Genomic DNA, 115,343 nt, shown 5'->3' on the forward strand with positions numbered 1-115,343 from the left:
CCTAATCCCCGCCCCCCCCCCCCCCCTCTCCCCCCCCCCCCCCCCCCCCCCCCCCCCCCCCCCCCCGGGCCGACCCGGCGGTCGGCCACCGCCACCTCGTCGAACCCTCCGGACGCCGGAGGGCACGCCCCTCTTCCCTGAACTCGGAGCATCCATGTCCATCACCGCGCGCGCGGACGCGGCAGCCGCCGGCGAGCCCCTGCACCACTTCTGGAACCGCTGCGTCGGCGCCGGCCGGGCCAACGAGGGACTGCGGGCCAGCTGGCTCGAGCACCTGCGCACCGCGATCGACGCGTGCGGCTTCCAGTACGTCCGGTTCCACGGCCTGTTCCACGACGACATGTTCGTCTACCGCGAGCAGGACGGCCGGCCGGTCCACAACTTCCAGTACGTGGACGACCTGTTCGACCGGCTGCTGGACATCGGCATCCGGCCGTTCGTCGAACTCGGCTTCAGCCCCGGCGACCTGGCCTCGGAACGCGGCACCGTGTTCTGGTGGCAGGCCAACGGCGCGCCGCCCAGGGACCTCGGCAAGTGGACCGGCCTGGTGGAGGCGACCGTACGCCACTGGGTGGACCGCTACGGCATCGAGGAAGTGCGGCAGTGGTACTTCGAGGTGTGGAACGAGCCCAATCTCCACCCGTTCTTCCGCGGCACCCGCAGCGACTACTTCCGCCTCTACTCGGCGACCGCGGCGGCGGTGAAGGGTGTGGACCCGGCACTGCGCGTGGGCGGCCCGGCCACCAGCAACTTCGTCCCCGACGACCGGTTCGCCGGGGAGACCGAGGACTTCACCCAGCACGCGGCGACCATCGCGGCACCCGACCTGGACGCGCTGGAGTGGCGGCCGGTATGGCTGACGGAGTTCTTCGACCACTGCGTGTCGACCGGCTCTCCGGTGGACTTCGTGTCGGTCCACCCCTATCCGACCGACTGGGCGCTGGACGGGCTCGGGCAGAGCGTGAAACTGACGCGCGGCGTGGACTCGACCCGCCGGGACCTGGCCCTGGTGCGTGAGCTGGTGAACGCCGGGCCCTTCCCCGACGCGGAGATCCACCTCACGGAGTGGAGCTCCAGCCCCTCCCCGCGCGACCACACGCACGACCACGTGCAGGCCGCCACCTTCGTGGTGAAGGCGAACCTGGAGTCGGCCGGGCTCGTGGACTCCCTGTCGTACTGGACCTTCACGGACGTGTTCGAGGAGAACGGGGCCGGCGACACCCCCTTCCACGGCGGCTTCGGAATGATCAACTACCAGGGCACGCCCAAGCCGGTGTTCCACGCCTACCGCTTCCTGAGCCGGCTGGGGGACGAGCGGCTGGCGCAGGAGCCGGGCGTGGTCGTCACCCGGCACGCCGCCTCCGGCCGGCTGACCGCGCTCGCCTACCACTATCCGCCCGAGGTGACGACCGCCGTGCCCGCCTCCTTCGGCGGTCCCGAGACGGCCGAACACACGCTGGCCACCGGTTCCCCGACCGGCCTCGACATCACGCTGACGGGTCTGCCCCCGCACGCCTCGTTCACCGTGGAGACCCTCGACCAGGACCACGGGAACGCCGTCGCGCTCTGGCGCGCCATGGGCTCTCCGGCCTCCCCGAGCCGCCGGCAGACCGCCGAACTCCGCCGGACGGCCGCCCAGGTGAAGGTCCAGGAGGCGAAAGCCGACGACGAAGGGGTGCTGCGCGTGAACGAGCGGGTCGGTCCCTGGAGCGTGGTGCTGATCTCGCAGCAGTGAACGCCGTTCTCCTGTGATGGCCGGCGACAGCGATTCCCCGCCCGGCGCCGGGCACCGGCGCCGGCCGCCGCGTCTCCGCGTCTCCGCGTCTCCGCGTCTCCGCGTCTCCGCGCGACGGCAGATCGAGCGCGACGACCTGGGCGAGCCGATCACCGGCTCGACGAGGCCGACGGCGCCGCCGGCCCGGACCGATCGACTCGCGGGTCTTGTTCAAGTGCGTGTCGGTGATGTCGTCGACCGGCTTCGCGGTCATCAGCGACTCCATCAGGCCGACCAGCGCCATCGCGAACGCGTACGGGGCGATCGTGGTCAGCGTGGCCGGCGTGAACGGCGCGTCGGGCAGACCCGGCACGGGCAGGGACGACGGCAGTTCGCCCTTGTCGCCGACCGTCGGGACGGCGATCCCGGCCGCGACCGTGATCATGGTGAGGACGACGATCGAGACGAGCGGGGCGGGGACGACGGTGGTGATCCTCGGGAAGAACACCGTCAGCACCAGACCGCCGACGATCAGCGGGTAGACGGGCCACGGCACGTTCCGCATCTCCGGAACCTGGGCCATGAAGATCAGGACGGCGAGCGCGTTGACGAAACCGACCATCACACTGCGCGGGATGAAGCGCATCAGCTTCGCCACCCCCAGGGCGCCCAGGACGACACCGCCATGGTGAACGAGGCGAACAAGCCGATCGTGAGGATCACCTGCCGGTCCTGCGCGGCGGCGCATCTGTGAGGCCGGTGACGCGCGGGCACCGGAAGGGCACCGGCAGGACACCGGACGGCGCCGTTCAGGCGTGGGCCACTCGCATGGTGATCTCGGCGATGCGCTCTGCGGAGAGGTCGGGCGGCAGGACCGGCTGGACCAGGTGACTGACCGTCAGGCGGACCACCGCTTCGACGGCCAGGTCCCGGGAGTGGGTGTCGATCTCGGGCCAGGCTTCCGCCGCGTAGACGGTGAGCATCCCGATGGCACTGTCCAGCAGCGGCTCGGAGCGGGTCGTCAGATGGGCGAGCAGGTCCTCGTCGCCGCCCCGGCTGCTGGTCAGTATGGCCTTGAGCAGCGAGTTGTCGGCGGCCGTGCGCAGGGTGTACCCGATGGCGGCGGTGATGGCGGCCCTCATGTCGTCGGGGTGGGCGAGGAGTTGGCCCTGTATGCCGGTGAGGAAGCGTTCCACCTCGCGCATCACCAGTGCCTGGCCGATGGCCGACTTGGAGCCGTACTCGTTGTAGACGGTCTGCCGGCTCACTCCGGCGGTGGTGGCGACATGGGTCATCTTCAGCCGGTCCCAGCCCTCGGCCGCGACCCGCTCGTAGGCGGCGTCCAGGATCCGTTCCTTCAGCAGGGAGCGGACCGACTCTCGATAGCGCGTCATCTCGGCCCCATCCTAACGAGCACCGTCCATTCTATTGACACTCTTCTCGACACTGTCTAGCTTCTGGACAGTTGGCGGGCAAAGTGTCCAATGAGGCAATGGAGGTGGGTCATGGCAGGGGCCGCTCATCCGCTCGGAGCGCCGGCGTCGCAGGTGACGTGGCGGGACGGCAAGCGCTACCTGTGGCTGCTCGGACTGGTGCTCCCCGCCTTCCCGTTCGCGGCGTGGGGGCTGGCGACGGCCACGGACGGCTACTCCTGGTGGCTGCTGCCGCCGGTCGTCTTCGGGGTGATCCCGCTGGTGGACCTGATGGTGGGCAAGGACTCCGACAATCCGCCGGACAGCGTCCTCGCCTGGCTGGAGTCGGACCGGTACTACCGCTGGTGCACCTATCTGTTCCTGCCCCTCCAGTACGCCGGGCTGGTGCTGGCCTGCGGGCTGTGGTCCCACGGGGGCCTGTCGGCGGTGGACAAGGCCGGGCTGACCGTCACCGTCGGCATCGTCGCCGGGTTCGGCATCAACACCGCGCACGAACTGGGCCACAAGAAGGAAGGACTGGAACGCTGGCTGGCACGGATCGCGCTCGCCCAGACCTGCTACGGGCACTTCTACATCGAGCACAACCGCGGCCACCACGTGCGGGTCGCCACCCCCGAGGACCCCGCGAGCTCCCGACTGGGCCAGTCCTTCTGGGAGTTCCTGCCCCGCTCGGTGTACGGCAGCGCCCGCTCGGGCTGGCACCTGGAGAAGCAGCGGCTCGCCCGGCTGGGCAAGAGCCCGTGGAGCCCGCACAACGACGTGCTCAGCGCGTGGGCGATGTCGGCGGCCCTCTTCGCCGCGCTCACCGCCGCGTTCGGGCTGGAGGTGCTGCCGTACCTGGCGGTCCAGGCGGTCATCGGCTTCTGCCTGCTGGAGGTCGTCAACTTCCTGGAGCACTACGGGCTGCTGCGGCAGAGGACCGCTTCGGGCCGTTACGAGCGCTGCACCCCGCAGCACAGCTGGAACAGCGACGACATCGCCTCCAACATCTTCCTCTACCACCTGCAGCGGCACAGCGACCACCACGCCAACCCCACCCGCCGCTACCAGGCCCTGCGCCACTTCGAGGAGTCCCCTCAACTGCCCACCGGCTACGCCGGGATGATCCTGCTCGCCGTCGTACCGCCGCTGTGGCGGCGGGTGATGGACCCCAGGCTGCTCGCCCACTACGACGACGACGTCACCCGCGCCAACATCCACCCCCGCACCAGGGCCAGGGTCCTCGCCCGCCACGGGAGCCGCTGATGAGCCGCTACCTGTGCCCGGTCTGCGACTACGTGTACGACGAGCGTGCCGGCGCGCCCCGCGAGGGGTTCCCCGCCGGCACGGCCTGGGCCGACGTGCCCGACGACTGGCCCTGCCCGGACTGCGGGGTCCGCGAGAAGATCGACTTCGAGGAGCTGACGTGAAGGTCTGGGAATGCCAGGTGTGCGGTTTCGTCTACGACGAGGCCCAGGGCTGGCCCGAGGAGGGCATCGCCCCCGGCACCCGCTGGGAGGACATCCCGGACGACTGGTCGTGCCCCGACTGCGGTGCCGCCAAGGCCGACTTCCGGATGGCCGAGGCGTCCCGTGCCTGAGACGCCGCCCGGGACCACGCCCCGCACCATCGCCGTGGTCGGCACCGGAATCGCCGGCGCGACCGCTGCGCTCACCCTGCGCGAGGAGGGCTTCGACGGCCGCGTCGTCCTGGTCGGCGAGGAACCCCACCCCCCGTACCGGCGTCCGCCCCTGTCCAAGGACCTGGTCAAGCGGGTCCTGACGCCCGAGCGGCTCCGCCTGAAGCCGCCGACGGTCTGGCAGGACCTGGGCATCGAACTGCGCACCGGCACCAAGGTCACGGGCATCGCCGGCGGCGTCCTGGAATGCGCCGACGGAAGCCGGCTGCCGTACGACAGGCTGCTGCTGGCGACCGGCGGACGCGCCCGCACCCTGCCGTACGCCGCCGGGGACGACCATGTGCACACCCTGCGCCGCCTCGGCGACGTGCCCGCTCTCCGCGCCGACCTGGAGTCCGGCGGCCCGCTGCTGGTCGTCGGCGCGGGACTGCTCGGCCTGGAGGCCGCCGCGAGCGCCCGGGCGGCGGGGATCGACGTCACCGTCCTGGAAGCCGCGGCGGAACCCCTTCGCCGGGTGCTGCCCGCCCGCCTGCGCCGCGCCGTCCTGGAACTGCACCGGGCCCACGGCACCGAGGTGCACACCGGGGTCGCGCTCACCGGGCTCGCCCGACGGGACGGCGCCCTCGTCGCGACCGCCCGGGACGGACGGAGCTGGCACGCGCACACGGTGCTGGTCGCCGCCGGCCTGCGCCCCGACGTCGAACTGGCCGTCCGGGCGGGCCTGGACGTGGAGGACGGCATCCTCGTCGACGCCCTGGGCACGACCAGCGACCCGCGCGTCTTCGCGGCGGGGGACGTGGCCCGGTATCCCGACCCGCTCCTCGGACGACGGGTGCGCGTCGAGCAGTGGAACCACGCCCAGCAGCACGCCGCCGCCGTCGCCCGGAACATGCTCGGCGCCGGGACCCCGTTCACCGCGGTGCCGTGGTCGTGGACCGAGCAGTACGGCGTCATGCTCCAGATCGCGGGCCACTTCACCGACGCCGACTCGCTGACGGTGCAGGGCGACATCTCCGGCTTCGACTTCGCCGCCCTGGCGACCGCGGTCGGACGCCCGGTGGGAGCCGTGGCGGCCGGCAGACCCCACGACTTCCGCTCCCTGCGCACGGTCCTCGACGGCCATGCGGGCAACCCACCCCGGACCGCGGCCCACACACCGACGGTCCTCCCGCGCGCCGTCCTCACGGGCGGACGCCCGGAGGCCGCGGGCACCGCCGGACCGCCCACTGCCGCCGAGTGATGCCCTGCCCGGCGGTGATCACCTCGGCCGCCGTGCTCGTCGAGGTGGTCCATCCCCGGATGAATGACGCCGCGCTGAAACGGACGCTGTCCCCGGCTGCACGGTGGCAGCGGCGTGAACGAGGCGGCGCGGCGCGTGCCGGTGAGAGGCGCCGCCCGTGAACGTTCGCAAGCCCATGCGCAGCGGTGCACCCTGGAGGACATGAGTTCCGGGCAGCGACGCTTCGCCGGCCTCGGGCAGCCGTGGCAGCCCAGTCCCACGCTGCTGCTGATCCCGGTCACGCTCATTGTCCTGATCACGGTCGCGGACATCGTGACCCCGCGCGACATCGTCCTCGGCCCCCTGCTGGTGATCGCGCCCGCGCTCACCGCCTGGTTCGCAGGCCCCTGGATCACGGGCGGCGTCGGGGCCCTGGCGGTGGCGGCCCAGGCGTTCATCGGCTGGCACGCCGGCCAGCTGTCGTCGCGGCGCGTGATCGTGCAGATCGCCGCCCTGCTGGTGCTCACGTCCCTGGTCGTGGTCCTGTGCGCGGTGCGCGACCGGCACAGACGCCAGCTGGCCCAGGTGCGGTCGGTCGCCGAGGCCGCACAGCACGTCCTGCTGTGGCCACTGCCGAGCCGGCTCGGCCCGCTGCAGCTGGCCTGTCTCTACCTGGCCGCGGAGGAGGAGGCCGAGATCGGCGGCGACCTGTACGCCGCCGCCCGCACCGACCGCGCGGCCCGCGTGATGATCGGTGACGTGCGGGGCAAGGGCCTGTCCGCCATCGGCGAGGCCGCCCTCCTGCTCGGCGCCTTCCGCGAGGCCGCCCACCAGCACGCCGCCCTGCCCGAACTGGCCGCCGCCCTGGAGCGGAGCATCACCCGCTACCTCGCCGACTTCGAACCCGACGACGAGACGGGCGAACGCTTCGTCACCGCGCTCCTGCTGGAGATCCCCGACGACGAGCCCGTCGTCCGCATGACCAGTTGCGGCCACCTCGCCCCGCTGCTGCTCGGACCCGGCGACGCAGTGACCGTCCCGGACCTCACCCCCGCTCCCCCGCTCGGAGTCGGCCTGACGGACCCCGGCGACCGCACCCTGGACGTGCTGCCGTTCGGCTCCGCGGACACCCTGCTGCTGTACACCGACGGGATCGTCGAGGCCCGCGACCGCGACGGCGTCTTCTACCCTCTCGCGCAGCGCATCGCCCAGTGGGCCGGCAGCACTCCCCAGGCCCTCCTCCACCACATCCACCGCGACCTGCTCGCCCACACCGCCGGACGCCTCGCCGATGACGTCGCCCTCATCGCCGTCCGCCGCACCCCCGCCCCGCACTTCGGCCACCACCTCGGCCGACCCGCCGGCCCGGCGCGTTCCACCCCTGCGGAACCACCGGACCACCGATCGGAACGGCCGCCGTGATTCAGGACCGGACAGGGCGGTGATGGCGGGGTGCGAACAGGACCGCCCACACCCGATAACCGACCAACGGATGCCTCACCACCGCGACCTCCTTCACGCATGCATGCCCGTCCGGCCGTCGTCCGCCACGGTTCCGCCTCGGCAACCGCCCGTGCGGTCGGTCGCCCATGGGCTGAGACCGCGAGGGGGAAAGTGTTGCGCCGGATGGCGCAGCCTCGGTCGGGGGCGGTCCCGGTGGGCGGGTAGTCCTCGCCGGGTGGACACCTTTCCGGGAGAGGGGCTGCGATGGCCGACGGACCGACGTACCCGGGGCGTGCCCTGACCGCCCCCGTGGATCTGAGCGGCGCCGGACATTACCTCCACTGGGGCGTGCTGCAGATCTCGGTCGCGAACCTCGTGGTCTTCGCCCTGATGGCGACCGTCTTCGTGCTGGCGCTGCTGCTGCCCTTCCCGCGTGGCCGGCGGCAGCGGTGAGCGGCGTGACGCGAGAGGGCTCCCGCGGTCCGGACGATCGCGCGGGCGGGTGGACGGGTGCCGTGCGGCGGCGCGCCCTGCGGGCGTTACCCCCGGAGAAGCTGCTGCCCACCACCCAGCCGGAGTACGTGGCCTCCTGGATCTACGTGTTCGGCGTCCTCACGCTCGCCGGCCTGGTGGTAGTCGTCCTCACCGGCTGCGTGCTCGCCCTCAGGGGCCCTGTCTGGTGGCACGTCTCGGACGTCGGGAGGTACGTCAACAGCCTGCACCTGTGGGCTGTGGAACTGTTCATGTTCTTCATGATCGTCCACCTGTGGGGGCAGTTCTTCATGGCGGCCTGGCGCGGGCGCCGGGCGCTCACCTGGGTCATCGGGGCGGTGGTCCTGCTCGTCGCGATGGGTACCGCCCTGACCGGCTATCTGGTGCAGCAGAACTTCGACTCCCAGTGGATCGCGGACCAGGCCAAGGACGGCCTGAACTCGGTGGGGGTCGGTGCCTGGTTCAACGTCCTCGACTTCGGCCAGATGTTCATGTACCACATCGTGCTGCTGCCCCTGACCGTGACTGTGCTGGCGGCGTGGCACATCCTGCTGGTGCGGCTGCGCGGGGTGGTGCCGCCCATCGGGGCCACACCCGAGCCGGTCCCCGCCGAACCCGCCGAGTCCGTGGGACCGGTGGGGCCCAAGGGACCCGCGGGACCCGTGGGAGGAGGTGGCGCCGGATGACCGGACGGCGGGGCCGCCCGCATCGGCGCAGCAGCCGCCGAGCACCGGTCCCCGATCCGGATTCGTTCCCGCAACGGTCGTACGACCTGGTCATGGAGTTCACCGGCGCGCTGGTGGTGACCGTTCTGCTCACCGCCGGCCTCGCGGCGGTCTTCTCCTCACCCGACGAAAAGCCGGTCACCCTGGCGCGCTGGGCGAGGGCCGCGCCGGGCGACTTCACCGCCACCGCCACCGCCGAACTGGGCCGCACCAGCGGCACGGCGCGCTACGGCCCCCCGTACAACGACACACCCGGCGCCGGGCAGAAGATCGGTCCGGTGAGCCTTCAGCGCGCCGCCGGGGTGACCATCCCGATCGACACCGCACGCGACTTCGTGCTCCGTCCGCTGGCCGACGCGCCGGAACCCCCTGCCGTCACCACCGCGCTGGCCACCTGGCACGCCGCCTCCGCCGCGCGGCAGCGGCAGTGGGCGGGCGCCTACGCCGACGCGCTCGGGAGGGCTCCGGGAGGCGAGCCGGCCAGGGTCCCGCCAGGGGACTACGGGCCCGTCCCGGCCCTGACGGCCCGCCTGCTGGAACTGGCCCGGGCGGGCGCACTCGACGGCCGGCTGCGGACCGCGGGCCGCTTCTACCAGACGGACTACACCAAGCCGCTGCTCTTCCTCGGCGACAGCTCGTACCTGGAGCACCAGGCCCGCGCCCGGCATCTGGCCAGTGACCAGTGGGGGATGATGAACGAGACGGGCAACTGGCCCGGCCAGCCCTGGCTGGGGCTGTACACGTTCTGGTATCAGATCGAGCCGTTCAGCAGCTCGGGCAACGTCGATGCCCTGGTCTGGGCCCTGATGGGGCTGCTCAGCACGGTGTTCGTCCTGTTGCCGTTCGTCCCGGGCGTCCGCTCCATCCCGCGGTGGATCGGCGTCTACCGCCTCGTCTGGCGCGACTACTACCGCGCGCACCGGCCGGACCGGCCGGACCGGAGCAGTGAATGACCGGTGCCGCATCGCCGCCACCCCGGGCATCGCCGGATCACCGGCTGCCACGGGGTGACACCCCGCCCCGGCGCGCCTGCTGTGGCGCCGGGGCGGCTCCGTCACGGGTTGCCCTGTCTGCTGCGGGCGTTGGCCTCGGCGACCAGGGCGCTCAGCAGTTCGTCCTGGCTCAGTGTCCGGACGTCGCGCGGGTCCGCGTCCCATGCGGGGCCGCCGCCGAGCGGCCGGACCTGGAGACAGGGGCCGTCGTGCCCCGTGACCCTCCCGACCCGGTCGCGCACGGTGTCGCGCACGGCCTCGCCGACATCCGGCACTTCACCGCCGCCCTCTGTCACTTGCCGACCCCCTTCAGGATCACGTCCGCGAGCAGGAGAGCCACGGGGGCGGAGCACACCCCGAGGTGGACGAGCGCGTACCGGATGTCGCCCTCGTGGTCGTCCGCCCACGGAGTCCGGATGTCCATCGCGGGCAGTTGGATTGCCTGCCTGGCTGAGGGCGTAGGCGAGGCCGTCACGGGCGGCGAGGGCCTCCTGCACGGTCGTGGTCGTGGCGCCGGTGGTGCTGGTGCTCGTCGCGCTGTGCGGGTGGGGCGGTGTGGGGGGCATGAGAGTCCTCGTCGGTCAGTGCTGCGGATTCAATGACCCGGCTACGTCGGCATCATCACGCTGCGTAGTTAGGTGTCACCAGAATGAGCCGAGGCCTGACCGGCCAGGCTGTGGACGGGTTCGTGCTTCCCCGCGCCCCGGGGGCCGTTCCACACTTTCCACGCCGCACGCACGAGCGCTCGGAGGGGCCCGAACGCATTCGAACTCTGGGTCGCCTGAGCGACCGACCCGGAACCTGGACGGCCCTCACGGTGATCCTTGCCGTGAGGGCCGTTGCCGTATCCGCCCCGGGTACGACAACGCCGACCTGCGCGCCAGGCGGCGGCCCCGGAGTCTGCCCGTCACCCTTGCCGGTGCAGTTCCGAGGATTTCACGACCCGGCTGCGCTGGGTGAATTACGTTGCGTAGTCCTGGCATTACGAAACGCGCCGGGATCCCACGTCCTCCACACCGTCCACCCGAGCCGCTCGGAGGGGAGCCAGTCGTATGCCGCAGCGTCGCGCCATCACCGGCCGCAGCCAGGAACCACGTCAGCGCTTCGCCGAGGAGTTGAGGACCCTGCGGGCGGGCAGCGGGACGAGTTTGCGGCAGCTCGGGGAACGGCTGGGCTGGGACTGGTCCCTGTTCGGCAAGATGGAGAAGGGCGAGACGCTCGGCAGCCCGGAGGTCGTCCAGGCCCTCGACACACACTACGGAACGCCCGGACTGCTGCTCGCCCTCTGGGAGTTGGCCGCCGGGGACCATACGCAGTTCCAAAAGCGGTACCGGCGGTACATGGCGCTGGAGGCGGAGGCGGTGAGCCTGTGGCACTTCGCGGTGAGCGTCCTGCCGGGACTGTTGCAGACGCCGGGGTACGCGCGTGAGGTGCTGGCCGCCGGTGGGTTGTGCGACGAGGAGCTGGAGCAACAGGTTGGCGCGCGGATGGGGCGGCGGGAGCTGCTGGAAGGGAAGGGCGCCCCGAGGTTCCGCACAATCCTCTCCGAGGCGGTCCTACGTATGGCCTTGCTGGACGTGGCCGAGTGGCGGCGGCAGTTGGAGCACCTGCTGGCGACGATGGAGCGGCCGAACATCGCTGTCCAGGTGCTGCCGTTCAGCGCCGGCCCATATGGGCTCGACAGCACTGACGTGTGGTTCCTGCGGCTGCCCGGTGGACGTACGGTGGCCTAGACGGAGAACGCGCACAGGGCGACCTGATCGAGGACAGCGCGGCGGTCGAGAAACTGCAAAGCGCCTACGATGCGGTGCGCGACCTGGCGTTGTCCCCGGCCGAGTCGAGGAAGTTCGTCTTGCGCTTGTTGGAGGAAGTACCGTGCGGACCATCGATCTGAGCGTTGTGACGTGGCGCAAGAGCTCCTACAGCAATTCGGACGGTGGTGCCTGCGTCGAGGTCTGTGACGATCTCGACGCTGTCGTTCCGGTGCGGGACAGCAAGGTCCCGCACGGGCCGGTGCTGGTGCTTCCGGCCGGTGGGTGGTCGTCCTTCGTGGCGGCGGTCAGGAGCGGTCGTCTGCGCGACTGACCCGGCCGGCATCACGCTCGGCCGTGACGAAGGCCGCGGCCACGCGGGCGACGGCGCGGTCGTCGTCGTGGGCCAGCCGTCGCAGGACATCCCGCACGGCGGGGCGCGGCAGCTCGACCAGGGCCTGGGTCAGACGGATCCGCGTCGCGGAGTCCGCGGTGGGTGCGGCGAGTTCGTCGGCCAGCGCGGTGGTGATCCGGTCCGCGCATCCGGGGTCCTGGGACAGCGTTCCCAGGATCTCCGCCGCTTCGACGTCGTTGGTGCCCTCGACCACCATGCCGACCAGCGTCGGCACGGCATCGGTCACGCCGCGCCTGCCCAACGCCAGAGCGGCGTGCCCGCGCACCGTCGGGTCCGGGTCCCCCAGCGCGTCCGCGAGCAGCTCGGCCGCACCCGGCGCCTCGGCCATCTCGGCGATCGCCAGCACCGCGCGCCGCCGGATGCCGGCGTCCTCCGACCGCGTGCCGGCGGCCAGTGCCGCCACGCCGTCGCCGCCCGCCCGGGCGAGCGCCCAGCGCAGGGCGCCCGCCACGTTGGGGTCGGCTTCGGCGAGGACCGCCCCGGCCAGCAGTTCGGCGGGAACGTCCGTGCCCTCCGGCCGGGCCAGGACGGTCTGCTGCCTGCGCGCGGCACTGGTCGAGTTCAGCCCCTGCATGAGTTCGACGATGCGCAGGACGTCCTGCCAGCCGGTGGGCACCGACGCGTCGACGGCGCGGAGCCGCTCCAGCAGTTCCCGCTCCCGCTCCAGGCGGTCCTCCGTCCACCGGACGAGGTCGGTGATCAGGGCGGAGGGCGTGAAGTCCGGGTCCTGCAGCGCGCGCCCGATCTGCTTGAGCGAGAGTCCGAGGGACCGCAGGCTCTCCACGTGGAAGATCCTGCGGACGTCGTCGTCCGAGTACTCGCGGTAGCCGCCGACGGTACGCCCCGTGGGCCGCACCAGGCCGAGGGCGTCGTAGTGCCGGAGCATCCGGGGGCTCACCCCGGAGTAGCGGGCCACCTCGCCGATCAGCAACGCCCGGTCTCCACAGTCTTCGCGGTCTCCTCGGCCTTCGCCGCGGCGGCGGCTTCGGCTGCGGCCGCGGCTCGTTCCGGGCCGAGTGCGACGGCTCGCCTCGCCTCGTCGACGGCCGCGTCGAAACCGGTCTCCGGGTTCCGCCGGAGCAGTTCCGTGGCACGGGCGTGCGCGGCCACCTCCGGGTCGGGGCTCGCCGCGGCCTGCTCCAGCGCGGGCTCGGTCACGTCGCCGAGGTCGACGAGGGCCCGGCTCAGGCTCAGCCGCACACCGCGGTCGCCGCGGCCGAGCTGCCCGGCGAGTTCGCCGGCCAGGTCCTTCCTGTGGGCTTCGCCCTCGGGTACGAGGACGACCGCGGCGCGCCACGCGGTCCGCGCGACCTCGTCGTCGGCGTCGCGCAGCAGGTCGCGCCTGATCCAGACCCAGGCTCTCCTGTCGCCGATCTTGGAGAGCGTGTGCAGCGCCTGACCGCGGGCCTGGGCGCGCCCGGAGTCGAGTTCGCGGCGCATCCGGGGCAGGGCGATCTCCGGCGGGAGGCGGGTCAGCGCCCAGGAGAGCATGTCCCGCACGAAGGAGTCCGGCTCGACCGCGCACCGTTCGACGAGCGTCTCCAGGTAGCCGGGGTCGGGGTCCGAGCCGGCCGCCAGGGCCGCCTGGAGCCGGACCGACGGGTCTTGGGCGCTCAGGGCGTCGGCCACGCGGGCGTTGTACGGGGTTTTGTTCCTCGGGTTGATCGAAACCACCTCCTGCGATTCAGGGGACACCCTGTCACCGTGTCAAGGTCAAGCCTTCACAGTGGGTGAGGGGGCGTGCCGGTCCGGGACATGGCCGGAGTACGCCGTGCCCGCTCAGCGCCGGCCGGGCGCGCAGTGGCCGATCTACTCGCGTAGCTCACCGTGATCGGAGCCTTTCGTCCAACAGTGATCCATGGCCCTGTGGCTGAAAATGAATGCGGAAAAAAGGTCAACCGATCTTCCTCAATTGACCGAAACTGCTGGCTAACATGGCGATTGCATCATGCAGCGCACACGCAACCTTCACCCGGCGGGGGATGAGTAGCTGATATGACGGTGGACGGCGAGCGCAGCGGAAGAGAACCCCTCGACATATGCGTCCTGGGGCACTTGGATGTCTCGTCCTCAGGACACACGGTCCCGCTCGGCGGCACGCGCGAGCGGACCGTTCTGGCGTTGCTGCTCCTGGAGGCAGGGCACGTGGTGCCCGTGGGCCGGCTGATCGACGCGGTCTGGGACGACGAGCCGCCCGCCACCGCCCGGGGCCAGATCCAGTTCTGCGTCTCCGCGTTGCGCCGTCGCCTCGACGAGGTCGGTGCCGGGGACCTGATAGAGACCCGCCGCCCCGGCTACCTGCTCCGCGTCGTCGGACACCGCTTCGACGCGAACGACTTCGAGGCGCGCGCCCGCGAGGCGCGGGCCGCCCGGGTGGGGGGCGACCTGGGCCGCGCCATGGGCCTGTTCCGCTCGGCACTGGCGCTGTGGCGGGGCCCCGCGCTCGCCGATGTCGACAGCCCCCTGGTGCGTCAGGCCGTGAGCCGGCTCGACGAGCGGCGGCTGTCGGTGACCGGGGAGTGCCTGGAGTGCGCCCTGGACGCGGGTGAACATCACGAGGTGGTCGGCGAATTACGCGCCCTGGTCGCCGAACACCCCCTGCACGAAAGGTTCTGGGCGCTGCTGATGAGCGCCCTGCACGCCTCGGGGCGCAAGGCGGAGGCGCTGGACGCCTACCGGGCCGCGTACAAGGTCTTCCGCAACGAGCTGGGGATCGCTCCCGGCGGTGAACTCCGCAGCCTGCACGCGGGGTTGCTGTCCGGCGACGACTCCGTAGTCCCGGGCCCGAGGAGCCACCCGCCGTCCGGGTCCGACACCGCCCGCCCTGACGCCGTCGGCCCCGACGCACCTCACGGCGGGGCCACCGCCGCCCCCTCCCCGTATCCGGCCACCGTGCCCGGACCCGACCATTCCACGGGCGACGCGGCGGGCACGCCGGGGGGCGCCACGGAGCCGTCCCCGGGGCAGGACGCCGCCATGTCCCCCTGGGCGGTGGTTCCGTCCGCTCCCCCGTTCCGAAGACCGAACCTCCTGCCCGCCGCGATACCGGACTTCACCGGACGGGAGGAGGCCATCGACACCGTCCTGTCGCGGCTGACGCCCCGCCAGGCCGGCCGGGCGGCCCCGGATCCCGGGCAGGTCGTCGGCTGTGACAACGCCGTACCGGTCTGTGTGGTCTTCGGGCCGGGCGGCGCGGGCAAGTCGACGCTCGCCGTGCACGTCGCCCACCGTCTCGCGGTGCAGTTCCCCGACGGCTGCCTCTACGCTGAACTGCGGTCCGGGGACCGACCGGTGAGCCCCTCGGTCGTCCTGGAGCGGTTCCTGCGAGCGCTCGGCGTGTTCGGTCTGAGCCTGCCGAAGACCCTGGAGGAGCGGGCCGAACTGTTCCGCAACCTGGTCAGCGGCCGCCGCATCCTGACCGTCCTGGACGACGCCATGACGGTGCAGCAGGTGTCCGCGCTGCTGCCCGGCACGGCCGACTGCGCGGTCCTGGTGACCAGCCGGCGCCGGCTCACCGGGCTGCCGTCGACCGGACAGCTGGAGCTCGACACGCTGAACGAACAGGGAGCGGTGGATCTGCTCACCCGGTTCATCGGCCCGGAGCGGGTGACCGACCCGGAGAGCGTGGCGGAGCTGGCCCGGCTGTGCGGCAGGCTGCCGCTGGCGCTGCGGATCTGCGCGGCCCGGCTGGCGGCCCGGCCGCACTGGACGGTCGCCGCACTGGTGCACCGTCTGATGGACGAGTCCCACCGCCTGGACGAGCTGAGCCACGGCGAGATGACGGTACGGGCCAGTACCTCGCTCACCTACGACAGCCTGCCCGACGACGCCAGGCTGCTGTTCCGCCGGCTGGCCCTGCTCGACGTACCGAACTTCCCCGCCTGGGTGGGTTCCCCGCTGCTGGACGTCGACGCGCTGCGCGCGCAGGAAGCGCTGGAGGTCCTCGCGGAGGCCTACCTCATCAAGGCGATCCCGGTCCCCGGCGGCCAGGTCCGCTACAGCTTCCACGACATCACCCGCCCGTTCGCCCAGGAGCAGCTGGCCGAGGAGAGCGCGCAGGAGCGCGGCGCGGCGCTCGAACGCTGGCTGGGCTCGCTGCTGTCGCTCGCCCGGGAGGCGCACCGGCGCGAGTACGCGGGCGGCTTCCTGGAGCAGCGCAGCGGGGCGAGTCGCTGGCCGCTGCCGGAACGGCTGGTGGAGCGGCTGCTGGCCGACCCGCTGGACTGGTTCGAGCAGGAGCGCTCCACGATCGTCGCGGCGGTGCGGCACGCGGCCGCGGCGGGACTGGTGGAGCACAGCTGGGACCTGGCGCTCAGCTCGGTCACGCTCTTCGAGGCGCGCTGCTACTTCGACGACTGGCGGGAGACGCACGAGGTCGCCCTGGAGGCCGCGTGCCAGGCGGGGAACACCTACGGTGAGGCCGCGATGCGGTACTCGCTGGGCTCCCTGCACATGTTCGAGCAGTCGGCGGAGCCCGGGCGGCGGCAACTGGACCGGGCGTACGAGCTGTACCGGGAGCTGGGCGACGAGTCCGGGGTGGCGCTGACGCTGCGCAACACCGCGTACCTGGACCGGCTGACCGGTGACCTGCTCTCCGCCCAGGTCCGCTGGGAGGCGGCGCTGGCGGTGTTCCAGGAGTCGGGCGACCGCGTCGCCGAGGCCCATGTGCTGAACAGCCTGGCGCAGACCCGGCTGGACCTGGGCGAGCCGGACGCCGCGCTGGCGCTGCTGAACCGGGCGGACGCCATCTGCGTGGCCGTGGGCAACCGGCGGGTCGCGGCGCAGGTCCGGAACCGGTTGGGCGGGCTGCATCTGGCGATGGGACGGCTGTCGGAGGCCGCCGAGGCGTACGCGTTCGTGCTGTCGAGCGCGCGGGCGGCACGGGACCGGGTCGGGGAGTGCTACGCGCTGCTGGGCCTGGCCACGGTCGAGGTGCGCCGGGGCCGTCCGGGCAAGGCCCGGGCGGTGCTGGTGGAGGCGCGGGAACTGGCGACGGTGTCCGGCGCGCGGCTGGCGGAGTCCAAGATCGCGCTGGCGCTGAGTTCGGCATCGCTGCCGGACGACGTCCAGGCGGCACGGGCGTACGCGGAACGGGCGCTGGCCGGCTTCGAGGCCATCGGGGCGCCGCTGCAACGGGCGGAGGCCCTGGTGGCACGGGGCAGGGCCCGGGCGGCGGCCGGGGAGGCCGCCGCGGCGAGGGCGGACTGGCTGGCCGCGCGGGACCTCCTGGTGAAGCTGCGGGTGGGCAGCGGGGGCGTGCAACTGTCGGACGAGATAAGCCTCCTGCTGGGCGACCGACCGGGCCCCGGCTCGTCCGGCACGACGGGCAACACCGTGGCCGAAACGGCCCCGCACTGACTCCCCCGGGCGACGGACCCGGCCCAGAGCTGCGGCCCCGGGGCCCGGACCCCGTCCCTGGGCTCCGGCTCCGGGGCCCAGCCCCGAACTCCGGCTCCGGCTCCGGGTCTCAGCCCCGGACCCCCCGGCCCCGGGCTCGGAGCCGGTCGGGCACTGACTTCCCCGGGCCCCGGATCCCGGGTCCCGGACTCTCGCCCCCGGCTCCGGGCTCCGGGCTTCTCGGGCTTCGGCGCCGGCTCCGGCCTCTGGTTCCGAGCTTCGGGCTTCGGGCTTCGGGCCGGCTCCGGGCCCCAGCCCCCGGGCTCCGGCTCTGGGCCTCAGGCCCCGGAATCGGAACCGGTCGGACACTGACTACCCCGGGCTGCGGACCCATCCCTGGGCTCCGGCTCCGGGGCCCAGCCCCGAACTCCGGCTCCGGGCTGCGGCCCCGGGCCCCGGACTCCGGCACCAGGCTCCGGCTCCGGGCTTCTCAGACTTCGGCGCCCGCTCCGGACTCCGGCCGCTCAGGGCCCCGGCTCCGAACTTCGAGCTTGGGGCCGGCTCCGGGCCCCAGCCCCAGGCTCCGGGCCCCCGGGCAGAGCCGGTCGGGCACTGACTTCCCCGGGCTGCGGGCCCGGGGTCCGGTCCCGGGGTCCAAGCACTCCGGTCCCGGGGTTCGGGCTGCTCAGGGCCCCGGCTCCCGGCTTCGGGCTTCGGGCCCGGGCTCGGGGCTTCCGGGTTCCCGCCCGGTCCCGGGCACGCCGCTGCCCCCGGGAGCGTGGTGCGCCGGGGGCAGGGGGCGGGAAGGGTGCGGGGGCGGTCAGTCCCAGATGGTGTTGTCGGTGCGGTCGGCCTTGTGGCCGGCGGCGGCGACCGTCGTCGGAGCGGTGTGCGTGGTCACGGCGGCGCCGCCGGTGAGGAGGGCGAAGAGGACCAGCGTGCTGGGCGTGACACGGCGGAGGAGGAAGTGAGCCGTCATGGTGCCATCTCCTTGAGACCGTTCCGGGTGCCGCCGTCCCGGGTGGGCCGGCTGCCTTGACGACTCCGATCCTGGGGCAGGCCGCTTTCGGACCGTCTCCCCCTCGGCACCGGTCCGCTGTTGCCTCCGCTGTTGCCCCTTTCCCGCGCGACAGCGGAGTGACAGCGCGACGATGCCGGCCCTCCCTAGCCTTCCGGCAGGGCCCGTCCGGCTGGCGGCGGCCGCCCCGGAGCGGAAGTGGTGAGCGCATGACTGTGGATGTCCGCATCATGGACACGTCGTTCGGTGTTCCAGCGGCCGACCTCGACGTCCTGTTGAGCCGTCGCGCGGAGGACAGCTGGCAGGAGGTGGTGCGGGGGCGCACCGACCCGGAGGGGGTGTTGGTGGTGCCGCCCCCGTCCGACGTGCGGTCCGGTTCGGCGGTCTACCGGATCGAGTGCGACCTCGACGCCTATTACGCCGTGCTCGGCGTGGTTCCCCTGTTTCCGCGGCTCACCGTGGACGTGCGGGTGGTGGAGCCGGATGTGCGGCTGTCCCTGCCGCTGGCGATCTCCGCCCACTCCGTCTTCGCCTACCGGGGCGGCTGAGCGCGGCGCGCCGCCGTCCCCGGCCGGTCAGCGAGGCAGGGCGACCAGGTCGCGTACGTCGTGCCCGGCGGGCGGGCACGGGTCCGGCGCGGCGGGGAAGAGGTCCGGGCCGAGCCGCTCGCCCGCCACGGCGTCGGCGAGCGCGCCCAGCGTGGTGTCCGGCTCGACGAGCAGTCGCCGCACGCCCACCACGACGGTGCGCAGCAGCCGGGACACCGCCTGGGGGGAGATCAGGTCCGGATCCACCCGCATCGTCATCTCCAGGTACCGCGCCCCGTCGCTGTTGACCCGCAGGTAGAACGGGTGCCCGGCGTGCCGGGGCGGCGGGGACCACTCCAGCACGGCGTCCGGCACCGGGGCGTCGCCCGCGGCGAGCGGAGCGGCGCCCGGGTCCTCCGGCGGGGCGGCCGGGGAGGTGACGTAGTTGAACCAGCAGTCGTGGTGGAAGAGCGTGCCGTCGCCCGCCGCGGCCTCGGCGGCCAGGCGGGCGGCGCTGTCCACGTCATAGCAGCCGTGCCGGTAGGCCAGCAGGGCTGCCAGGTGGGCGCGTTTGACGAATGCGGACACCGGGGTGTCCCGGTCCACGGCGAGGGTCAGCGGCACCAGCTGGTTCATGGTGCTGACCAGGGACAGCCACGCGGGGTCGAACCGGTTGGCGCACATCACGCTGAGGGTGACCCGGTCACGGTCGAGGTGGCCGGCGAGGGCGAGCGCCGTGAGTGCGGTGAGCAGGCTCTGCGGGGAGACCTTGTGCGTGCGGGACGACTCCGCCACCAGGGCGGCCAGGCCGTGCGAGGAGAGGGTCGCCTGCACCCGGCGTTCGTCCGTGCCCCCGGCCGGGGCGGGCGGCAGGTTGTGCGGGAGGGCGGTGTCCAGCACCTTCCGCCAGTAGCGGTCCGCGCCCCGGCGGCGGGAGGCCCACTCCTCGCCGTGCTGGAGCAGCGCGAGTTCCCGGGGAACGGGGGCGGGGCCGGGCCGGGCCCCCTCGGCGAGGGCGCGCAGCTCGGTCTCCAGCGCCCGTACCGCCCAGACGTCGACCACCATGTGGGACATCGACACGGCCAGCCAGGCGGGCCGTCCGGCGACCCGGATCAAGGTGGCGTGGCGGCCGAAGTCGCCGGCGACCGGGAAGGGCACCGCGTACAGGTCCCGCAGCACCCGCGCCGCCTCGGCGCCGTCGAGGCGGGGCAGGTCGACCCGGGCGAGCGGGAATGGCGCTTCGTCGTGCACCCGCTGGAAGGGGCGGTCGGCCGGGTCCGTGTGGAAGGTGGTGCGCAGGGCCTCGTGACGGGCGGTCAGGGCGTGCAGGGCACGCTCGACGGCGTCCTCGGTGAGGCCGCTGATGTTCCACAGGGCGGGGACGTTGACCTCCATCAGCCGGTCGGCGGAAAAGGTCTCGATCGAACGCCAAGTGGACAACTGCCCGAACGTGAGGGGCGCGTCGGCGGCCATGGGTTCTCCATGAGGTAGGGCGGACCGGTGGGGAGTGGGCGCGGTGCGCCCGCGTTCCGGCCCGGGGGCCGGGCGCGCGGGCCGCACTCTCCGTGCTGCGTCTTCGCGGCGTCAGGTGCAGACGACCTTGCGCATGCGCTTCGCCCCCTCTCCTGCCAGATTTCCGGGACCTTCCCGGGACCTTCCCGGGAATTCCCGGACGGTTCGTCGTCCCATTGACGAACGGCCGCCGGCCAGCGTCAACGCACGCGCGTTGGCAGCAAGTGACGGCCATTCGTTGCCATCGCGCACACGCTGAACAGTCTTGACCCAGCAGGGACGATGCCTGTCTTCTAGCGATATCGGAAATCCGGATCCCGGCCGGCCGCGAACACCGTTCCGGTGAATTCATTCATTTCCTCATGGGTTTGTCTCTGCGCTTGACTCACGCGCTTGTTCTCCCGAATCGGCGAGCAGTATTCAGCGCCCACAAAAGGAAGGTGGGTCATGTCCGTTCCACCCGCACGGTCCTCGGCCGCACGGCCCGCGGTCGGCGAGCCGATCGCCGTCGTCGGCATGGCCTGTCGTCTGCCCGGCGCGGGCGACCCCGAGGCGTACTGGTCGCTGCTGAGCGAGGGCCGGGAGGCCGTGGGCGTAGCCCCGGCGGACCGGCGGGCGGACGGCCGCCGCAAGGGCGCCTTCCTGCCGGAGGTGGACCGGTTCGACGCGGCCTTCTTCGGGATCTCGCCGGCCGAGGCCGCCGCCATGGACCCGCAGCAGCGTCTCGTGCTGGAGCTGGCCTGGGAGGCGCTGGAGCAGGCGCGGATCGTGCCCGCCGCGCTGGAGGGCAGCCGGGCCGGGGTGTTCGTCGGCGCGATCACCGGCGACTACGCCCTGCTGCACGACCGTGCCGGGGGCGGCGGCCGGCACGATGTCACGGGCACGCACCGCAGCCTGATCGCCAACCGTGTCTCGCACCTGCTCGGCCTGCGGGGCCCGAGCCTGACCGTCGACTCTGGTCAGTCCTCGTCCCTGGTCGCGGTCCAGCTGGCCTGTGAGGAACTGCGCCGCGGCACCGTGTCCACGGCCCTGGCCGGCGGCGTCAACCTCAATCTGCTGGCGGAGACCGACGACGCGCTGGACCGGTTCGGCGCGCTGTCCCCGGACGGCCGCTGCCACACCTTCGACGCCCGGGCCAACGGCTATGTGCGCGGTGAGGGCGGCGGCCTCGTCGTCCTCAAGCCGCTGTCGGCGGCGCTCGCCGACGGGGACAGCGTGCACTGCCTGATCCTGGGCGGCGCGGTCAACAGCGGCACCGGCGAACACCTGACGGTCCCGGACGCGGACGCGCAGCGGCAGGTGCTGGAGCAGGCCTGCGCGGCGGCGGGCGTGCGCCCGGCCGACGTGGCGTACGTGGAGCTGCACGGCACCGGCACGGCGGTCGGTGACCCGGTGGAGGCGGCGGCGCTCGGCGCGGTCTTCGACGCCGGGCGGACGGCCGGGGGCGACGAGCCCTCCGCACCCGCACCGGGCGAACCGCTGCCGGCCGAGCCGCTGCCGGTCGGGCCGCTGCCGGTCGGGCCCCTGCTGGTCGGCTCGGTGAAGACCAACATCGGTCATCTGGAGGGCGCGGCGGGCATCGCCGGGCTGCTCAAGACGGTCCTGGCGCTGCGCAACGGCGTGCTGCCGGCAAGCCTCGGGTTCCGCTCCCCCAACCCCCGCATCCCGCTGGCCGGGCTGGGCCTGGAGGTCGTGACCGCCGCCCGCCCCTGGCCGGCCGGGCGCGTGGCGGGAGTCAGCGCCTTCGGGATGGGCGGTACCAACGCCCACCTGATCGTGGCCCCGGCCCCTCGGACCACGGCACCCGCGGCGGCTGGCGCGCCCGGCGCGGCACGGCCGACGGAGGGTCCTGAGGGCCCCACGGTGTGGACGTTGTCGGCCCGTTCGGCCGCCGCGCTGCGCGGTCAGGCCGGCCGGCTGGCCGAGCACCTGGACAGCCGTCCCGGTCTGCGGGCCGAGGACGTGGCGGTGTCCCTGCTGCGCACCCGGTCCCGGTTCGAGCACCGGGCGGTGATCATCGGCTCGGGCCCCGACGCTCGTACGGAACTCAGCTCGGGTGTGAGGGAGTTGGCCGGCGGGCTGCCGGGGGCCGCGGTGGTCGAGGGGCGGGTGCTCGGCGGCAGGCGGGTGTTCGTCTTCCCCGGGCAGGGCTCGCAGTGGGCCGGGATGGCCCGCGACCTCATGGACGTACCGGGCCCGTTCGCCGGCCGGCTGGCCGACTGCGCCCGCGCGCTCGCCCCGTACACCGACTTCGACCTGCTCGACGTCCTGCGCGAGGCCCCCGGAGCGCCCGGTCTCGACGGGGACGACGTCGTGCAGCCGGCGCTGTGGGCGGTGACCGTGTCTCTGGCCGAGCTGTGGCGCTCGCGCGGCGTGGAACCGGACGCGGTGCTGGGCCACTCGCAAGGCGAGATCGCCGCCGCCACCGTGATCGGCGCCCTCGGCCTGGACGACGCGGCCCGGATCGTCGCCGTCCGCAGCCGGCTGCTGCGCGCCGTGGACGGGGGCGGCATGCTCTCGGCGGCGCTGTCCGCGGAGCAGGTCCAGGCGCGCCTGGACAGCACGCCGGGCTACGGCGGCCTGTGCGTGAGCGTCGTCAACAGCCCGTCGGCGACCGTGGTCTCCGGGCCGGTGGACGAGCTGAACGCGTTCGCCGCCGCGCTGGACGCGGACGGCGTCCGGGTGCGGATCCTGCCGGTCGCCTACGCCTCCCACTCCCCCGCCGTGGAGGCGATCCGCGACGAGCTCCTCGAAGCGCTCGCCCCGGTCCGCCCGCACCAGGTGTCCGTGCCGTTCTACTCCTCGCTGACCGGCGGCCTGCTGGACACCGCCGGTCTGGACGCCGGTCACTGGTACCGCAGCCTGCGCTCGCCGGTCCGGTTCGCCGACGCCACCCGGGCCGCGCTCGCCGACGGGTGCGCGCTCTTCGTGGAGTGCACCCCGCACCCCGTGCTGTGCGGCGCGATCGAGCAGACGGCGGAGGCGGAGGGGCGGGAGGCCGCCGCCGTCGGCACACTGCGCCGTGACGCGGGCGGCCCCGCGCAGGTGCTGCGCGCCCTCGCCGAGGCCCACGTCCGGGGCGCGGACGTCGACTGGGCGCCGGAGGCGGCCCCGGCGGGCTCGGCCGTGGTGGACCTGCCGACCTACGCCTTCCAGCGGGAACGGCACTGGCTGGACGGCGCGTCCGGCACCCGTCGCCGTACGGCCCGGCGGGAGTCGGCGACGGCTCCCGCGGCGCCCCCGGCCGCCGTCCCCGCGGGGCGGTCCGCCGCCGGTGTACGGGAACTCGTGCTGTCCGCCACCGCCGTCGTCCTGGGGCACGCGAACGCCGCCGCCGTCGACCCCGGCCGCAGCTTCAAGGACCTGGGCCTCGACTCCCAGGGCACTGTCGACCTGCGCAACCGGCTCGGGGCGGCGACCGGGCTGCCGCTGCCCAGCACCCTGATCTTCGAGTACCCGACGCCCGCCCGGCTCGCCGCCCACCTGGCCGCCCTCACCGCCGGGCAGCCGGACGACACCGCCCCGGCCGAGGACGTGCGCGATGTCCACGACGCCTACGACGCACACGGCATCGAGGACAGCGACGGCACCGAGGACGGCGCCGAGCCGATCGCGATCGTGGCGATGAGCTGCCGTTACCCGGGCGGGGCGGACACCCCCGAGAAGCTGTGGCGGCTGGTCGCCGACGGCACGGAGGCCGTCGGGCCGCTGCCGGACGACCGCGGATGGGACCTGGACGCCCTCACCGGGCTGCGGCCCGGCCTGCCCGGTTCGTGCGCCACCACGGCGGGCGGGTTCCTCCGCGAGGCCCCGCTGTTCGACGCCGCCTTCTTCGGCATCGGCCCGCGCGAGGCGCAGGCCATGGATCCGCAGCAGCGGCTGCTCCTGGAGACCTCCTGGGAGGCCCTGGAGCGGGCCGGGATCGACCCGGCCTCGCTGGAGGGACAGCCGGTCGGCGTGTTCGCCGGCGCGATGGCCTCCGACTACGGCCCCCGGCTGCACCAGCCCGTCGGCGGGGCCGACGGGCACCTGCTCACCGGCACCGCGTCCAGCGTGGTCTCCGGCCGGATCGCCTACAGCCTCGGCCTGCGCGGCCCCGCCCTCACCGTGGACACCGCCTGCTCCTCGTCCCTGGTCGCCGTGCACCTGGCGGTACGGGCGCTGCGGGCCGGGGAGTGCCCGCTGGCGCTGGCCGGCGGCGTCACCGTGATGTCCACCCCGGGCCTGCTGGTCGAGTTCAGCAAGCAGGGCGGTCTCGCCCCGGACGGCCGGGCCAAGCCGTTCTCCGACGCCGCCGACGGCACCTCCTTCGGGGAGGGCGCGGGCGTGCTGGTGCTGGAGCGGCTCTCCGACGCCCGCCGCAACGGGCACCCGGTGCTGGCGGTGATCCGGGGCACCGCCGTCAACCAGGACGGCGCCAGCAACGGCCTCACCGCACCCGACGGGCAGGCCCAGCGCCTGGTGGTGCTCGGCGCGCTCGCCGACGCCGGGCTCACCACCGACGACGTGGACGCCGTCGAGGCCCACGGCACCGGCACCAAGCTGGGCGACCCGGTGGAGGCCAACGCCCTGATCGACACGTACGGACGACCGGTCTCCGGCTCGGCCACCGGTTCGGCCACCGGTTCGGGCGCCGACGGGGCGTCGCACCCGGTGTGGCTGGGCTCGGTGAAGGCCGGCATCGGGCACACCCAGGCCGCGGCCGGCGTGGCCGGCGTCATCAAGATGGTGCAGGCCCTGCGGCACGAGCTGTTGCCGGCCGGCCCGCACACCGGGCGGCCCACGCCCCGCGCCGACTGGGCGAAGGGCCGGGTACGGCTGCTCACCGAGGACCGGCCCTGGCCGCGCGGCGAGCGCACCCGGAGGGCCTCGGTCTCCTCGTTCGGCATCAGCGGTACGAACGCGCACCTGATCGTGGAGGAGCCCCCCGCCCGGGCCGGGGCAGCCTCGGACGCCCACGACGAGCCCGCCGGACGGCCCCTGGTCTGGCCGGTGAGCGCGCAGAGCCGGGCCTCGCTGCTCGCGCAGGCGCAGCGCCTCGCCGAGGCCGCCGCCGCGCCGCACCCGGCGGACACGGCCCGCACCCTGGCCGGCCGGACCGTCTTCCCGCACCGCGCCGTGGTGATCGGCACCGGCCGCGACGAGCCGCGCGAGGCCCTCGCCGCGCTGGCGGCCGGGAGGTCCGCACCCGGTCTGGTCACCGGCACGGCCCGCCGGCCGGCCCGCACCGCACTGCTGTTCACCGGCCAGGGCGCCCAACGGCCCGGCATGGGAAGCGAGTTGTACCGGGCGCAGCCGGTGTTCGCGGCCGCGCTGGACGAGATCTGCGCCGCGCTCGACCCGCATCTGGAGCGCCCGCTGCGCGATCTGATGTGGGCCGAGCCGGGCAGCCCCGAGGCCGCGCTGCTCGACCGGACCCGGTACGCCCAGCCGGCCCTGTTCGCCTTCGAGGCGGCGTCCTGGCGGCTGCTGCGGGAGCTGGGTGTACGCGTGGACGCCATCGCCGGGCACTCGGTCGGCGAGTTCGCCGCCGCGTACGCGGCCGGTGTGTGGGAACTGGGCGACGTGGCGCGGCTGGTGGCGGCTCGGGGCCGTCTGATGGACGAACTCCCCGAGGGCGGGGCGATGTTCGCGATCTCCGCGACGGCGGAGGAGGTCCTCGCCACTCTCGCCGGCCGGGAGAGCGAGGCGTCCCTCGCCGCGGTCAACGGGCCGCAGGCGGTGGTCGTCTCCGGCACCCTCGACGCCTGCGAGGCGATCGCGGCGCACTGGGCCGGTCTGGGGCGGCGCACCAAGCGGCTGACCGTCAGCCACGCCTTCCACTCCCCGCTGATGGAGCCGGTGCTCGACCGCTTCCGCGAGGAGGCGGAACGCGTCTCCTACGCCGAGCCGTGCCTCGCGCACGAGCGGGCGGCGGACAGCGAACGCCACTGGACCGACCCCGAGTACTGGGTGGAACAGGTCCGCGCGACCGTGCTGTTCGCCCCACTGACCGGTCGCCTGGCGGAGGCGGGGACCGGTGTCTTCCTCGAGGTCGGGCCGCAGCCGCAGCTCGCCGGACCGCTGCGCGAGTGCCTCGCGGGGCGCCGCACGGACGGGCCGGCGAGCACGGCGGACAGTGCGGACAGGGCGGACAGGGCGGCGGGCCCGGTGGACAGGGCGGACAGGGCGGCAGGCCCGGCGGGCACGGCCCCGGCGGGCAGGGCGGCGGCCGTCGTCGTGGCGACCGCCCGGCGCGGACGGGACGAGTACACCGCGCTGCTGCACGGCCTCGCCGGGGCGTTCGTCGCCGGTACGGCCGTCGACTGGGCGGCCGCCCTCCCCGAGGGCCCGCGCGCTGAGCTGCCCACCTACGCCTTCGACCGCCGCCGCTTCTGGCTCACCGACACGGGCGGAACCGGCGCGGGGCTGCCGTACCGCACCACCGCCACAGCCGACGGGGGGCTGCTGCTCGACGCCCGGCTGTCGCGCCGCTCCACCGCCTGGCTGGCCGACCACGTGATCGGCGGCGTGACGGTGGTCCCGGGGACCGCCCTGCTGGAACTCGCCCTGCGGGCGGCCGCCGCGGCCGGGGCCGGCGAGGTCGCCTCGCTCACCCTGACCGCCCCCGTCGTCCTGCCCGCCGAGGGCGCGCTGGACGCGCAGGTCACGGTGGGCGCCGCGGACCCGCTCGGGCAGCGCCCGCTGACCCTGCACACCCGCCCGGCGGGCAGCCCGGACGCCGCCTGGACCCCGCACGCCACCGGGCGCACCGCCGGCCCGGACACCACGCCCGCCGCGAACCGCCTGGAAGGCGTGAACGGCGCTGGTACGGGCTGGGCGGCGGCCTGGCCACCGCCCGGCGCGCGCCCGCTCGACCTGTCCGACGGTTACGGGCGGCTGGCCGCCGCCGGCTACGGATACGGCCCGGCGTTCCAGGGCCTGCGGGCCGCCTGGCGGGCGGGCGACGACCTCTACGCCGAGGTCCGCCTCCCGGACGGGGTGGCGGCGGAGGGTTCGCTGCTGCACCCGGCGCTGCTGGACGCCGTACTGCATCTGCTGGTCCTCGAAGCGCCCGGTTCGCGGCCCGTTCCGTTCGCGTTCAGCGCCGCGGAGGTGGCGTGCGCGGGCACGGACGCGCTGCGGGTGCGGCTGGCGCCGGAACCGGGAGGGGACCGGGTGCGGCTCGCGCTGTGCGATGCGCGCAGCCGCCCGGTGGGCCGGGTCACCGTCGCCCTGCGCCACGCGGCGGCCGGCTTCGGCACGGGCACGCCGGACACGCCTGGCGTACCGGGCACATCGGCGGCGGGCGCGACGGCGGCGGGCGCGCCGGAGGCCGGGACGCCGGTTTCGGAGCGGGTGCCGGGCGAGGTCCCGTCCGGGCTCGGGACCGAGCCGGGGCGGGAACACGAGACCGGTGCCGGGACGGCGGCCCCGGCCGGAGCGGACGGGTTCAGTCCGGAGTCATTGCTGGAGCTGGTCCGGGAGAAGGCCGCCGGCGTGCTCGGTCACGGCGCGCCGGAGGACGTCGAGATCGACCAGCCCTTCACCGACCTGGGCTTCGACTCGCTGGGCGCGGTGGAGCTCCAGGACCAGCTGGAGCTGGCGACCGGCCTGGCCCTCGCCGCCACCCTCGTCTTCGACCACCCGACCGTCGCCGACGTCGCCGCCCACCTCGCGGAGCTGCTCGGGTCCGCCGCCCCGTCGGCCGTCCCCGACGACGGCGCCGCGGCCCCCGACCCGGCCCTCGCCCGGCTGCGCGAGGCCCTGGACGACGTGACCGCCCTGCTGGCACCCGCGCCCCTCCCCGGACCCGGAGCCGCACTCGAGGACGGGGTCGGCCTCGTCGGGGACGGGGCCGGGGACGGCCGTCGCGACGCCGCCGAAGCGCTGTTGCGGGACGCCCTGCGGCAGTTGCGCGGCGACCGTCCCGGCGGGGAGCTGGCCGACGAGCTCGGCCTGGTCAGCGACGACGCCCTCTTCGAGTTCATCGACACCCAGCTGTGACACCCAGCCTGTGAGACCCAGCTGCAGCCAGCGGACCGCCGCACCGAACCCCGACATGAGCGACCAGACGGAGGAATGACCATGGCAAGCGAGGAGCGGCTCCGCGCCTACCTGAGACGAGTCACCGCGGACCTGGCGGACGCCCGGCAGCAGATCGGCAAGGCCGACGAGCGCGCCCACGAGCCGATCGCGGTGGTCGGCCTCGGCTGCCGCTACCCGGGCGGCGTGGAGAGCCCCGACGACCTGTGGCGGGTGGTGGCCGACGGTACGGACGCCACCGGCGAGTTCCCGGACAACCGGGGCTGGGACGCGGCGAAGGTCTACGACCCGGACCCGGCCAAGCCCGGCACCACGTACACCACGCGCGGTGGGTTCGTCTACGACGCCGGGGAGTTCGACGCCGCGTTCTTCCGCTTCGGCCCCCGTCAGGCACTCGGCATCGACCCGCAGCACCGTCTCTTCCTGGCCACCGCGTGGGAGGCGTTCGAGCGGGCCGGCATCGACCCGGCGACGCTGCGCGGCAGCGACACCGGCGTCTGGGCCGGGATGATGTACGAGTACTACTCGGCCCGGTTCGCCGGGGCCACCCCGGCCGAGGTCGACGGCACCCTGATGGTGTCGAGCACGCCGAGCATGCTGTCCGGCCGGGTCTCCTACATCTTCGGCCTGGAGGGGCCGTCGGTCACCGTCGACACCGCCTGCTCCTCCTCGCTGGTGGCGGTGCACCAGGCGGTGCGGTCACTGCGGTCCGGGGAATGCTCGCTGGCGCTGGCCGGCGGGGTCACCGTGCTGGCGACGCCGGACGCGTTCGTGGAGTTCTCCCGGCAGCGGGGCCTGTCGCCGTCGGGCCGCTGCAAGCCCTTCTCCGCGGACGCCGACGGCACCGCGTGGGGCGAGGGGTCGGGCGTCGTCCTGCTGGAGCGGCTGTCCGACGCGCTCCGCAACGGCCGCCGCGTCTACGGGATCGTCCGGGGCAGCGCCGTCAACCAGGACGGGGCGAGCAACGGCCAGACCGCGCCGAGCGGTCCGGCCCAGGAGCGGGTCATCGCGCGGGCGCTGGCCGACGCCCGGCTCACCGCCGCCGACGTCGACGCGGTGGAGGCGCACGGCACCGGCACCCCGCTGGGCGACCCCATCGAGGCCAACGCGGTCCTCGCCGCCTACGGCCGCGAACGGCCCGAGGAGCTGCCGCCGCTGCGGCTGGGCTCCGTGAAGGGCAACCTGGGGCACACCCAGGCCGCGTCCGGCATCGCCGGGATGATCAAGATGATGATGGCGATGCGGCACGGTGTGCTGCCCCGCACCATCAACGTCGTCGAGCCCACGCGCCAGGTCGACTGGTCCTCCGGAGCGGTCAGTCTGCTGACCGAGGAGCAGCCCTGGCCGGCCCGCGAGAACGCGCCGCGTCGCGCCGCCGTCTCCTCGTTCGGCATCAGCGGCACCAACGCCCACGTCATCCTGGAGGAACCGGCCCGGGAACCGGCACCGGAACCGCGGCAGGAGGAGCCCGCCGCGGACGCGCCGGGTTCGCCCGCCGCGCCGTACGCCTGGGTGCTGAGCGCGGCCACCGACGTGTCACTGCGCGGCCAGGCGGAACGGCTGCACCGGCACCTCACCGAGCGTCCCACGGTGAGCGCGCTGGACGTGGCGTACTCGCTCACCGCCCGCCGCCCGTTCGACTGCCGCGCGGTGGTCGTCGGCCGTGACCGGGAGGAACTGCTGGAGCTGCTGTCCTCGTTCGCCCGGCGTCAGGACGGCAGCCCGGTCCCGCACGGGGCGGGGCCCCAGGGCTCCACGCGTACCGCGTTCCTGTTCACCGGGCAGGGCGGCCAGCGGGCCGGGATGGGCCGCGACCTGTACCGGGCGTTCCCGGTGTTCGCCACGGCGTTCGACGAGGTGTGCGCGGCCGTCGACCCGTACCTGGAGCGGCCGCTGCGCGAGGTGATGTGGGCCGAGCCGGGCACCGAGGAGGCCGCCGAGCTGGACCGCACGTACTACACGCAGCCCGCGCTGTTCGCGTACCAGGTCGCCGTCTTCCGGCTGCTGGGCTCGCTGGGCGTGACCCCGGACCGGGTCGCCGGGCACTCGGTGGGCGAGATAGCCGCCGCCCATGTGGCGGGGGTGTGGGACCTGGCCGACGCGGTCCGCATGGTGACCACGCGGGCCCGGCTGATGCAGCGACTGCCCGCCGGCGGCGCCATGTTCGCGATCTCCGCGAGCGCGGAAGAGGTCGCGGAGAGCCTGACGGGCCTGGAAGGCCTGGGGGGACGAGCCGGGATCGCCGCCGTCAACAGCCCGGGCGACGTGGTCGTCTCCGGTGACGCGGAGGCCTGCGCGGCGGTCGCCGCGCACTGGTCGGAGCGCGGCCGGCGCACCGCACGGCTGACCGTGAGCCACGCCTTCCACTCGCCGCTGATGGAGCCGATGCTCGCGGAGTTCGCCGCCGAGCTGACCACCCTGACCTTCCGCTCGCCCGCCCTCGCCCGGGAGACGAACCTGGGTCCTGACCGCGACTGGACCGACCCCGGCTACTGGGTGGACCAGGTGTGCGGCACGGTCGGGTTCGCCGACGTGGCCGGCCGGCTCGACGAGGCCGGGACCGGCCTGTACCTGGAGATCGGGCCGCGTCCCGTGCTGTCGGGGATGATCAGGGCCTCGCTGCCGGACACCGGGGCGGTGGTCACCGCCGTGTCCCGCCGCAGCCTCGGGGAGCCGGAGGCGCTGCTCACCGCGCTCGCCGAGGCGTGGGCGGGCGGGGCGCCGGTCGACTGGGCCGCGCGGGCCGCGGGCGGCCGTTCCGTGGAGCTGCCCACCTACGCCTTCGACACCCAGCGGTACTGGCTCACCGGCCCCGAACACCGGCCGGACGCGGAGGCGTTCGGACTCACCGGGGTGTCCCACCCGATGCTGTCGGCGGCGGTCGAGCTGGACGACGGCGGGCTGGTCACCACGGGCCGCTTCACCGCCGACGACCTGCCCTGGATGACCGACCACACGGTGGCCGGCACGCCGATCGTCCCGGCCACCGCGCTGCTGGACGCCGTCGCGGAGACGGCCGCGCGGGCCGGACGGGGCCGGATCGAGGAACTGACCTTCGAGGCGCCGCTGCCGCTGCCGCGGAGCGGCCCGCTGGACCTGCGGGTCGTGGTCGGCGCGGACGGCTCGGTGCAGGTGCTGGCCCGCTCGGACGGCGAGGCGCCCTGGACCCGGCACGCGTCCGGCCAGGTCACCGAGGACGTCGAGGGCGGCGACGTGTGCGCCTGGGCGGCCGTCTGGCCTCCCGCGGGCGCCTCCCCGGTGGACCTGACCGGCGGCTACGAGAGGCTGGCGGCCCTCGGTTACGAGTACGGCCCGTCGTTCCGGGGTGTCCGGTCGGCGTGGCGGCGCGGCGACGAACTGCTGGTCGAGGTGGCGGTGCCGGAGGCGGCCGGGCAGGCCGGGTTCGCCCTGCACCCGGTGCTCCTGGACTCGGCGTTCCACCCGTACGTGCTGGAGAGCGGTTCGGACCGGCTGCGGCTGCCGTTCGCCTTCCGCGGGCTGCGGCTGGCCACGGCCGGGGCGGACACGCTGCGGGTGCGGATGACCGTCGGCGCGGACGGGGACCAGATGTCGCTGACCGCCGCCGACGAGCAGGGCGCGCTGGTGGTCGCCGCCGAGAGCCTGATGGTCCGCGCGGTCGACCCGGCCGCCCTGGCCGCGGCCGTCGGCGGCCAGGGCGGCACGGGCCACTACGGCCTCGACTGGGTCCCGCTCCCGTCCGCCGCGACGGCCGGGGAGCGGCGCTGGGCACGGCTCGGCGACCCGGCCGACGACGGTCTTCCCGCATACGACGGTCTTCCCGCCCACGCCGGCCTGGACGCCCTCGCCGCGGCGGGCGGTGCGCCCGACTTCGTGCTGTTCGACTGCCGGCCGCTCGCCGGGTACCTCGCCGACGCCGAACTGCCGCTTTCCGTACGGGAGATCACCGGCCGGGTGCTGGAGACCGTGCGGGAGTGGGCGGCGGACGACCGGTTCGACGGCTGCCGCCTGGTGGTGGCCGCCGACCCGGACCGGCTGGACACCGCGGCCGTCTGGGGGCTGGTGCGGGCCGCGCAGGCCGAGCACCCGGACCGTTTCCTGCTCGCCGGGATCACCGGCGGGCAGGGCGCGGACGCCGGCCGGGTCGACGCCGACGGCCAGAGCACGGACGCCGCCGCCCCTGTCGACGCCGCCGCGCGGGCGCTGCTGGCCGCCGCCGCGGACGCGGACGAGTCGCAGCTGCTGATCCGGGACGGCCGGGCGCTGGTCCCCCGGATAGCCCGCCGGACCGCCGGACCGGGCGCGCGGGACGCCGGTCTCGGCGAGGGCACGGTCCTGGTCACCGGCGGCCTCGGCGGCCTGGGCGCGATCGTCGCCCGGCACCTGGTGGAGCGGCACGGGGTACGGCATCTGCTGCTCACCTCCAGGCGCGGCGCGGACACCCCGGGGGCGGACGAACTCGTCTCCTCCCTCACCGAATCGGGCGCGACGGTCCGGGTGGAGGCGTGCGACGCGGCCGACCGTGACGCGCTCGCCGCGCTGCTCGGCTCGCTCCCGGCGGGCCGGCCGCTGACCGGTGTCCTGCACGCCGCCGGCGTCCTCGACGACGGCCTGCTCACCGGGCAGACCGCCGAGCGCCTGGAGCGGGTGCTGCGGCCCAAGACCGACGCGGCGTGGGCGCTGCACGAGCTGACCGCCGGGCTGCCCTCGGTGCGCGCGTTCGTCCTCTTCTCCTCCCTGGCGGGCGTGCTCGGCAACGCGGGGCAGAGCACCTACGGCGCGGCCAACACCTTCCTCGACGCGCTGGCCGCGCACCGCCGGGAGCGGGGTCTGCCCGCGGTGTCGGTGGCCTGGGGCCTGTGGTCGACGTCCGGCATGGGCACCCACCTGACCGCCGCCGACGAGGCGCGGCTGGCCCGGGCCGGGATCGCGGCGCTCAGCGAGCCGCAGGGGCTGCGGCTGCTGGACACCGTGCTCACCGACCCCGACGGTGACCCGCTGGTGGTCGCCTCCCGGTGGAACGAAGCCGGGCTGCGGGCCGCCGCGGCGGACGGCGCGCGGGTGCCGCGGCTGCTGCGCGGCCTGGTGAAGGGCGTGCGGCGGACCGCCGCCGCGGGGAGCGGGTCCGGGCAGGGTCCGGCCGGCGGAGCGCTGGCCGCCCGGGTGCGGGAACTGACCGGGCAGGAGGCCCACGAGGCGGTCGTCACCGCCGTACGGGGTCATGTGGCGGCGGTGCTGGGACACGGCTCGCCGGAGTCCCTGGACCGTACGGCGCCCTTCCTCGACCTGGGCCTGGACTCGCTGACCTCGGTGGAACTGCGCAACCGGCTCAAGGCGGACGCCGCGCTGGACCTCGACCCGACGCTGGTCTTCGACCACCCGACGATCGACGCGCTCTCCGGCCACCTGGCGGGCCTGCTGGTCCCCGAGGCGCCGGACCCGGTGGCGGAGCTCGACCGGACCCTGCGCCGTATCACGGGCGAGTTCGACGCCGCCCTGCCCGAGCTGCGGGAACGCATGGTCGACACGCTGTGCGCGGCGCTCCGCCACCTGGGCATCGACACCGGCCCCTCGCCCACGGCGTCCGCGGCCCTGGACGAGGCGACCGACGAGGAACTCTTCGCCTTCATCGACGCCCAGTCATGAACCGGCGGGGGGGGCCACCGCGGCCGCCCCCGGCCCCAGCACCCCAGGCCCTCCGGCAGCACCCCAAACCCTCGGCAGCGCCCCGGGCCGGTCCGGGCGACACCCGAGGCAGAAAGCAGGAAGCAGGAAGATGGCAGGCGAGGACAGACTCCGGGAATATCTGAAGAAGGCCACCGCCGACCTGGCCGAGGCACGCCGCCGCGAGGCCGCCGCCGCCGAACCGCTCGCCGTGGTCGGCATGGCGTGCCGGTTCCCCGGCGCCCCGTCCGTCGACGGGTACTGGGACCTGCTGTCGAACGGCCGCACCGGCGTCGTCGACGACGTGCCGGACGGGCGCTTCGACCTGGCCGCGCTGCGGGAGACGGACGGCGTCTACACCACCCGGGGCGGCTACCTCGACGACATCGCCGGATGGGACGCCTCGTTCTTCGGCGCGTCCCCGCGCGAGGCGCTGCGGATGGACCCGCAGCAGCGGCTGCTCATGGAGCTGACCTGGGAGTCCCTGGAGGACGCCGGGCTGCCGCCCGCCGACCTGGCGGGCAGCCGTACCGCGGTGATGATCGGCCTGTCCGACACCCTGCAGTACGGGCGGATCCAGCAGGAGCGCGAGGGCCTGTCCGTGGTCCAGGACCCGTACGGGGGGCAGGGCGCGTCGCTGAGCGTGGCCGCCGGCCGGATCGCCTACCACTTCGACCTGCGCGGCCCCACCATGACGGTGGACACCGCCTGCTCGTCCTCGCTGGTCGCGGTGCACCTGGCCGGGGCGGCGCTGCGCCGCGGCGAGTGCACGACGGCGGTGGCCGGCGGCGCCTTCCTGATGATCCACCGCGACATGTACGTCAACGCCTGCGCCACCGGCATGCTGTCGCGGGACGGCCTGTGCCGGACCTTCGACGCGCGGGCCGACGGGTACGCCCTCGGCGAGGGTGCCGGGGTGGTCGTCCTGATGCGGCTGTCCGACGCGGTCGCCCAGGGGCGCCCGGTGCACGCCGTGATCCGGGGCACCGCCGTCAACCAGGACGGCCGCAGCAACGGTCTCACCGCGCCAAGCCGTACGGCGCAGGCGGACGTGATCCGCCGGGCGCTGGCCGCCGCCGGGGCCACCCCGCGGGACGTGTCGTACGTCGAGGCGCACGGCTCCGCGACCAGGCTCGGCGACGCCATCGAACTCGCCGCGCTGGCCGACGTGTTCGGCCGGCGTACGGCCGACGACCCGCTGCTGGTCGGGGCGGTCAAGACCAACGTCGGGCACACCCAGTCGGCGGCCGGCATGGCCGGACTGATCAAGACCGTGCTGGTGCTGAAGCACGGGACGGTCCCGCCCAACCTGAACATGGAGCAGCCGTCGCCCACGGCCCAGGCGCAGGACCGGTTGCTGCCCGTCACCGCCGCCCGGCCGCTCCCGGCCACCGCGGCCGGGCAGCCCCGCCTCGCCGGGGTCAGCTCCTTCGGCTGGTGCGGCACCAACGCGCACGTGGTGCTCGCCGCCCCCACCGCCGACGAAGCCGCGGGCGGCCACGGCGCGGCCGACGGTTCCGGCGCGGCCGACGGCTCGGGCGCGGCCGACGGCTCGGGCGCGGCCGACGGCTCGGGCGGTTCCGGCGCGGCCGAACTGCTGCTGGTGTCCGCCGCCGACGAGGACGCCCTGCGCGTCCGGCTCGGCGACCTGGCCCGGGCCGCGGGACGCGCGCCGCTCGCCGACCTGGCACACACCCTGCGCGCCGGGCGCGGCACCCTGGAATACCGGCGCGCGGTGGCCGCCGAGGACCCGGAGCAGGCCGCCCGGCTGCTGGAGCGGGCCGGGCGCGAAGCCGGCGTGCGGGCCGCCAAGGAGGCCCCGCGGATCGCGTTCCTGCTGCCCGGTGTCGGTGACCAGTACCGGGGCCTGGGCCAGGACCTCTACCGGCGCGAGCCGGCCTTCGCCGCCGCCGTCGACCGGTGCGCGGACATCGCCGCCGGGCGCTGCGGCATCGACCTGCGCGCCGTCTTCCACGCCGAGCCGGAGCCGCCCGCGCCCGCCGGGGACCTGTTGCGCCCGGCCGGCCCGGCGGCGGACGGCCCGGACCACCGGGCGGTCGCCTCCCACCTGCTGCTGTTCACCGTGGAATACGCCCTCGCCGAGCTGCTGGACAGCTGGGGCGTCCGCCCCGACGTGCTGGTCGGCTACAGCCTCGGCGAGTACGTCGCGGCCTGCCTGGCGGGGGTGTTCATGCTGGAGGACGCCCTGTGGGTGGTCTCCCGGCGCGCCCAGCTGATCGAGGCCGCGCCGCCGGGCGGCATGCTCGCGGTCGCCGCCCCCGCCGACCGCGTCGAGGCCGAACTCGCCGGCGCCGGGCTCGCGGTGGAGGTCGCGGCGCTCAACGGCCCCTACATGACGGTGCTCAGCGGGCCGCCGGACGACGTGACCGCGGCCGCCGAACGCCTCACCGCGGCGGGTCTGCCCGCCCGGCCGCTGCGCTCCGCGCACCCCTTCCACTCCTCCCTGCTCGCCCCCGCCCGCGACGAACTGGCCCGCGCGGTGGCCTCGGTGGAGCGCAGGCCGCCCACCGTCACCGTGGTCTCCAACGTCACCGGCGCCCCGCTCACCGCCGAGCAGGCCATGGACCCCGGCTACTGGGCCGGCCACCTCACCAGCCCGGTCCGCTTCTTCGACGGCCTGGGGGCCTGCGCCGGGCTGGACCTCGGCGCCTATGTCGAACTGGGCGCGGGGCAGACCCTCGGCGGACTGCTGCGCCAGCACGCCGAGGCCGCCGACGGCCCGCTCATCACCGGCACCCTGCCCGCCCGCTGGTCGACCGACGGCCGGCCCGACGAGCGCGCCCACCTGCTGGAGACCTGCGGCCGCCTGTGGGAGCGCGGGGCCGACCTCGACCGGACGGCCCTCGGGCGCGGCGCGGGCCGCCTGGTCGCGCTGCCGTCGTACCCGTTCCGGCGCACCCGCTACTGGCCCGAGGGCCCGCCCCTCGCGCAGCCCGCCGCGGACCTCACGGGCCTCGCGCCCGCGGACCACTGCTACGCCCCGGCCTGGCAGCCGGACGTCACCGCGCCCACCGCTCTCGCCGCCGCGCCCGGACCGCTGGACGGCCCGCTGCTGGTCCTCGCGGACCCGGACGGCGTCGGCACCCGCCTGGCCGACCTCGCCGAGGCCGCCGGAACGCCGGTGCTGGAGGTCGTCCCCGCCGGAACCGTCCGTCCCGGCACGCAACGGCGGCGCGACGGGCGCCGGCTGTTGATCGACCCGGAGAACCCGGACCATCACCGGGAGGCGCTGGCCGCCGCGCGCGCCCTGGGCCCCGGCCGGCTGCACGTCGCCCACCTGTGGAGCCTGTGCGAGCCGGTGCGCACCCCGCCGTTCGCCACCGACGCCGAACTGACCGCCGCGATCCGCTACGGCTTCGACGCGCTGCTGCTGACCGTGCAGGCCCTCGGTCCCCTGGCCGGCGCCGACGGGGCGGTCCTGGTCACCGCCACGGCCGGCGCGGCCGAGGTCATCGGCCGTGACTGCACGGCCCCCGAGCGGGCCCTGGCGCACGGCCTGGCCCGGGTGGCCCGCGCCGAGTACCCGGGCCTGGGCTGGCAGGGCGTCGACCTGGACCCGGAGGCCCCGGCCGACGCGTCCGCCGCTGTCCTGCTCGCCGAGCTGGCCCGGGCGGCGGGCGGCGGCTCCCGGACCGCCTCCGGCCACGCGCTGGCCGCCTGGCGGCGGGGCCGACGACTGCGCCAGGACTGGGCGGCCGTCGACCTGCCCGCACCGGACGCCACGGACGCCTCGGCCGCAACGGACGACAGGGCCCCCGCCGCTCCGGCGTTCCGTGCCGACGGCACCTACCTGATCACCGGCGGCACCCGCGGGCTGGGCCTGTCGCTCGCCCGGCACCTGGTGCGGTCCGGGGTGCGCCGGCTCGCCCTGGTCGGCCGCACCGACCTGCGGGCCGCCGCGGCGGCCGAGCCGGCGGGCCGGGCCGCGGAGAGCCTGCGGGACGTCGCCGAGCTGGAGGCGGCCGGCGCCGAGGTGCTGCTGCTCACCGCCGACGTGGGCGTGCCGGGCGAACTGCGGCGCGCGCTGGCCGCGTGCCGGGAACGCCTCGGCGCCCCGCACGGGGTGCTGCACGCGGCCGGTCTGCCCGCGCGGGGCATGACGTTCCGGATGACGCCCGGCGGCTCCCGGCCGGTCCTCGCGCCCAAGGTGCTGGCGATGGGCCCGCTCGCCGAGCTGGTGGGGCCCGCCGTGCCGGCGGCGGACCGCCCGGAGCTGCTGGTGCTGTACTCGTCGGCGATCACCGTGTTCGGCGGGATCGGCGAGGGCGACTACTGCGCCGCCAACAGCGTCCTGGACGCCTACGCGTCGGCGCTGTCGGCGGCCGCGCCCGGCACCCGGGTGCTGGCCGTGGCCTGGGGGCCCTGGCAGCACGACGACTGGGCGGCGGAGGGCCCCGGCAGCGCCCTGGCCGCCAGGGTCCGCGAGCACCGCGAGACCTACGGCTTCACCGACGAGGGCGGCTGCGCGCTGCTGGACCGGCTGGCCGGCGCGGCCCACGGCCCGGTGCTCGCCGTCCGCCACGCGCTGGCCGAGGGGATGCGCGCCTGGGACGAGGTCAGCGCGCTGGACGAGGTGACCGGGGCGGCCGCCGCGCCGGACCGGACCCGCTTCCCGCGCCCCGCGCTGCGCGCCGACTACGTCGCGCCGCGCACCGCCCTGGAGCGCACCCTGGCCGAGATCTGGGGCGGGCACCTGGGCATCGACCAGGTCGGCGTCCACGACCCGTTCTTCGACCTGGGCGGCAACTCCCTGGTGGGGCTGGCCGTGATGACCGCGACCGAGAAGGAGACGGAGCGCAGCGTCCCGCCCGCCCTGCTCTTCGCGCACCCCACCGTCGCCGAACTGGCGGCAGCGCTGGAAGGCGCCACCACGGCGACCGCCGTGACCACAGCACAGGACCTCGGCTCCGCGAGGGGCCGGCGAAGGCGCCGGGCCCGCGACGCCCAGAGCCCCCTGACGCGGAACCGATGAGGACGAGGACGGACGACATGACCGAGCATCCGACCAAGGCCGCTCCGACCGACATCGCCCTGGTGGGCCTGTCGGGGCGCTTCCCGAAGGCCGCCGACGCGGCCGAACTGTGGGCCAATGTCCGGGCGGGCCGCTCCGGCATCACCCGGTTCACCGACGAGCAGCTGCGCGCCGCCGGGGTGGCGCAGCACCTGCTGGACGACCCCGACTACGTCAAGGCGGGGGCGGTGGTCGACGGCGTCGACCTGTTCGACGCGGGCTTCTTCGGGATCAACCCGAAGGAGGCGCAGATCCTCGACCCGCAGCACCGGCTGTTCCTCGAGCACAGCTGGCACGCGCTGGAGGACGCCGCCTGCGACCCGGCCCGTTTCGACGGCTCGATCGGGGTGTTCGCGGGCTGTGCCATCAGCAGCTACATGAACAACAACCTGGTTCCGGCCGGGGTCGGCCGGCAGGTCGGCGAACTGGCCATGGGCCTGGCCAACGACAAGGACTCGCTGCCGCTGCGGGTGGCCCACGCCCTCGGCCTGTCGGGCCCCGCCTACGGCATCCAGAGCTACTGCTCGACCTCGCTGGTCGCGGTCTGCGCCGCCGCCACCAGCCTCGCCGCGTTCGAGTGCGACCTGGCCCTGGCCGGCGGCGTCGCCGTCACCGTGCCGGGCGCCACCGGCTACCTGTACCAGGCCGGCGGCATCAGCTCCCCCGACGGCGAGTGCCGCGCCTTCGACGCCTCCGGGCAGGGCAGCCTGCTGGGCAACGGCGTCGGCGTGGTCGCGCTGCGCCGCCTGGAGGACGCGCTGGAGGCCGGCGACCGCGTCTACGCGGTGATCCGGGGCTGGGCGGTCAACAACGACGCGGGCCGCAAGGTCGGTTTCACCGCGCCCGGCGTCAGCGGACAGGCCGAGGTGGTCGCCGAGGCGCTGGCCGCGGCCGGGCTGGAGCCCGGCGACATCACCTACGTGGAGGCCCACGGCACCGGTACGGCCCTCGGTGACGCGGCCGAACTCGCCGCGCTGCAGCAGGTGTTCGCGGGCGAGGAGCTGCTGCTCGGCTCGGTGAAGAGCAACGTCGGCCACCTCGACCGGGCCGCGGGCGTCACCGGACTGATCAAGGCGGCGCTCGCGCTGCACCACGAGGAGATCCCCGCCACCCTCAACCACTCCACGCCCAACCCGCAGCTCCTGTCCGGGGACGCCCGGCTGTCGGTCGTCACCGAGAACCGGCCCTGGCCGCGCGGCGGGAGCCCGCGGCGGGCCGGCGTCAGCGCCTTCGGCATCGGCGGCACCAACGCCCACGTGGTGATCGAGGAGGCGCCCGAGCAGCCGGTGCGCGCCGACGACGCGCCGTCCTCGGACCGGCCCGAGCTGCTGGTGTGGTCGGCGCGGACCGCCACCGCCGCCGACGAGGCGGGACGGCGGCTGGCCGCCCACCTGGAGACGGAGCCCGTCCGGCTGGCGGACGTGGCCCGCACCCTGCACACCGGGCGCGCCGTCTTCTCGCACCGCCGGGCGCTGGTCGCCCGCTCGGCGCGGGAGGCGGCACGAGCGGTGCACGAGGGCGCGTACCTCGGCGGGCAGCAGGGACGTACGGACCGGCCGGTCATCCTGTACGTGTCCGACGGCCCGATCCGCCTGCGCGACGCCGGTGAACTGGCCGCGCGCGAGCCCGCGTTCCGCGCCGCCCTGGACGAGTGCCGCACGGCGCCCGGCGGAGCCGGACCGGCCGGCGACGACGCGCGGGCCTGCTTCCCGGTGGCCCACGCGCTGACGGCGCTGCTGCGCTCCTGGGGCGTCACGCCCGCCGGGTACGTCGGCCGGGGATCGGGACGGCTCGTCGCCGACGTCCTGTCCGAGGCGCTCCCGCCCGCCGCCGCCCTCGAGGCGCTCGGGTCCGCCGCGGCGGCGCACCCCGGCTCCGGAGACGACCTGGCCGAGCTGCTCGCCGACGAGGAACGCGTCCTGCTGGTGCTGGGCACGGCCGACCTGTCCGGTCTGACGGCCGAGCAGCGGGAACGGGTCGTCGAGGCGATGCCGGAGACGGCCGCCGACGCCGGCCTGACTCTCGCCGAGGCGGTGGCCCGGCTGTGGCTGGCCGGCGTGCCCGTCGACTGGGACGCCTACGCCCGGGGCCGGGACGCCGCCCGGGTCGGTCTGCCCGGCTACCCGTTCGAGCGCCGGCGCTACTGGATCGACCCGCCCGCCGCCCCCGCCGGAAGCGACGGCACGCCTCGCCCCGCCCTGGACGCCTCCGCGCCGGAAGACTCCGGCCACGTCACCCTGCTGACCCCACACTGGACGCCCGACGAGACCGGTACGGAAGCCGCCGACGCGGCTCTCGGCGGCCGCTACGTCCTCAGCCGGGACCGCCACGGTCTCGCCGACGCCCTGGCCGGCCTGCTGCGCACGGCCGGCGCCGCCGACGTCGCCCTGGTGGACGCGGACGCGGCGGCCGACGCCGCGACGGCTGCGGGCGAGGGCCCGCTGACCGTCGTCCACCTGGCCTCGCTGGATGCCCGGGAGCCCGGGGACGCGGTGCTCGCCGCTTCCCGGTTCCTGTCCTCCTGGGCGGGTCTGCCCGGCACCGACCGGGTGGTGCTCGCCACCCGGGGCGCGCGGGCCGTGTCCGACGGGGAGGGCACCGACCCCGCCCAGGCCGCCCTCGCGGCCCTCCCGGCCGTCGCCGGGCAGGAGTACCCGGGCCTCGACAGCCGGGGCGTGGACCTCGACCCGGCGGCGGAGCCCGCCGAGGCCGCCGCACAACTGCTCGCCGAGGTGCGCCGGGCGGCCGCGGACCCGCTGACGGCGTACCGGTCCGGCCGCCGCCACCTCCCCTCCTACGTCCCGGCCGCCCCGGCCGACCCGTCTGCCGCCGGAGCCGGCCCGGCGGTGCGTCCCGGCGGCCGTTACCTGGTCACCGGCGGTCTCGGTGACGTCGGCCTCCTGGTCGCCGGGCACCTGGTGCGCGGCGGCGCGGGTTCGGTCGTGCTGGCCGGCCGCTCCGGGCTCCCGGACGACCCGGCGCACCCGCGCCGGCGGGCGGTCGAGGAGCTGGCCGCGCTCGGCGCCGAGGTGCGCGCGGTACGGCTGGACGTCACCGACGAGGCCGCCGTACGCGGCTTGTTCACCGACGGCGGCGGGACGTTCGACGGCGTGGTGCACGCCGCCGCCGACACCACGCAGGACACCTTCCTCCCGCTCGGCACCCTGGACGAGGGGACGGTGCGACGCCAGTTCGCGGCCAAGGTGGACGGCGCGCGCACCCTGCGGGCGGTGCTGCGGGAGCTGCCCGCCGACGGCGCTCCGCGCTGGTGCGTGGTGTTCTCCTCCACCTCGGCCCACCTCGGCGGCCTGGCCTTCGGCGGCTACGCGGCGGCCAACGCGGCCCTCACCGCCCACGCCGAGGGCGCGGCCGGCGACGCCACCCGCTGGATCTCCGCCGCCTGGGACACCTGGGCCCCCACCCTGGAACGGCTGGAGGGACCGTTCGGCGCCGCGATGACCGCGCACGCCATGACCGCCGGGCAGGCACTCACCGCGTTCGACGGGCTGTTCACCCGGGCCGCCCGGTCCGTGGTGGTGGCCGCGGGCGGTCTGGACGACCGGCTGCCCCGGCCGGCGGCGGCCCGGCCCGCCGCGCCCGCGGCCGGGGCGGCCACCTTCCCGCGCCCGGAGCTGCCCCAGCCGTACGTCTCCCCCGTCACCGCGACCCAGCGCGCCCTGGCCGCGCTGTGGACCGAGGTGCTGGCCATCGAGCCGGTCGGGGTCCGGGACAACTTCTTCGACCTGGGCGGGAGTTCGCTGCTCGCCCTGCAGATGCTCGCGACGGTCAAGGAACGCTTCGGGGTGACGGTGCCGGCCGTCGCCCTGTTCGAGTCGCCGACCGTACGGGGTCTGGCCGGCGTCCTCGACGGCGGCGCCTCCCGCCCGGTCACCGCGGCCCCGGCACCGGCGGCCGTGCCGGTGCGCTCGGCAGCACCGGTCGAGGGCGTACCCGCCGCGCAGGTGCAGCCGTCCGCGCTGCCCGTCGCCGGTGAACTGCCCGACGCCGACGAGCTGGACCGGCGGATCGCCATCATCGGCATGGCGGGCCGTTTCCCGGGCGCGGGCGACGTGGTGGAGTTCTGGCGCAACCTGTGCGACGGAGTCGAGTCGGTCACCTTCTTCAGCCCGGAGGAACTGATCGAGGCGGGCGTGGACCCGGACCTGGCCGACGACCCGGACTACGTGCCGGCCCGCCCGGTGCTGGACGACATCGCCGGGTTCGACGCCGGGTTCTTCGGGATGAGTCCCCGTATGGCCGCGCTCACCGACCCCCAGCAGCGGCTCTTCCTGGAGGTCTGCTGGGAGGGGCTGGAGCACGCCGGTTACGCCCACGAGGGGTACCGCGACCGGGTCGGCGTGTTCGGCGGCTCGAACCTCAGCACCTACCTGCTCGGCATGCTGCCGCAGCTCGTCGCGGACGGCGACGTCAACCCGTACGAGCTGATCATGAGCAACGACAAGGACGCGCTGACCACGTCCGTGTCGTACCTGTTCAACCTCGACGGGCCCAGTGTGGCCGTGCAGACCTTCTGCTCCACCTCGCTGGTGGCCGTGCACTCGGCGGTGCGCAGCCTGCGGGCCGGGGAGTGCGAGACGGCGCTGGCCGGCGGGGTGTCCGTGGCGGTCCCGGACCGCAAGGGACACCTGCGGGTGACCGGCGGGATGGACTCCCACGACGGCCATGTCCACTCCTTCGACGCGGAGGCCACCGGCACGCTGTTCGGCGACGGGGCGACCGTGGTCGTCCTGAAGCGGCTCTCCGACGCGCTGCGCGACGGGGACACCGTGCACGCGGTCATCCGGGGCTCGGCGCTGAACAACGACGGTGCCCAGAAGGCGGGTTACACCGCGCCGAGCGTCGCCGGACAGGCCGCGGCGGTACGCGCGGCGCTGGTCGACGCGCGGGTCACCAGCGACGAGATCGGCTACGTGGAGGCGCACGGCACGGCCACCGAGCTGGGCGACCCGATCGAAGTCGCCGCGCTCACCCAGGCGTTCGGTACGGACGCCCGGCCGGGGTCGATCCCCATCGGCGCGGTGAAGACGAACATCGGTCACCTCAACCACGCCGCCGGCACCGCCGGACTGATCAAGACGGCGCTCACGGTGCGCGAGGGCGTGGTCCCCGCGTCCCTCAACTACACCCGCCCGAACCCGCAGATCGACTTCGCGAACAGTCCGTTCTACGTCAACACCGAGACCGCCGCCTGGTCCGGCCCCGACGGCCGGCCGCGCATCGCCGGGCTCAACTCGCTCGGCATGGGAGGCACCAACGTGCACGTGGTGGTGGAGCAGCCGCCCGCGCGGCCGGCCCGGGGTCCGGAGATCCGCCGCCACCACCCGCTGGTGGTCTCGGCCCGGTCCGTGGCGGCCGCCGACCAGGCGGCGCGGGAGCTCGGCGAGCACCTGGCCGCGCACCCCGGACTGCGTCCGTCCGACGTGGCGTTCACCCTTCAGGCCGGGCGCAAGGTCTTCGAGCACCGGCGCGCGGCGGTGGTCGGCGGCACCGCCCACGCGGCGGCGGTGTTCTCCGGCGAGGACGACGGCACACCGGTGGCGTCCCGGGTGGAGACGGTCTCCGGCCGGCCGGTGGCGTTCCTCTTCGCCGGCGTCGGCGAGCAGTACCCCGGCCTGGTCGGCGACCTGTACCGGCACGAGCCGGTGTTCCGCGCCGAACTCGACCACTGCCTGGAGCTGTTGGCGAAGGAGCTGCCGGATGTCGAGCTGACCGGGCTGCTCACCGGTGACCGCCCGGGCGCGGGCCCCGATCTCGCCGCCCTGCTGGGCCGGGCGACCGGTCCGGCCGACGGGCGGGAGGCGGAGCTGGAGCGCACCGAGGTGGTGCAGCCGCTGATGTTCGCCGTGGACCACGCGCTGGCCCGCACGTTCCTGGCCTGGGGCGTACAGCCGTCGATGATGCTGGGCTACAGCCTCGGCGAGTACGTCGCCGCCTGCCTGGCCGGGGTGCTGTCGCTGCGGGACGCGATCGCCCTGGTCGTGTACCGGGCGCGGCTGATCGGCGAGGCGGAGCGCGGCGCGATGGCGGCCGTGCCACTGAACGCCGAGCAGTTGCAGGGCCGTTACCGGCTGGGCGAGCGCGGACTGGACGTCGCCGCGGTGAACGGACCGTCCGCCGTGGTGGTGGCCGGGCCCGGCGAGGCACTGGACTCGCTGATCGCCGACCTGGCGCGGGACGGCGTCCCGGCGAGGCCGCTGCGCACCACGCACGCCTTCCACTCCAGGATGCTGGCGCCGCTCGCCGAACGGCTCACCGCCTGGGTGGCGGAGAACGTCACCCTCAACCCGCCCGCGCTGCCGTACCTGTCCAACGTCACCGGTGACGTCGCCGACGCCGCCCTGGTGCGCGACCCGGGCTACTGGGCCGCCCACATGTGCCGCACGGTGAGGTTCGCGGACGCGGTGGAGCGGCTGCTGGCCGAGCCGGAGCTGGCGATGGTGGAGATCGGCCCGGGGCCGTCGCTGGGCGCGATGGTGCGCGGGGCCGGCTGCCCGCCGGAGCGCTGGCCGCTGATCACCGCGACCCTGCCGGCGCAGAGCGATCCCCGCCCCGCCGACCTGGTGTTCACCGAGTGCGTCGCCCGGCTCTGGCTGACCGGCGTCGACCTGGACTGGGCCGCGTACCACGGGGCCGGTCCCGGCACCGCCGCGCTCCACCGGGGCGCCACGCCGGGCCGGGTGCCGCTGCCGACGTATCCGTTCCAGCGCCAGCGCTACTGGATCGACCCCGCGCCGATGCCCGGTGGCCGGGCGGCGACGGCGGGTGCCGCCTCGGGCGCGGCGGCGCTGTCCGCCGGGGCGCTGGAGGAGCCGACCTCGTTCGCCGACCTGGAGCGCGTGCCGTTGCTGCCGGAGGAGCAGTGGCTGTGGCAGCCGGTGTGGCGGCAGACGGCCGCGCCCGCCGCCGCCGAGGAACAGCCGGGCCACTGGCTGGTCTACACCGACGGTGCGGCCGCCGAGCGGATCCTGGCGGAACTGCGCCGGGCCGCGGAACGGGACGGCGCGACGGTGACCGCGGTCCGGCCCGGTGCCGGCCACGCCGAACTGCCCGGCGGCGACCGCACGGTCCGCCCCGGCAGTCACGAGGACGCCCTGGAACTCCTGACGGACCTGCGCGGACGCGGGCTGAAGCTGGAGCGGGTGGTCCACCTGTGGACGCTCGACGACAGCGGCGACGGCTCCGGCGAGAGCGCCGACGAAAGTACCGCCGAGCGTGCCGACGACGAGACGGTGCGGCGCGGTCTGCACACCGTGGTCGCGCTGGCCCGCGCGGCCGACGAACTCGGCCGCCTCGACTGGGAGCTGGACCTGGTCACCGCGGGTGTCCACCAGGTGCTGGACGGCACCGAGGTGCGCCCCGCCGCGGCCACCCTGGTCGGCCCGTCACTGGTGGTGCCGCTGGAGTACCCGGGGATCAGCACCCGTCTGATCGACGCGCTGCCCGGCGTCCGGGCCGCCTCGGTCGCCGCCGAGCTGCGCCGGCCCCGCGCCGACCTGATGGTGGCGCTGCGCGGCACCCGGCGCTGGGTCCCGCGCTACGAGTCCCTGCCCCCGGCCGACCCCGCGACGGCGGCGGAGGACCTGCTGCGCGAGGAGGGCGTCTACCTGATCACCGGCGGGCTGGGCGGGATCGGCCTGGCCATGGCGGAGCGGCTGGCCGGTGCCTGCCGGGCCCGGCTGGTGCTGATGGGCCGGCGCGGGCTCCCGCCGCGCGAACGGTGGGACGCCATCGCGTCCGGCGCCGAACAGGCCGAGGACGCGGTGCGCGAGCGGGTCCGCCAGGTGCTGGGGCTGCTCGCGCTGGGCGCCCGGGTGGAGATCGTGGCCGGCGACGCGGCGGACCCCGCCGACATGCGCCGGGCGGTGGACGCCGCCCGGGAGCGGTTCGGCGCGCTGCACGGCGTGCTGCACGCGGCCGGCGTGGCGGGCACCGGCCTGATCCAGTTCAAGGAACCGGAGGACTCCGAGCTGGTGCTCGCCCCGAAGGTCGGCGGCCTGCGGGCGCTGACCGAGGCGCTGGGGATCGGCGGGCCGGACGAGACGGAGCTGGACTTCCTGGTCCTGTTCTCGTCCATCACCTCCGCCACCGGCGGCGGTCCGGGCCAGGTCGACTACTGCGCCGCGAACGCCTATCTGGACGCGGCGGCGGCACGGCTCGCCCAGGGCGGCCGCCGGGTGGTCTCCATCGGCTGGGGCGAATGGACCTGGAACGCCTGGGACTTCGGCCTGGCGGGCTACGACGACGAACTCCAGTCGTTCTTCCGCCAGCACCGCGCGACCTTCGGCATCGGCTTCGACGAGGGCTGGCGGTGCCTGCTGCGGGCCCTGGCCACCGGTGAGCCGCGCGTGGTGGTGTCCACCCAGGACCTGCCGACCATCGTCCGCTACAGCACCGGCTTCACCGTCGAGGCGGTCCTCACCCCGGCGGTCGCGGGCACCACGTCCGGCACCCGCCACCCGAGGCCGGACCTGCTGACCCCGTACCGGGAGCCGGAGGGGCCGGCCGAGGAGGCCGTCGCCGGGGTCTGGTGCGAGCACCTGAAGCTGGAGTCCGTCGGATCGCTGGACAACTTCTTCGAGCTCGGCGGCAGTTCGCTCCTCGGCATCGCCGTGCTGGCCCAGCTCCGCCGCTCCTTCCCGGACGCCGAGCTGCCGCCCCGCGTGCTGTACGAGGCCCCGACGGTCGAGGCGCTGGCCCGCGTGGTCCAGGGCGTGGGGACACCGGTCGGCCCGGCCGGCCACCGGACGGCCTGACCGCACCCGCCCGCCGCCCGTACCGCCTCACCGGGTCCGCACCCGAGCACCGCCACCCGCGTCACCCCGAACACCCAGCACACCCCGCACACCCTCACAGAAACGGAGAGCAGTGGCATGACCGTCGTAGGAGTCGTCGGCGCCGGCGTCATGGGAACAGGCGTCGCCCAGAACCTCGCACAGTACGGCTTCGAGACCGTCCTGGTGGACGTCTCGGAGGAGATCCTGGCCGACGCCAAGGCGGTGATCGCCCGCAACGCCCGCCTCAGCGGCCTGATGGGCGGCCCGGCCCTGGACCCCGACGAGATCCTCGGCCGGATCACCACCGCCGTGGGCCTGGACGCCCTCGCCAAGGCGGACTTCGTGATCGAGAACGTCACCGAGGACTGGGAGACCAAGAAGGGCGTCCACCAGGAGCTCGACCGGGTGCTTCCGCCGACCGCGATCGTGATCGTGAACACCTCGGCGATCCCGATCACCCGGGTCGCCTCCCTCGGTGACCACCCCGAGCGCGTGGTGGGCGTCCACTTCATGAACCCGGTGCCGGCCAAGCCGGTGGTGGAACTGATCCCCGGCTTCCACACCAGCACGGAGACCGTGGAGAGCACCCGGACGTTCCTGGCCGGCTTCGGCAAGCGCGCCGTCGACGTCAAGGACGCGTCCGGCTTCGTCTCCAACCGGGTGTTGATGCTCACCGTGAACGAGGCGGCGTACCTGGTGTACGAGGGCGTCGCCACCGCCGAGTCCGTCGACGAGGTGTTCCGGGGCTGCTTCGGCCATCCGATGGGCCCGCTGGAGACCGCCGACCTGATCGGCGTCGACACGATCCTCTACAGCGTCGAGGTGCTCTACCAGCACTACGCCGACAGCAAGTACCGCCCCTGCCCGCTGCTGAAGCAGATGACGGACGCCGGGCTGCACGGCCGGAAGACCGGCCGCGGCTTCTACACCTACTGATTCCTACCCGCTGAACCCACCCAGTGATCACGACTCACTGGACCCGACCCACCGAACCCAGGAGCGAACGACCATGACCACTGTCGCCGTCACCGCCGCCGAGAGCATCACCTCCTTCGTCCGCGGCCGCTTCCCGCAGGCCGAACTCACCCCGGACCAGGACATCTTCGCCCTCGGCTACATCAACTCCCTGTTCGCGATGGAGCTGGTGATGTTCATCGAGAAGACCTTCGGCGTCACCGTCCCCAACGACGAGCTGAGGATCGACAACTTCCGCACCGTCGACGCGATGTCGGCGCTCGTCGGCCGGCTGGACGCGTCCGCCTGACCGGCGGCGCACACGAGAGAACCGAGGAGGATCAGCATGACGACCACGGTCGCGTCGCCGCCCGCAGGCGGCACGCGGACCGGTGGCCCGGCGGTCGGCCGGGCTTCGGTACGCGCGTTCGTCGACGAGTTCGTCGCCCCGTACGCCGACGAGTGGGACCGGGCCGGCCGGGTGCCCGGGGAGCTCCTGGAGCGCCTCGGCGCGCTGGGCCTGTGGGCCCCGTTCCTGCCCCGGCACCTGGGCGGCCAGGGCCTCGACCTGGTGACCCTGGGCGAGGTGCACGAGGAGGTCGGCCGCGGCTGCTCCTCGGTCCGCTCCCTGCTCACCGTGCACACCATGCTGTCGTGGGCGCTGCTGCGCTGGGGCTCGCCCGAACAGGTGGAGCGGTGGGCGCCCTCGCTCGCCGACGGCAGCGTGCGCGGGGTGTTCTGCCTGTCCGAACCGGGCGCGGGCAGCGACGCGGCCGGCATCACCACCTCCGCCGTCCCGCACCGGGGCGGCTGGCTCCTCAACGGCCGCAAGAAGTGGACCACCGGCGGGCAGATCGCCGGACTGTTCCTGGTGTTCGCCCACACCGGGACCTCGATCGTGGCGCTCCTCGTCCCCAGGGACACCCCCGGGGTGCGCGTCACGCCGATCGACGAGATCTTCGGCACCCGGGCCTCCCTGCTCGCCGAGATCGACTTCGACAACGTGGAGCTGGGGCCGGACGCGCTGCTCGGCCCGAGCTCCTTCGCCTCCGGCATGGTGCTCAGCGGCACCCTCGACCTGGGCCGGTACAGCGTGGCCTGCGGCTCGGTCGGCATCGTCCAGGCCTGCCTGGACGCCAGCGCCGACTACGCCGGCCGGCGCACGGTGGGCGGCACCGCGCTGCGCGAACTGCCGCTGATCCGCGCCAAGCTCAGCGACATGGTGACCGACGCACGGGCGGCCCGGCTGCTGTGCCGTCAGGCCGGCGAACTCAAGGACGCCGGGGACCCGTCGACCATCATGGCCACCTGGGTGGCGAAGTACTTCGCGTCGACCGCCGCCGCCCGGCACTCCACCGAGGCGGTGCAGATCCACGGCGCCAACGGCATGACCCCCGACTACCCGGTGGCCCGTCTGATGCGGGACGCCAAGGTCACCGAGATCATCGAGGGCAGCACCGAGATCCAGCGGCTGACCATCGCCGACGAGGCGTTCCGCGACCGGACGCCGGGAACAGGAGGAACGCTGTGACCACAGCGATACAGCCGCCGCCCGCCGAGCAGGCGGAGGACCCGTACCGCAAGCCGGTGCTCGGCCGGATCAAGTGCGTGGTGTGGGACCTCGACAACACCCTGTGGGACGGGGTGCTGCTGGAGGACGGCGCCGTCACCGTGCGACCCGGCGTGGTGGAACACATCCGCCGGCTGGACGCGCTGGGCGTCCTGCACTCCGTGGCCAGCAAGAACGACCACGACACCGCCATGGCCAAGCTCCGCGAACTGGGCCTGGAGGAGATGTTCCTGTGCCCGCGGATCGGCTGGAACCCCAAGTCCGAGTCGGTGAAGAGCATCGCCGCCCGGCTCAACCTCGGCCTGGACGCGTTCGCCTTCGTCGACGACCAGGACTTCGAGCTGGCCGAGATGGAGTTCTCGCTGCCCGAGGTGACCCGGATCAACGCCGCGGACATCGACACCGAGCTGCTGCGCGACGAGTTCCGGCCCCGGTTCGTGTCCGACGAGTCCGCGCACCGCCGCGAGATGTACCGCAGCCAGCTCGCCAGGGACGAGGTGGCGAGCGAGTTCACCGGCACCAGCGAGGAGTTCCTGGCGAGCCTGGACATGGCCTTCACCATCGCACCGGCCGCCCGGGAGGACCTCCAGCGGGCCGAGGAGCTCACCGTCCGCACCAACCAGCTCAACGCCACCGGCCGCACCTACTCCTACGACGAGCTGGACGAGCTGCGTGAGTCCCCCGACCACCTGCTGCTGGTCGCCGAACTCACCGACCGCTTCGGCTCCTACGGCAAGATCGGCCTGGCCCTGGTGGAGAAGGGCGCGCCGGACTGGCGGCTGCGGATGCTGCTGATGTCCTGCCGGGTGATGTCCCGCGGCGTCGGCTCGGTGCTGCTCGGCCATCTGATGCGCCTGGCCCGGGACGCCGGGGCCGGCCTGACCGCCGACTTCGTGGAGACCGGCCGGAACCGGATGATGCAGATCACCTACGCGTTCGCCGGGTTCCGCGAGGTGAGCCGCCAGGGCGACCGGGTGGTGCTGGCCGCCGACCTGAGCCGGACGCAGGACGCCCCCGGCTACGTACGGCTGGAGGTCAGGCCGTGAGCACGGTCGCCGCGCCCGCCGAGGCGTCCCGCGCGGGGAGGCCGGGCGGCGCCTGGTTCCCCTTCGCCGAGCATCCGGGCTGCGACGGCCCGCTGCTGTACTGCCTGCCGCACGCGGGGGGTTCCGCCTCCGCCTTCCGGTCCTGGTTCGGCCGGATCGGGCCCGCCTCCGTCCGGCCGGTCCAACTGCCCGGCCGCGAGACGCGGTTGCGTGAGATCCCGTACGAGGCCATGGACCTGCTGGTGCCCGACCTCGCGGAGGCCGTCCTGGCCGACCTGGCCGCCCTGTCCGCGGGCCGGCCGGGCCGCCCGTACGCCGTGTACGGGCACAGTCTGGGCGCGACGATCGCCTTCGAACTGGTCCGGGAGATCCGCCGCAGGCGGGGGCCGGACCCGGTCCACCTGATCGTGTCGGGCTCCCTGGCCCCCCAGGGCGGCTGGGCCGCCGAGGGCGGGGACGACCCGCGGATGACGGGGGCGAGCGACGACGAGGTGGTCGCGCTGCTGCGGCGCATCGGCGGAACCCCGGAGTGGATGCTCACCGACCCGTCGGTCCTGCGGCTCATCCTGCCGCCGTTCCGCGCGGACTTCACCGTCAAGGAGTCGTACCGGTACCGTGCCGAGCCGCCGCTGACCGTGCCCGTCACCGCGCTGGCCGCCGACGGCGACCCCCGCGGGCTGCCCTCCGGCATGGCCGACTGGCAGCGGGAGACGACCGGTCCGTCGGCCCTGCACACCCTGTCCGGCGGGCACTTCGCGGTGCTCGAGCAGGCGGAGGTCACCCACCGGCACATCGCGCGCGCCCTGCGGAGCGTCGCATGACCGCCCTGCGCACCGTCCCGCCCGGCCCGGCGGCGCAGGCCGCCCCGGCCACCCCAGCCACCCCGGCCGACCGGGCCGACCGGGCCGACCGGGCCGACCGGGCCGGGTCGGCCGACGGGACGCTGAGCGGCTGGTTCCTGCGGGGGCTGGCCCTCGGTCCGGGCGCCGAGGCGCTCCGGGCCGGGGCGGACCGGGTGACGTACGGCGAGCTGCACGAGCGGGCGCTCGCCCTGGCCGGTGCCGTCACGGCGGCCGTGCCGGGCGGGCGTCCCCGCCGGGTCGGGCTGCTGGCCGCCCGGTCCGTGACGGCGTACGCGGGCCATCTCGCCGCCGGTTACGCGGGGGCGGCCGTCGTCCCCCTCAACCCCGCCTTCCCCGCGGAGCGCACCGCCCACATGATCACCGCGGCCGGGGTGGACGTGCTGATCGTGGCGGCGGAGGGCGAGGGCGTGCTGCCCGCCCTCGCCGGGGTGCTGGACGGCGTCCCGGTGGTGCGGCGGCCGTCGCCGCACGCGCCGCCGGCCGAGCGGCGCCCGGCGGACCCCGACGACGTGGCGTACATCCTGTTCACCTCGGGCTCGACGGGCCGCCCCAAGGGCGTGCCGGTGCTGCACCGCAACGTGGACGCCTATCTGCGGTTCGTCCACGACCGCTACCGCTTCCGCCCGGGCGACGTCTTCTCGCAGACCTTCGACCTCACCTTCGACCTGTCGGTGTTCGACCTGTACGGCGCCTGGGGGGCCGGCGGCACCCTGGTGAGCGTGCCCCCGACGGCGTACGCGTCGCTGGAGCGGTTCGTCGCCGACCACGGCATCACGGTGTGGTTCTCCGCGCCCAGCCTGATCTCCCAGCTGTGCCGCAGGCCGCGCGGACTGGCGGCGGACTCGATGCCCTCGCTGCGCTGGAGCCTGTTCTGCGGGGAGCCGCTGCTGGCCCACGACGCCGTGTGCTGGCAGAGCGCCGCGCCCGCGTCCACGGTGGAGAACCTGTACGGCCCCACCGAGCTCACCATCTCCTGCACCGTCCACCGCTGGGACCCGGTGCGCTCGCCCGGCCGCTGCGTCAACGGCATGGTGCCCATCGGCACGTTCCACCCGGGTCTGCGGTACCTGGTCCACGACGGTGAACTCTGCGTGAGCGGCGACCAGATGTTCCCCGGGTACCTGGACCCGTCGGACGACGAGGGCCGGTTCCTGGACGTCGGCGGCGCCCGCTGGTACCGCACCGGGGACCTGGTGCGGGAACGGGACGACGGTGAGCTGGCCTGCCTCGGACGGCTCGACCAGCAGGTGCAGATCCACGGCATACGGGTCGAACTCGCCGAGGTCGAGTGCGCGTTGCGGCGGGTGGACGGGGTCCGCGACGCGGTCGTGGTGGCCGCGGACGGCGAACTCACCGCCTACCTGCTGGGCACGGCCCGTCCGCCGGCCGAACTGGCCCGGGCGCTCGCCGAGTTCCTGCCCCGCCCGCTGGTGCCGCGCCGCTTCGTGCACCTGGACGCGTACCCGCTGAACGCCAACCGCAAGGTCGACCGCAAGGAGCTGACCGCCCGCGCGGCCCGGCACGCGTGAGGCCCGTTCCGCCCCCGCTGTCGGGGCGGAACGGGCCCAGGCCCTGTCGTACGGACCGTCCCGGCGTCACGGGACCCGGCCGGGGCACCGGCCCCGGGCCACCGGTCCCCGGTCACAGCAGGTGGCTGCGGCCCCACCCGCGGGAGAGCCGGTAGGCGGCGAGCACGCCGAAGACCAGGGCGATGGCCAGACACACCAGGACCGGCCGGACCATTCCCGCGGCGTCCCCGGACAGCGCGGCGCGCAGCAGGGACATCGCCCAGTAGCCGGGCGAGAACGGCGCGACATGCTGGGCCCAGCCCGGCATCAGGTCCACCGGCACCAGCGCCCCGCCGAGCGCGCTGATGGAGATGGCCCCCAGGTCGGTGACCATGCCCAGGTCGCTGCGGCTGCGGGCCACGGTGGCCAGGAACGCCCCCATGGACAGCAGGGCGAGCCCCCACACGGCGATGGCCAGCCCCACCCAGCCGAGCACGGACACGGGCAGGTCCAGCCCGAGCACCAGCGAGCCGTACGCCATCAGCACGCACTGCTGGACCATCAGCACCACGAAGCCGGGCACCAGCTTGCCGAGCAGCAGTTCGGCCCGGCCGGCCCGGGTGCTGCGGAGCCGGTCCCAGGTGCGCCACTCCCGCTCGACCATGATCGAGTTGCCGACGACGGCCAGCGCGAACACCGAGAACATCACCAGCGGGCCGGTGACCGCCTGCACGGTCCCGCTGTCCAGGGCCTCCATGTACAGGGGCCGGAGGACGAGCATCAGCACCATGGGGATCGCCACGTAGCTGATCAGCTGTCCGGGGTCGCGCAACCGCAGGACGAGGTTGTGCCGGACGAGCAGCCCGGTGCGCAGCAGGGTGTCAGTCGCCATCGAGCACCGCCAGGGATCGGTAGAGGTCGTCGAGATCAGGTTTGTGGACGTCGACCGACGCCACCGTCCGGCCGGCCCCGGCGAGCATCTCGACCAGGGTGCCCGTCGGGTCGTCGGTGGAGCGCCGGTCCTCGGTTCCGTCCTCGAAGGTGAGCCGCACCTCGCCCGGCAGGCCGGTGAGCAGTTCGGCGGCGGTGCCGCGGGCGACCACGCGACCGCGCTTGGCCACCGCCAAGGTGGCTTCCAGCTCGGTCAGTTCGGCGAGGTAGTGGGTGGTGTAGACGACGGCCGCGCCGTCGGCGGCCCGGCGGCGGACGGTGTCCAGGAGCGCCTGGCGGGTCTCCGGGTCGGCGCCCGCGGTGGGTTCGTCGAGCAGCAGCAGGGCGGGCCGGTGGATCAGGGCGGTGCCGGCCTGGGCGCGGCGCTGCTGGCCGCCGGAGAGGAATCCGGCGGGCCGGTCGAGGAACTCGGTGAGCCGCAGGTCGGCGGCGACCTCGTCGATCGCGTCGCGCAGCGCGCCGCGGCGCAGCCCGGAGAGGCCGCCGAACAGCTTGAGGTGCTCGCGGACCGTGAACGACGGGTAGAGCGCGAGGTGTTGGGGGGAGACGCCGACCAGGTGGCGGCCGGTGTGCGGGTCGTGGCCGGCGACGCTCACGGTGCCGCCGTCGGCGCGGATCAGCCCGGAGACGACCTCCACGAAGGTGGTCTTGCCGGCTCCGTTGTGGCCGACCAGGCCGACGATCTCGCCCGGGGCGACGCTCAGCGAGAAGCCGCCGAGGGCCTCGACGTCGCCGTAACGCTTCGTCAGCCCGTCGACCCTGAGCACGGGTTCGGCGGACCGCTTCCCGGGCGGCCGCTCACTGCCGGGGGCTGGGGTGTCGCGTCGCGTGGGCGGTGAGGGGGACGCTGGGATCTTCATTCGCGCTCCTGTGTGAATGCCCCGCGGTGACACGGGGTGGTGTACCTCCCTCCCCCACGCTGCGCGCGGGGGTGCCCCGGGTCGGGGGCGGAACGGACCGGACCGTCACCGCCGGCGCGCCGGCGGTCCGTGGCCGGGTGGCGACCGGCGCCCGGCACGCCGCTCGCCGGTACGACCCTGTGCCGTGGCGGGCACGGTCCACCCACGATCGGGCGAAACGTTGCCCGTCACGGCACCGGGTCGTCAAGACACGGCCGAGGGGCCGCCGTTCGGATCGTCGCGGGCGTCGCGGGCGGCCGGGCCTCCCGTGACAGGCCCTAGACCAGCAGTTCACGGGGTGCGGGGTGGCCGAGGAACGCGGCCGGGCTGGCGGTCAGCCCGTACGCGCCCGCCTGGAACACCGCGATCAGGTCGCCCGGTTCGGCCCGGGGCAGCGACACCGCCTTGCCGAGCAGGTCCAGGGGTGTGCACAGGCAGCCGACGACATCGACGACCTCCTCCCCGTCCGGTCCGGCGCCGGCCCGGCTCGCGAGCGCGATGGGGTAGTTGCGGCGCAACGCCCGGCCCAGGTTGCCGGTGGCGGCGAGCTGGTGGTGCAGGCCGCCGTCGACGACCAGGTAGACGGTCCCCCGGGACTCCTTGCGGTCGACCACCCGGGTCAGGTAGACGCCTGCCTCGCCGACCAGGTACCGGCCGAGTTCGATCACCGGTCGGGCCAGCGGCAGCCGGTCCCGGACCACGGTGTCCAGCAGTTCGGCCAGGTTCTCCCCGATGGGACGGAGGTCCAGCGGCCGGTCCCTGGCGCTGTACGGGATGCCGAACCCACCCCCGAGATTCAGGTACCGCACCGGGGCCGGGGCGTGCCCGGCCAGCTCGGCCAGCAGCTCCACCGTGGCCCGCTGCGCCGCGCGGATGCTGTCGGCGTCGAGGTTCTGCGACCCGGCGAAGACGTGGAACCCCTCGAACCCGACCCCGGTGCGGCCCAGTTGGGCGAGGAGCGCCGGCGCTTGCTCGGCGTCCACGCCGAACTGCTGCGGCCCGCCGCCCATCTTCATGCCCGAACCCCGCACCGCGAAGGGCGGGTTGACGCGGAGCGCGGCCCTGGGGCGGACCCCGAGTTCCTCTCCGGCCTTCGCCAGCCTGGCGAGTTCGGTGGCGGATTCGAGTTCGACGAGGACTCCGGCGGCGACCGCCTGCCGCAGTTCCGCGGCCGTCTTGCCGGGCCCGGCGAACGCGATCCGGGCCGGTGGCACCCCGGTGTCCAGTGCCGCGAGCATCTCCCCCGCCGACGCCACGTCGAGGCCGTCGACCAGGGTGCTCAGGCAGTGCAGCACGGCGGGCATCGGGTTGGCCTTCACCGCGTAGCTCAGCTCCACCGCGCCGGGCAGCGCGGCACGCACCTCGGCGACCCGGGCGGCGATCAGGGCCCGGTCGTAGGCGAAGAACGGCGTGCCGCCGGCCCGCTCGGCGAGCAGCCGGGCCGGGATCCCCCCGACGGTCAGCTCGCCGTCCGCCACCCCGTGCAGGGCGGGCCCGTACGGCGCGGCGGCGACGGCCTGCTCGTCGACGGCGACACCCCGCTCGGCGAGGGCGACACCCCGCTCGTCCACGGCGACACCCCGCTCGTCGACGGCGACTCCGCGCTCGTCGACGGCGCTCATGAGCCGGCCTCCGCGAGCCGCCGCAGCTCGACCCGGTCGAACTTGCCGTTCACCGAACGGGGCAGCACGTCCAGCACCATGATGCGGCGCGGCAGCATGTACGCCGGCAGGTCCCGGGCCATGGCCTGGCGGAGCCGTCCGGTGTCGCACGGGCCGCACACCACCAGCACCACGTGCTGGCCGAGTTGCTCGTCCGCCGCGCCGAACGCCACCGCCTCGGTGACCAGTCCGGTGGCGTAGGCAGCCTCCTCGATCTCGGTGGGGCTGATCCGGTAACCGGACGATTTGATCATCTCGTCGGCGCGGGCCACGAAGTAGAGGAAGCCCTCCTCGTCCCGCTGGACGGTGTCCCCGGACCAGACGGCGAGTTCCTGCCGCACCCCGGGCACGCCGCCGGGCAGGGGCCGGAACCGCTGGGCGGTGGTCTCGGGGTTGTTCCAGTAGCCGAGGGCCACCAGCGCGCCCCGGTGGACCAGTTCGCCCGGCTCGCCCGGCTCGCAGGGGGTGCCGTCCGGCCGGACCACCAGCACCTCGGCGTTGGGGATGGCCTTGCCGATGGAGTCGGGCCGCCGGTCGACCTCGTCGGGGTCGAGGTAGGTGGAGCGGAACGCCTCGGTCAGCCCGTACATCAGGAACGGGCGGGCCTGCGGGAAGTGGCCGCGCAGCCGGGTGAGGGTGGCGCCCGGCATCCGCCCGCCGGTGTTGGCGAAGTAGCGCAGCCGCCGGGTGGCCTCCGGCGGCCATTCCAGCGCCGCGAGCTGCATCCACAGGGGAGGCACGCAGGTCAGCCCGGTGACGCCGTGGCGGGCGCAGAGCCGCATCACCTCGCGGGGCAGCAGGTAGTTGGTGAGCACCAGGTGGGCGCCGCGGGCCAGTGCGGTGGTGAGCTGGCTGAAGCCCGCGTCGAAGCTCAGCGGCAGCACGCCGAGCAGGACGTCGTCCTCGGTGTGGTCGAGGTAGGTCGCCACGCTCTCCGCCCCGGCCAGCAGGTTGCGGTGGGTGAGCACCACGCCCTTGGGCCCGCCGGTGCTGCCGGAGGTGTAGAAGACGGCGGCGACGTCCGCGTCGATCACCGTGTCCGCGCCGGGCACCGGCAGCGCGTCCGGTTCGCCCAGCCGGGTCCAGGAGGTGATCTCCCAGCGGTCGTCGACCGGCGGCACCGCGGCGGTCTCGCCGATCACCACGAGGTGCCGCACCGAGGTGTTCGGCGTCAGCGCGCCGCGCACGGTCTCCATCCGTTCGGCGGTGGTGACCAGGGCGACCGGCGTGCAGTCCTCGGTCAGCCCGGCCAGATGGCGGGCCTTGAACAGGGGGTTGACCGGTACGAAGACCCCGCCGGCCGCGGCGACGGCCAGCACGGCCACCACGGTCTCGACGCGCTTCTCGGCGTACACCGCGACGCGGTCACCCCGCCGCACACCCAGCCGGTACAGGCCGTACGCCGCCGCCGCTACCTGCTCGGCGAGCTCGCGGTAGGTGAGGGTGCGCTCCTTGAACGTCAGCGCCGGACGGTCGGGGTCGCCGCGGCCGACCAGGTGGTCGAGGCGCAGCAGCGTCCTGGTCACGCCGGTCGTCCCGGGCGCGCGGGGCACCCCGGCCGCGCCGGTCGTCCCGGTCGCGGCGGTCGTCCGGTGAGCCGCCCGTCCGTACGGCAGGCGCGCGGTCTGTTCGGGAGGGAACCCGTCCATGACGGCCTCGGCCTCGGCCTCGGTCAGCCGCTCACTCATGGCCGACGGGCTCCGCCGGCACGAACTCGGCCACGGCCCGCCACAGGGAACCCACGGTGGCGAACGTCTCCTCGGTGAGCGCCTCGTCGGGCAGTTCCGCCCCGAAGGTGTCCTCCAGCTCCGCGAGGAGCTGGACCACCCCCATGGAGTCCAGGCCCAGTGCCGCAAGGTCGTCCGCGGGGGCGAGTTCACTCGCCTCGGCATAGGGCAGGTGGCGCAGCAGCGCTTCCTGGAAAGTGCGCGGGATCTGCAGATCGGCCATGGTGGTCGGTCCCCACTCTCTTCTTCCGCCGGAGTACGTGTGTTCTGCGTGTGTGCGCGAACGCGACCACTCGACCACCGGCCGCTCTCGTCCCGCCATCAGCCCACTGCCACTCGGCCCAGTCGCCGCCCTGACCAGCGCGTACCCCACGGGTGAGGTGACGGCGCGGGCGGTCCGACGGTGAAGGAACAGCGAAGCAGCAGGGAAACGGCATCCGAACGGGGGCCGGACGGAGCCGACGACAGGGGGACGGCGTCAGGGTGATGGCGCGTATGTCCACGATGCGCAGCAAGCGTGGCGGCCGGTTTCGGCCAGTCGACCGGACGACACGGTTCGCATTCTTGACAGTGGGAGGTCTCTGCATGATCACGGGGATCACGACCAAAAGCCCCACCGCAGAAGGTCTGTTGGGCGCCGCGGCGGCGCCCGGGGTGGCCTCGCCGACGGAACCGACGGGCCGCGACAGCGTGGTCGCGGTCTACCAGTACGCAACGCACCACGGGTCGTTGACGCCCACGGCGCTGGACCGGGTGGCCACCGAGCTGGGCCTGTCGGCCGGCGAGGTGTTCGCCGCGGCCGCTCGCCTCGTAGAGCTGCGCATGCTGCGCACCGAGGAGGGCGCGGACGGCATCCTGGTACCACTCGACCCGCAGACGGCCGCGACGCTGCTGGTGTCGCCGATGGAACGGGCGATCCTCCAGCAACGGGACCGGGCCGACCAGTTGCGGGCCCGCATCGACTCCATCGCGGGCGGATCGGGACCGATTTCCGGCCCTCTGGGGGTGATCGACCGGGCGGAGGGCGAACCGGAGGTCCGGGGGCTGCTCCGGCTCGCCGCCGCCGACTGCCGGCAGGAGGCGGTGGCCCTCTGGCCCGGCGTCGACGGCGTCTTCGAGGCCTGCTGCGACGCCCTGGGCTCCGGGGTCGCGCTGCGGGTCCTGGTCCCGCACCGCGAGCGCGCCGACTTCGCTTCCCGGGCCCGGGCCACCGAGCTGGTGGCCCGGGGGGTGGAGCTGCGCACCATACGCGCGGTTCCCCAGGCGGCGGTGGTCTTCGACCGGGTGGTGGGCGTCGTGGTCGCACCGGGCGACGGTGTGCTGCCGCCGACCGCGCGGCCGGTGCGGGACGAGACCACGGTGCACTGTCTGGTCGAGATGTTCGACCTGCTCTGGGAGTCGGCCAGCCCCTTCGAACCGCACGAACCGGGCTACGCGGAGGACGTGGTGGACGACTTCCAGCGCTCCATCGCCCAGCTGATGTCCCAGGGGCTCACCGACGAGGCGGTGGCCCGCAGGCTCGGCATGTCCGTACGGACCTGCCGTCGTCACATCGCCGCCCTGATGCACAGCCTCGGCTCGGTCAGCCGTTTCCAGGCCGGCGTCCGCCTGGCGCGGTGCCTGGCCGTCGACGCGGCGGCCTGACGCCCGGCCCCGGCCGCCTGCCGGCCTCCTGCCCCGCCCGGGCAGGAGGCCGGCAGGCGTGGTGCAGCCGTCCTCCGGCCGCACGCCGCCCGGCCGCACGCCCTTCGGTCGCACGTCACCTGGCCCCGATCCGGATCCCGCTCCGACTCCCGCTCCCGCGGGGGCCGTCGTGCCGGTGTGCGCGGCCGACGCCGTGTCCCGGGTGCCGTCCACGGGAACCAGGTGGCGGGCGAGTCCCTCCAGCGGGCGGATGCCGAAAAGGGCGTCCAGGCCGAGTCCCGTCCAGCCGCGGCGGCGCAGTTCGGCCACCACGAGCGGTCCGCGCAGGAGACGTCCGCCGACGGCCGTGTACGGCAGGCCGAGGTCGACCTCCGCCACCTCGTTCACCTCTCCGACCACGGCGGCCAGCACGGCCTCCGCCTCGGCCCCGGCGTCCGCCCTGGTGTCCGCCCCGCTGCCGGCACCGGCATCGGCCCCGGCTCGGGTGCCCGGCTCCCGCGTCCAGCGGGCCGCGCCCGCCGTCTCCCGTACGGTGATCCGGAAGCGGTCGGGGCAGCACGCCCCCGGCTCGGTGTGCACGACGTTCATGACGTGGCGCCGCAGTTCCCGCTCCGTCACCGGTCGCGCCGTCTCGACATCGGCGATCAGCCGCCCTTCCGCGGCCTCCGCCTCGTCCACCCGGGCCCGGAGCACCGCCGGGTGTCCGGCCAGCACCCGCTCGACCGCGTCCAGGCCGACCGGGTCCCCGCCCGACCGGCCGGTGCGCCGTGCCTCCGGCGGGGCGTACCCGAACAGTGCCGCGGCCTCGCTCAGCCGCAGGTCGGCGGCCGGGTCGTGGTGCGCCTCCAGCAGCCGGACATAGCCGTGCAGGAAGGCCTCGACGCCGGCCTCGTCCATCACCTCGGCCAGCGCGCTCAGGCTGAGGCGCACCCCGTCGCCCAGTTCCAGCACGGTGAAATAGGAGTCGGTGCCGGACCGCGCCCAGTCGGCGGGCTCCGGTCCGCGGAGGAACCGGTCGCGACGGCCGCCGCAGCGCTGCTCGGGCCTGCTGAGGAAGTTGACCTCGGAGGTCACCCGCAGCGGCTGCCCACGACGGTGGCCCTCTTGTGCCACCAGCTCGGCCAGCTCGTCCCAGGGCGTGTGGGCATGGTCCTGAGCGCTGGTCAGCGCCTCGGCGACACGCGCCGCCACCTCGCTGAACGCGGGGTCGCCGGACAGGTCGACGCCGACCAGGGCGGGGCTGAACATGCAGGTCATCACGTTCATCAGGGAGCCCTCCCGGTGACTGGCCAGCCACCGGTGGGCCACGCCGGGCTGCCCGGTGTACGCCGCGCAGGCGACCGCGTAGGCGGCCAGGTGCACGGCGGCCGGCCACAGCCGCAGCCGGGCCGCGAGCTGCCGCACGGTGCCCAGCAGGGCGGGCGCGGTGAGGGTGGCGGCGTGCGCGGCCGGGGCCGCCGCGCCGGTGGGGACGCGCCGGCGGGTGCCGAACATGTCGCCGGGCAGCCGCCGTACCGTCTCCCGCCAGTACGCCGTCGTCCGTTCCCGTTCGGCGGGGGCGGTGGCGGCCTCGGCGGCGGCGAGACCGACGGGCTGGTGGGCGACCGGCGGGAGCTGGGCGCGCCGTCCCCGGGAGAGCGCGCCGACCACTTCGGCGAACTCCCCGCGGAACCTGCTCAGCGACCAGTCGTCGCAGCTCATGTGGTGGAGCACCAGCACCACCCGGGCGGGCATGCCGCCGGTGGTCACCACGCAGACCCGGATGGGCCAGTCGCGGGCCAGATCGAACTCGGTCCCGGTCATCTCGGCGATCACTTCGGCCGGCCCGGGGGTGCCGTCGGCCTCCGAGGTGACGGTCCGCAGCCGCAACGGCCGCGGCGGGTGCACCACTTGGCGGGGCCAGGGCCGGGCCTCGGCGTCGATCACGGTGCGCAGTCCCTCGTGCCGGCGTACCAGGAAGTCCACCGCCGTACGCACCACGGCCAGCGGAACTCCCGCGGGGACCGGGCTGTTGACCACGACATGGGCGTCGTGCCGGGTGCCGGGCGGCACCTGCTGGTACCTGAGCCAGTGGTACCGCTGTCCCCAGCACAGCTCCTCGCCCCGCGCCCCGGCCCCGCTCGCGGCCCTGCTCGCATTCATCCGCCGCCTCCTCCTCCAGCGTTCTTCCAGTCTTCCGGCCGTCCGGTCTTCCGGTCGTCGCCGCTTTCGAACCTTTCCAGAATCCCCGCTCCGAGGAAGAAGCACAGAATTTCCCGATGGCCAATCACGGACGGCAACTTGCTGTCATCGAAAACGATCCGGGGCCGGGTCCGAAAGTGTTGACGGCGCCGATCGGCATGCCGGATTGTCGTCCTCGCCGGACGAATTCGTCGCCCGGCGGACGTCCACATTCCTGGGCGTCTCCCTCATGGGAAGGTGTGATCAATATGGCGAAGGCTGCTGTGAAGGCCGCGTCGAAGGCTGCCTCGAAGGCCGCCAGCAAGGCCGCTTCCAAGGCCGCCTCGAAGGCTGCCTCCAAGGCCGCCTCCAAGGCTGCGTCGAAGGCCGCGTCGAAGGCGGCCTCCAAGGCTGCGTCGAAGGCCGCCTCCAAGGCCGCCAGCAAGGCCGCGTCGAAGGCCGCCTGAACGACGAAGTACCGCCCGGCTCGCAGTTGATGCCGAGAGCCGGCCCGCGGACGCCGACCCGCCACGAACGGTTCGGCGGCCGCGGGCCACGGCGTACCCTTCCACGGCTTTCGCACCGCCCTTCAGGAAAGGAACTTCCGATGGATCGCGCCGAGATCATCGAGCACCTTCGCCAGTCCCTCACCGTTATTCTCGGCCGTCCGCTCCCGGAATTCGACGAGGAAACCAGGATTCTCGAGGACCTGGAAATGGACTCCATGCGCTTCGTGGAGTTGCTCATGAGCCTCGAGGACACTCTCGGCCTGGAGGCGGATCCGGAAACCCTCGACCCGGAGGTTTTCCAGTCCGCCGGAGCCTTCGCCGCCTACATCAAGGACCGACTGGACTTCGCCCGCGCCGCGGGATGACGACACCACGACACCTGTCCCCGGCATCCGGACCCCGTAGCGACCACAGGACGACCGATATGAGCGAGACGATCACGGCATGTGAGGCCGCGGCCTACGACGGCGGTCCGGCCCGGGGCCTGGCGCTTGCCCTGGCCGCCGCCGAAGCGGGCCCGCCCCCGGGCGGCGTCGGCGCGCTGCCCGCCGGCGACGTGCCCCCGGACGCCGAGGTGGTGCCCCACCGGCTGGCGGCCCTGGAGGGCGTCAGCTTCGTCCGCCTGCCCGGGGCCGGGCAGGCGCCGCGGCCCACGGACGACCCCCGCCTCTGGACGCTGGCAGCGCACCTGGCGGCCTCCCGGGCGGGAGTGGCCCGCAGGCTGCTGGACGACGCGGTCGCCCACCTCTCCCGGCGCTCGGCGGGCGGCGAACTCCTCAGCCAGAAGCAGCTCGTGCGCGGTGTCGTCGCCGACGTGCACACCGAGCTGGAGGCCGTGATGCGGCTGCTGCGCGTGGCCGGGGACCTCCCGGCCGCCGTGATCGACGCCCACGACCGGCTCACCGCCCTCGACTGGGAGGCGGCCAAGCTGCTCGGCGCGGCCGGCTTCCTCGCCGACGGCCCGGCCCGCGCCGGGTACGTGGCCTGGCTCATCGCGGAGAGCTGGCTCGACCGGAACCACACCGACGGCCGGAACCACGCCGACGACCGGAACCACACCGCTGCGAAGGAGCCGGCGCCGTGCTGAACCTGTCCGACACCCCGCTGCGGGACCTGCGCGACGTCTGCCGCGAGGCCGGCCGCGAACTGCGCCGGTACGCCCTGGCGGTGGACGACGACCCCGGCGGCTCCACCGCCTACCTGGACTCCGCGGTCCTGGCCCTGATGCGGGCGGCGACCACGCCGAAGGAGTTCCGCACCCCGGACATGCCGGACGACCGTGGGTTCGCCGACGGCTGTCTGTCCCGGGTCGTCGCCGGGGTGGAGATCGCCCGCGGGGACGCGGGCGTCGTCGCGGCCAACACGGGGGCCTCGCTGGCCGGGGCGGCCGTCGACACCCTCGGGGACGACACCCAGCGCGAGCTGTTCTACTCGGCCATCGCGGACGGCCGTTCCTGGACGTGCTTCGGCATGACCGAGCCCGGCCACGGCAGCGACGCCACCGCCATGGAGACCCGCCTCGACGCCCTGCCCGACCCGGCCGACGGCTACCTGCTGACCGGCGCGAAACGCTACGTCGGAAACGCCTCCCGGGCCTCGGTCGGCGTGGTCTTCGGCCGCACCGGACGCAGCCCGCTGTCCATCAGGGGAGCCCTGATCCCGCTGCCCGCCGCCGGGTTCACCGCCGAGCCGCTCGACATGATCGGCCTGCGCGGGGCGCGGATCTGCCGACTCGACCTCGACGGCGTGCACGTGCCGCGCGAGATGCTGCTCGGCGCGCACCTGCCCGCCTCCCGGCGCGGCCTGTGGGGCATCGGCCGCACCTTCAACGCGATGCGGCTGCAGGTCGCCGCCCTCGCCCTGGGCACCGCCCTGGGCACCCGCGACTACGTGGTCGAGCAGCGCCCTCGCTGGCAGGGCCACGAGACGGTCTCCGCCCGCCTCGACGCCGCCCGCCGGTTGCTCTACGACGCCGCCTCCGCCGTGGACCACGACCCCGACACGCGCCGGCCGCCGTCCGCCGCCAAGCTCCACGTCACGGACCTGGCCGTGCGCACATCCCACTGGGCCGCCCGCGCCCTGGGGCCCGGCGCGCTCCTGGAGCACCCGCTGCTGGAGAAGTGGTGCCGGGACGTGCGCGCCTTCGAGTTCATGGACGGCACCAGCAACATGCAGCGCCTCCACATCACCAGCGACATCGCCTCCCGGAGGGCCACACCATGACCGTCACCGCCGAACCGGCCGTGCGGCCGGACCCGCAGGCGCCGCCGCCGGCCTGGTCCGCGCGGCCGGTGACCGAGGCCGACCACGCCGCCGTCCTGGACCTCTTCACCGAGCCCGGCTTCCGCTTCCGTACCGCGCGGTCCGACGTCCTCGCCGAGTGGCAGGTCCTCTCCCTCCTCGACGACGCCCGTCTGCTGCTCGCCGACAGCGTGCCCGCCGGGCTCTACGCCGTCGAGAACTCCGGCGGCGACCACGCCTGCCACCTGGTGCTCCAACTCCGCCTCAGCGCACGGCTGCCGCTCGCCGTCTGGGCGTCCGCGTACCACGAGGTGATCCGCGGCCTGCGCCACCACCGGGAGCTGGTCCGGCTCGCGGTGCTGGTGTCCGACGACGACGAACGCGGTCTGACCGCCGCCCGGCTGGCCGGCCTCACCGAGGAGGGCGTCCTGCCCGGCATGACGGCCGGCGACGGCCGCCGCCACGGGCAGGTCTTCTTCTCCCGCATCTGGGAGCCCGTGTCGTGACCACCATGACCACCGCGGCCACCGCGACCGCTGCGACCACCGCGCCCGCTGCCGTCTCAGCGACCGCCGTCCTGCGGCTGCGCGGATACCGCTCGGCCGACCTGCCCCTGCTCTCCGGCGGCTGGCTGCCCGGCGAGCTCCTCGGCCTGCCCGACCCCGCCCGGCCGCCGCTGGCCGACCCGTCGTCCGTGCCCGCCCCGTCGTCCGACCGCCCCGACGAGGAGCTGTACGTCGTGGACGGCGTGGGCTTCGTCCGGTTCACCGAGCTGAACTGGGTGCACCGCCGGGCCAGGCTCGAAACCGGGCTGCTGCGCGAGGCGTCGCATCTCGCGGGCCCGCTCCTCGAAGCGGCCCTCGCCCACGCCTTCTCCTGGCTCAACCTGCGCCGCGTGTACGGCTGGTACACCCCGGCCGGGCCCGACGGCGCGCCGTCGCTCCGCGCGGCCGGGCTGGTCCCGGAGGCCGAGATCCCGCAGGGGCTCTGGCTCGACGGCCGGCCGGTGAGCCGCCGGCTCTGGGGGGTGTCCCGCCACGAGGCCGCGACCACCGCGGCCACCGCGGCCACGACCACCGCAGCCGCGGCCGACGACGGGACCGTCTCGGCCGGCGACGCGACCACGGTGACCGGCAAGGCCACCACGGTGACCGGCGACGTGGCCGCCGGGACGACGAACGTCCCCGCCGCGCTGGAGCAGTTGTCCCCCGATGCCGGGGCGCGGCTGCTGGGTGAGGCTGCCCGGGACGCCGTGCGCGGCTTCCTCGACCTGGACCCGGTCACCCAGAACACCGCGCTGCTCGCCCGTGAGATCACCCGCCGGGACCTGACGGTGCTGCGCCACGGCGAGACGCTGCTCGGCTACGCCGTGAACCCGGTGCAGCCCCGCCAGGCGAGCGTGGCCACCACCTCGGCCGATCCGGCGGCGCTCCGAGCCCTGCTGTCCTACCTGCGCACCTACCGCCGGTGCACCTCCTTCACCGCCGAGACCCGCGCCGGTTCGCCGGTCCTCCCCGCGCTGGAGGCCTGCGGATTCACCCGGGCGGGTGTGCTGCCCGGCCACCTCTTCCTCACCCGCCGCCACCACGACGTCCTCGTGCACCACCTCACCCGCACCGCGCTGGAGGGATGACCCCATGGCGCTCGTCACCGTCCGCCACTTCACCGAGGCGGACATCCCGCTGCGCACCGCACTGCTGCGCGAGTCCCGGTTCCAGGCCAACCTCACCGACTTCGCCGTCAGCAGCTCCGACGACGCCCTGACGAAGCGACAGCACCTCGCCATCACCGAACAGCAGGCCGACTGGCGGTTCTTCACGATGTGCGGGCGGGGCGGGGAACCGATCGGCTTCGCCTGGATCACCTCCATCGACTGGCGGAGCCAGACCTGCGAACTGTCCTTCGGCGTACTGCCCAGCCACCGGGGCCCGTTCGGCGCGGCGGCGGTGGCCGCCGCCCACACCCATGTGCGGGAGGAGCTGAACATGCGGGTGGTGATCAGCCAGGTCCTCGAGCACAACACCATGCTGGTGGCGGCCCGGGAACTGGCGGAGCAGCGGCAGGTCCGCTGCGCCTACGACTCGTACACGGTCGGCGAGTGGCGGACCGCCTGCTACTGGACCGAGGACGAGGAGGACGTGCGGCAGCGCGCCGAGGAGGCCGCGCGCCGCCGGCGGGAGATCGCCGACCGCATCCGGAGCCGGACCGCCCCGTGACCTCACCCGCCGTGCCCCAACCCGCCGTGACCTCGAACGCCGCGCCCCCGTCCACCGTGACCTCACCCGCCACCACCCCGCCCACCACGGCCTCACCCACCGTGACCTCACCCGCCGCGGATCCGCCCGCCGCGCCCCCGGCCGACGTGGTGCCGGCCGGCGGGTCCGGCTATCTGCGGCAGCCCACTCTCGCGGGCGACCTGGTGGTCTTCGTCTGCGAGGACGACCTTTGGTCGGTGCCCGCCGACGGGGGCGTCGCCCGTCGGCTCACCGCGGGCGGGGCCGGGCCGTGTTCGGGGCCGCGGCTGTCCCCCGACGGACGGCTGGTCGCGTTCACCGCGGCCCCCGAGGGCACGCCGGAGGTGTGTGTGATCCCCGTCGGCGGCGGCCCGGTCCGCCGGCTCACCGGCCAGGCCGGCGACTGCCTGGTCCTCGGCTGGCAGCCGCGCACCGGCGACGTGGTCTACGCGACGACCGCCGGACTGCCCACCGGTTTCGGCCGCCGGCTGTTCGCGGTCGCCCCCGGCGGCGGCCCGCCGCGCCTGCTGGAGGCCGGCCCGGCGGCCTCGGTCGCCTACGGCCCGGACGGCGGGCTGGTGATCGGCCGTTCCCTCGCCGACCCGGCCCGCCGCAAGCGGTACCGGGGCGGCGCGGCGGGCGAACTGTGGGTGGACGCCGACGGGTCCGGCTCCTTCCGCCGTCTCGAACTCCCGCCGGGCAACCCGGCGTTCCCGTGCTGGGCCGGCGACCGGATCTACTTCGTCTCGGACCACGACGGCACCGGCAACGTCCACTCCTGCCGCCCGGACGGCTCCGGCCTGACCCGGCACACCCACCACACCGACTACTACGTCCGCGGGCTGACCACCGACGGAGAGCGGCTGGTCTACCACCACGGCGCGCGGCTGCGCCTGCTCGACCCGGCCTGCCCCGACGGCGGCGACCGTCCGATCCCGGTCACCGTCACCCCCTCCGGAGCGCAGCACCGGCGCCGGATCGTGTCCGCCGCCGGCGACCTCGAACACGCCCGGCTCTCCCCCGACGCGTCCCGTCTGGTCGTAGCCTCCCGGGGCAAGGTGTTCACCCTCGCCCCGTTCGACGGCCCGGTCCGCCGCCACGGCGCCCCGGACGGGGTGCGCTACCGGCTGCCGCAGTGGCTCGCCGACGGAACCCGCCTGGTCGCCGCGGCCGGGGACGACGCCCCCGGCGAGCGGCTCGTCCTGCTGCCCGCGGAGGGCGGGGCAGAGCTCGGCTCCGTGCCGCTGGGCGACATCGGCTACGTCACCGACCTGGCCGCCGCCCCCGTCGGCGGGCAGGTCGCGTTCGCCACCAACCGGCAGCAGTTGTGGAGCGTCGACACCGACGCGGCCCACCCGGAACCCCGCCTGCTGGACGGCAGCCCGTACGACAGGATCGAGGACCTGGCCTGGTCACCGGACGGCCGCTGGCTCGCGTACACCTTCCCGGGCACCCGGCGCACCACCGCCGTCAAGGTCGCCGAGCCCGGCACCGGCCGCACCGCGCGGCTCACCTCTCCGGTGCTGCGCGACTTCGCCCCCGCCTTCGACCCGCTGGGCCGCTACCTGTACTTCCTCGGCCAGCGCGACCTGCTGCCCGAGTACGACCAGGTCCAGTTCGACATCGGCTTCCCGCTCGGCGCCCGCCCCTACGCCGTCCTCCTCACCGCCGGCACGCCCCCGCCGTTCAGCGGCGCACCGGCCCCGGACGCCGACGCCGAGCAGCCGGTGCGGGTGCGCATCGACCTGGACGGGGCGGACGGCCGCGTCGTCGCGCTGCCGCTCCCGCACGGCCGGTACGCGGCGGTGCGCGGCCTGCCCGAGTCCGTGCTGGTGCTCGGCGTGCCGCTGGGCGGCCCGCCCGCCGACGGGCCCGAGGACCGCGGCCGTACCCGCGAGGGCACGGTGACCCTGGTCGAGCTGGCCACCGGGGAGACCATGGAGGACTACCTCTCCCCGGTCGACGAGACCGACACCGACCCCTCGGGCGCGTTCCTGCTGTACCGGCACGAGCACCGCGTCCGGATGGTGCCCGCCGGAGTGCCCAGGGCCGACGTCGAGGACTACGACGACGTCGTCTCCCCGCCCGGCCGCGAGACCGGCTGGATCGACCTGGCCCGGGTGACCGTGCCCTTCCGCCCGGCCGCCGAGTGGCGGCAGATGTACCGGGAGGCGTGGCGGCTGCAGAAGGAGGGCTTCTGGCACTCCGGGATGTCCGGTGTCGACTGGGAGGCGGTCCACGACCGCTACCTCCCGCTGCTCGAACGGGTCGCCACCCGGTCCGAACTGTCCGATCTGCTCTGGGAGTTGCAGGGCGAACTGGCCACCTCGCACGCCTATGAGCGCGGCGGCGACCACGTCCGGCCGCCCGGTCCCGGCGGGGGCCAGGGCCGCCTCGGCGTCGACTGGGAGCCCGCAACCGGACCCGGCGGCGGCTGGCGGATCGCCCGCGTGGTGCGCGGCGAGCCGTGGAACCCGGAGGCCACGTCCCCCTGCGGCCTGCCCGGCGTGGACATCCGCGCCGGCGACGAGGTCGTCGCCGTCGACGCCCGGCCCGTCGGCCCGCTCGGCCCCGACGAACTGCTCGCCGGACTGGCCGGCCGCGAGGTGGAGTTGACGGTGCTGCGCCCCGGCGCGGCCCCCCGGCGGGTCACCGTGCGCGCGGCCCGCGACGAGGGACGCGCCCGGTACGTGGAGTGGGTGGAGGCCAACCGCCGCTGGGTCGACGACGCCTCCGGCGGCCGGCTGGCCTACCTGCACATACCCGACATGTTCCATACGGGGTACGCCGACTTCGTCCGCCAGTTCCTCACCGGCCTCGACCACGAGGGGCTGATCGTGGACGTCCGCCACAACGGCGGGGGCAGCGCGTCCCCGATGATTCTGGACCGGCTCGCCCGCCGCCGCGCCGGGGTGGAGCACAGCCGCTGGAGCGGCGAGGTGCCGTACCCGCTGGAAGCGCCGCACGGCCCGATGGTGGCGCTGGTCAACGAGCAGACCGGCTCCGACGGGGAGATCTTCGGTCACATGTTCCGCGTCCGCGGCCTGGGGGCGCTGATCGGCACCCGCACCTGGGGAGGCACCATCGCCACCTGGCCCCGGCACCGTCTCGTCGACGGCACCCTCACCACCCAGCCGGAGTTCTGCTACCACCTCACCGGCGTCGGCACGGGCCTGGAGAACCGCGGTGTGGAGCCCGACGTCACCGTCGAGCTGCCGCCCGCCGGACCGGACCTCCCGCACCCCGACCCGCAGCTCGCCGCGGCGGTCGCCCACCTGCTCGGTTCCCTGCCGCCGCCGACCGCCCCGGCCCTCGCGCCCGCCCCGCACACCGAGCACGCGGACGGCCGCCCGGCCCCCACACCCGCCGAGCACGCGGACGGCCGCCAGGCTCCCGTGCCCGGCGCCCGCCACCTCCAGGAGGCGCCATGAGCTCCGGGCCCGCCCTCGCCGCCACCGCTCCGCCGGCCCGGCTCGCCCCGCCGGCCCCGGGCGTCTGCGACCTCTGGTTTCTGCCGGTCCGTCACCGTCCCGCCTGGGTACCGCTGTTGTCCCCCCGGGAGCGCGACCGTCTCACCCTGCTCGGCGCCACCCCCTCCGGCGCCTCGCTGGTGACCTCCCGCGCCGCGCAACGCCTCGTCGCCGCCCGCTACCTCGGCGTCCCCCCGGAGACCGTCCGCCCGGTGCGCGGCTGCGAGCGCTGCGACCACCCCTCGCACGGCCGGCCCCGTGTCCCCGGTGCTCCCTTCGACTACTCGGTCTCCCACTCCGAGGAGTGGCTCCTGATCGCCGTGGTCGGCTCGGGGCGGGTCGGCGCGGACCTGGACACCGTCGGCCCGCACCGCGACGTGGAGGGTCTCGCCCGTACCGCCCTCACCTCCGCCGAGCACCGCGCCCACCTCAGGCTCCCCGCCGAGGCCCGCCGGGGAGCCTTCCTCACCGCCTGGGCCCGCAAGGAAGCCGCCATCAAGCTCACCGGACACGGCCTCGCCGCCCCGCCCGTCCTGGTCGACGTCGCCGGCCCCCGGGCCACCGCGCCGCGCGTCCCCGACTGGCCCCGCTCCGCCCCCTGGCTGACCGACCTCCCGGCACCCCCCGGCCACGCCGCGGCCCTCGCCACCTCCGAGCCCCTGACCGCCCTCCGACACCGCCCGGAGGCCCTGGACCTCTGACGCGCCGGGGGGCCGGGGGTCGGGGGGCCGGATCAGCGGATAACGAACGTCATCGCGCTCCGAGCGGGAAGCGTGACGGTGAAGGAGCCGTTCGACACGCCGGTCGTGCCCTGCGACGCGACGTTCCTGCTCGCGTCGGTCAGCCAGGACGAGACGGTGGACGCGGTGCTGTTCGCCAGAGTGAACTGCTGACTCACCGCGGCGGTCGCCTTGTTGACGGCGACGACGACGGTGGAGCCGCCGCCCCGGTACGCCGAGACGTAGACGTTCGACGCCGGTTGCGCCGTCGCCTCGACCCGCACGTACCCGGGCCGCACGAACCTGGCGAAGTGCGCCATCATGGCGCCGCGCTTGCTGATGTTGCCGTCCTCGCGCATCGGGCCGTAACTGCGCCGGATGTACCACCAGATGTACGCCTGGAACCCGCCCTCCACCATGGCGCGGTGGAGGTGCTCCCCCACGTCGAGCGCCTGGGGCCAGAGGTCCGCCGAATCCGTGCTGTTGGGGTAGTAGACCTCCGTCATCCAGAGTTCCTTGCCCGCGCCCTTCTGCTGGAAGAGGGGGTAGGGGAAGTTCGCGTACGGCGTGCCGTAGAGATGGGTGCCGATCACGTCCACGTTGGCGAGCGCCGCCGGGTCGTTGAGGATCGGGTCGGTCGTGCTCCTGAGGTACTGGAAAGACTCCGGGGCGATGACCCTGGTGCCGATCGAGCCGGCGTTCTCCCGCAGGAACCGCAGCATCTCGGTGGAGGTCCACCAGGTCCAGTCATAGGCGTAGTCGGGCTCGTTCTGCACCGAAATGCCGTACAGATTCACCCCGTTGTTCCGCAGGTAGGTGGTGAAGTCATTGAGGTGCTGGGCGTAGGCGCCGTACATGTCGTACCTGAGACGTCGCGCGTTGGTCTGGCTGCCGCGGACGAAGGTCTCGACCATGGAGGCGGGGGGATTCCACGGCGACGCGATGACGCTCACCCCGAGTTCGGCCGCGCGCTTCGCCGTCGCCAGATCACGGCTCCAGGCCGCCTGGTCCTCGGGCACGGGAATCCTCAGCAGAGAGAACCCGAGCCGCCCGTCGCCGGTGCCGAACGCCGTGTCCCGCTGGGCCGCCGTCAGGTCGCCGGCCCAGGCCGCATGGCTCATGCCGCCGAAGCCCCGGATCGTCTGCCGGGTGGCCGACGGATCGACGACCGCCGCGGCGGCGGCCGTCACGGCCGCGGCACCGGAGGCCGCGGCACCGGAGGCCCCCGCGACCGACGCCGCGGCCGTGAGCACGGGCAGGGCCCCCATCGTCGCCAGGACGGTCCTCCGGCTCGGCGGTCTCCGCTCCCCGCTCACGGGCTCGTGCTGACTCTGGGTCATGTCGCCTCCTCTTGGCTGCCGGCCCGGCTACGGACCTATGGGAGCGCTCCCATGAACGGGAGCGACTGCACACGTGCCGTTTCTTACGGGAGGTGCTGTTCAGACGTGCCCCAGCCTCCGCTCAGCGGCTCGGCGAGGCAGAACGTCGTTCGATATCACGAACGGTGTCCGAGTAGCAGACTTCTCGAAAGTTAACGACGCCACGCACCGCGGTCAACCCCCTCGCATCGCCGACCGCGAGACCGTGCCGACGGGCGTCCGGGGTCTTCAGGACGTGGGCGCTGTCGGCAGGTCCTGGTGTTCCGGTCGCCGCTCCGGGGCCGTCGGCACGGCGAGCACCATGGTCAGGCCGCCGCCGGGGGTGTCTTCGGCGGTGAGCGTGCCGCCGATGGCCTCGGCGAAGCCGCGCGCGACGGCCAGGCCGAGGCCGACGCCGAGACCGCGGGGCGAGTCGCCGTACCGCTGGAAGGCTTCGAAGATGCGGTCCTTCGCCTCGTCCGGGACCCCGGGGCCGCGGTCGACGACCCGTACCTCGACCCGGTCGGCGAGGGCGCTCGCCGACACGAGGACCTTTTCCCCCGCCGGGCTGTACTTGACGGCGTTCTCGACGATGTTGGCGACGGCTCGCTCCAGCAGGCCCCGGTCGACGTGGACCATGGGGAGCGTCTCGGGGATGTCGAGTTCCACGCCCGCCTCGGGAACGCCGCCCAGTGCCATGGGCACGACCTCGTCGAGGTCGGTCTCGCGGATGATGGGGGCCACCGTGCCCGTCTGCAGGCGGGACATGTCCAGCAGGTTGCCGACGAGGTGGTCGAGCCGGTCGGCGCCTTCCTCGATGGCCTCCAGGAGCTCCGCCCGGTCCTGTTCGGACCACTCGACGTCGTCGGAGCGCAGTGAGGACACGGCGGCCTTGATGCCGGCGAGCGGGGTGCGCAGGTCGTGGCTGACGGCGGCGAGCAGGGCGGTGCGGATGCGGTTGCCCTCGGCCAGTTCCTCGGCCCGGTCGGCCTCCAGCTGCAGGCGCCGGCGTTCCAGGACGACGGCGGCCTGCGCGGCGAACGCGGCCAGTACCCGGCGGTCGGCGGCTGGCAGCACCCGGCCGCGCAGGGACAGGGCCATGTGGTCGCTGACGGGGACGTCGACGTCCGCGTCCTCCGGGATCTTCGCGGGCCGGGGTCCCACACTGCCGGCGCAGGTCCAGGGCGCGGTCTCGCCGGTCCGCTCCAGCAGGGCCACCGATTCCATGCCGAAGGTCTCGCGGACCCGTTCCAGCAGCGCCTCCAGCGTGGTCTCGCCGCGCAGGACGTGTCCGGCGAGGAAGGAGAGGATCTCCGACTCGGCACGCAGGCGCGCGGCCAGATGGGTGCGGCGGGCGGCGAGGTCCACCACCGAGGCCACCGACACGGCGACCCCGACGAAGATCGCGATGGCGAGGATGTTCTGCGGGTCGGCGATCGTCAGGGTGTGCGTGGGCGGGGTGAAGTACCAGTTGATCAGCAAGGAGCCGGCCAGCGCCGAGGCCAGCGCCGGGAGGAGCCCGCCCAGCAGGGCCGCCGCCACCGTCAGGGTCAGGAACAGCAGCATGTCGTTGGCGAGGCCGATGTCCGAAGTGGCGCCGATGAGGAGCCCGGCGAGCAGGACGGGGCCGAGCAGACCGACGAGCCAGCCCCAGATGACCCGGGACCGTCCCAGGCGCGCTCCGCGCGCCATCGGCAGTCCGCGGCCCTTGCCCGCCGCGTCGTGCGTGATGAGATGGACGTCGAGATCGGGGCCGGACTCGCGGGCGACCGTGGCGCCGACTCCGGGGCCGAAGACGTACTGCCAGTTCTTGCGCCGGGAGACACCCAGCATGATCTGGGTGGCGTTGGCGCCCCGGGCGAAGTCGAGCAGGGCGGCCGGGATGTCGTCGCCGACGACGTGGTGGAAGGTGCCGCCGAGGTCCTCGACCAGGGTGCGCTGGAGAGCCAGTTCCTCCGGGGAGGCGGCGGTGAGGCCGTCGCTGCGGGAGATGTAGACGGCCATGAGCTCGCCGCCGGCGCCCTTCTCCGCCAGCCGCGCGGCCCGCCGGACCAGGGTGCGTCCCTCGGGGCCGCCGGTCAGGCCGACCACGATCCGCTCGCGGGAGCCCCAGATGGTCGTGACGTGGTGTTCGCTGCGGTACTCCTTCAGGTACTCGTCGACCCGGTCGGCCACCCACAGCAGGGCCAGTTCCCGCAGCGCGGTCAGGTTCCCGGGCCGGAAGTAGTTGGACAGGGCCGCGTCGACCTTGTCCGGCCGGTAGATGTTGCCGTGCGCCATGCGGCGCCGCAGCGCCTCCGGTGACATGTCGACCAGTTCGATCTGGTCGGCCCGGCGTACGACCTCGTCGGGGACGGTCTCCCGCTGCCGCACCCCGGTGATCGATTCCACCACGTCGCCGAGCGATTCCAGGTGCTGGATGTTGACGGTGGCGACGACGTCGATGCCGGCGGCGAGCAGTTCCTCCACGTCCTGCCAGCGCTTGGTGTTGCGGGAGCCGGGGATGTTGGTGTGGGCGAGTTCGTCGACCAGGGCGACGGCGGGGGCACGCCGCAGGACGGCGTCGAGGTCCATCTCGGTGAAGACGCTTCCCCGGTACTCGATCTCCCGGCGCGGCACCTGCTCCAGGCCGTGCAGCATCACTTCGGTGCGTGGCCGGTGATAGTGCTCGACGAAGGCGACCACGCAGTCGGTGCCCCGCTCGACGCGGCGGTGTGCCTCCGACAGCATGGCGTAGGTCTTGCCGACGCCGGGGGCCGCGCCGAGGTAGATCCGCAGTTTGCCGCGCGACATGTCAGCCTTCGAAGCGATAGCCCATGCCGGGCTCGGTGATCAGGTAGCGGGGGTGGGAGGGGTCCGTCTCCAGTTTGCGGCGCAACTGGGCCATGTAGACGCGCAGATAGTTGGTCTTGTTGCTCTGGGGAAAACCCCACACCTCCTGGAGGAGGTACTGCTGTGTGATCAGCCGGCCCGGATTGGTCACCAGGATCTCCAGCAGGTGCCACTCGGTGGGGGTCAGCCGGACGTCCCGTCCGTCCCGGACGACCTTCTTGGCGAGCAGGTCGATGTGGAAGTCCTCCGTTTCGACCAGCGCCGTCTCGGGAGTGATCGGCGCGTCCTCGGTCCGGCGGACGGCGGCCCGCAGCCGGGCCAGCAGTTCGTCCATGCTGAAGGGCTTGGTGACGTAGTCGTCGGCACCGGCGTCCAGCGCGGCCACCTTCTCGCCGGACCCCTGCCGGGCGGACAGGACCAGGATCGGCACCCGGCTCCAGCCCCGCAGGCCCTTGATGACGTCGACGCCGTCCATGTCGGGCAGGCCGAGGTCGAGCAGGATCACGTCGGGCTGACGCGCGGCGGCGAGCCGGAGTGCGGTGGCCCCGTCGGGGGCGGCGTCCACGCCGTAGTGACGTGCCTGCAGGTTGATGACGAGGGCCCGGACGAGCTGCGGGTCGTCCTCCACCACGAGCACCCGGGTCATGGCTGTGCCTTTCCTGTCGTACGTCGTGCCGTCCGCACTCCGAGCGCGGCGACCGACTCCATGGCGGCGGGAACCGACGGAACCGGCATGCCTTCCGGGCCGTCGGCTGCCGTGTGGATGCCCGAGGCCCTCAGTGCTTCGACACGAGGTCCTCGAGCGCGATGTTGAGTTCCAGGACGTTCACCCGGGGCTCGCCGATGAAGCCCAGGGTACGGCCCGTGGTGTGGTCCCTGACCAGCTTCTCCACCCGTGCGGCGGACAGTCCGTTGCGCGCGGCGACGCGGCGGACCTGGAGTTCGGCGTAGGCCGGGGAGATGTCCGGGTCGAGGCCGGAGCCCGATGAGGTGACGGCGTCGGCGGGGACGTCCGACGCCTTGACGGTGTGTCCGGGCACGGAGTTGTCCCGGACGACCGCGGCCTTGGCGTCCCGCACCTGCTCGACGAGGGTCCTGTCGTCGGCGGACAGGTTGGTGGCACCGGACAGCAGCAGCTTGTACCGCGTGTTGACGCTGTTGGTGCCGAGCCCGTGCGCCGGGCGGCCCTGGAACCACCTCAGGTCGGGTTCCGCGGTCTCCTGCCCCTTCTTCGACGGCGGGCTGTAGGACTGCCCGATCAGTGACGATCCGACGGCCCTGCCGTCCGCCTCGACCGCGGAGCCGTTGGCCTGGCCGTGGAACAGCCCTTGGGCGACGCCGGTGACGACCAGCGGGTAGACGACACCGGTGACCAGCGTCAGCGCGAGCAGGGCGCGCAGGCCCGCCCCGAGCAACCGGGCGGTGTTGGTGAGGGAGTTGTTCATGGTGATCAGCACGCCTTTGAGAAGTCACAGCCCGGGGACGATGGAGACGAGCAGGTCGATGATCTTGATGCCGACGAAGGGCGCGATCAGTCCGCCGACGCCGTAGAGGACGAGGTTGCGGCGCAGCATCCGGTCCGCGCTCATCGGCCGGTAGCGCACGCCCTTCAGGGAGAGCGGCACCAGCGCGACGATGATCAGCGCGTTGAAGACGACGGCCGACAGGATCGCGGAGTCCGGCGAGGACAGCCGCATGATGTTCAGCTCGTCCAGGCCCGGGTGGACCGCCGCGAACAGGGCCGGGATGATCGCGAAGTACTTCGCCACGTCGTTGGCGATGGAGAACGTCGTCAGCGCGCCGCGGGTGATGAGGAGTTGCTTGCCGATCTCGACGATCTCGATGAGCTTGGTCGGATCGGAGTCGAGGTCGACCATGTTGCCGGCCTCCTTGGCGGCCGACGTACCGGTGTTCATCGCCACGCCGACGTCCGCCTGGGCCAGGGCCGGCGCGTCATTGGTTCCGTCACCGGTCATCGCGACCAGCCTGCCGCCCGCCTGCTCCCGCTTGATGAGGGCCATCTTGTCCTCGGGCGTGGCCTCCGCGAGGAAGTCGTCCACACCCGCCTCCTCGGCGATCGCCTTCGCGGTCAGCGGGTTGTCGCCGGTGATCATCACGGTCCTGATGCCCATGCGGCGCAGTTCCTCGAACCTCCCGCGCATGCCGTGCTTGACGACGTCCTTGAGGTGGACGACGCCGAGCACTCGCGCGCCCTTGGCGTCGTGGACGGCGACCAGCAGCGGGGTGCCACCGGACTCGGAGATGCGGTCGGCCGTGCCGTCCGCGTCCTCGGCGACCGTTCCGCCCTGCTCCTCGACCCAGGCGATGACCGAGGCGGCGGCGCCCTTGCGAACCCTGCGGCCGTCGACGTCCACACCCGACATGCGCGTCTGAGCGGTGAACCCGATCCATTCCGCGTGCGCCAGCTCGCCCTGATGGCGCTCGCGCAGCCCGTACTTCTCCTTGGCCAGTACGACGACGGAGCGGCCCTCGGGCGTCTCGTCCGCGAGGGACGACAGCTGGGCCGCGTCGGCGACCTCTGCCTCGGTGGTGCCCTTCACCGGGACGAACTCGGCGGCCTGTCGGTTGCCGAAGGTGATGGTGCCGGTCTTGTCCAGCAGCAGCGTGGAGACGTCACCGGCGGCCTCGACCGCCCGGCCGGACATCGCCAGCACGTTGCGCTGCACCAGGCGGTCCATGCCCGCGATGCCGATCGCGGACAGCAGGGCGCCGATCGTGGTCGGGATCAGGCAGACCAGCAGTGCCACCAGCACGACCATCGTCAGGTGCGTGCCGGCATGGTCGGCGAGCGGCGGCAGGGTGGCGCAGGCCAGCAGGAAGACGATGGTCAGCGAGGCCAGCAGGATGTTCAGCGCGAGCTCGTTCGGCGTCTTCTGCCGGGCGGCGCCCTCGACCAGGTTGATCATCCGGTCGATGAAGGTCTCGCCCGGCCTTGTCGTGATCCTGATGACGATCCGGTCGGACAGCACCTTCGTGCCACCGGTCACCGCGGACCGGTCACCGCCGGACTCGCGGATGACCGGGGCGGACTCGCCGGTGATCGCCGACTCGTCCACCGAGGCGACGCCCTCGACGACGTCACCGTCACCCGGGATGATGTCGCCGGCCTCGCAGACCACCAGGTCGCCGATGGCCAGCGCGGTTCCGGGGACCTGCTCCTCCGAGGTGCCGTCGGTGAGCAGCCGGCGGGCGACGGTGTCGGTCTTGGCCTTGCGCAGGGTGTCGGCCTGGGCCTTGCCCCGGCCCTCGGCGACCGCCTCCGCCAGGTTGGCGAAGACGACGGTGAGCCACAGCCAGGCGCTGATGGTCCAGCCGAACCAGTCGCCCGGGTGCCGGCAGGAGAAGACCGTGGTCAGCACGGAGCCGATCCACACCACGAACATCACGGGGGACTTGACCATCACCCGCGGGTCGAGCTTGCGGAAGGCTTCCGGCAGCGACTTGAGCAGCGCCCCGGGGTCGAAGAGGCCGGCCCCGACACGGCCCTCGGCGGGCCTGTGCCCGGTGGGTGCGTCCTGGTGGGGCGCAAGGGTGGGAGTGGACATCGCGTCCTCGTGGCTTTCCGTTCGCATCGTCATGACGCCAGCCCCTCGGCCAGCGGGCCCAGCGCGAGGGCCGGGAAGTACGTCAGACCGGTGATGATCAGGATGGCGCCGACGAGCAGTCCGGTGAACAGCGGTTTCTCGGTGCGCAGCGTGCCCGCGGTCACCGGGACCGGCCGCTGTCCGGCGAGCGAGCCGGCCAGCGCGAGGACGAACACCATCGGCAGGAAGCGGCCGAGCAGCATCGCCAGCCCGGTCGTCGTGTTGAACCAGTCGGTGTTCGCGTTCAGACCGGCGAAGGCCGAGCCGTTGTTGTTCGCGGCGGACGTGAACGCGTACAGCACCTCGGACAAGCCGTGCGCACCGGAGTTGAGCATCGAGTGCGGCGGGGTCGGCAGGGCCATGGAGGCCGCCGTGAAGACCAGCACCAGGGCGGGGGTGACGAGGATGTAGCAGGCGGCGAGCTTCATCTCGCGGGCGCCGATCTTCTTGCCCAGGTACTCGGGCGTGCGGCCCACCATCAGACCGGCGATGAACACCGCGATCACCGCCATGATCAGCATGCCGTAGAGGCCGGATCCGGTGCCGCCGGGCGCGATCTCGCCCAGCATCATGCCCAGCATGGCTATCCCGCCGCCGAGGCCGGTGAACGACGAGTGGAAGGAGTCCACCGCACCGGTCGACGTCAACGTCGTCGACACCGCGAAGATCGACGAGCCGCCCACGCCGAAGCGGACCTCCTTGCCCTCCATCGCGCCGCCCGCCGCCTGCAGCGCCGGGCCGTGGTGGGCGAACTCCGTCCACATCATCAGCGCGACGAAGCCCAGCCAGATGGTGAACATCGTGGCGAGGATCGCGTAGCCCTGCTTCACGCTGCCGACCATCAAGCCGAAGGTGCGGGTCAGCGAGAACGGGATCACCAGGATCAGGAAGATCTCGAAGAGATTGGTGAAGGGCGTCGGGTTCTCGAACGGGTGAGCGGAGTTGGCGTTGAAATAGCCGCCGCCGTTGGTTCCCAGCTCCTTGATGGCCTCCTGCGAGGCGACCGCGCCGCCGTTCCACTCCTGCGCGCCGCCCATGAACCGGCCGACCTCGTGGATCCCGGAGAAGTTCTGGATGACACCGCAGGCGACGAGGACCACCGCGGCGACCGCCGCGCCCGGCACCAGGATCCGCAGCGTGCCGCGCACCAGGTCGGACCAGAAGTTGCCCAGCTCGCCCGTGCGGGAACGGGCGAATCCGCGCACCAGCGCCACCGCGACGGCCATGCCCACGGCGGCGGAGACGAAGTTCTGCACGGCCAGACCGGCGGTCTGCACGACGTGCCCCATGGTCTGCTCGCCGGCGTAGGACTGCCAGTTGGTGTTGGTCACGAAGGACACGGCCGTGTTGAACGACTGCGCCGGCCCGACCGAGGAGAAGCCGAGCGAGCCGGGCAGGACGCCCTGGAGACGCTGCAGCAGGTAGAGGAAGAGGACGCCGACGGCCGAGAAGGCGAGGACACCGCGCAGATAGGCGGGCCAGGTCATCCCGGCGTCGGGATCGGCGCCGATGGCCCGGTAGATCCAGCGCTCGGCGCGCAGGTGCCGCTTCGAGGAGTAGACCCGGGCGAAGTAGGCGCCGAGGGGGGCGTGGACGAGCGCCAGCGCGCCCACGAGGGCGAGCAGTTGGAGCACGCCGGCGAATACGGGACCCATTCGGCGCTCAGAACCTCTCCGGGAAGAGCAGGGCGAGGACGAGATATCCCAACAGGGCGACGGCCACGGCCAGGCCGACGGTGTTCTCGGCGGTCACAGCTTCGTCACCCCCTTGGCGACGAGAGCCACCAGCGCGAAACCGGCGAGCACGGTGACGACGAAGGCCAGATCGGCCATCGCGGACTCCTGGAATGAGGTTCGGACGAACGGACGGTTAGAGAGAACCGCCTTCGCAGCCGGGTCAGGAGGTCCGTTGACGGCCCTCTTACGGCGGTCCCCGGGATTTTGACGGAGGCCTTACGCCGCGCCTGCCCCGCAGCAGTGCGCGGGGTCGTCGCGGCCGCCCCGGACGGCACGCGTGCCGGCACCCGGAGCGAGCAGCCCGCGGACCGGCACGCCCTGACTGCGGTACGGCAGGGACTGAACGCATGACGTGACGCTGTGTCTCCCCCTCGGTCCGGCGGCCCGCCCTGGGAGTCCGCACGGCGAAGCAGCGGCGCGAACCGCGAGGACCTCCCCTTTTGCCCCGTGACGGGCATGCACCCGACGATTCCCTAACGGTTTCCTAGCGCCCGCCGGGCATCCTGCTGTGGGCTTGTGCGTCACTCTCTGCTTACGCTGGTGCGGCCGTCCGTGTGATGGCCGAAATTCACCGTCGATCCGTACGCCAGGAGAGCACCCCGATGGTCACCACCGGACATCCGCCGTCCAGCCGCCTGCGGACGTGGATGCTGGAGGGGCTGTCGGACATGGGCCGGCAGGGCGGTCACACCGGGCCGCACGCCGCACCCGAGCCTCCGCACAAGGGCCAGCGCTGGTGGCGGGTGATGTGCCTGACCGGTGTCGACTACTTCTCCACCCTCGGCTACCAGCCGGGCATCGCGGCCCTGGCCGCCGGTCTGCTGTCGCCGATCGCCACCGTCGTGCTGGTCATGGTCACTCTGGCCGGTGCCCTGCCGGTCTACCGCCGGGTGGCGAAGGAGAGCCCGCACGGCGAGGGCTCCATCGCGATGCTGGAGCGGCTGCTGTCGTTCTGGCAGGGCAAGCTGTTCGTCCTGACCCTGCTGGGCTTCGCCGCCACCGACTTCCTGATCACCATCACTCTCTCGGCGGCGGACGCGTCGACCCACCTGGTGCAGAACCCGCACCTCACCAGCGCGCTCCAAGGCCACCAGATGCTCATCACACTCTTCTTGGTGGCCCTGCTCGGTGCGGTGTTCCTGAAGGGCTTCCTGGAGGCGATCGGCGTCGCGGTCGCCCTGGTCGGCATCTACCTCGCGCTCAACGTGGTCGTCGTGATCACCGGCCTGTGGCACGTCCTCACCGCCGCTCACCTGGTCACCGACTGGACCAGTGCCCTGACCGCGCAGCACGGCAACGTCTTCCTCATGATCGGTCTGGCCCTGGTCATCTTCCCGAAACTCGCCCTGGGCCTGTCCGGCTTCGAGACCGGCGTCGCCGTCATGCCGCACGTCCGGGGCGACGCCGACGACACCGAGGAGCACCCCGCGGGCCGCATCCGCGACACGCGGAAGCTGCTCACCACGGCCGCGCTCATCATGAGCGCCTTCCTGATCGCCACCAGCTTCATCACCACGGTGCTGATCCCGGAGAAGGAGTTCAAGGCGGGCGGCCAGGCCAACGGACGCGCGCTCGCCTACCTCGCACACGAATACCTCGGTGGCGCCTTCGGTACGGTCTACGACGTCTCCACGATCGCCATCCTGTGGTTCGCGGGCGCCTCCGCCATGGCCGGCCTGCTCAACCTGATGCCGCGCTACCTGCCCCGCTACGGCATGGCCCCGCACTGGGCGCGTGCCGTCCGCCCCATGGTCATCGTCTTCACCCTCATCGCCTTCCTGGTCACCTGGATCTTCGACGCCAACGTCGACAAACAGGGCAGCGCCTACGCCACCGGCGTGCTGGTGCTGATCAGCTCCGCCGCCATCGCGGTGACCATCGCCGCGCGCAAGGCCGGACAGCACGGCTGGACCGTCGGGTTCGGCGTGATCTCCGTGGTGTTCCTCTACACGACCGTGGTCAACGTCCTCGAACGCCCGGACGGCGTCAAGATCGGCGCCTGCTTCATCGCGGGCATCATGCTGGTCTCGCTGCTGTCCAGGCTGGCCCGCGCGTTCGAGCTGCGCGTGACCGGTGTGACGCTCGACCCGCTGGCGGAACGGTTCATCCGGGACATGGCCCACCGCCGTCTCCGCTTCATCGCCAACGAGCCCGGCCACCGCGACAAGGCCGAGTACCGCGACAAGATCGAGCAGATCCGGGCGGACAACGACATGCCGGAGCGGGACGACTTCGTCTTCGTCGAGGTCACGGTCACCGATCCGTCCGAATTCGAGGCGGGCCTGACCGTCCACGGCGAAATCCTGCACGACCGCTACCGCGTGCTGACCCTGCACTCCGCCTCCATCCCCAACGCCCTCGCCGCTCTGCTCCTGCACGCCAGGGACGTCACCGGCTGCATCCCGCACATCTACTTCGAGTGGACCGAGGGCAGCCCGTTCGCCAACTTCCTGCGCTTCTTCCTCTTCGGCCAGGGCGAGGTCGCCCCGGTCACCCGCGAGGTGCTGCGGGAAGCGGAACCGGACCCCGCCCGCCGCCCTCGCGTCCACACCGGCTGAGGACCGGCTCCGGCGGAGACGTCAGGATCCCGTCAGGATTCACCCTCCCGATGCCAGGTCTCCGTAAGCAGCGGTCGCCGGCCCAGCACAGCCGCCTAGCGTCAGGGGCATGCGTCGGAGCGGACCTTCAGGCCCCGTCGGCGACCGCCACTGGCGTGGCAGCGCCCGGCTCGCCGGAAGCTGCGCCCTGACGTTCTGCGGCCTGAGCCTCCTGGTGGACCGGGCCGCGGGAAGCCTGACGCTTCCCCGCGCTCTGCTCTGGGTGACCCTGTCCGTGGCGGTGGGCGCCGTCCTGCTCCCCCAGCGGGTGAGCGCGGGCCCCGGCTGGCTCGCCGCACGCACCCCCTGTCGCCGGTACGTCGTCCGCACGGACGCCCTGGCCGCCGTGCGGCAATGCGACGGCGTCCGCTCCCACCTGGTGCTGCGGGACGTCCACGGCCACCGGCTGGAACTCGATCCCCGGATCCTGACCGCCAACCCCCTGCTCTGGCACGAGTTCGACACCGGAGTCCGCCGCTCCCTGGAGCACGGGACGCTGCGCACGGGCGCCGGCCTCCTCGACCGGCTGGGCCACCGTATCGACGAGGAGTCGGCGCGGGCGGTGTTCCGGGCGTCGGGCCTTCGCACAGCGAGGACGAGCTGTACGCCACCGTCGCCGCCCACCGGCTGACCCAGGGTGGCCGAGACCGCGCGCCCCGCCCTCGCCTGCGGTCACCGATCCGCGGAACCCCCTCCACGCCTTGAGCACAAATTACCCACAACCCTCTCTTCATACGGGCCCTCATGGTCTAGATTGACCATGCTTCTCCTGATCGACACGAAGCGACCAGTAATGATCTACAGGTCAGGCGCCAGGGAAGGCCGACAGCCGTGTCCCCGGCGCCGGACGTGGGGGTGATCGATTCACGGAGCCCGGAGGGGGCCCGGGCACGGGGAGCACCCGGGGTTTCGACGGGTTCCCGTGCATCTGGAAGGTCCGGCAGGACCGGCAAGTCCGCTGCCGCCAGGGCCAGTTGGCCGAGCGGCTGGATACGGCCGGGATGCCATGCGGGGGAGGGCGGGGGCCTCCCCGGGGAAGGAACAGCGCGGCGTCGGGGGGCGACGGCCCCCTGAGGCGAGGAACCGTGTCGGGCGAACGTCGAACCATTGGGGACCTGGGGGGGTTCTGTGCAACAAGGGGGACAAATCAGCCCATTTCCGTCGGCGCACGGGCGTCTGGCGAACGGGGCGATCAGCCGGCCCGCGATCGACTGGGAACAGCGGTACCGCCATGCCGTGATCACCAGCGATACCGTGGCCACGGCCGCCGTGGTGACGGCGATCGGCGATTTCTTCGGGGCCCGGGACGCGGCCAACTGGCACGAGAAGTGGGGAATCCTCGCGTTCGGCACCGAACTGCTGGTGCTGGGGGCCCTCGCGGTGAGCCGCTCGTGGTCTCCGGCCGTGCTCGGCCAGGGGGCCGAGGAATTCCGCCGGCTCGGACGCTCTCTGTTCACGGCGACCGTCGTACTCGCGCTCGGCGGGATCGCCCTCACCTCGCGCAACATCAAGCTCTGGATCTTCGTCGCGATCCCGGCGATAGCGGTCGTCACCATGGCCGCGCGGTATCTGCTCCGCCTGTGGCTGCACAAACAGCGCAAGGAAGGCAGGTGCCTGCGGCCGGTGCTCGCCGCCGGAAGCCCGGCCACCGTGCGCGACCTGATCACCCGGACCCGCAAGTTCCCGCACCTCGGCTGGCGGGTGGACGCGGTGTGCACGCCGGACGGTCGCGGGGCCGACGATGACCAGCTGGACGGAGTGCCGGTCGTCGGCCGGCTGTCCGACGTCGCCAAGCACGTCCGCCACGACGGCTACCGCGTCGTGGCGGTCACACCGGACGCGCACTGGACACCGGACCGGCTGCGGCGGCTGGCCTGGAACCTCGAGGGCAGCGACGCCGAGATGGTCGTGGCCCCGGTGCTGATGGAGGTGGCCGGCCCGCGGCTGCACGTCGACGCGGTGCTCGGGATCCCGCTGCTGCGGGTCAGCATGCCGACCTTCAGCGGGGGCCGCCGGGCGATCAAGGAGGTCGTCGACCGGGTGGGCGCCGCGGTCCTGCTGGTGCTCTTCGCGCCGCTGATGGTGCTCGTCGGGCTGCTCGTGCTGGCGGACAGCCGGGGCGGGGCGTTCTACCGCCAGCGCAGGGTCGGCAAGGACGGCCGGGAGTTCACCATCGTCAAGTTCCGCACCATGGTCGTCGGGGCGCACGGGGCACGGGCCCAACTGGCCGACCGCAACGAGGGCGCGGGCCTGCTGTTCAAGGTCCGCCGGGATCCGCGGGTGACCCGCGTGGGGGCGGTGCTGCGCCGGTACTCGCTCGACGAGCTCCCGCAGCTCTTCAACGTGCTCACCGGATCGATGTCACTCGTCGGACCGCGGCCTCCGCTGCCGGAGGAGTCCGCCGCGTACGGCCCGGACATCCGGCGGCGGCTGCTGGTCAAGCCCGGGCTCACCGGCCTGTGGCAGATCAGCGGGCGCAGCGACCTGCCGTGGGAGGAGGCGGTCCGCCTCGACCTGCGGTACGTCGAGGACTGGTCGCTCGCCCTGGACACGGTGATCTTGTGGAAGACGCTGCGTGCCGTGCTCCACGGGCAGGGGGCCTACTGATGCGCGCGGGTCGTCCGACCGGCGCGCGGACCGCAGGCCGCAGCGGCCTGCCTGGGGGGAGAGACGGAGCATGAGAGTCAGCGTTTTCGGGCTCGGCTACGTGGGCTGCGTATCAGCCGCCTGCCTGGCCAGCATGGGGCACGAGGTCATCGGGGTGGACGTCAACCCGGTCAAGGTCGACCTGGTCAACGACGGCAAGGCCCCGGTGGTCGAGGAGCGGATCGGCGAACTCATCGACGAGGTCGTGCGGACCGGAGCGCTGCGCGCCACCGGCGACGTCCGCGAGGCGATCGCGGGCAGTGAGGTGTCGCTGGTCTGCGTGGGCACGCCGTCGGAGCCCAACGGCAGCCTGTGCACGACGTACCTGGAGCGGGTCACCGAGCAGATAGGCGCCGCGCTGGCCGAGCGGGGCGGGCGGCAGACCGTCGTGTTCCGCAGCACCATGCTTCCGGGCACCTGCCTGAACCTGCTGGTGCCGATCCTGGAGAAGAGCACCGGCGGCACGGCCGGAGTGGACTTCTCAGTCGCGGTCAATCCGGAGTTCCTGCGCGAGGGCACCAGCGTGCGGGACTTCTTCGACCCGCCCAAGACGGTCATCGGCGAGCTCGATCCGGCGAGCGGCGACGCGGTGGCGGCGCTGTACGACGGCTTGCCCGGCGAGGTGTTCCGGGTGCCGGTCCCGACCGCCGAGGCGGTCAAGTACGCGGACAACGCGTTCCACGGCCTCAAGATCGGCTTCGCGAACGAGCTGGGCGCGGTGTGCCAGGCGCTCGGCGTGGACTCGCACCAGGTGATGGACGTGTTCCTGGCCGACCGCAAGCTGAACATCAGCCCCGCCTACCTGCGGCCCGGCTTCGCCTTCGGCGGGTCCTGCCTGCCCAAGGACCTGCGCAGCCTGGTCCACGCGGCGCAGCGGGCCGACGTCTCGGTGCCCATCCTCTCCCACGTGCTGGCCTCCAACGCCGACCATCTGCAGCGCGCGGTGGACATGGTCGAGCGCACCGGCAAGCGCCGGGTGGGCCTGTTCGGGCTGTCCTTCAAACCCGGCACCGACGACCTCCGCGAGAGCCCGCTCGTCGAGCTGGCGGAGAGACTCTTCGGCAAGGGGTACGACATCAAGATCTACGACGCCAATGTGAGCCTCTCCCGGCTGCTCGGCGCGAACCGCGAGTACATCGAGAGCCGGCTGCCGCATCTCGCGCAACTGCTCGCGGACTCCGTCGACGAGGTGCTCGAACACGCCGAGGTGTGCCTGGTGGGGACCAGGGACCCGGCGGTGCTGTCGTCGCTGCCCCATGAGGACGGACCGCTGATCGTCGACCTCATCCGCCTTCCCGACGCCGAGGCGCGCCGGGCCGAACCGAGGTACATGGGCCTTGCCTGGTAACGCGACCAGCGGCGCCGGACCGGGCCGGCGTGCGCTGATCCTGGTGGAGAACCTGTCGGTGCCGTTCGACCGGCGGGTGTGGCAGGAGTGCACGACGCTGCGCGACGCGGGCTGGGAGGTGCACGTCATCTGCCCCCGGGGCGAGAAGCGGGACACCGAGCCGGAGGCGGTGATCGACGGGGTGCGGATCCACCGCTACCCGTTGCGCGCGGCGACCGGAGGTCCGGCCGGCTACCTGCGGGAATACGGATCGGCCCTGTGGCACACGGTCCGGCTGGCCCGCAAGGTCGGCCCGGTCGACGTGGTCCACGCCTGCAACCCGCCCGACCTGCTGTTCCTGCCGGCACTGTGGCTGAAGCGACGCGGCGCGCGGTTCGTCTTCGACCAGCACGACCTGGTGCCCGAGCTGTACCTCTCCCGGTTCGACCGCGGCGAGGACCTGCTCTACCGCGCCGTGTGCGCGCTGGAACGGCGGACCTACCGGGCCGCGGACATCGTGCTCGCCACGAACGAGAGCTACCGGGACGTCGCGCTGCGCCGTGGCGGCCGGCGGCCGGAGGACGTCTTCGTGGTGCGCAGCGCGCCCGCGGTCGAACGGTTCCGACCGGTGCCGCCGGAGCCGGAGTTGAAGCGCGGCAAGCCTCATCTGTTGTGCTATCTCGGCGTCATGGGCCCTCAGGACGGCGTCGACTACGCCCTGCGGGCCCTCGCGAAGCTGCGCGACGAGCTCGGGCGGACCGACTGGCACGCGGTGTTCGTCGGCGCCGGCGACGCCTTCGACGCGATGGTGGAGCTGTCCCGGCGGCTCGGTCTCGGCGAGCAGGTGCAGTTCACCGGGCGCATTCCGGACGCCGACCTGGTGCGCTACCTGAGCACCGCGGACGTGTGCCTCTCTCCCGACCCGCGCAATCCGCTGAACGACGTGTCGACCATGAACAAGGTCCTGGAGTACATGGCGATGGGGCGGCCGATCGTCTCGTTCGACCTCCGGGAGGCGCGCGTCTCCGCCGGTGACGCCGCCGTCTACGCGCCCGCCAACGACGAGGCCGCGTTCGCCGGGCTCGTCGCGTCCCTCCTCGACGATCCGGAGCAGCGGGCCCGGATGGGCAGGATCGGCCAGGAGCGGATCAGCGGCCCGCTCTCCTGGCGGAATTCGCAAGCGTCGCTGCTCGCCGCCTACGCCGCCGCCTGCCGGGACCATGCTCCGGCGCCGGCACGTGGGCCGGTCCGTACGGGGAAGAGGCCGCTTCATTGAACGATGACACGATCCGCCTGGTCACGATCGGACGGATTCTGAGTCGGCGGTGGCGGCTTCTCGCCGTACTCGCCGTGCTGGGTGCGCTCGTCGGCTACGGCGCCTCGGTGCTGGTGTTTCCGCCGCGGTACACGGCGTCGGCATCGGTGCTGCTGCCGGGGCTGTGGGAGGAGCGCGAACTGCTGACCCAGGTGGACATCGCGACCAGTTCGACGGTGGTCGACCGTGCGGCCGCCACGCTCGGCTGGAAGGACGTCAGCGACGCCGAACTGCGGGATCGGGTGAGCGCCAAGGCCGCCGACGGGAACATCATCAAGATCTCGGGTACGGCCGACACCCCGGAGCGCGCGCAGCGGCTCTCCGACCAGGTGGCCCAGCAGTTCGTCACCTTCGCCACGCGGATCGCGGGCGGCTCCACCGCGCCCGAAGCGGCTACGGAGACCGAGGCGCTGCGGAAGAAGGTGGCGGAGACCAACCGCCGCATCACAGACTTGGCCGACGCGGCCGATCCCGGTCAGACCGTGGAGAGCGTGCAGGCCCGTACCGAGCTGGAGAAACTGCGCACCACGCTGCAGGACGCCATGAAGAAGCTGGACGAGGCCGACCCGGCGGCCAACAAGGCCAACATGGTGGTCATGGGGCCGGCGGCCCGGCCGACGGGCGAGGCACCACCGACCAGGACGCAGCTCATCGCCGCCGGCGCGCTGGTGTTCTTCCTGCTCGCGGTCATCGGTCATCTCGTCGCCGCACGGACGAACCGCCGACTGCGCACCGAAACGGAGATCGCCGCGGCGCTGGGCTCGGCGCTCCTCGGCACCGTCGACGTGCCCGGTGAACGGCGCGCGCACCGGCCGCAGCGCCCCGGCGCACGGGCCCGGATCCGCCGGCTCCTCGGCGTCGACACCCGGTGGGACACACCGGCCCCGCAGAGTTCCGGCGAGGCCGACAGGCAGATCCGCTACCGGCGGGTGTGCGCCCGCCTCCGGGGCAGGCTGCCGGCCCCCCGCCGGCTGCTGGTCGTCGTACCGGAAGGCGACGAGGTCGCCCGCCGGGCCGCCGGGCAGCTCGTCGCCGAGGCCGAGCGCGATCCGCTGCTGCGGGTGGTGGAGGTTTCGGTGGACCGGCCGATCGTGCCCGACCGCGAGACGGAGTCCGGCGCCCTGGTCGTCCTCAGCGCCGGCAACTGGACCGCGGAGGAGCTGGCCGGCATCGCCGAGGCGTGTGCGGACGGCGGGCACGAGGTCGTCGGCGCCGTCGTCGTCGGCACGGTCCGCACCCGTCCGACGCCGGCGGCCGGCCGTCCCTCGGACGAGGCCGCCATGGCGTTCGCGGTTCGCGGTCACGCGACGGGAGGTTCAGTGTGACGACGAGCACGACTTCTCAGTCGTCGGCCGCCACTCCGCTCATCGACCTGCAGGCGCTGGTGGTCGCGGTCCGCAGGCGCCGCCGTCTCTGGGGCGCCCTGGCGCTGCTCGGACTGGTGCTCGGCGCGGCGGTGGCGGTCCTGCTGCCGCCGTCGCCGTCCGCGGTGGCCAAGGTGCTGGTCGCGCACCAGGAGGACCAGCCGAACGACACCGGAACGCTGATCCGCACCGACGTCCAGCTGCTGCAGACCACGCAGATCGCCGGCCAGGCCCTGCGCTCCCTCAAGTCCCCGGAGAAGCCCGAGGACTTCATGAAGGAGTACCGGGGCACCGGACTGTCCAACAACGTGCTCCAGATCGATGTCACGGGCGACACCGACGCGGAAGCCGTGGCCCGGGCCGAGGCACTGGCCGAGGCGTTCGTCGCGGACCACGCGCAGCGGATACGGGACATCGCGGACGCCGAGGCCAAGGGCCTGCTCGACCAGCGGGACCGCCTGCGCAAGCAACTCGCCGACGTCAACAAGGAGATCGGCGGCCGGTCGGCGGACAGCGACCCGAAAGCGGCGGCGAGCCTCGAGTCGCTCTTCGCCCGCCGGGCCGACCTCACCTCGCGGATCGCCGACTTCGGCCAGCGCGCCGAGGAGGCTCGCGTCGGCACGCCCGGGCTCATCGCCGGCACGCAGATCGTGGACGCCCCGCGCGCGGTGCGGCACTCCCTGCCCAAGGCCGTCGTCACCGACGCCGTGGTCGGGCTCGTCCTCGGGCTCTTCCTAGGGCTCGCGCTGGCCGCGGTCGGCGTGGTGGTCGCCGACCGCCCCGTGCTGCGCCGGGACATCGCGGCGAACCTCGGCGCGTCGGTCATCGCGGAGCTGCCCCGCCGGTCGGGCAGGCCGTGGCAGCGCCGGCGGACCCGGGTGGCACGCGAACGGCTCACCGCGACGCTGGCCCGCACCGTGCACGGCTCCGTGGAACCGCTGTCGCTGCTGGAACTCGGCTGTCCGCGCGGCGCGAGCGCGCTCGCCCTGGGCCTGGCCCGGGCACTGGCGGCGGAGGGGCCGGTGGTCGTCGTCGACGGTCTGCCCGGCTCGCGGCTCGCGGACCGCCGGAAGCCAGGAGACCCCACCGTGGTCGGCGGTGAACGTGCCGCGGCCGTGTCGCCCCGGGAGCGCCGGATCGGCGTCGGCTCGGTGGCGCCCGGCACGGCGTGGACGGACCTCCAGTACCTCGGCACCCGGACCGTGCTCGTCGTGCGGGCCGGGCACGGCAGCGCCGCATGGCTGCACACGGTGGCGCGGCAGCTCGCGGACCAGCGCATACCGGTGATCGGTGTGGTGCTGATCGACCCCGATCCGCGTGACCGGACCGACGGCACGCTGTGGGACGGGCTGGGCACCGCGCTGCGCGGCCGGAGCGAGCGGCCGGCCCGGCCGAACGGCGGGGGCGCCTCCCACACCGTTCAGGCAGTGGGGGAAGGACGGCGGCCCGCGGAGCGGCAGCCGATGTGGGCCGCACGGGTCCCGGACGACGACCAGGAGGTGCGGTAGGACATGTGTGGCATCGCGGGCACGTACCGATGGCCGGACGGCAAGGTCCTGACCGACCGCCTCACCGACACCCTCGCCCACCGCGGCCCGGACGGCGCGGGCCGCTACGGTCACCCCGTCGGCGACGGCGAAGTGCAGCTCGGGCACCGCCGGCTGTCCATCGTCGACCTGTCGGAGACCGGCGCCCAGCCGATGGTCTCGGACGGCCTCGCCCTGACGTACAACGGCGAGCTGTACAACGCGCCCGAGCTGCGTGCCGAGCTGGCAGCCGCCGGGGTGCGCTTCCGCGGCACCTCCGACACCGAGGTGCTCCTCCAGGCCTGGCGGCGCTGGGGCACCGACTGCCTGCCCCGGCTGCGCGGCATGTTCGCGTTCGGCGTCTTCGACGAGCGGACCGGTGAGCTGGTGCTCGCCCGCGACCAGCTCGGCATCAAGCCGCTGTTCCTGCTCCGGCGCGGCGAGGGCCTGGTGTTCGCCTCCGAGCTCAAGGCGCTCGCCGCCGCGACCGGCGGGACGCTGCGGGTGGATCACGCGGCACTGGTGGCCTCACTGCTGTACTACTGGGTGCCGGACTCGCGCTGCGCGTTCCGCGAGGCGGAGAAGCTTCCGCCGGGGAGCTGGCTGCGGTGCCGGCCCGACGGCCGGGTGGAGCGCGGCCGGTTCTGGAACCTGAAGGACGTCGCCGCCGAGGGCCGGGAGCGGGCCCGCAGCGGCGAACTGCCGGACCTGGCCGCCGTCGTCGAGGAGTCGACCCGGCGTCACCTGCTCTCCGACGTGCCCGTGGCGACGTTCCTCTCCGGCGGCCTCGACTCCAGTTATCTGACCGCGCTGGCGGCCCGCGAGCAGCCCGGGATCTCGGCCTACACGATCGGCTTCCGCGCCGAGGACGCCAGGTTCGAGGCGATGCCGGACGACCTGCGCTACGCCCGGCAGGTGGCCGAGCGGTTCGGCGTCGACCTGCACGAGATCGAGATCGCCCCGAACGTGCTGGACCTGCTGCCGCGGATGACGTACCACCTGGACGAGCCGATCGGCGACCCCGCCGCGATCAACACGTACCTGATCTGCTCGGCCGCCCGGGAGGCCGGGGTCAAGGTGATGCTCTCCGGGATGGGCGCCGACGAGTTGTTCGCCGGGTACCGCAAGCACCTGGCCAACCTGCTGGCGCTGCGCTACCAGCGCGTTCCGCGGCCACTGCGCCGCGCGGTGTCCGGGACCGTGGACCGGCTGCCGGTCGCCACGTCCCGCCGGGGGTACCGGTCGGTGCGCTTCGCGAAGCGGTTCCTGTCCTTCGCCGAGCTGCCGGAGGAGACCGCGTTCCGGCGCAGCTACACCATGTACGACCGGGACGAGTTGCTCGCCCTTCTCGATCCGGACCTGGCCGGGACGGTCGATGAGGTGCTGACCGAACACGCGGACGTCTACCGGGACAACGACCTCGACGACTTCGTCAACCGCATGTGCCTGACCGATGCCCGGATGTTCCTGCCGGGCCTGAACCTCGCGTACACGGACCGCTCCAGCATGGCCGCGTCGACCGAGGTGCGGGTGCCGTACGTGGACGTCGAGGTGGTCAAGGCGGCGTTCGCCGTACCCGGCGACCGCAAGATCGTCGGACGGCAGGGCAAGGCCGTCCTCAAGGAGGCGGCCGCCTCGGTCCTGCCCCGGGAGATCGTCTACCGGCCCAAGGGCCTGTTCAGCGCGCCGCTGCGGGCCTGGATGAGCCGGGATCTGGCACCGCTGGTGCGCGAGGTGGTGCACGACGGCGCGCTCGTCAGCTCCGGGCTGCTGCGCCGCGACGCGCTCGCCCGCATGGTCGCCGAGGACGCCGCCGGGCAGCGGGACTTCTCCAAGCATCTGTGGCATGTGCTGACCCTCGAGTACTGGTACCGCGACGCGATCCCCGGGCCCGGCCGGGGTGCTCGCTCGGCGGCGTGACAAACGGCGTAGAAACAAGGGGACTTCGGGTGAAACAGGTCGTGCAGAACTACAAGAGCGGCGAGCTGGCGGTGCTCGACGTGCCGGTGCCGGGGTGCAAGCCGGGGGGTGTGCTGGTCCGTACCGCCTACTCGCTGATCTCCACCGGGACCGAGCTGATGAAGGTGTCCGAGGCCGGCATGTCGATGCTGGGCAAGGCCCGCTCCCGGCCGGACCAGGTGGCCAAGGTCATGCAGAGCGTGGCCACCAACGGGGTGCCGGCCACCTACCGCAAGGTGATGGGCAAGCTGGACTCCTACACGCCGCTGGGCTACTCGCTGTGCGGGGTGGTCGAGCAGGTCGGCGCCGGGATCGACGATGTGAAGGTCGGCGACCTGGTGGCCTGCGCCGGCAACGAGCACGCGTTGCACGCCGAGTTCAACTGGGTGCCGAGGAACCTCTACGTCCCGGTGCCGGACGGCCTCGCGCCGCGGCACGCCGCCTTCGGCACGGTCGGGTCGATCGCGTTGCAGGGCGTCCGGCAAGGCGAGCCGCACCTCGGCGAGGTGGCCCTGGTCATCGGCCTCGGTCTGATCGGGCAGCTCGTGGTTCAGCTCCTCGCCGCCTCGGGCGTCCGCGTCGTCGGGGTCGACCCCGACCCGGAGCGGTGCGAGCTCGCCGAGCGGCTGGGCGCCGCGGCCTGCGGGGATCCCGAGTCCGCGGCCGTGGAGGCCGCGGTCGCCGAACTCACCGACGGTCACGGCGTGGACCAGGTGTACCTGGCCGCCGGCGGCGGCAGCAACCAGCCCGTCGAGCTGGCCGCCCGGCTGAGCCGGGACCGCGGCCGGGTCGTCGACATCGGCAAGTGCCGCCTGGACCTGCCGTGGAACGCGTACTACGAGAAGGAGCTCGACGTCCGGTTCTCCCGCAGCTACGGCCCCGGGCGCTACGACCCGGAGTACGAACTCGAGGGCCGGGACTACCCGATCGGCTATGTGCGCTGGACCGAGCGCCGCAACCTGGCGTGCTTCCTCGACCTCGTCGCCCGGGGCAGCGTCGACGTGGAACCCCTGGTCTCCCACATCGCCGACTTCGACGACGCGGCCGAGACGTACCGGCGCCTGAAGGACGGCGAACTGAAGGCCGTGACCGTGCTGTTCCGGTACCCCGGACCCGCGGGGGAAGCGGAGGAAGCCGGCGCCCCGGCGGTGGCCGTGCCCGCGGTGAAGCGGCCCGGCGGCGCAGTGTCCACGCCGGCCCGGGCCGCCAGGACGCCGGTGCGCCTCGCGTTCGTCGGCGCGGGCAACTACGCGACCTCGATGCTGCTGCCGCACCTGGCGCAGCGCGACGGTGTCGAGCTGTCGACGGTCGTCACCACGACGGCGCTGTCCGCGGCCAACGCGCAGCGGAAGTTCGGCTTCGCCGAGGCGACCACCGATCTCGACGCCGTGCTCGGCGACGAGTCCATCGACGCGGTCTTCGTGGTCACCCGGCACAGCTCGCACGCCGAACTGACCCGGAAGGCACTGCTGGCGGGCAAGTCCGTCTTCGTGGAGAAGCCCCTGGCCCTCACCGAGGACGAGCTGGCCGGCGTGCTCGCGGCGGTGGAGGAGTCCGGCAACGACCGGCTGCAGGTGGGCTTCAACCGCCGGTTCGCGCCGCTGCTGCGGGAGGCCGGGAAGCGGTTCGGCGCCCGGACCGGTCCGGCGAGCCTGCGCTACCTGGTCAACGCGGGCCGGCTGCAGCACGGCAGCTGGTACCTCCGACAGGGGACCGAGGGCTCGCGGTTCGCCGGCGAGGGCGGACACTTCATCGACACGGCGAGCTGGCTGCTCGGGGCCGACCCGGTCTCGGTGTACGCGGTCGCCACGTCCGGCAACGAGGACCTGCAGGTCGTCCTGCGCTACCCGGACGGGTCCACCGCCACCATCAGCTACGTCACCACCGGCGCGCCCGGCTTCCCCAAGGAGACGCTGGACCTGGTCGCGGACGGCAAGGTGCTGCGGCTCGACGACTTCGTCCGTGCCTCCGTGTACGGGCCCAAGCGGTGGGTCAGCTCGCGGCTGCCCAAGGCCCGGGACAAGGGCCAGTCCGCCGAGCTGGCCGCCTTCGTCAAGGCCGTGCGGACCGGCGGGCCGATGCCGGTGCCGCTGGAGTCGCTGGTCGCCACCACCTCGGCCACCCTCGCCGTGCAGACCGGCCTGGCCGCCGGTGCGCCGGTGACGTTGGCGAGGACGCGATGAGCATGAGCGCGGGCTGGTACCTGCGGCGGCTGTCCCGGATGGGCCCGCGGGAGGTCGGCGGCCGGGTGGGCGACGCGGTGCGCAGGCGGCGGTGGCGGTCGGCGCGGCCGGTCTGCCCGAGCGTGACCGGCGCCCGGTTCACCGCGGTCCTGCCCGCGGGGACGATCGCCGCGGTGCCTGCGGACGCCGTGAAACGGCTCGTCGCCGAGGCGGACCGGCTGATGCACGGGCACGCCGAGTATTTCGGGGTGCTCCGCGAGGACCTGGTCGACCCGGACTGGTGTCGCGACCCGAAGACCGGGCGCCGGGCTCCGTGGGCTTACGCCTTCGACGTGCCGTACCGGAACGAGGACGCGGTCGGGGACGTCAAGCAGATCTGGGAGCTGTCCCGGCACCAGTACCTCACCGTGCTCGCCGCCGCCTACGCGGTCACCGGGAACGAGCGGTACGCCGAGCGCGTGGCCGAGCACCTGCGGTCGTGGTGGGCGGCCAACGCACCGCTGCGCGGCGTGCACTGGACCAGCGGTATCGAGCTGGGCATCCGGCTGCTGTCCTGGGTGTGGATCCGCCGGCTGCTGGACGGCTGGCCGGGCGCGGCCGGGCTGTTCGAGGGCAACCCGGTGGCGTTGAACCAGATCTGGCACCACCAGCGCTGGCTGGCCGCCTTCCCCAGCCGGGGGTCTTCGGCGAACAACCACGTCATCGCCGAGGCCGCCGGGCAGTTCGCCGCGGCCTGCGCGTTCGGCTGGTTCCCCGCCTCGGCGCGCTGGCGAGCCGACGCGCTCCGGTCGCTGGAACGGAATCTGCGCGCCAACACCTTCGGCTCCGGCCTCAACCGCGAGCTGGCCACCGAGTATCACGGACTCGTGCTGGAACTCGGCCTGGCCGCGGTGGCCGAGGCGGACGCCGCCGGCGTGCCGGTCCCCGCGTCGGTCCGGCTGGTGCTGTTGCGGATGACCGACGCGCTCGCGGCCGTCGTGGACAGCCGGCTGCGGCCGCCGCGCCAGGGGGACGCGGACGACGGGCACGGTCTGGTCGTGGACGGCGCGGGCACCGACCGCTGGGCCTCGCTGCTGGCCACCGGCGACGCCGTGTTCGGCCGGCTCGCCTGGTGGCCGGCGGTGACCGGCACCGATGTACGCACCCCGCTGCTGGCCGCGCTCATCGAACCCACTGAACTGTCCGTGAGCCGCCCGACCGGCCGACCGGCGCACTTCGCCGACGCGGGCATGGCGATCCTGCGCGGCCCTGGCGAGATCTGGTGCCGCTGCGACGGTGGTCCGCACGGCTTCCTGTCCATCGCCGCGCATGCCCACGCGGACGCGCTGTCGGTGGAGGTCCGGCACGACGGGGTCGACGTGCTCGCCGACCCGGGGACGTACTGCTACCACGGGCAGCCCGAGTGGCGGCGGTACTTCCGGTCCACCCTCGGCCACAACACCCTGCAACTGGACGCCGGTGACCAGTCCGTCTCCGGCGGCCCGTTCCTGTGGACCCGGCATGCCCGCAGCCGCGTCCTGGCCGCGGACACATCCGGCGAGGGGGTGGCCCGCTGGTGTGGAGAGCACGACGGCTACCAGGGCTCCGTGCACCGTCGCCGGGTGGAGCTGACGGCCGCGAGCCGGGAGCTGCGGGTGGTCGACGAGGTGCGCGGCCCGCGCCGGGCCGCGCGCCTGGCGTTCCACCTCGGACCGGCGATCGCCGCGGACCTGGTGGGGCACCGGGCGGTGCTCACCTGGATCCGGGACGGTGAGGGACGTTCCGCGGTGCTCGAGCTGCCCGGACAGCTGTCCTGGCGGGCGCATCGCGGCGAGACCGACCCGCCGCTGGGTTGGTACTCCCCCGGATTCGGGCGCAAGGAACCCGCCACGACCCTGGTAGGCACCGGCTTCACCGACGGCGCGGACGGGTTCACCACCGTGCTCAGGTTCGGCGGCTAGGGGGGCGCGTGGGGATCAAGAGGCGGCACCGGGCGTCGGCTGCGGCGGCACCGCCGGCGGCGGCCCTGCTGGCGCTGGCGCTGCTGGCGACCGGCTGTGTCAGCACGTCGAGCGCCGGGGCGGAGCCGAAGGCCACGCCGTCCACGTCCGCGGCCCCGCACGTGGCGCGGGTGTGCGCCGAGCCGGAGGCCGGGCCGGCGAAGGCGCCGGCGGGCGCGGTGACGGTCGACCCCGCGGTGGTCGGTGACCTGGCGGCGAAGACCAGGAGCAGCCCCCCGAACACCACGTTCTGGCTTCGGCCGGGCAGGCACCGGCTCGACCCGAACCGGTACGCCCAGGTCATCCCCAAGGAGGGGGACCGCTACGTCGGTGCGCCGGGCGCGGTGCTGGACGGCCGGAGGAAGAACCAGTACGCGTTCGGCGGCAGTGCCCGCGACGTCACCATCCGCTACCTGACCGTGGAACGTTTCGTGGCGCCGCTGAACGAGGGCGTGGTCAACCATGACTCGGCCGACGGCTGGGTGATCGAGCACGCGACGATCCAGCACAACTCCGGCGCCGGCCTGATGGCCGGCGCCCGCCAGCAGGTCCGCGCCAACTGCCTGCGCGGCAACGGCCAGTACGGCATGAACGCGTACAAGGCCGACGGCCGGATCAGCGGCCTGGTGGTCGAGGGCAACGAGATCGTGGGCAACAACACCGACGACTGGGAGCGGCGGCGCAAGGGCTGCGGCTGCACCGGAGGCATCAAGTTCTGGGCCGTCGACGGCGCCGACGTGCGCGGCAACTGGGTGCACGGCAACCACGGAACCGGGTTGTGGGCGGACACCAACAACAACGACTTCCGCATAGAGAACAACGTGCTGGAGGCCAACGACGGCGCCGCGCTGATCTACGAGATCAGCTACAACGCGGTCATCCGGAACAACGTGATCCGGCGCAACAACTGGGTCGAAGGGCGCAAGGCGGCCGAGAGCGGCGACAGCTTCCCGTTCGCGACCGTCTACCTGTCCGAGTCCGGCGGCGAACCACGCATCCGGGCCCGCACCGACCGGATCGAGATCTACCGGAACGTGCTGGAGAACAACTGGTCCGGGATCACCCTGTGGGAGAACGCCGACCGATTCTGCAACAGCCCGGCCAACACCTCGTCCGGTCAATGCACTTTGCTGGTGCGGGACACCAGGCGCTGTACCGGGTCGGCGATCGCGAAGGCGCCGCTCTACGCCGACTGCCGGTGGAAGACACAGCGGGTGGACATCCACGACAACCGCTTCGTCCTGGACGAGTCCGTCGTCAAGTGCACGGAGAAGTGCGACCGGATGGGTCTCCTCGCCAACTACGGAACCTACCCGGACTGGTCGCCGTACAAGGGCGAGCGGGTGGCTGACGCGATCACCACAAAGCAGCACAACCGCTGGCACGACAACGTCTACATCGGGCCGTGGAAATTCGTGGTCCAGGACACGAGCCGGGTGCTCGACTTCGTGGAGTGGCAGGGCATGCCGTACCGGCAGGACGCGGGCAGCACCCTCGACCCGGTGGCCGGTGGTTGAGATGGGCGCAGACCAGAGGCCGGCCGGGCTGCCGGGCGGACCCGACACGGCGGGAGCGCGGCCCGGCGCCGCATCGCGCCCGGTCGGCACACCGCGGATCGTCGGGATCGTCTGGGGGCTGCTCGTCCTCAACACGCTCGGCTCCGCCGGGGCGAAGACCATCGTCCCGCTGCCCCGCTCCCTCATCCAGATGGTCACCATGGGCGCGCTGGTCGCCGCGTTCGCGCTGGCGCTCACGGTCAATCTCCGGCTGCGCGTCCGCGCCAGCGCCTACCTGTTCCTGCTCACCCTGCTGCTGGTGATGAGCGTGATCTCCAGCGCGAACCTGGAGTCCGGGTTCGGCGCGCTGTTCCGCTGCTTCCGGCTGACTCTCTTCGTGGGCACGCTGTGGCTGCTCAGCCGCTGGTGGGACGGCGGCATGACGTTCGTCCGGCACCACATCCGGATGTATTTCGCGGTGCTCGGATCGGTGGCCGCCGGCCTGGCCGTCTCACCGGGCGCGGCCCTGCCCGACCTCTACGGCGGACGCCTCGTCGGCGCGTTGTGGCCGCTGACCCCGCCGCAGATCGGGCAGTACGCCGCGGTGATCATCGGGCTCACCGTGCTGCTCCTGCTGGGGCGCAGGACCGACAGGGCGAGCGCGGCCGTGGTCATCGTGCCGTCGCTCGTCCTGCTCGCCCTGACCCATACCCGGACGGCCACCCTCGGCCTGCTCCTCGGGCTGGCGCTGGCGATCGGCTCGCTCGTCCTGACCAGCGCCGCGGCCCGCCGGTTCTTCACCTGGGCGGTGCTGTGCGCCGTGGTGGCCGCGGTGGGGTTCGCCTCCGCGCTGCAGTCGTGGTTCCTGCGCGGGCAGAGCCGGGAGAACTTCTCCAGCCTCACCGGCCGGGCCAAGGTCTGGGACGCCCTGCTGGCCAAGCCCCGGTCGACCTCGGAGCAGTTGTTCGGCGTGGGCCTGGGCGACAAGTCGTTCGGCGGGCTGCCGATCGACAACAGCTGGCTGGCCGTCTACAACGAACAGGGTCTCATCGGCGTCGCCCTCGTCGCGACGTTCCTCATCGTGCTGGGCGGCGTCGCGCTGCTGCGGCCACCGTCGCTGCGGAGGGCCTGCGCGATCTTCCTGATCAGCTACTGCGCGATCGCGTCGTACACGGAGGCCGGTCTCGGCGACGCCTCGCCGTATCTGCTGCATCTGGCCCTGGCCGCCTCGCTGCTGGCGACACCCGCCGAGGCCGCTCCCCTCCCGACGCCCGATCCCCCTCGACGACGCGTCCCGCGCTGGGCCCGTAGACCGGAGGTGACGTGAGCATGCACGTCCTGGTGGTGCACAACCGCTACGCCTCGGCACAGCCGAGCGGGGAGAACAAGGTCGTCGACCAGGAGGTGGAGCTGCTGCGCGCGGGCGGCCACCGGGTCGAGGTGTTCGAGCGGCGCAGCGACGACATCGCCGACCGCTCACTCCTCGGCAAGGCCGCGGTGCCGCTCCTGGTGCCGTGGAACCCGGCGGTGCGCACGGAGCTCACCGCCCGGCTGCGCGCCGAGCGGCCGGACGTGGTGCACGTGCACAACGTCTTCCCGCTCCTGTCGCCCGCGGTGCTGGCCGCCTGCGCCGACGCCGGTGTGCCCGCCGTCGCGACGCTGCACAACTACACCCAGGTCTGCCCTCCCGGCACACTGCGGCGCGACGGCCGGCCCTGCACGGAGTGCGTCGGATCGACGCCGCTGCCCGCCGTCCGGCACGGCTGCTACCGCGGCTCCCGCCTCGCCACGGTGCCGCTCGCGGTCAGCCTGTCGGTCAACCGGCGGCGGTGGTGGTCCGGCGTGGAGCGGTTCCTGTGCATCTCCGCGGCGCAGCGCGACGTCCTGGTGCGGTCCGGCATGCCGGCCGAGCGGCTGGCGGTGAAGCACAACTTCGTTCCCGACCCGGGCACCTGCCGAGTCGGCGAGGGAGAGCATCTGCTGTATCTCGGCCGGCTCGCGGAGGCCAAGGGGGTGCGGCTGCTGATGGCCGCCTGGGACGAGATCGCGGCGGGCGGCGGTGCGGGCGTCCCGCTGGTGATCGCCGGCGCGGGGCCGCTGGAGCGGGAGGTGACCGCCTGGGCGGCGGGCCGCGACGACGTGCGTCACGTCGGTCTGTACGACACGGCGGAGTGCCGGAGGGCCGTCGCGAGGGCGGTGGCCGTGGTGGCTCCCTCGACGTGGCTGGAGGCGTTCGGCCTGGTGGTCGTGGAGGCGATGGCGGCCGGGGTCCCGGTCGTCGCCGCCGGTCACGGCGCCTTCGTCGAACTCGTCGAGGACGGGGTGACCGGGCTGCTGCACCGGCCGGGCGACCCCGCCTCGCTCGCGTCCTGCATGCGCCGGATCGCGGCCGGACCGGCCCGCAACCGGGAGATGGGCCGGGCGGCCCGGCGCCGTTACGAGCAGGGCTTCAGCCCGGCCGTCGGCCTCGAGCGCCTGGTGGAGGAGTACCGCACCGCGATCGCGGGTCGGTCAGCACTGGCTCGCGGCGGGGACACCCGCGCGAGCAGGGGGGATGGGGACAGCAGATGACACGATGCCGACTCTGCGGCTCGGAAGCGATGGCGAGCGTCGTCGACCTGGGGGCGACGCCACCGTGCGAAAGCTTCCTGGCCGCCGACCAATTGGACCGGCCGGAGCCGGCGTACCCGCTGCACCTGCGGGTCTGCACCGACTGCTGGCTCGCGCAGATCCCTCCGCTGATCACGCCGGAGGAGACGTTCAAGGAGTACGCGTACTTCTCCTCGTACTCGACCTCCTGGGTGGAGCACGCGCGCACGTTCGTCGCCGACGCCGTGCAGCGCCTCGACCTGGGTCCCGATTCCTTCGTGGCCGAGGTCGCGAGCAACGACGGGTACCTGCTGAGGCACGTGGTGGACCGGGGGATCCGCTGCCTGGGCATCGAGCCGTCGGTGAACGTCGGAGCGGCGGCGCGGGACGCCGGTGTGCCCACGCTCACGGAGTTCCTGAGCCCCGAGACCGGCTCGGCGGTCCGCGCGGAGCACGGCCCGGCGGACCTGGTGGTGGCCAACAACGTGTACGCGCACATCCCCGACGTGGTCGGGTTCACCCGAGGGCTGCGCGCCCTGGTCGCCGACGACGGCTGGGTCTCCATCGAGGTGCAGCACCTGCTGACCCTGATCGAGGAGAACCAGTACGACACGATCTACCACGAGCACTTCCAGTACTACACGGTCGCGTCCGCGACCCGAGCCCTGGCGAGCGGCGGACTCACGCTCGTGGACGTCGAGTTGCTGCCCACGCACGGCGGCTCCGTCCGGCTGTGGGCCCGGCCGGACGAGGTGGCCGGCGAGCCGAGCCGGCGGGTGGCCGAGGTGCTCGACCGGGAGAAGGCCGCCGGGCTGCGGGAGCTGTCCGGGTACACCGAGTTCTCCGCCCGGGTGGCCAAGGTGCGCCGGGATCTGCTGCGGTTCCTCATCGATGCGGCCGAGCGCGGCGAGACGGTGGTGGGCTACGGCGCCCCGGGCAAGGGCAACACCCTGCTGAACCACTGCGGGATCCGGCCCGACCTGCTCCCGTACACGGTCGACCGCAACCCGTACAAGCACGGCAGGTTCACCCCGGGCACCCGCATCCCCGTCCTGCCGCCCGAGCGGATAGCCGCCGACAAGCCGGACTACGTCCTGGTCCTGCCGTGGAACCTGCGGGCCGAGCTGGTCGAGCAGTTGTCCTTCGTGCACGGCTGGGGCGGCCGGCTGGTCTTTCCCATCCCGGAACTGAGCATTGTCGAGGGGGAGTCATGAAGGTCGTCCTGTTCTGCGGCGGTTACGGGATGCGGATGCGCAGCGGAGCCTCCGACGACGTGCCCAAGCCGATGGCGATGGTCGGGCCGCGACCGCTGATCTGGCACGTCATGCGCTACTACGCGTACTTCGGGCACAAGGAGTTCATCCTGTGCCTCGGCTACGGGGCCCACCACATCAAGAACTTCTTCCTCAACTACGAGGAGACGACGTCCAACGACTTCGTGCTGCGCGGCGGGCGGACCGAGCTGCTGTCCACGGACATCGCCGACTGGACGATCACGTTCGCGCAGACCGGCATCGAGTCGCCGATCGGGGAGCGGCTGCGCCGGGTGCGGCACCACCTGGACGGCGACGAGATGTTCCTCGCCAACTACGCCGACGTGCTCACCGACGCCCCGCTGGACGAGATGATCGACCGGTTCGCGGCGCGCGACGCCGGCGCGTCGATGATGGTGGTGCCGCCGCAGTCCTCGTTCCACTGCGTGGAGCTGGGCGAGAACGGCCTGGTGGGTGGCATCACCGCGGTGAGCGACCTGCCGCTGTGGGAGAACGGCGGCTACTTCGTGCTCCGGCAGGAGGTCTTCGACCACATACCGGAGAACGGGGACCTGGTCGCCGACGGATGCGCCCAGCTGGCCAAGCGCGGCCGGCTGGTGGCGCACCAGCACCGCGGCTTCTGGAAGCCGACCGACACCGTGAAGGAGCGGGCGGCGCTCGACGACGCCTACGCCCGGGGCGACCGTCCATGGGCCGTGTGGGAGCGGGACAACGCCGGGGTGAGCGCGTGATCCGGCTCAGCGCCGGGCGCCCGGACCGGATCGTCGCGGTGGGCGCGCACTGCGACGACATCGCCATCGGCGCCGGCGGCACGCTGCTGACGCTGTGCGGCGCGCGGCCGGGGATCCGCGTCGACGCGCTGGTGCTCTCCGGCGGCGGCACCGACCGGGAGCAGGAGGAGCGGGCCGCGCTCGCCGCCTTCTGCCCGGGCGCCGACCTGCGGCTGACCGTGCACAAGCTGCCGGACGGCCGGTTCCCGGCCCACTGGGAGGAGGCCAAGTCCGCGGTCGAGGAGCTGCGCGAGCGGACCGACCCCGACCTGGTCCTCGCCCCGCGCACCGACGACGCGCACCAGGATCACCGCGGACTGGCGCGGCTGCTGCCCACCGCGTTCCGCGACCACCTCGTGCTCGGCTACGAGATCGTCAAGTGGGACGGCGATCTCGGCCGTCCGTCGGTGTACCAGCCGCTGTCGCCGGAGACCGCCGAGCGGAAGGTGCGACTGCTGCAGGAGCACTACCCCTCGCAGCGGCACCGGCCCTGGTACGACCGGGAGGCGTTCCTCGGCCTGGCCCGGATCCGCGGCATCGAATGCCACGCCCGCTACGCCGAGGCGTTCGCCGTCACCAAACTCACGATCGACCTGGGGGACTGAACTTTGCGCGTACTGCTGACCGGACACCAGGGCTACCTGGGCACCGTGATGGCCCCGGTCCTCGCGGCCGCCGGGCACGACGTCGTCGGCCTCGACGCCGGCCTGTTCGCCGACTGCGTGCTGGGCGAGCCGCCCGCGGACCCGCCCGGGCACCGGGTGGACCTGCGCGACGTCACGGCCGAGCACGTGGCCGGGGTGGACGCCGTGATCCACCTGGCCGCGCTCTCCAACGACCCGCTGGGATCGCTGGCGCCAACCCTCACCTACGACATCAACCACCACGCGTCCGTGCGGCTCGCCCGGCTGGCCCGCGACGCCGGGGTACGGCGCTTCCTGTACGCGTCCACCTGCTCGGTCTACGGCGCCGCCGGCGGCGACGGCCTGGTGACCGAGGACGCCCCGCTGCGCCCGGTGACGCCGTACGCGGAGTCCAAGGTGCGGGTGGAGGACGACCTGCACGCGCTGGCCGACGGCGACTTCACCCCGGTGTTCATGCGCAACGCCACCGCCTTCGGCTACTCGCCCCGGCTGCGCGCCGACATCGTGCTGAACAACCTGGTGGGCCACGCCCTGCTGTCCGGCGAGGTGCTGGTGCTCTCCGACGGCACCCCCTGGCGCCCGCTGGTGCACGCCGCCGACATCGCACGGGCCTTCACGGCCGCGCTGACCGCGCCGCGCGAGGCGGTGCACGACCGGGCGTTCAACATCGGCAGCGAGACCAACAACGTCACGGTCGCCGAGATCGCCGGACAGGTCGCCGAGGCGGTCTCCGGCGCGAAGGTGGTGATCACCGGGGAGACCGGCGCCGATCCGCGGTCGTACCGGGTGGACTTCTCCCGGTTCCGGGCCGCGATACCCGGCTTCGACTGCGAGTGGACGGTGAAGCAGGGCGCGCTCGAACTCGCCGAGGCCTACCAGAAGTTCGGGCTGACCCGGGAGGACTTCGAGCGACGCTTCACCCGGCTCGCCGTGCTGCGCGCGGCGTCCGACGCCGGCGCCGTCGACGACACCCTGCGGTGGCGCGGATGACCGAGACCGGCCGGGAGATGCACGCGCTGGTGGAGCGGCTGTACCCGCTGTGCCGGAGCATCACCGGCGACGGCGTGCGCGCCACCCTGGACATCGTCGGCGAGTACGTCCCGCTGGAGGTGCACGAGGTGCCGACCGGGACGCAGGTGCTCGACTGGACCGTGCCGCAGGAGTGGAACATCCGCGACGCCTACATCGCCGACTCCGCCGGCCACCGGGTGGTCGACTTCGCCGCGTCCAGCCTGCACGTGCTCGGCTACAGCGTGCCGGTGTCGGCCACCATGCCGCTGTCCGAGCTCCGCGCGCACCTGCACACCCTTCCGGACCACCCGAGCTGGGTGCCGTACCGCACCAGCTACTACAAGCCGGAGTGGGGGTTCTGCCTGGCCCAGGAGACCCTGGACGCGCTGCCGGACGGCGACTACGAGGTTCGCATCGACTCCACGCTCGAAGACGGCCACCTCACCTACGCCGAGCATGTGATCCCCGGTCAGGTTCCGGACGAGGTGATCGTCTCCTGCCACGTCTGCCACCCGTCGCTGGCCAACGACAACCTGGCCGGCATCGCGGTGGCGACGTTCCTGGCCCGGGCGCTGGCGCAGGAGACGCCGTACTACACCTACCGGTTCATCTACGCGCCCGGCACCATCGGGGCGATCACCTGGCTGGCCCGCAACGCGGAGCGGGTGGAACGGGTCAGGCACGGCCTCGTGCTGGCCTGCGCCGGGGACCGGGGCCGGTTGACGTACAAGCAGAGCAGACGCGGCGACGCGGAGATCGACCGGGTGCTGCGGCATGTGCTCACCGCGTCCGAACGCCCGCACACCGTCAACGAGTTCACTCCGTACGGCTACGACGAACGGCAGTACTGCTCGCCCGGGTTCGATCTCGGCGTGGGCTCGCTCAGCCGGACCCCGTACGCCGGGTACCCCGAGTACCACACCTCGGCGGACAACCCGGACTTCGTCTCCCCCGAGGCGATGGAGGACACCCTCGCGGTGTGCCGCGAGGCGTTCGCCGTCCTCGACCGCAACCGGCGGTACCTCAACCTCAGCCCCTACGGCGAACCGCAGCTGGGCCGGCGCGGGTTGTACGACGCGCTCGGCGGCCGCAGCGACACCAAGCAGGCCCAGATGGCCATGCTCTGGGTGCTCAGCCTCTCCGACGGCGAGCACAGTCTGCTGGACGTCGCCGAGCGGTCCGGGCTGCCGTTCGACACCGTCGCCGTCGCGGCCGACGCCCTGCACGGCGCCGGACTGATCAAGGCATGACGCCGATGACCACCGAGGAGGAGAATCCGCAGCCGACGGCGCCGGCGGCCGGGTCCGCCAGGCGGGCCCTCGTCGGCAGGCTGTCCTGGGGACTGGCCGACCAGGCGGCCTCCAGCATGTCCAACTTCGCGGTGGGCATCTACGTGGCCCGCTCCCTGGGGGTGACCGCGTTCGGCGTGTTCAGCCTGGCCTGGGTGACCTACGGGGTGGTGCTCAACGTCTCCCGCGGCCTCGCCACCGATCCGCTCGTGGTGCGCTTCAGCGGCGTGCCGGAGGCGTCCTGGCGCGGGGCGGTGGCCCGGTCGACGGGTACCGCGCTCGGCGTGGGCACGGCCATCGGCGCGGCGTGTCTGGTGGCCGGGCCGGCCCTCGGCGGCCGCGTGGGGCCCGCGTTCGTCTGCCTCGGCGTGATGCTGCCGGGGCTGCTGCTGCAGGACGCCTGGCGGTTCGCGTTCTTCGCCGCCGGCGCCGGGCGGAAGGCGTTCGTCAACGACGTCGTGTGGGGCGTCGCGCTCGTCCCGGCCATGCTCGTGGCGGCCCGCGTGGGCAGTGTGGCCGCGTTCGTGCTCGCCTGGGGCGCCTCCGCCACGGTGGCGGCGGGGTACGGCTGCGTCCAGTCCGGCATCCGGCCCCGGGTGACCGAGGGGCGCCGGTGGCTCCGCGAACAGCGCGATCTCGGCTACCGGTACCTGGTCGAGAACACCTGCCTCAGCGGCGCGAGCCAGCTGCGGGCCTACGGGCTCGGTGCGATCGTCGGCCTCGGCGCGGTGGGTGCGGTGCGGGGCGCCGAACTCCTCATGGGCCCGTTCCTCGCCGTGCTGATGGGCCTGTCACTGGTCACCGTCCCGGAGGCGGCACGGGTGCTGCGGCGGGCCCCGGACCGGCTCGGCCGGTTCTGCCTCCTCCTCGGCGGCGGGCAGGCCGTCGCCGCGCTGCTGTGGGGCGGGGCGCTGCTGCTGATGCCGGACCGGCTCGGCGAGCTCGCCCTGGGCGACGTCTGGCACTCCGCCTCGCAGCTCGTCGTGGCGATCACGCTCGGGGTCGCGGGCGCCGGCCTCGGCACCGGCGCGGCGGCCGGGCTGCGCGCGCTCGGCGCGGCCCGGCGCAGCCTGCGCTCCCAGCTGTTCGCCTCCGCCTGCTATGTCGGCGGCGGGCTCGGCGGGGCGGCCCTGGCCGGCACGGTCGGCTCGGCCTGGGGCGTCGCCGCCGCGACCGTCAGCGGCTCCGCGGTGTGGTGGCTGCAGCTGCGGTCCGCCCTGCGCGAGCACCACCACGACCCCATCCCCGAAGTGAGGACTGCATGACCGACCGACCCAGGCTGAGCATCGGCCTGCCCGTGTACAACGGCGAGGAGTACCTCGCCGAGTCGCTCGACGCCCTGCTCGGGCAGACCTACGAGGACTTCGAGCTGGTCATCTCCGACAACGCCTCGACGGACGGGACCGAGGCCATCTGCCGCAAGTACGCCGCGCAGGACTCACGCATCCGGTACGTCCGGCTGCTCCGGAACGTCGGCGCCACACCGAACCACAACTACGTGTTCACCCAGTGCCGCGGCGAACTGTTCAAGTGGGCCTCGCACGACGACCTCTACGCCCGCGATCTGCTGCGGCGCTGCGTGGAGGCGCTGGACGAGCGGCCGGACGTGATCCTCGCACACGCCGACCAGGCGGTCATCGACGGCGACGGGCGGGTGAAGGTCCCGTACGAGTACACGCTCGCCACCAACTCACCGCACGCCCCCGAGCGGTTCCGCAGCATGCTGTTCGAGCCCGGCGGCGACGACTTCTACGGGGTGATCCGGGCCGACGCGCTGCGCCGGGTGAGGCCGATGGACAGCTACCACCACGCGGACCGCACGTTCGTCGCCGAGATCGCCCTGCACGGGCGCTTCCACCAGGTGCCGGAGCTGCTGTACTTCCGTCGCGACCATCCCACCCGCGCCGAGCGGGCGAACCCGTCCAAGCGCGCCCGGTGCGTCAACCTGGACCCGCGCCGGGCGGGCCCGCTGCACCCGACGCCCCGGCTGCTCGCCGAGTACGTCTGGGGCTTCGCCTCGGCGATCCGGCGGGCGCCGATCTCCCCGGCCGAGCGGCGCGAATGCTACCGCCACCTGGCCGCGTGGATGACCAGCCGGGTCCGGCCGGGCGCCGGCGAGCGGGTCGAGGACCGCGCCCCGGTCGATCCGGCCAAACTCACCGTCTCCGTGGACGCCCTCGTCGCCGGGCGTGAAGGTCGTGAGGGCCGTGAGGGCCGTGACGGGAGGCGCGCGTGACGGCCGCGGCGGAAACCCCGGTGCGCGTCGGGGTGTTCGGCCTGCTCGGCTCCGGCAACCTCGGCAACGACGGATCGCTCGAAGCCGTCCTCGGGTACCTCCGCGCCGCGCACCCGGAGGCGGTCGTGGACGCGCTGTGCGGCGGACCCGAGGCCGTGACGGCCCGGTTCGGGATCCCCGCCACGCGGCTGCACTGGTACCGCGGGGAGTACCGGACCGCGTCCCGTGCGGGCGCGATCGCGGCGAAGGGGCTGGGCAAACTCGTCGACGTCTTCCGCACCGCCGCCTGGGTGCGCCGGCACGACGTGGTGATCGTGCCGGGCATGGGCGTCCTGGAGGCGACTCTGCCGCTGCGGCCGTGGGGCTTCCCGTACTCGCTGTTCCTGCTCTGCGCGAGCGGCCGGCTGCTCGGCACCCGGGTCGCGCTGGTCAGCGTCGGCGCCGCCGAGATCCGCGACCGGCCGACCCGGGCCCTGGTGCGCTGGTCGGCGCGGATGGCCGCATACCGGTCGTACCGGGACACGCAGTCCCGCGACGCGATGCGGGCGATGGGGGTGGACACCGCGCGCGACGAGGTCTACCCGGACCTGGCGTTCTCCCTGCCGACGCCGCCGGCGGGCGCGGCCCCGGACCCGTCGGCCCCGCCGGGCCCGGTCTGCGTCGGCGTCATGGACTTCCACGGCGGCAACGACGACCGCGCCCGTGCCGACGAGATATACCGGCGCTACCTCGACGGGACGATCCGGTTCGTCCGCGCGCTGGTCGAGGGGGGCAGGCCGGTCCGGCTGCTCACCGGCGACGACTGCGACGCGTCGGTGGTCGCCGCGATCCTGGACGCGGTGGACTCTCCGCTGGTCACCGCGGCCGAACCGGCCTCACTGGCCGACCTGATGAAGGAGATGGCGGCCGCCGACACCGTGGTCGCGGTCCGCTACCACAACCTGATCTGCGCGCTGAGGACCGGCACACCGGTCCTCGCCGTCAGCTACGCGGCGAAGAGCGAGGCGCTCATGGAGCGGATGGGCCTCGGCGCGTACTGCCACCCGGCGCGCGAGGTCGACGCCGACCGGCTGCTCGAGCAGTTCCGGGCGCTGGAGAACCGCTCGGCCGAGCTGCGGCGGACCCTCGCCGAGCGGAACCTGGCGGCCGCCCGGCAACTGGACGACCAGTTCACCGCCCTGACCGTGGCCCTGTTCCCGGCGACCGGCCATGCCCACGTCCCCGCCCGGCAGGAGTCCCGATGAAAGTGACCGAAGTCCCCGAGATCGCCGGGGCGTACCTGTTCGAGCCGACGCCGTACGCCGACGAGCGCGGCTTCTTCTGCCGCACCTTCGACGCCGACGTGGTCCGCTCGGTGGGCCTCGACCCGAACGCCTTCGTCCAGGACAGCGTGTCCCGCTCGGTCCGCGGCGTGCTGCGCGGCCTGCACCTGCGCTCCGGCGACGGCGAGGCCAAGCTGGTGCGGTGCTCGTACGGGAGGATCTTCGACGTCGTCGTGGACCTGCGGCCGGGCTCGCCGACCTACCTGGGCCGGGCCTTCTTCGAGCTGTCCGGCGAGACGCAGGCGACCGTGTACATCCCGGCGGGCTGCGCGCACGGCTTCCAGGCGCTGACCGAGACCGCCGACACCTCGTACCGGATCGACCGCCCGCACGATCCGGCCGAGGACGTGACGATCGCCTTCGACGACCCGGAGCTCGCCATTCCCTGGCCGCTGCCGGTCACATCGATGTCCCAGCGGGACCGGGAGGCGCCGAGCCTCTCCGAGGTCCTGAAGCACAGAGAAAGCTGAGGTCCCTTGGACACCGAAGGACTCCACCTGCCCCGCTCGCGGGCGGCCAACGAGCGGCTGCACGCCATGATCCCCGGGGGCGCGCACACCTACGCCAAGGGCGACGACCAGTACCCCGAGAACCTGGCCCCGGTCATCAGCCACGGCCGCGGTGCCCATGTGTGGGACGTCGACGGCAACCGCTACATCGAGTACGGCTCCGGCCTGCGGTCCGTCAGCCTCGGCCACGCCCACCCACGGGTGGTCGAGGCGGTACGGCGGGAACTCGACCGCGGCAGCAACTTCGTCCGGCCGTCCATCGTGGAGGTCGAAGCCGCCGAACGCTTCCTGGCCACGGTGCCGACCGCCGAGATGGTGAAGTTCGCGAAGAACGGCTCCGACGCCACCACCGCCGCGGTGCGCCTCGCCCGCGCCGCCACCGGGCGCTCGCGGGTGGCCATCTGCGCCGACCACCCCTTCTTCTCCGTCGACGACTGGTTCATCGGCACCACGCCGATGTCCGCCGGCATTCCGGCGGAGACCGACGAGCTCACCGTGTCCTTCCCCTACGGGGACCTGGCCGCCACGGAGGAACTGCTCACCCGGTACGAGGACGAGGTCGCCTGCCTGATCCTCGAACCCGCCACCCACGCCGAGCCGCCGCCCGGGTACCTGGCCGGCCTGCGCGAGCTCGCCGACCGGCACGGCTGCGTACTGGTCTTCGACGAGATGATCACCGGCTTCCGCTGGTCCGAGGCGGGCGCCCAGGGCCTGTACGGCGTCGTCCCCGACCTCTCCACGTTCGGCAAGGCGCTGGGCAACGGATTCGCCGTCTCCGCGCTGGCCGGGCGCCGCGAGCTGATGGAGCGGGGCGGGCTGCGTCACACCGGCGACCGGGTGTTCCTGCTGTCCACCACGCACGGTGCGGAAACGCACTCCCTGGCAGCGGCGATGGCGGTGCTCACCACCTACGTCGAAGAGGGCGTCACCGCGCGGCTGCACGCCCTCGGCGAGCGGCTGGCCGCCGGTGTCCGCGACGCCGCGGCCGCCATGGGCGTCGGCGACCACGTCGTCGTCCGGGGCCGGGCCAGCAACCTGGTCTTCGCCACCCTCGACGAGAAGGGGCAGCCGTCGCAGCGGTACCGCACCCTGTTCCTGCGCCGGCTCCTCACGGGCGGGGTGCTGGCCCCGTCGTTCGTGGTGAGCAGCGCGCTCGACGACGCCGACATCGATCACACCGTCGACGTGGTCGCTCAGGCGTGTGCGGTGTACCGGAAGGCACTGGACGCCGCCGACCCCACTCCCTGGCTGGCCGGACGGCCGGTGAAGCCCGTGTTCCGCCGGTCGGCGTGACATGACGTGACGTTCAGCGACGCTCCAGCCGGCCCGCGTCGGCCGTCCGGTCGGCCAGCCGGTCAGCCATCCGGTCGACCAGCCACGCGGTGGCCGGTATCACCGCCAGCGCGGTGCACCAGCCGCCGAGGACGTCGGTCGGGTAGTGCGCGCCCAGGGCGACCTGGGCCCAGCCCATGGCAGCGCCGGCAATGAGCGCGGCAGCGAGCACGAGTGACGTGCCGGCCGTCCTGCCGAGGACCGGCCGGCCGGTCGCGAGCAGCGCCCCCACGAGGGCGAGCGCGGTGAAGAAGGCGGTGTGCCCGCTCGGGTAGGACAGGTTGCCGGCGCCGTGGATGGTGCGTCCCACCAGATGCTTGAGCAGCGTCGCCGTCCCCACGGCCACGGCGGCGCCGGAGACGACGAGCACCGCCGCGCGAGGACGGCGAAGCAGCAGGCAGCCCGCCACGGCGGCGGCGACCAGCGTCGCCGCTCCCACGGGCTGCCCCAAGAAGTCCAGGGCCAGCGCGACGTGCCGCCACGGCGGCCCCACACCGTCCACCGCCGCCGAGATCCGCGCGTCCACCGTGCCGGGCCGGCTGTGGCCGGCGTACAGGACCCCGAGCGCGACGACCACCAGCGCGGCGAGGGCCGCGATCAGCCCGAGCCGCACGCGCAGCGACGGGGGCAGCACCACGGGCGCCGGCCGGCCTTCGGCTTCTGCTGACGCCAACTCCCCCACCGACGAGCCCCCGTCGTGTCTGACTTGGCCCGCGCGGGAGCCATCAGCCTGTCCAGTCCCGAACCCGCCGACCTGAGTCGGTCTCCGCTCGCCACCCTAACCAACGATGCGTTCGCGGCAAACCGCCGTCGGAAAGTCCGGGTGCCGGCACTTCGCGAATTTTGCTCCTGGATCGCGGAGGTGAGAGGAACCCCGGCCGCCGCACGGCTGGGGTTCCTTGACCGGGGTGATCAGCGCTGCAGGGTGAGGACACCCGGCCGCCAGGGCAGCTGGTCGTAGGGGCCGCTCGCGGACGGGGACTTGCCCTGGTAGAGGAACTGCAGGTTGCAGGGGTCGACGGTCATGGTCTGGTCGGGGTTGTCGCGGACCAGGTCGCCGTGGCTGATGTCGTTGGTCCAGGTGGCGCCGCTGTTGGCCTTGCCCGCGAAGGGGTTGCTCTCGCCGGCGGCCTGCGGAGTCCACGAGCCGCTCAGACTGGAGGCCGTGAACGAGCGGAAGTAGCGCCCGTTCGCGCCCATCGCCTCGACGATCATCAGGTACTGGTTCTGGCCCTGGACCTTGTAGACCTGCACCGCCTCGAACAGGTTGGCCGTCGTATCGCTCATCACCGTCGTGTACGACGAGCCGAAGCTGCCCGGGAAGTTCCCGATCGGCATGCTCGCCCGGTAGATCTTGCCGTTGTCACCGGCGAAGAACAGGTACATGTTCTGCCCGTCGCCGATCAGGGTCTGGTCGATCGGGCCGGTGCCGGAGCCGGAGATGCCGCCGGTGAACAGCGGCTGCGGCGCGGACCAGCCGTTGGGGTTGGTGGGGTCGCTGGACGTGCGGTAGATGAAGGGCCACGCACCCCACTGGTACGCCAGCACCCAGATGTTCTTCGGCGCGAAGTAGAACAGCGTGGGCGCCACCGCCGACTGGCTCATCCCGGTCTGGCCGGCCGACGCCATGTCCGACCAGTTCGTGAAGGGACCGAACATCATCGAGCCGTAGGACGATCCCGACACGTTCGACGCGTAGACCAGGTGCTTGCCGTTGTACGTCACGTTGGTGAAGTCCTTCAGCGAGACCCACCCGTTCGCCGGCTGCGCCAGCGCACCCGTCGACGTCCACCGGTACGTCGACGGAAGAGTGCACGTGCCCGGCGGGGTCGTCGTCCCGGAGAGGCCGGTCCACTTCTGGCCGCTGCCGCCGTTGCACGTCCCGATCTGCACGGCCGTACCGTTGGCCGTGCCGGCGCCCGCGGCCTCCAGGCACAGCCCGGACTCCACGCCTACGACCGTGCCGTCGGAGTTCACCCGCCACTGCTGGTTCGCCCCGCCGGAACAGGTCCAGATCTGCACCCGGGTACCGGGCGCGGTGGCGTGGCCGGGGACGTCCAGGCACTTGTTGCCGTACACGGTCAGCTGATTGGCGTCCGTCAGCGTCCACTGCTGGTTGGTCCCGCCCCAGCAGTCGTAGAGCTGCAGGTACGTGCCGTCGTCCTGGCCGGCGCCCACTACATCGAGACACCGGTTCGAACCGGCACCGCGCAGGGCGCCGCTGGTGGCCGCCTGAGCCGGCGTGGCGACGAGCATCGCGGCCAACGCGGCCAGGACCGCAACCGCGGCGGCGAGCACCGCGGACGTATGCCTGCGGCTGAGCTTTCCTCCGTGCATGGGACCTTCCTCAACCTTGAGTGGGCGGTTCCAGATGTTGATGCGTCCATGACATGCAAGGTTCGCAATATCGAACAGCCGTCGAAGCTCCGAGCAACCCGAATGATAGGGAACCAGTGAACGGCGTCAACACCCCTCGCATGTATCGCCGTTCACTCCGAAACAATTCGGGAACCTGTGATCGAGATCCGCACTACCAGCGCGGCAAATGACGGAGCCGCACCACACCCGCACCGAGAGTCCACACCCGGCCCGCGGTT

General features: G+C 73.7%; 75 protein-coding genes and 3 pseudogenes. 55 read left to right on the plus strand and 23 right to left on the minus strand.

Translation table 11 applies throughout. The annotated features are described in order from the left end of the window. Positions 1 to 154: 154 nt before the first annotated feature. Positions 155 to 1,735: a GH39 family glycosyl hydrolase gene (locus ACZ5GT_RS05880; protein WP_469014922.1), complete on the plus strand. Its 1,581-nt coding sequence runs from the start codon at positions 155 to 157 to the stop codon at positions 1,733 to 1,735. A gap of 181 nt (positions 1,736 to 1,916) precedes the next feature. Here the strand turns inward: ACZ5GT_RS05880 and ACZ5GT_RS05885 are convergent. Together ACZ5GT_RS05885 and ACZ5GT_RS05890 are read right to left on the minus strand one after the other, a co-directional pair. Further along, a pseudogene (locus ACZ5GT_RS05885) lies at positions 1,917 to 2,510 on the minus strand (SulP family inorganic anion transporter); the annotation flags it as partial. Between the two features lie 13 nt (positions 2,511 to 2,523). Next, positions 2,524 to 3,108 carry a TetR/AcrR family transcriptional regulator gene (locus tag ACZ5GT_RS05890; RefSeq protein ID WP_398267122.1) on the minus strand — a complete coding sequence of 195 codons (585 nt, stop codon included), beginning with the start codon at positions 3,106 to 3,108 and terminating at the stop codon, positions 2,524 to 2,526. Between the two features lie 111 nt (positions 3,109 to 3,219). Here ACZ5GT_RS05890 and ACZ5GT_RS05895 point away from each other — a divergent pair, with 111 nt between their 5' ends. From ACZ5GT_RS05895 to ACZ5GT_RS05930, 8 genes are all read left to right on the plus strand, one after another. Then, the gene (locus ACZ5GT_RS05895; RefSeq protein ID WP_469014926.1) at positions 3,220 to 4,392 is read left to right on the plus strand and encodes an alkane 1-monooxygenase; all 1,173 of its coding nucleotides are present in this window, start codon (positions 3,220 to 3,222) and stop codon (positions 4,390 to 4,392) included. Beyond that, positions 4,392 to 4,556, plus strand: a complete 165-nt coding sequence (locus tag ACZ5GT_RS05900; protein WP_351886659.1) for a rubredoxin — start codon at positions 4,392 to 4,394, stop codon at positions 4,554 to 4,556. The genes ACZ5GT_RS05895 and ACZ5GT_RS05900 overlap by 1 nt, the downstream gene beginning before the upstream one ends. After that, positions 4,553 to 4,726, plus strand: coding sequence for a rubredoxin (locus ACZ5GT_RS05905; protein WP_351886656.1), 174 nt, complete (start codon positions 4,553 to 4,555; stop codon positions 4,724 to 4,726). The genes ACZ5GT_RS05900 and ACZ5GT_RS05905 overlap by 4 nt, the downstream gene beginning before the upstream one ends. After that, entirely contained in the window at positions 4,719 to 6,005 is a 1,287-nt protein-coding gene (locus ACZ5GT_RS05910) for an NAD(P)/FAD-dependent oxidoreductase (protein WP_469014930.1), read from the plus strand. The genes ACZ5GT_RS05905 and ACZ5GT_RS05910 overlap by 8 nt, the downstream gene beginning before the upstream one ends. A 201-nt stretch (positions 6,006 to 6,206) precedes the next feature. Then, positions 6,207 to 7,406 carry a PP2C family protein-serine/threonine phosphatase gene (locus ACZ5GT_RS05915; RefSeq protein WP_469014933.1) on the plus strand — a complete coding sequence of 400 codons (1,200 nt, stop codon included), beginning with the start codon at positions 6,207 to 6,209 and terminating at the stop codon, positions 7,404 to 7,406. A gap of 285 nt (positions 7,407 to 7,691) precedes the next feature. After that, positions 7,692 to 7,880: a hypothetical protein gene (locus ACZ5GT_RS05920; protein WP_351886640.1), complete on the plus strand. Its 189-nt coding sequence runs from the start codon at positions 7,692 to 7,694 to the stop codon at positions 7,878 to 7,880. 62 nt (positions 7,881 to 7,942) lie between these two features. Continuing rightward, positions 7,943 to 8,605 (plus strand): cytochrome b N-terminal domain-containing protein, encoded by a 663-nt coding sequence (locus ACZ5GT_RS05925; RefSeq protein ID WP_469014937.1) that lies wholly within the window; start codon positions 7,943 to 7,945, stop codon positions 8,603 to 8,605. Positions 8,606 to 8,697: 92 nt separating this feature from the next. Then, a complete protein-coding gene (locus ACZ5GT_RS05930; protein ID WP_469014941.1) occupies positions 8,698 to 9,597 on the plus strand; it encodes a hypothetical protein in 900 nt (299 codons plus the stop codon). A 101-nt stretch (positions 9,598 to 9,698) separates the two neighbouring features. Here the strand turns inward: ACZ5GT_RS05930 and ACZ5GT_RS05935 are convergent, their stop codons facing one another. Beyond that, the gene (locus ACZ5GT_RS05935; RefSeq protein WP_351886631.1) at positions 9,699 to 9,932 is read right to left on the minus strand and encodes a hypothetical protein; all 234 of its coding nucleotides are present in this window, start codon (positions 9,930 to 9,932) and stop codon (positions 9,699 to 9,701) included. Further along, the gene (locus ACZ5GT_RS05940) at positions 9,929 to 10,060 is read right to left on the minus strand and encodes a hypothetical protein (RefSeq protein WP_469014948.1); all 132 of its coding nucleotides are present in this window, start codon (positions 10,058 to 10,060) and stop codon (positions 9,929 to 9,931) included. Before ACZ5GT_RS05940 ends, ACZ5GT_RS05935 begins: the two co-directional genes overlap by 4 nt. Before the next feature lie 628 nt (positions 10,061 to 10,688). Between ACZ5GT_RS05940 and ACZ5GT_RS05945 the strand changes: the two are divergent. Beyond that, positions 10,689 to 11,530 (plus strand): annotated as a pseudogene (locus ACZ5GT_RS05945) (helix-turn-helix domain-containing protein). Next, positions 11,512 to 11,721: a DUF397 domain-containing protein gene (locus ACZ5GT_RS05950; protein WP_469014954.1), complete on the plus strand. Its 210-nt coding sequence runs from the start codon at positions 11,512 to 11,514 to the stop codon at positions 11,719 to 11,721. The pseudogene ACZ5GT_RS05945 and the gene ACZ5GT_RS05950 overlap by 19 nt, the downstream one beginning before the upstream one ends. Here the strand turns inward: ACZ5GT_RS05950 and ACZ5GT_RS05955 are convergent. Together ACZ5GT_RS05955 and ACZ5GT_RS05960 are read right to left on the minus strand one after the other, a co-directional pair. Further along, entirely contained in the window at positions 11,696 to 12,733 is a 1,038-nt protein-coding gene (locus tag ACZ5GT_RS05955) for a MerR family transcriptional regulator (RefSeq protein WP_469014957.1), read from the minus strand. The two genes, ACZ5GT_RS05950 and ACZ5GT_RS05955, sit on opposite strands and share 26 nt — an antisense overlap. Continuing rightward, entirely contained in the window at positions 12,727 to 13,431 is a 705-nt protein-coding gene (locus ACZ5GT_RS05960) for a HEAT repeat domain-containing protein (RefSeq protein WP_469014959.1), read from the minus strand. The genes ACZ5GT_RS05955 and ACZ5GT_RS05960 overlap by 7 nt, the downstream gene beginning before the upstream one ends. Positions 13,432 to 13,797: 366 nt before the next feature. On the opposite strand from ACZ5GT_RS05960, the gene ACZ5GT_RS05965 reads away from it, so the two are divergent. Next, the gene (locus tag ACZ5GT_RS05965; protein ID WP_469014963.1) at positions 13,798 to 17,160 is read left to right on the plus strand and encodes an AfsR/SARP family transcriptional regulator; all 3,363 of its coding nucleotides are present in this window, start codon (positions 13,798 to 13,800) and stop codon (positions 17,158 to 17,160) included. Between the two features lie 799 nt (positions 17,161 to 17,959). Here ACZ5GT_RS05965 and ACZ5GT_RS05970 read toward each other — a convergent pair. Continuing rightward, the gene (locus ACZ5GT_RS05970; RefSeq protein WP_469014966.1) at positions 17,960 to 18,118 is read right to left on the minus strand and encodes a hypothetical protein; all 159 of its coding nucleotides are present in this window, start codon (positions 18,116 to 18,118) and stop codon (positions 17,960 to 17,962) included. A 248-nt stretch (positions 18,119 to 18,366) separates the two neighbouring features. Between ACZ5GT_RS05970 and ACZ5GT_RS05975 the strand changes: the two genes are divergently transcribed. Continuing rightward, positions 18,367 to 18,705, plus strand: a complete 339-nt coding sequence (locus ACZ5GT_RS05975) for a hydroxyisourate hydrolase (RefSeq protein ID WP_469014969.1) — start codon at positions 18,367 to 18,369, stop codon at positions 18,703 to 18,705. A gap of 27 nt (positions 18,706 to 18,732) precedes the next feature. On the opposite strand, the gene ACZ5GT_RS05980 is transcribed toward ACZ5GT_RS05975, so the two are convergent. Beyond that, positions 18,733 to 20,157, minus strand: coding sequence for a condensation domain-containing protein (locus tag ACZ5GT_RS05980; RefSeq protein WP_469014973.1), 1,425 nt, complete (start codon positions 20,155 to 20,157; stop codon positions 18,733 to 18,735). Positions 20,158 to 20,643: 486 nt separating this feature from the next. Here ACZ5GT_RS05980 and ACZ5GT_RS05985 point away from each other — a divergent pair, with 486 nt between their 5' ends. The 10 genes and pseudogenes from ACZ5GT_RS05985 to ACZ5GT_RS06030 all read left to right on the plus strand — a co-directional run bounded on the left by ACZ5GT_RS05985 (position 20,644) and on the right by ACZ5GT_RS06030 (position 53,653). Then, complete coding sequence (locus ACZ5GT_RS05985) at positions 20,644 to 28,182, plus strand: type I polyketide synthase (RefSeq protein WP_469014977.1); 7,539 nt, start codon at positions 20,644 to 20,646, stop codon at positions 28,180 to 28,182. A 96-nt stretch (positions 28,183 to 28,278) separates the two neighbouring features. Next, positions 28,279 to 33,846 (plus strand): annotated as a pseudogene (locus ACZ5GT_RS05990) (type I polyketide synthase); the annotation flags it as partial. Positions 33,847 to 33,976: 130 nt separating this feature from the next. Beyond that, positions 33,977 to 38,857, plus strand: a complete 4,881-nt coding sequence (locus tag ACZ5GT_RS05995; protein ID WP_469014982.1) for a type I polyketide synthase — start codon at positions 33,977 to 33,979, stop codon at positions 38,855 to 38,857. Between the two features lie 17 nt (positions 38,858 to 38,874). Continuing rightward, entirely contained in the window at positions 38,875 to 47,670 is an 8,796-nt protein-coding gene (locus ACZ5GT_RS06000) for a type I polyketide synthase (protein WP_469014987.1), read from the plus strand. A 117-nt stretch (positions 47,671 to 47,787) separates the two neighbouring features. Beyond that, complete coding sequence (locus tag ACZ5GT_RS06005; RefSeq protein ID WP_469014990.1) at positions 47,788 to 48,627, plus strand: 3-hydroxyacyl-CoA dehydrogenase family protein; 840 nt, start codon at positions 47,788 to 47,790, stop codon at positions 48,625 to 48,627. Between the two features lie 73 nt (positions 48,628 to 48,700). Continuing rightward, positions 48,701 to 48,955, plus strand: a complete 255-nt coding sequence (locus ACZ5GT_RS06010; protein WP_469014994.1) for an acyl carrier protein — start codon at positions 48,701 to 48,703, stop codon at positions 48,953 to 48,955. 36 nt (positions 48,956 to 48,991) lie between these two features. Next, positions 48,992 to 50,176, plus strand: a complete 1,185-nt coding sequence (locus tag ACZ5GT_RS06015) for an acyl-CoA dehydrogenase family protein (protein WP_469014996.1) — start codon at positions 48,992 to 48,994, stop codon at positions 50,174 to 50,176. After that, positions 50,173 to 51,261 (plus strand): HAD-IIIC family phosphatase, encoded by a 1,089-nt coding sequence (locus ACZ5GT_RS06020; RefSeq protein WP_469015000.1) that lies wholly within the window; start codon positions 50,173 to 50,175, stop codon positions 51,259 to 51,261. The genes ACZ5GT_RS06015 and ACZ5GT_RS06020 overlap by 4 nt, the downstream gene beginning before the upstream one ends. Further along, entirely contained in the window at positions 51,258 to 52,082 is an 825-nt protein-coding gene (locus ACZ5GT_RS06025) for a thioesterase II family protein (RefSeq protein WP_469015004.1), read from the plus strand. The genes ACZ5GT_RS06020 and ACZ5GT_RS06025 overlap by 4 nt, the downstream gene beginning before the upstream one ends. Next, the gene (locus ACZ5GT_RS06030; protein ID WP_469015007.1) at positions 52,079 to 53,653 is read left to right on the plus strand and encodes an AMP-binding protein; all 1,575 of its coding nucleotides are present in this window, start codon (positions 52,079 to 52,081) and stop codon (positions 53,651 to 53,653) included. Before ACZ5GT_RS06025 ends, ACZ5GT_RS06030 begins: the two co-directional genes overlap by 4 nt. A 112-nt stretch (positions 53,654 to 53,765) precedes the next feature. Here the strand turns inward: ACZ5GT_RS06030 and ACZ5GT_RS06035 are convergent, their stop codons facing one another. From ACZ5GT_RS06035 to ACZ5GT_RS06060, 6 genes are all read right to left on the minus strand, one after another. After that, positions 53,766 to 54,524, minus strand: coding sequence for an ABC transporter permease (locus ACZ5GT_RS06035; protein WP_469015011.1), 759 nt, complete (start codon positions 54,522 to 54,524; stop codon positions 53,766 to 53,768). Further along, complete coding sequence (locus ACZ5GT_RS06040) at positions 54,514 to 55,443, minus strand: ABC transporter ATP-binding protein (protein WP_469015016.1); 930 nt, start codon at positions 55,441 to 55,443, stop codon at positions 54,514 to 54,516. The genes ACZ5GT_RS06035 and ACZ5GT_RS06040 overlap by 11 nt, the downstream gene beginning before the upstream one ends. A 317-nt stretch (positions 55,444 to 55,760) precedes the next feature. Then, positions 55,761 to 57,104 (minus strand): pyridoxal-dependent decarboxylase, exosortase A system-associated, encoded by a 1,344-nt coding sequence (locus ACZ5GT_RS06045; protein WP_469015019.1) that lies wholly within the window; start codon positions 57,102 to 57,104, stop codon positions 55,761 to 55,763. Further along, a complete protein-coding gene (locus tag ACZ5GT_RS06050; protein ID WP_469015022.1) occupies positions 57,101 to 58,831 on the minus strand; it encodes an acyl-CoA ligase (AMP-forming), exosortase A system-associated in 1,731 nt (576 codons plus the stop codon). The genes ACZ5GT_RS06045 and ACZ5GT_RS06050 overlap by 4 nt, the downstream gene beginning before the upstream one ends. Continuing rightward, positions 58,824 to 59,093: a phosphopantetheine-binding protein gene (locus ACZ5GT_RS06055; protein WP_469015028.1), complete on the minus strand. Its 270-nt coding sequence runs from the start codon at positions 59,091 to 59,093 to the stop codon at positions 58,824 to 58,826. Before ACZ5GT_RS06055 ends, ACZ5GT_RS06050 begins: the two co-directional genes overlap by 8 nt. A 98-nt stretch (positions 59,094 to 59,191) precedes the next feature. After that, positions 59,192 to 62,656 carry a condensation domain-containing protein gene (locus tag ACZ5GT_RS06060; protein ID WP_469015034.1) on the minus strand — a complete coding sequence of 1,155 codons (3,465 nt, stop codon included), beginning with the start codon at positions 62,654 to 62,656 and terminating at the stop codon, positions 59,192 to 59,194. Positions 62,657 to 62,772: 116 nt separating this feature from the next. Here ACZ5GT_RS06060 and ACZ5GT_RS06065 point away from each other — a divergent pair, with 116 nt between their 5' ends. The 9 genes from ACZ5GT_RS06065 to ACZ5GT_RS06105 all read left to right on the plus strand — a co-directional run bounded on the left by ACZ5GT_RS06065 (position 62,773) and on the right by ACZ5GT_RS06105 (position 71,829). After that, positions 62,773 to 63,141 carry a hypothetical protein gene (locus ACZ5GT_RS06065; RefSeq protein WP_469015039.1) on the plus strand — a complete coding sequence of 123 codons (369 nt, stop codon included), beginning with the start codon at positions 62,773 to 62,775 and terminating at the stop codon, positions 63,139 to 63,141. A 140-nt stretch (positions 63,142 to 63,281) separates the two neighbouring features. Next, a complete protein-coding gene (locus ACZ5GT_RS06070; protein WP_451817398.1) occupies positions 63,282 to 63,548 on the plus strand; it encodes an acyl carrier protein in 267 nt (88 codons plus the stop codon). Between the two features lie 59 nt (positions 63,549 to 63,607). Continuing rightward, positions 63,608 to 64,270 (plus strand): acyl-CoA dehydrogenase family protein, encoded by a 663-nt coding sequence (locus ACZ5GT_RS06075; RefSeq protein WP_469015049.1) that lies wholly within the window; start codon positions 63,608 to 63,610, stop codon positions 64,268 to 64,270. Next, positions 64,264 to 65,406: an acyl-CoA dehydrogenase family protein gene (locus tag ACZ5GT_RS06080; RefSeq protein WP_469015052.1), complete on the plus strand. Its 1,143-nt coding sequence runs from the start codon at positions 64,264 to 64,266 to the stop codon at positions 65,404 to 65,406. Before ACZ5GT_RS06075 ends, ACZ5GT_RS06080 begins: the two co-directional genes overlap by 7 nt. Continuing rightward, positions 65,403 to 65,930 carry a hypothetical protein gene (locus ACZ5GT_RS06085; RefSeq protein ID WP_469015059.1) on the plus strand — a complete coding sequence of 176 codons (528 nt, stop codon included), beginning with the start codon at positions 65,403 to 65,405 and terminating at the stop codon, positions 65,928 to 65,930. The genes ACZ5GT_RS06080 and ACZ5GT_RS06085 overlap by 4 nt, the downstream gene beginning before the upstream one ends. Then, positions 65,927 to 67,057 (plus strand): GNAT family N-acetyltransferase, encoded by a 1,131-nt coding sequence (locus ACZ5GT_RS06090; protein ID WP_469015061.1) that lies wholly within the window; start codon positions 65,927 to 65,929, stop codon positions 67,055 to 67,057. Before ACZ5GT_RS06085 ends, ACZ5GT_RS06090 begins: the two co-directional genes overlap by 4 nt. Positions 67,058 to 67,061: 4 nt before the next feature. After that, positions 67,062 to 67,640: a GNAT family N-acetyltransferase gene (locus ACZ5GT_RS06095; protein ID WP_469015065.1), complete on the plus strand. Its 579-nt coding sequence runs from the start codon at positions 67,062 to 67,064 to the stop codon at positions 67,638 to 67,640. A gap of 26 nt (positions 67,641 to 67,666) precedes the next feature. Further along, positions 67,667 to 71,089 carry a S41 family peptidase gene (locus ACZ5GT_RS06100; RefSeq protein ID WP_469015070.1) on the plus strand — a complete coding sequence of 1,141 codons (3,423 nt, stop codon included), beginning with the start codon at positions 67,667 to 67,669 and terminating at the stop codon, positions 71,087 to 71,089. After that, positions 71,086 to 71,829 carry a 4'-phosphopantetheinyl transferase family protein gene (locus tag ACZ5GT_RS06105; protein WP_469015075.1) on the plus strand — a complete coding sequence of 248 codons (744 nt, stop codon included), beginning with the start codon at positions 71,086 to 71,088 and terminating at the stop codon, positions 71,827 to 71,829. Before ACZ5GT_RS06100 ends, ACZ5GT_RS06105 begins: the two co-directional genes overlap by 4 nt. 32 nt (positions 71,830 to 71,861) lie before the next feature. On the opposite strand, the gene xynC is transcribed toward ACZ5GT_RS06105, so the two are convergent. The 7 genes from xynC to kdpF form a co-directional block, all read right to left on the minus strand. Next, positions 71,862 to 73,187, minus strand: coding sequence for a glucuronoarabinoxylan endo-1,4-beta-xylanase XynC (gene xynC / locus ACZ5GT_RS06110; RefSeq protein WP_469015079.1), 1,326 nt, complete (start codon positions 73,185 to 73,187; stop codon positions 71,862 to 71,864). A gap of 267 nt (positions 73,188 to 73,454) precedes the next feature. Then, complete coding sequence (locus ACZ5GT_RS06115) at positions 73,455 to 75,998, minus strand: DUF4118 domain-containing protein (RefSeq protein ID WP_469015083.1); 2,544 nt, start codon at positions 75,996 to 75,998, stop codon at positions 73,455 to 73,457. A 1-nt stretch (position 75,999) separates the two neighbouring features. Next, on the minus strand, positions 76,000 to 76,683 hold the full coding sequence (locus ACZ5GT_RS06120) for a response regulator (RefSeq protein ID WP_469015086.1): 684 nt from the start codon (positions 76,681 to 76,683) through the stop codon (positions 76,000 to 76,002). 130 nt (positions 76,684 to 76,813) lie between these two features. Then, on the minus strand, positions 76,814 to 77,482 hold the full coding sequence (locus ACZ5GT_RS06125) for a potassium-transporting ATPase subunit C (RefSeq protein ID WP_469015437.1): 669 nt from the start codon (positions 77,480 to 77,482) through the stop codon (positions 76,814 to 76,816). Between the two features lie 24 nt (positions 77,483 to 77,506). Continuing rightward, positions 77,507 to 79,636: a potassium-transporting ATPase subunit KdpB gene (gene kdpB / locus ACZ5GT_RS06130; RefSeq protein WP_469015090.1), complete on the minus strand. Its 2,130-nt coding sequence runs from the start codon at positions 79,634 to 79,636 to the stop codon at positions 77,507 to 77,509. Continuing rightward, on the minus strand, positions 79,633 to 81,297 hold the full coding sequence (gene kdpA / locus ACZ5GT_RS06135) for a potassium-transporting ATPase subunit KdpA (RefSeq protein WP_469015092.1): 1,665 nt from the start codon (positions 81,295 to 81,297) through the stop codon (positions 79,633 to 79,635). The genes kdpB and kdpA overlap by 4 nt, the downstream gene beginning before the upstream one ends. A gap of 7 nt (positions 81,298 to 81,304) precedes the next feature. After that, the gene (gene kdpF / locus ACZ5GT_RS06140) at positions 81,305 to 81,394 is read right to left on the minus strand and encodes a K(+)-transporting ATPase subunit F (protein ID WP_324785251.1); all 90 of its coding nucleotides are present in this window, start codon (positions 81,392 to 81,394) and stop codon (positions 81,305 to 81,307) included. Between the two features lie 586 nt (positions 81,395 to 81,980). Between kdpF and ACZ5GT_RS06145 the strand changes: the two genes are divergently transcribed. The 23 genes from ACZ5GT_RS06145 (at position 81,981) to ACZ5GT_RS06255 (ending at position 112,707) form a co-directional block, all read left to right on the plus strand. Beyond that, a complete protein-coding gene (locus ACZ5GT_RS06145; RefSeq protein ID WP_469015096.1) occupies positions 81,981 to 83,936 on the plus strand; it encodes an APC family permease in 1,956 nt (651 codons plus the stop codon). A gap of 109 nt (positions 83,937 to 84,045) precedes the next feature. Next, complete coding sequence (locus ACZ5GT_RS06150) at positions 84,046 to 84,606, plus strand: hypothetical protein (protein WP_469015103.1); 561 nt, start codon at positions 84,046 to 84,048, stop codon at positions 84,604 to 84,606. A gap of 497 nt (positions 84,607 to 85,103) precedes the next feature. Then, entirely contained in the window at positions 85,104 to 86,582 is a 1,479-nt protein-coding gene (locus tag ACZ5GT_RS06155) for a sugar transferase (RefSeq protein ID WP_469015116.1), read from the plus strand. Positions 86,583 to 86,652: 70 nt separating this feature from the next. After that, positions 86,653 to 87,969 carry a nucleotide sugar dehydrogenase gene (locus ACZ5GT_RS06160; protein WP_469015124.1) on the plus strand — a complete coding sequence of 439 codons (1,317 nt, stop codon included), beginning with the start codon at positions 86,653 to 86,655 and terminating at the stop codon, positions 87,967 to 87,969. Further along, on the plus strand, positions 87,959 to 89,224 hold the full coding sequence (locus ACZ5GT_RS06165; protein WP_469015131.1) for a glycosyltransferase family 4 protein: 1,266 nt from the start codon (positions 87,959 to 87,961) through the stop codon (positions 89,222 to 89,224). Before ACZ5GT_RS06160 ends, ACZ5GT_RS06165 begins: the two co-directional genes overlap by 11 nt. After that, positions 89,221 to 90,588 (plus strand): Wzz/FepE/Etk N-terminal domain-containing protein, encoded by a 1,368-nt coding sequence (locus ACZ5GT_RS06170; RefSeq protein WP_469015135.1) that lies wholly within the window; start codon positions 89,221 to 89,223, stop codon positions 90,586 to 90,588. The genes ACZ5GT_RS06165 and ACZ5GT_RS06170 overlap by 4 nt, the downstream gene beginning before the upstream one ends. Further along, entirely contained in the window at positions 90,585 to 92,135 is a 1,551-nt protein-coding gene (locus ACZ5GT_RS06175; protein WP_469015139.1) for a Wzz/FepE/Etk N-terminal domain-containing protein, read from the plus strand. The genes ACZ5GT_RS06170 and ACZ5GT_RS06175 overlap by 4 nt, the downstream gene beginning before the upstream one ends. A 3-nt stretch (positions 92,136 to 92,138) precedes the next feature. Continuing rightward, complete coding sequence (asnB, locus tag ACZ5GT_RS06180; RefSeq protein WP_469015143.1) at positions 92,139 to 94,073, plus strand: asparagine synthase (glutamine-hydrolyzing); 1,935 nt, start codon at positions 92,139 to 92,141, stop codon at positions 94,071 to 94,073. Positions 94,074 to 94,102: 29 nt separating this feature from the next. Beyond that, positions 94,103 to 96,295: a bi-domain-containing oxidoreductase gene (locus ACZ5GT_RS06185; RefSeq protein WP_469015147.1), complete on the plus strand. Its 2,193-nt coding sequence runs from the start codon at positions 94,103 to 94,105 to the stop codon at positions 96,293 to 96,295. Continuing rightward, the gene (locus tag ACZ5GT_RS06190; RefSeq protein WP_469015151.1) at positions 96,292 to 98,235 is read left to right on the plus strand and encodes a heparinase II/III family protein; all 1,944 of its coding nucleotides are present in this window, start codon (positions 96,292 to 96,294) and stop codon (positions 98,233 to 98,235) included. The genes ACZ5GT_RS06185 and ACZ5GT_RS06190 overlap by 4 nt, the downstream gene beginning before the upstream one ends. A gap of 8 nt (positions 98,236 to 98,243) precedes the next feature. After that, positions 98,244 to 99,791, plus strand: a complete 1,548-nt coding sequence (locus ACZ5GT_RS06195) for a right-handed parallel beta-helix repeat-containing protein (RefSeq protein ID WP_469015155.1) — start codon at positions 98,244 to 98,246, stop codon at positions 99,789 to 99,791. 1 nt (position 99,792) lies between these two features. Next, on the plus strand, positions 99,793 to 101,097 hold the full coding sequence (locus ACZ5GT_RS06200; protein WP_469015160.1) for an O-antigen ligase domain-containing protein: 1,305 nt from the start codon (positions 99,793 to 99,795) through the stop codon (positions 101,095 to 101,097). Positions 101,098 to 101,099: 2 nt separating this feature from the next. After that, positions 101,100 to 102,341, plus strand: coding sequence for a glycosyltransferase (locus tag ACZ5GT_RS06205; protein WP_469015440.1), 1,242 nt, complete (start codon positions 101,100 to 101,102; stop codon positions 102,339 to 102,341). Continuing rightward, complete coding sequence (locus ACZ5GT_RS06210; RefSeq protein ID WP_469015162.1) at positions 102,338 to 103,573, plus strand: class I SAM-dependent methyltransferase; 1,236 nt, start codon at positions 102,338 to 102,340, stop codon at positions 103,571 to 103,573. Before ACZ5GT_RS06205 ends, ACZ5GT_RS06210 begins: the two co-directional genes overlap by 4 nt. Next, positions 103,570 to 104,364 carry a sugar phosphate nucleotidyltransferase gene (locus ACZ5GT_RS06215; protein WP_469015165.1) on the plus strand — a complete coding sequence of 265 codons (795 nt, stop codon included), beginning with the start codon at positions 103,570 to 103,572 and terminating at the stop codon, positions 104,362 to 104,364. The genes ACZ5GT_RS06210 and ACZ5GT_RS06215 overlap by 4 nt, the downstream gene beginning before the upstream one ends. After that, positions 104,361 to 105,008 (plus strand): PIG-L deacetylase family protein, encoded by a 648-nt coding sequence (locus tag ACZ5GT_RS06220; RefSeq protein WP_469015168.1) that lies wholly within the window; start codon positions 104,361 to 104,363, stop codon positions 105,006 to 105,008. The genes ACZ5GT_RS06215 and ACZ5GT_RS06220 overlap by 4 nt, the downstream gene beginning before the upstream one ends. Before the next feature lie 3 nt (positions 105,009 to 105,011). Then, positions 105,012 to 106,037 (plus strand): NAD-dependent epimerase/dehydratase family protein, encoded by a 1,026-nt coding sequence (locus ACZ5GT_RS06225; protein WP_469015171.1) that lies wholly within the window; start codon positions 105,012 to 105,014, stop codon positions 106,035 to 106,037. Continuing rightward, positions 106,034 to 107,308: a DUF4910 domain-containing protein gene (locus ACZ5GT_RS06230; protein ID WP_469015174.1), complete on the plus strand. Its 1,275-nt coding sequence runs from the start codon at positions 106,034 to 106,036 to the stop codon at positions 107,306 to 107,308. The genes ACZ5GT_RS06225 and ACZ5GT_RS06230 overlap by 4 nt, the downstream gene beginning before the upstream one ends. Continuing rightward, positions 107,305 to 108,612 (plus strand): hypothetical protein, encoded by a 1,308-nt coding sequence (locus tag ACZ5GT_RS06235; RefSeq protein ID WP_469015179.1) that lies wholly within the window; start codon positions 107,305 to 107,307, stop codon positions 108,610 to 108,612. The genes ACZ5GT_RS06230 and ACZ5GT_RS06235 overlap by 4 nt, the downstream gene beginning before the upstream one ends. Next, positions 108,609 to 109,583, plus strand: coding sequence for a glycosyltransferase family 2 protein (locus tag ACZ5GT_RS06240; RefSeq protein WP_469015181.1), 975 nt, complete (start codon positions 108,609 to 108,611; stop codon positions 109,581 to 109,583). Before ACZ5GT_RS06235 ends, ACZ5GT_RS06240 begins: the two co-directional genes overlap by 4 nt. Beyond that, a complete protein-coding gene (locus ACZ5GT_RS06245; RefSeq protein ID WP_469015184.1) occupies positions 109,580 to 110,827 on the plus strand; it encodes a polysaccharide pyruvyl transferase family protein in 1,248 nt (415 codons plus the stop codon). The genes ACZ5GT_RS06240 and ACZ5GT_RS06245 overlap by 4 nt, the downstream gene beginning before the upstream one ends. Then, positions 110,824 to 111,375, plus strand: a complete 552-nt coding sequence (locus ACZ5GT_RS06250) for a dTDP-4-dehydrorhamnose 3,5-epimerase family protein (protein WP_469015188.1) — start codon at positions 110,824 to 110,826, stop codon at positions 111,373 to 111,375. Before ACZ5GT_RS06245 ends, ACZ5GT_RS06250 begins: the two co-directional genes overlap by 4 nt. Positions 111,376 to 111,381: 6 nt before the next feature. Then, the gene (locus ACZ5GT_RS06255) at positions 111,382 to 112,707 is read left to right on the plus strand and encodes a glutamate-1-semialdehyde 2,1-aminomutase (RefSeq protein ID WP_469015193.1); all 1,326 of its coding nucleotides are present in this window, start codon (positions 111,382 to 111,384) and stop codon (positions 112,705 to 112,707) included. A 13-nt stretch (positions 112,708 to 112,720) separates the two neighbouring features. Here the strand turns inward: ACZ5GT_RS06255 and ACZ5GT_RS06260 are convergent, their stop codons facing one another. Beyond that, positions 112,721 to 113,419, minus strand: coding sequence for a phosphatase PAP2 family protein (locus ACZ5GT_RS06260; protein WP_469015196.1), 699 nt, complete (start codon positions 113,417 to 113,419; stop codon positions 112,721 to 112,723). Between the two features lie 239 nt (positions 113,420 to 113,658). Further along, entirely contained in the window at positions 113,659 to 115,083 is a 1,425-nt protein-coding gene (locus ACZ5GT_RS06265) for a non-reducing end alpha-L-arabinofuranosidase family hydrolase (protein ID WP_469015199.1), read from the minus strand. Positions 115,084 to 115,343: the final 260 nt, after the last annotated feature.

The sequence above is a fragment of the Streptomyces sp. NPDC031340 genome (genome assembly GCF_055569945.1).

What these genes read in the sequence shown, in the direction of transcription:
- ACZ5GT_RS06095 (WP_469015065.1), top strand. Translation starts at nt 67,062, where the DNA reads ATGGCGCTCGTCACCGTCCGCCACTTCACCGAGGCGGACATCCCGCTG.
- ACZ5GT_RS06120 (WP_469015086.1), bottom strand. Translation starts at nt 76,683, where the DNA reads ATGACCCGGGTGCTCGTGGTGGAGGACGACCCGCAGCTCGTCCGGGCC.
- ACZ5GT_RS06190 (WP_469015151.1), top strand. Translation starts at nt 96,292, where the DNA reads ATGAGCATGAGCGCGGGCTGGTACCTGCGGCGGCTGTCCCGGATGGGC.
- ACZ5GT_RS06075 (WP_469015049.1), top strand. Translation starts at nt 63,608, where the DNA reads ATGAGCGAGACGATCACGGCATGTGAGGCCGCGGCCTACGACGGCGGT.
- ACZ5GT_RS06115 (WP_469015083.1), bottom strand. Translation starts at nt 75,998, where the DNA reads ATGTCGCGCGGCAAACTGCGGATCTACCTCGGCGCGGCCCCCGGCGTC.
- ACZ5GT_RS06015 (WP_469014996.1), top strand. Translation starts at nt 48,992, where the DNA reads ATGACGACCACGGTCGCGTCGCCGCCCGCAGGCGGCACGCGGACCGGT.
- ACZ5GT_RS06235 (WP_469015179.1), top strand. Translation starts at nt 107,305, where the DNA reads ATGACGCCGATGACCACCGAGGAGGAGAATCCGCAGCCGACGGCGCCG.
- ACZ5GT_RS05930 (WP_469014941.1), top strand. Translation starts at nt 8,698, where the DNA reads ATGGAGTTCACCGGCGCGCTGGTGGTGACCGTTCTGCTCACCGCCGGC.
- ACZ5GT_RS05900 (WP_351886659.1), top strand. Translation starts at nt 4,392, where the DNA reads ATGAGCCGCTACCTGTGCCCGGTCTGCGACTACGTGTACGACGAGCGT.
- ACZ5GT_RS05965 (WP_469014963.1), top strand. Translation starts at nt 13,798, where the DNA reads ATGACGGTGGACGGCGAGCGCAGCGGAAGAGAACCCCTCGACATATGC.
- ACZ5GT_RS06070 (WP_451817398.1), top strand. Translation starts at nt 63,282, where the DNA reads ATGGATCGCGCCGAGATCATCGAGCACCTTCGCCAGTCCCTCACCGTT.
- ACZ5GT_RS06030 (WP_469015007.1), top strand. Translation starts at nt 52,079, where the DNA reads ATGACCGCCCTGCGCACCGTCCCGCCCGGCCCGGCGGCGCAGGCCGCC.
- ACZ5GT_RS06250 (WP_469015188.1), top strand. Translation starts at nt 110,824, where the DNA reads ATGAAAGTGACCGAAGTCCCCGAGATCGCCGGGGCGTACCTGTTCGAG.
- ACZ5GT_RS06145 (WP_469015096.1), top strand. Translation starts at nt 81,981, where the DNA reads ATGGTCACCACCGGACATCCGCCGTCCAGCCGCCTGCGGACGTGGATG.
- ACZ5GT_RS06055 (WP_469015028.1), bottom strand. Translation starts at nt 59,093, where the DNA reads ATGGCCGATCTGCAGATCCCGCGCACTTTCCAGGAAGCGCTGCTGCGC.
- ACZ5GT_RS05915 (WP_469014933.1), top strand. Translation starts at nt 6,207, where the DNA reads ATGAGTTCCGGGCAGCGACGCTTCGCCGGCCTCGGGCAGCCGTGGCAG.
- ACZ5GT_RS06060 (WP_469015034.1), bottom strand. Translation starts at nt 62,656, where the DNA reads ATGAATGCGAGCAGGGCCGCGAGCGGGGCCGGGGCGCGGGGCGAGGAG.
- ACZ5GT_RS06205 (WP_469015440.1), top strand. Translation starts at nt 101,100, where the DNA reads ATGCACGTCCTGGTGGTGCACAACCGCTACGCCTCGGCACAGCCGAGC.
- ACZ5GT_RS06065 (WP_469015039.1), top strand. Translation starts at nt 62,773, where the DNA reads ATGGCCAATCACGGACGGCAACTTGCTGTCATCGAAAACGATCCGGGG.
- ACZ5GT_RS06265 (WP_469015199.1), bottom strand. Translation starts at nt 115,083, where the DNA reads ATGCACGGAGGAAAGCTCAGCCGCAGGCATACGTCCGCGGTGCTCGCC.
- kdpA (WP_469015092.1), bottom strand. Translation starts at nt 81,297, where the DNA reads ATGGGTCCCGTATTCGCCGGCGTGCTCCAACTGCTCGCCCTCGTGGGC.
- ACZ5GT_RS06035 (WP_469015011.1), bottom strand. Translation starts at nt 54,524, where the DNA reads ATGGCGACTGACACCCTGCTGCGCACCGGGCTGCTCGTCCGGCACAAC.
- xynC (WP_469015079.1), bottom strand. Translation starts at nt 73,187, where the DNA reads ATGACCCAGAGTCAGCACGAGCCCGTGAGCGGGGAGCGGAGACCGCCG.
- ACZ5GT_RS05890 (WP_398267122.1), bottom strand. Translation starts at nt 3,108, where the DNA reads ATGACGCGCTATCGAGAGTCGGTCCGCTCCCTGCTGAAGGAACGGATC.
- asnB (WP_469015143.1), top strand. Translation starts at nt 92,139, where the DNA reads ATGTGTGGCATCGCGGGCACGTACCGATGGCCGGACGGCAAGGTCCTG.
- ACZ5GT_RS05920 (WP_351886640.1), top strand. Translation starts at nt 7,692, where the DNA reads ATGGCCGACGGACCGACGTACCCGGGGCGTGCCCTGACCGCCCCCGTG.
- ACZ5GT_RS06105 (WP_469015075.1), top strand. Translation starts at nt 71,086, where the DNA reads ATGAGCTCCGGGCCCGCCCTCGCCGCCACCGCTCCGCCGGCCCGGCTC.
- ACZ5GT_RS05985 (WP_469014977.1), top strand. Translation starts at nt 20,644, where the DNA reads ATGTCCGTTCCACCCGCACGGTCCTCGGCCGCACGGCCCGCGGTCGGC.
- ACZ5GT_RS06240 (WP_469015181.1), top strand. Translation starts at nt 108,609, where the DNA reads ATGACCGACCGACCCAGGCTGAGCATCGGCCTGCCCGTGTACAACGGC.
- kdpB (WP_469015090.1), bottom strand. Translation starts at nt 79,636, where the DNA reads ATGACGATGCGAACGGAAAGCCACGAGGACGCGATGTCCACTCCCACC.
- ACZ5GT_RS06215 (WP_469015165.1), top strand. Translation starts at nt 103,570, where the DNA reads ATGAAGGTCGTCCTGTTCTGCGGCGGTTACGGGATGCGGATGCGCAGC.
- ACZ5GT_RS05880 (WP_469014922.1), top strand. Translation starts at nt 155, where the DNA reads ATGTCCATCACCGCGCGCGCGGACGCGGCAGCCGCCGGCGAGCCCCTG.
- ACZ5GT_RS05980 (WP_469014973.1), bottom strand. Translation starts at nt 20,157, where the DNA reads ATGGCCGCCGACGCGCCCCTCACGTTCGGGCAGTTGTCCACTTGGCGT.
- ACZ5GT_RS06125 (WP_469015437.1), bottom strand. Translation starts at nt 77,482, where the DNA reads ATGAACAACTCCCTCACCAACACCGCCCGGTTGCTCGGGGCGGGCCTG.
- ACZ5GT_RS06005 (WP_469014990.1), top strand. Translation starts at nt 47,788, where the DNA reads ATGACCGTCGTAGGAGTCGTCGGCGCCGGCGTCATGGGAACAGGCGTC.
- ACZ5GT_RS06210 (WP_469015162.1), top strand. Translation starts at nt 102,338, where the DNA reads ATGACACGATGCCGACTCTGCGGCTCGGAAGCGATGGCGAGCGTCGTC.
- ACZ5GT_RS05995 (WP_469014982.1), top strand. Translation starts at nt 33,977, where the DNA reads ATGGCAGGCGAGGACAGACTCCGGGAATATCTGAAGAAGGCCACCGCC.
- ACZ5GT_RS05940 (WP_469014948.1), bottom strand. Translation starts at nt 10,060, where the DNA reads ATGGACATCCGGACTCCGTGGGCGGACGACCACGAGGGCGACATCCGG.
- ACZ5GT_RS06150 (WP_469015103.1), top strand. Translation starts at nt 84,046, where the DNA reads ATGCGTCGGAGCGGACCTTCAGGCCCCGTCGGCGACCGCCACTGGCGT.
- ACZ5GT_RS05895 (WP_469014926.1), top strand. Translation starts at nt 3,220, where the DNA reads ATGGCAGGGGCCGCTCATCCGCTCGGAGCGCCGGCGTCGCAGGTGACG.
- ACZ5GT_RS06000 (WP_469014987.1), top strand. Translation starts at nt 38,875, where the DNA reads ATGACCGAGCATCCGACCAAGGCCGCTCCGACCGACATCGCCCTGGTG.
- ACZ5GT_RS06085 (WP_469015059.1), top strand. Translation starts at nt 65,403, where the DNA reads ATGACCGTCACCGCCGAACCGGCCGTGCGGCCGGACCCGCAGGCGCCG.
- ACZ5GT_RS06160 (WP_469015124.1), top strand. Translation starts at nt 86,653, where the DNA reads ATGAGAGTCAGCGTTTTCGGGCTCGGCTACGTGGGCTGCGTATCAGCC.
- ACZ5GT_RS05970 (WP_469014966.1), bottom strand. Translation starts at nt 18,118, where the DNA reads ATGACGGCTCACTTCCTCCTCCGCCGTGTCACGCCCAGCACGCTGGTC.
- ACZ5GT_RS06010 (WP_469014994.1), top strand. Translation starts at nt 48,701, where the DNA reads ATGACCACTGTCGCCGTCACCGCCGCCGAGAGCATCACCTCCTTCGTC.
- ACZ5GT_RS06045 (WP_469015019.1), bottom strand. Translation starts at nt 57,104, where the DNA reads ATGAGCGCCGTCGACGAGCGCGGAGTCGCCGTCGACGAGCGGGGTGTC.
- ACZ5GT_RS06200 (WP_469015160.1), top strand. Translation starts at nt 99,793, where the DNA reads ATGGGCGCAGACCAGAGGCCGGCCGGGCTGCCGGGCGGACCCGACACG.
- ACZ5GT_RS06230 (WP_469015174.1), top strand. Translation starts at nt 106,034, where the DNA reads ATGACCGAGACCGGCCGGGAGATGCACGCGCTGGTGGAGCGGCTGTAC.
- ACZ5GT_RS06050 (WP_469015022.1), bottom strand. Translation starts at nt 58,831, where the DNA reads ATGAGTGAGCGGCTGACCGAGGCCGAGGCCGAGGCCGTCATGGACGGG.
- ACZ5GT_RS06040 (WP_469015016.1), bottom strand. Translation starts at nt 55,443, where the DNA reads ATGAAGATCCCAGCGTCCCCCTCACCGCCCACGCGACGCGACACCCCA.
- ACZ5GT_RS05975 (WP_469014969.1), top strand. Translation starts at nt 18,367, where the DNA reads ATGACTGTGGATGTCCGCATCATGGACACGTCGTTCGGTGTTCCAGCG.